The sequence below is a fragment of the Amycolatopsis sp. NPDC058340 genome (assembly GCF_042723975.1).
In the GTDB taxonomy this organism is placed as follows: domain Bacteria; phylum Actinomycetota; class Actinomycetes; order Mycobacteriales; family Pseudonocardiaceae; genus Amycolatopsis.
Genome location: NZ_JBHXIB010000003.1, coordinates 16,916 through 127,833 on the forward strand (window position 1 = coordinate 16,916; position 110,918 = coordinate 127,833).

The 110,918-nt window shown below is 69.8% G+C and carries 110 protein-coding genes, 1 pseudogene and 1 riboswitch (1 of these 112 cut by a window edge); of the genes and pseudogenes, 62 read left to right on the forward strand and 49 right to left on the reverse strand.

Annotated features, from left to right (window positions below; all coding sequences use genetic code 11):
- The first annotated feature begins 590 nt into the window (after positions 1–590).
- Positions 591–2,261 carry a purine-cytosine permease family protein gene (locus ACFWIW_RS05140; protein WP_378367221.1) on the forward strand — a complete coding sequence of 557 codons (1,671 nt, stop codon included), beginning with the start codon at positions 591–593 and terminating at the stop codon, positions 2,259–2,261.
- Here ACFWIW_RS05140 and ACFWIW_RS05145 read toward each other — a convergent pair.
- From ACFWIW_RS05145 to ACFWIW_RS05160, 4 genes are read right to left on the reverse strand one after another with little or no spacing between them, the layout of a single operon-like run.
- Complete coding sequence (locus ACFWIW_RS05145) at positions 2,218–3,618, reverse strand: ABC transporter ATP-binding protein (RefSeq protein WP_378367222.1); 1,401 nt, start codon at positions 3,616–3,618, stop codon at positions 2,218–2,220. The genes ACFWIW_RS05140 and ACFWIW_RS05145 overlap by 44 nt on opposite strands.
- On the reverse strand, positions 3,615–4,400 hold the full coding sequence (locus ACFWIW_RS05150) for an ABC transporter permease (RefSeq protein WP_378367223.1): 786 nt from the start codon (positions 4,398–4,400) through the stop codon (positions 3,615–3,617). Before ACFWIW_RS05150 ends, ACFWIW_RS05145 begins: the two co-directional genes overlap by 4 nt.
- Positions 4,394–5,335, reverse strand: coding sequence for an ABC transporter permease (locus tag ACFWIW_RS05155; protein WP_378367224.1), 942 nt, complete (start codon positions 5,333–5,335; stop codon positions 4,394–4,396). Before ACFWIW_RS05155 ends, ACFWIW_RS05150 begins: the two co-directional genes overlap by 7 nt.
- 1 nt (position 5,336) lies before the next feature.
- Positions 5,337–6,845, reverse strand: a complete 1,509-nt coding sequence (locus ACFWIW_RS05160; protein WP_378367225.1) for an ABC transporter substrate-binding protein — start codon at positions 6,843–6,845, stop codon at positions 5,337–5,339.
- Between the two features lie 83 nt (positions 6,846–6,928).
- Positions 6,929–7,044, reverse strand: a riboswitch (cobalamin riboswitch).
- Positions 7,045–7,101: 57 nt separating this feature from the next.
- On the opposite strand from ACFWIW_RS05160, the gene ACFWIW_RS05165 reads away from it, so the two are divergent.
- The 4 genes from ACFWIW_RS05165 (at position 7,102) to ACFWIW_RS05180 (ending at position 11,860) form a co-directional block, all read left to right on the forward strand.
- Complete coding sequence (locus ACFWIW_RS05165) at positions 7,102–7,845, forward strand: class I SAM-dependent methyltransferase (RefSeq protein ID WP_378367226.1); 744 nt, start codon at positions 7,102–7,104, stop codon at positions 7,843–7,845.
- Between the two features lie 216 nt (positions 7,846–8,061).
- Positions 8,062–9,795, forward strand: a complete 1,734-nt coding sequence (locus tag ACFWIW_RS05170; protein WP_378367227.1) for a cation:proton antiporter — start codon at positions 8,062–8,064, stop codon at positions 9,793–9,795.
- Between the two features lie 176 nt (positions 9,796–9,971).
- Complete coding sequence (locus ACFWIW_RS05175) at positions 9,972–10,382, forward strand: hypothetical protein (RefSeq protein ID WP_378367228.1); 411 nt, start codon at positions 9,972–9,974, stop codon at positions 10,380–10,382.
- 380 nt (positions 10,383–10,762) lie between these two features.
- Positions 10,763–11,860, forward strand: a complete 1,098-nt coding sequence (locus ACFWIW_RS05180; RefSeq protein ID WP_378367229.1) for a Vms1/Ankzf1 family peptidyl-tRNA hydrolase — start codon at positions 10,763–10,765, stop codon at positions 11,858–11,860.
- A gap of 3 nt (positions 11,861–11,863) precedes the next feature.
- Here the strand turns inward: ACFWIW_RS05180 and ACFWIW_RS05185 are convergent, their stop codons facing one another.
- Together ACFWIW_RS05185 and ACFWIW_RS05190 are read right to left on the reverse strand one after the other, a co-directional pair.
- Complete coding sequence (locus tag ACFWIW_RS05185) at positions 11,864–12,118, reverse strand: Prokaryotic metallothionein (protein WP_378367230.1); 255 nt, start codon at positions 12,116–12,118, stop codon at positions 11,864–11,866.
- Positions 12,119–12,265: 147 nt separating this feature from the next.
- Entirely contained in the window at positions 12,266–13,162 is an 897-nt protein-coding gene (locus tag ACFWIW_RS05190) for a DMT family transporter (protein ID WP_378367231.1), read from the reverse strand.
- A 73-nt stretch (positions 13,163–13,235) separates the two neighbouring features.
- Between ACFWIW_RS05190 and ACFWIW_RS05195 the strand changes: the two genes are divergently transcribed.
- Both ACFWIW_RS05195 and ACFWIW_RS05200 read left to right on the forward strand, forming a co-directional pair.
- Entirely contained in the window at positions 13,236–14,156 is a 921-nt protein-coding gene (locus ACFWIW_RS05195) for a LysR substrate-binding domain-containing protein (protein WP_378367232.1), read from the forward strand.
- Positions 14,157–14,162: 6 nt separating this feature from the next.
- A complete protein-coding gene (locus tag ACFWIW_RS05200) occupies positions 14,163–14,525 on the forward strand; it encodes a DUF5313 family protein (protein ID WP_378367233.1) in 363 nt (120 codons plus the stop codon).
- Here the strand turns inward: ACFWIW_RS05200 and ACFWIW_RS05205 are convergent.
- Together ACFWIW_RS05205 and ACFWIW_RS05210 are read right to left on the reverse strand one after the other, a co-directional pair.
- Positions 14,508–15,185, reverse strand: a complete 678-nt coding sequence (locus tag ACFWIW_RS05205; protein WP_378367234.1) for a response regulator — start codon at positions 15,183–15,185, stop codon at positions 14,508–14,510. The genes ACFWIW_RS05200 and ACFWIW_RS05205 overlap by 18 nt on opposite strands.
- Before the next feature lie 34 nt (positions 15,186–15,219).
- Positions 15,220–16,323, reverse strand: a complete 1,104-nt coding sequence (locus tag ACFWIW_RS05210) for a histidine kinase (RefSeq protein WP_378367235.1) — start codon at positions 16,321–16,323, stop codon at positions 15,220–15,222.
- 194 nt (positions 16,324–16,517) lie between these two features.
- Between ACFWIW_RS05210 and ACFWIW_RS05215 the strand changes: the two genes are divergently transcribed.
- Positions 16,518–16,847 (forward strand): DUF6223 family protein, encoded by a 330-nt coding sequence (locus ACFWIW_RS05215; protein WP_378367236.1) that lies wholly within the window; start codon positions 16,518–16,520, stop codon positions 16,845–16,847.
- On the opposite strand, the gene ACFWIW_RS05220 is transcribed toward ACFWIW_RS05215, so the two are convergent.
- The gene (locus ACFWIW_RS05220) at positions 16,832–17,053 is read right to left on the reverse strand and encodes a three-helix bundle dimerization domain-containing protein (RefSeq protein ID WP_378367237.1); all 222 of its coding nucleotides are present in this window, start codon (positions 17,051–17,053) and stop codon (positions 16,832–16,834) included. The two genes, ACFWIW_RS05215 and ACFWIW_RS05220, sit on opposite strands and share 16 nt — an antisense overlap.
- Before the next feature lie 85 nt (positions 17,054–17,138).
- Between ACFWIW_RS05220 and ACFWIW_RS05225 the strand changes: the two genes are divergently transcribed.
- From ACFWIW_RS05225 to chrA, 3 genes are read left to right on the forward strand one after another with little or no spacing between them, the layout of a single operon-like run.
- Entirely contained in the window at positions 17,139–17,882 is a 744-nt protein-coding gene (locus ACFWIW_RS05225; RefSeq protein WP_378367238.1) for an ArsR family transcriptional regulator, read from the forward strand.
- 7 nt (positions 17,883–17,889) lie between these two features.
- Positions 17,890–18,273 (forward strand): VOC family protein, encoded by a 384-nt coding sequence (locus ACFWIW_RS05230; RefSeq protein WP_378367239.1) that lies wholly within the window; start codon positions 17,890–17,892, stop codon positions 18,271–18,273.
- Between the two features lie 26 nt (positions 18,274–18,299).
- Positions 18,300–19,484, forward strand: a complete 1,185-nt coding sequence (chrA, locus tag ACFWIW_RS05235) for a chromate efflux transporter (protein WP_378367240.1) — start codon at positions 18,300–18,302, stop codon at positions 19,482–19,484.
- 3 nt (positions 19,485–19,487) lie between these two features.
- Here chrA and ACFWIW_RS05240 read toward each other — a convergent pair whose 3' ends face one another.
- A complete protein-coding gene (locus ACFWIW_RS05240) occupies positions 19,488–20,102 on the reverse strand; it encodes a carbonic anhydrase (protein ID WP_378367241.1) in 615 nt (204 codons plus the stop codon).
- 51 nt (positions 20,103–20,153) lie between these two features.
- Positions 20,154–20,603: a MarR family winged helix-turn-helix transcriptional regulator gene (locus ACFWIW_RS05245; RefSeq protein ID WP_378367242.1), complete on the reverse strand. Its 450-nt coding sequence runs from the start codon at positions 20,601–20,603 to the stop codon at positions 20,154–20,156.
- 79 nt (positions 20,604–20,682) lie between these two features.
- Here ACFWIW_RS05245 and ACFWIW_RS05250 point away from each other — a divergent pair, with 79 nt between their 5' ends.
- Positions 20,683–21,147, forward strand: a complete 465-nt coding sequence (locus ACFWIW_RS05250; protein WP_378367243.1) for a cupin domain-containing protein — start codon at positions 20,683–20,685, stop codon at positions 21,145–21,147.
- Here ACFWIW_RS05250 and ACFWIW_RS05255 read toward each other — a convergent pair.
- Positions 21,093–21,653, reverse strand: a complete 561-nt coding sequence (locus ACFWIW_RS05255) for an RDD family protein (RefSeq protein WP_378367244.1) — start codon at positions 21,651–21,653, stop codon at positions 21,093–21,095. The two genes, ACFWIW_RS05250 and ACFWIW_RS05255, sit on opposite strands and share 55 nt — an antisense overlap.
- Before the next feature lie 77 nt (positions 21,654–21,730).
- Here ACFWIW_RS05255 and ACFWIW_RS05260 point away from each other — a divergent pair, with 77 nt between their 5' ends.
- Entirely contained in the window at positions 21,731–24,010 is a 2,280-nt protein-coding gene (locus ACFWIW_RS05260) for an ATP-binding protein (RefSeq protein ID WP_378367245.1), read from the forward strand.
- Between the two features lie 26 nt (positions 24,011–24,036).
- On the opposite strand, the gene ACFWIW_RS05265 is transcribed toward ACFWIW_RS05260, so the two are convergent.
- From ACFWIW_RS05265 to ACFWIW_RS05275, 3 genes are all read right to left on the reverse strand, one after another.
- Complete coding sequence (locus ACFWIW_RS05265) at positions 24,037–24,897, reverse strand: dienelactone hydrolase family protein (protein ID WP_378367246.1); 861 nt, start codon at positions 24,895–24,897, stop codon at positions 24,037–24,039.
- Between the two features lie 189 nt (positions 24,898–25,086).
- Positions 25,087–26,277, reverse strand: a complete 1,191-nt coding sequence (locus ACFWIW_RS05270) for an oxygenase MpaB family protein (protein ID WP_378367247.1) — start codon at positions 26,275–26,277, stop codon at positions 25,087–25,089.
- 8 nt (positions 26,278–26,285) lie between these two features.
- Positions 26,286–27,872 (reverse strand): long-chain-fatty-acid--CoA ligase, encoded by a 1,587-nt coding sequence (locus ACFWIW_RS05275; RefSeq protein WP_378367248.1) that lies wholly within the window; start codon positions 27,870–27,872, stop codon positions 26,286–26,288.
- A gap of 158 nt (positions 27,873–28,030) precedes the next feature.
- On the opposite strand from ACFWIW_RS05275, the gene ACFWIW_RS05280 reads away from it, so the two are divergent.
- A complete protein-coding gene (locus tag ACFWIW_RS05280) occupies positions 28,031–29,194 on the forward strand; it encodes a TetR/AcrR family transcriptional regulator (RefSeq protein ID WP_378367249.1) in 1,164 nt (387 codons plus the stop codon).
- A 66-nt stretch (positions 29,195–29,260) separates the two neighbouring features.
- A complete protein-coding gene (locus tag ACFWIW_RS05285) occupies positions 29,261–30,364 on the forward strand; it encodes an acyl-CoA dehydrogenase family protein (RefSeq protein WP_378367250.1) in 1,104 nt (367 codons plus the stop codon).
- A gap of 6 nt (positions 30,365–30,370) precedes the next feature.
- Here the strand turns inward: ACFWIW_RS05285 and ACFWIW_RS05290 are convergent, their stop codons facing one another.
- Positions 30,371–31,591 carry an oxygenase MpaB family protein gene (locus tag ACFWIW_RS05290; RefSeq protein WP_378367251.1) on the reverse strand — a complete coding sequence of 407 codons (1,221 nt, stop codon included), beginning with the start codon at positions 31,589–31,591 and terminating at the stop codon, positions 30,371–30,373.
- A 139-nt stretch (positions 31,592–31,730) separates the two neighbouring features.
- Between ACFWIW_RS05290 and ACFWIW_RS05295 the strand changes: the two genes are divergently transcribed.
- Positions 31,731–32,372, forward strand: coding sequence for a TetR/AcrR family transcriptional regulator (locus tag ACFWIW_RS05295; protein ID WP_378367252.1), 642 nt, complete (start codon positions 31,731–31,733; stop codon positions 32,370–32,372).
- A gap of 2 nt (positions 32,373–32,374) precedes the next feature.
- Here ACFWIW_RS05295 and ACFWIW_RS05300 read toward each other — a convergent pair whose 3' ends face one another.
- Positions 32,375–33,136, reverse strand: a complete 762-nt coding sequence (locus tag ACFWIW_RS05300) for an IclR family transcriptional regulator (protein ID WP_378367253.1) — start codon at positions 33,134–33,136, stop codon at positions 32,375–32,377.
- A 64-nt stretch (positions 33,137–33,200) separates the two neighbouring features.
- On the opposite strand from ACFWIW_RS05300, the gene ACFWIW_RS05305 reads away from it, so the two are divergent.
- The 6 genes from ACFWIW_RS05305 to ACFWIW_RS05330 are packed head-to-tail and all read left to right on the forward strand — an operon-like array spanning position 33,201 to position 38,195.
- A complete protein-coding gene (locus tag ACFWIW_RS05305; protein WP_378367254.1) occupies positions 33,201–34,163 on the forward strand; it encodes a 2-dehydro-3-deoxygalactonokinase in 963 nt (320 codons plus the stop codon).
- Between the two features lie 4 nt (positions 34,164–34,167).
- Positions 34,168–34,764: a 2-dehydro-3-deoxy-6-phosphogalactonate aldolase gene (locus ACFWIW_RS05310; RefSeq protein WP_378367255.1), complete on the forward strand. Its 597-nt coding sequence runs from the start codon at positions 34,168–34,170 to the stop codon at positions 34,762–34,764.
- A gap of 10 nt (positions 34,765–34,774) precedes the next feature.
- The gene (dgoD, locus tag ACFWIW_RS05315) at positions 34,775–35,923 is read left to right on the forward strand and encodes a galactonate dehydratase (RefSeq protein ID WP_378367256.1); all 1,149 of its coding nucleotides are present in this window, start codon (positions 34,775–34,777) and stop codon (positions 35,921–35,923) included.
- Positions 35,924–35,928: 5 nt separating this feature from the next.
- Positions 35,929–37,260, forward strand: coding sequence for an MFS transporter (locus tag ACFWIW_RS05320; RefSeq protein WP_378367257.1), 1,332 nt, complete (start codon positions 35,929–35,931; stop codon positions 37,258–37,260).
- A 33-nt stretch (positions 37,261–37,293) separates the two neighbouring features.
- On the forward strand, positions 37,294–37,764 hold the full coding sequence (locus ACFWIW_RS05325) for a carboxymuconolactone decarboxylase family protein (protein WP_378367258.1): 471 nt from the start codon (positions 37,294–37,296) through the stop codon (positions 37,762–37,764).
- Positions 37,761–38,195 carry an ester cyclase gene (locus ACFWIW_RS05330; RefSeq protein ID WP_378367259.1) on the forward strand — a complete coding sequence of 145 codons (435 nt, stop codon included), beginning with the start codon at positions 37,761–37,763 and terminating at the stop codon, positions 38,193–38,195. Before ACFWIW_RS05325 ends, ACFWIW_RS05330 begins: the two co-directional genes overlap by 4 nt.
- 3 nt (positions 38,196–38,198) lie before the next feature.
- Here the strand turns inward: ACFWIW_RS05330 and sigJ are convergent, their stop codons facing one another.
- The 4 genes from sigJ to ACFWIW_RS05350 form a co-directional block, all read right to left on the reverse strand.
- On the reverse strand, positions 38,199–39,110 hold the full coding sequence (gene sigJ / locus ACFWIW_RS05335) for an RNA polymerase sigma factor SigJ (protein WP_378367260.1): 912 nt from the start codon (positions 39,108–39,110) through the stop codon (positions 38,199–38,201).
- An 86-nt stretch (positions 39,111–39,196) separates the two neighbouring features.
- On the reverse strand, positions 39,197–40,015 hold the full coding sequence (locus ACFWIW_RS05340; RefSeq protein ID WP_378367261.1) for a hypothetical protein: 819 nt from the start codon (positions 40,013–40,015) through the stop codon (positions 39,197–39,199).
- 101 nt (positions 40,016–40,116) lie between these two features.
- Positions 40,117–40,692: an ankyrin repeat domain-containing protein gene (locus tag ACFWIW_RS05345; RefSeq protein WP_378367262.1), complete on the reverse strand. Its 576-nt coding sequence runs from the start codon at positions 40,690–40,692 to the stop codon at positions 40,117–40,119.
- Positions 40,693–40,841: 149 nt separating this feature from the next.
- Positions 40,842–41,390: a heme-binding protein gene (locus tag ACFWIW_RS05350; RefSeq protein WP_240593469.1), complete on the reverse strand. Its 549-nt coding sequence runs from the start codon at positions 41,388–41,390 to the stop codon at positions 40,842–40,844.
- 187 nt (positions 41,391–41,577) lie between these two features.
- Between ACFWIW_RS05350 and ACFWIW_RS05355 the strand changes: the two genes are divergently transcribed.
- Entirely contained in the window at positions 41,578–42,747 is a 1,170-nt protein-coding gene (locus tag ACFWIW_RS05355) for a sensor histidine kinase (RefSeq protein ID WP_378367263.1), read from the forward strand.
- Entirely contained in the window at positions 42,744–43,370 is a 627-nt protein-coding gene (locus ACFWIW_RS05360) for a response regulator (protein ID WP_378367264.1), read from the forward strand. The genes ACFWIW_RS05355 and ACFWIW_RS05360 overlap by 4 nt, the downstream gene beginning before the upstream one ends.
- 86 nt (positions 43,371–43,456) lie before the next feature.
- On the opposite strand, the gene ACFWIW_RS05365 is transcribed toward ACFWIW_RS05360, so the two are convergent.
- Positions 43,457–44,515, reverse strand: a complete 1,059-nt coding sequence (locus tag ACFWIW_RS05365; protein ID WP_378367265.1) for an aldo/keto reductase — start codon at positions 44,513–44,515, stop codon at positions 43,457–43,459.
- Positions 44,516–44,632: 117 nt separating this feature from the next.
- On the opposite strand from ACFWIW_RS05365, the gene ACFWIW_RS05370 reads away from it, so the two are divergent.
- Positions 44,633–45,472 carry a helix-turn-helix transcriptional regulator gene (locus ACFWIW_RS05370; protein WP_378367266.1) on the forward strand — a complete coding sequence of 280 codons (840 nt, stop codon included), beginning with the start codon at positions 44,633–44,635 and terminating at the stop codon, positions 45,470–45,472.
- Positions 45,473–45,534: 62 nt separating this feature from the next.
- Here the strand turns inward: ACFWIW_RS05370 and ACFWIW_RS05375 are convergent, their stop codons facing one another.
- Positions 45,535–46,659, reverse strand: a complete 1,125-nt coding sequence (locus tag ACFWIW_RS05375; protein WP_378367267.1) for a S1 family peptidase — start codon at positions 46,657–46,659, stop codon at positions 45,535–45,537.
- A 208-nt stretch (positions 46,660–46,867) separates the two neighbouring features.
- On the opposite strand from ACFWIW_RS05375, the gene ACFWIW_RS05380 reads away from it, so the two are divergent.
- The 6 genes from ACFWIW_RS05380 (at position 46,868) to ACFWIW_RS05405 (ending at position 53,003) form a co-directional block, all read left to right on the forward strand.
- On the forward strand, positions 46,868–48,517 hold the full coding sequence (locus ACFWIW_RS05380; protein WP_378367268.1) for a fatty acyl-AMP ligase: 1,650 nt from the start codon (positions 46,868–46,870) through the stop codon (positions 48,515–48,517).
- Entirely contained in the window at positions 48,510–48,773 is a 264-nt protein-coding gene (locus tag ACFWIW_RS05385) for an acyl carrier protein (protein WP_378367269.1), read from the forward strand. The genes ACFWIW_RS05380 and ACFWIW_RS05385 overlap by 8 nt, the downstream gene beginning before the upstream one ends.
- A 5-nt stretch (positions 48,774–48,778) precedes the next feature.
- Complete coding sequence (locus tag ACFWIW_RS05390) at positions 48,779–49,090, forward strand: hypothetical protein (RefSeq protein ID WP_378367270.1); 312 nt, start codon at positions 48,779–48,781, stop codon at positions 49,088–49,090.
- Positions 49,090–52,050: a WXG100 family type VII secretion target gene (locus ACFWIW_RS05395; protein ID WP_378367271.1), complete on the forward strand. Its 2,961-nt coding sequence runs from the start codon at positions 49,090–49,092 to the stop codon at positions 52,048–52,050. The genes ACFWIW_RS05390 and ACFWIW_RS05395 overlap by 1 nt, the downstream gene beginning before the upstream one ends.
- 20 nt (positions 52,051–52,070) lie before the next feature.
- Positions 52,071–52,472 carry a hypothetical protein gene (locus ACFWIW_RS05400; RefSeq protein WP_378367272.1) on the forward strand — a complete coding sequence of 134 codons (402 nt, stop codon included), beginning with the start codon at positions 52,071–52,073 and terminating at the stop codon, positions 52,470–52,472.
- 87 nt (positions 52,473–52,559) lie between these two features.
- Positions 52,560–53,003, forward strand: a complete 444-nt coding sequence (locus ACFWIW_RS05405) for an SRPBCC family protein (protein WP_378367273.1) — start codon at positions 52,560–52,562, stop codon at positions 53,001–53,003.
- Here the strand turns inward: ACFWIW_RS05405 and ACFWIW_RS05410 are convergent.
- The 4 genes from ACFWIW_RS05410 to ACFWIW_RS05425 all read right to left on the reverse strand — a co-directional run bounded on the left by ACFWIW_RS05410 (position 53,000) and on the right by ACFWIW_RS05425 (position 57,892).
- Complete coding sequence (locus ACFWIW_RS05410; RefSeq protein WP_378367274.1) at positions 53,000–54,058, reverse strand: NAD-dependent epimerase/dehydratase family protein; 1,059 nt, start codon at positions 54,056–54,058, stop codon at positions 53,000–53,002. The genes ACFWIW_RS05405 and ACFWIW_RS05410 overlap by 4 nt on opposite strands.
- An 11-nt stretch (positions 54,059–54,069) precedes the next feature.
- Positions 54,070–55,653, reverse strand: a complete 1,584-nt coding sequence (locus ACFWIW_RS05415) for a phytoene desaturase family protein (protein WP_378367275.1) — start codon at positions 55,651–55,653, stop codon at positions 54,070–54,072.
- A gap of 137 nt (positions 55,654–55,790) precedes the next feature.
- On the reverse strand, positions 55,791–56,852 hold the full coding sequence (locus ACFWIW_RS05420; RefSeq protein ID WP_378367276.1) for a hypothetical protein: 1,062 nt from the start codon (positions 56,850–56,852) through the stop codon (positions 55,791–55,793).
- A gap of 83 nt (positions 56,853–56,935) precedes the next feature.
- Positions 56,936–57,892 carry a zinc-binding dehydrogenase gene (locus ACFWIW_RS05425; RefSeq protein ID WP_378367277.1) on the reverse strand — a complete coding sequence of 319 codons (957 nt, stop codon included), beginning with the start codon at positions 57,890–57,892 and terminating at the stop codon, positions 56,936–56,938.
- Between the two features lie 78 nt (positions 57,893–57,970).
- Here ACFWIW_RS05425 and ACFWIW_RS05430 point away from each other — a divergent pair, with 78 nt between their 5' ends.
- The gene (locus tag ACFWIW_RS05430; RefSeq protein ID WP_378367278.1) at positions 57,971–58,597 is read left to right on the forward strand and encodes a TetR/AcrR family transcriptional regulator; all 627 of its coding nucleotides are present in this window, start codon (positions 57,971–57,973) and stop codon (positions 58,595–58,597) included.
- 1 nt (position 58,598) lies between these two features.
- Here ACFWIW_RS05430 and ACFWIW_RS05435 read toward each other — a convergent pair whose 3' ends face one another.
- Positions 58,599–59,240: a TetR/AcrR family transcriptional regulator gene (locus ACFWIW_RS05435; protein WP_378367279.1), complete on the reverse strand. Its 642-nt coding sequence runs from the start codon at positions 59,238–59,240 to the stop codon at positions 58,599–58,601.
- A 62-nt stretch (positions 59,241–59,302) separates the two neighbouring features.
- On the opposite strand from ACFWIW_RS05435, the gene ACFWIW_RS05440 reads away from it, so the two are divergent.
- Both ACFWIW_RS05440 and ACFWIW_RS05445 read left to right on the forward strand, forming a co-directional pair.
- Positions 59,303–59,662 carry a nitroreductase/quinone reductase family protein gene (locus ACFWIW_RS05440; protein ID WP_378367280.1) on the forward strand — a complete coding sequence of 120 codons (360 nt, stop codon included), beginning with the start codon at positions 59,303–59,305 and terminating at the stop codon, positions 59,660–59,662.
- A gap of 92 nt (positions 59,663–59,754) precedes the next feature.
- Positions 59,755–60,909, forward strand: a complete 1,155-nt coding sequence (locus tag ACFWIW_RS05445) for a serine hydrolase domain-containing protein (RefSeq protein WP_378367281.1) — start codon at positions 59,755–59,757, stop codon at positions 60,907–60,909.
- 44 nt (positions 60,910–60,953) lie between these two features.
- Here ACFWIW_RS05445 and ACFWIW_RS05450 read toward each other — a convergent pair whose 3' ends face one another.
- Positions 60,954–61,868, reverse strand: a complete 915-nt coding sequence (locus tag ACFWIW_RS05450; RefSeq protein WP_378367282.1) for a LysR family transcriptional regulator — start codon at positions 61,866–61,868, stop codon at positions 60,954–60,956.
- A gap of 72 nt (positions 61,869–61,940) precedes the next feature.
- Here ACFWIW_RS05450 and ACFWIW_RS05455 point away from each other — a divergent pair, with 72 nt between their 5' ends.
- Positions 61,941–62,906 carry a DMT family transporter gene (locus tag ACFWIW_RS05455; RefSeq protein WP_378367283.1) on the forward strand — a complete coding sequence of 322 codons (966 nt, stop codon included), beginning with the start codon at positions 61,941–61,943 and terminating at the stop codon, positions 62,904–62,906.
- Here ACFWIW_RS05455 and ACFWIW_RS05460 read toward each other — a convergent pair.
- A complete protein-coding gene (locus ACFWIW_RS05460; protein WP_378367284.1) occupies positions 62,820–63,281 on the reverse strand; it encodes a universal stress protein in 462 nt (153 codons plus the stop codon). The genes ACFWIW_RS05455 and ACFWIW_RS05460 overlap by 87 nt on opposite strands.
- Positions 63,278–64,828, reverse strand: a complete 1,551-nt coding sequence (locus ACFWIW_RS05465) for an MDR family MFS transporter (protein ID WP_378367285.1) — start codon at positions 64,826–64,828, stop codon at positions 63,278–63,280. The genes ACFWIW_RS05460 and ACFWIW_RS05465 overlap by 4 nt, the downstream gene beginning before the upstream one ends.
- Before the next feature lie 81 nt (positions 64,829–64,909).
- Here ACFWIW_RS05465 and ACFWIW_RS05470 point away from each other — a divergent pair, with 81 nt between their 5' ends.
- Positions 64,910–65,491 (forward strand): TetR/AcrR family transcriptional regulator, encoded by a 582-nt coding sequence (locus ACFWIW_RS05470; RefSeq protein WP_378367286.1) that lies wholly within the window; start codon positions 64,910–64,912, stop codon positions 65,489–65,491.
- Here ACFWIW_RS05470 and ACFWIW_RS05475 read toward each other — a convergent pair.
- Entirely contained in the window at positions 65,479–66,369 is an 891-nt protein-coding gene (locus tag ACFWIW_RS05475; protein ID WP_378367287.1) for a LysR family transcriptional regulator, read from the reverse strand. The genes ACFWIW_RS05470 and ACFWIW_RS05475 overlap by 13 nt on opposite strands.
- Positions 66,370–66,470: 101 nt before the next feature.
- On the opposite strand from ACFWIW_RS05475, the gene ACFWIW_RS05480 reads away from it, so the two are divergent.
- Positions 66,471–67,346, forward strand: a complete 876-nt coding sequence (locus tag ACFWIW_RS05480; protein ID WP_378367288.1) for an NAD(P)H-binding protein — start codon at positions 66,471–66,473, stop codon at positions 67,344–67,346.
- An 8-nt stretch (positions 67,347–67,354) separates the two neighbouring features.
- Here the strand turns inward: ACFWIW_RS05480 and ACFWIW_RS05485 are convergent.
- The 4 genes and pseudogenes from ACFWIW_RS05485 to ACFWIW_RS05500 all read right to left on the reverse strand — a co-directional run bounded on the left by ACFWIW_RS05485 (position 67,355) and on the right by ACFWIW_RS05500 (position 72,454).
- A pseudogene (locus ACFWIW_RS05485) lies at positions 67,355–68,571 on the reverse strand (glycosyltransferase).
- Between the two features lie 133 nt (positions 68,572–68,704).
- Positions 68,705–69,370, reverse strand: coding sequence for a LuxR C-terminal-related transcriptional regulator (locus tag ACFWIW_RS05490; RefSeq protein WP_378367289.1), 666 nt, complete (start codon positions 69,368–69,370; stop codon positions 68,705–68,707).
- Between the two features lie 152 nt (positions 69,371–69,522).
- Positions 69,523–70,170 (reverse strand): TetR/AcrR family transcriptional regulator, encoded by a 648-nt coding sequence (locus ACFWIW_RS05495; RefSeq protein WP_378367290.1) that lies wholly within the window; start codon positions 70,168–70,170, stop codon positions 69,523–69,525.
- 52 nt (positions 70,171–70,222) lie between these two features.
- Positions 70,223–72,454, reverse strand: a complete 2,232-nt coding sequence (locus ACFWIW_RS05500) for an ATP-binding protein (RefSeq protein WP_378367291.1) — start codon at positions 72,452–72,454, stop codon at positions 70,223–70,225.
- A 92-nt stretch (positions 72,455–72,546) separates the two neighbouring features.
- Here ACFWIW_RS05500 and ACFWIW_RS05505 point away from each other — a divergent pair, with 92 nt between their 5' ends.
- On the forward strand, positions 72,547–73,182 hold the full coding sequence (locus ACFWIW_RS05505) for a LuxR C-terminal-related transcriptional regulator (RefSeq protein WP_378367292.1): 636 nt from the start codon (positions 72,547–72,549) through the stop codon (positions 73,180–73,182).
- Positions 73,183–73,188: 6 nt separating this feature from the next.
- On the opposite strand, the gene ACFWIW_RS05510 is transcribed toward ACFWIW_RS05505, so the two are convergent.
- Positions 73,189–73,812: a response regulator transcription factor gene (locus ACFWIW_RS05510; protein ID WP_378367293.1), complete on the reverse strand. Its 624-nt coding sequence runs from the start codon at positions 73,810–73,812 to the stop codon at positions 73,189–73,191.
- A 348-nt stretch (positions 73,813–74,160) separates the two neighbouring features.
- Between ACFWIW_RS05510 and ACFWIW_RS05515 the strand changes: the two genes are divergently transcribed.
- The 6 genes from ACFWIW_RS05515 to ACFWIW_RS05540 all read left to right on the forward strand — a co-directional run bounded on the left by ACFWIW_RS05515 (position 74,161) and on the right by ACFWIW_RS05540 (position 80,636).
- A complete protein-coding gene (locus tag ACFWIW_RS05515; protein ID WP_378367294.1) occupies positions 74,161–74,670 on the forward strand; it encodes a toxin-antitoxin system HicB family antitoxin in 510 nt (169 codons plus the stop codon).
- A gap of 51 nt (positions 74,671–74,721) precedes the next feature.
- Positions 74,722–75,567, forward strand: coding sequence for a DUF4097 domain-containing protein (locus ACFWIW_RS05520; protein WP_378367295.1), 846 nt, complete (start codon positions 74,722–74,724; stop codon positions 75,565–75,567).
- An 11-nt stretch (positions 75,568–75,578) separates the two neighbouring features.
- Complete coding sequence (locus ACFWIW_RS05525) at positions 75,579–76,529, forward strand: ATP-binding cassette domain-containing protein (RefSeq protein ID WP_378367296.1); 951 nt, start codon at positions 75,579–75,581, stop codon at positions 76,527–76,529.
- Entirely contained in the window at positions 76,526–77,314 is a 789-nt protein-coding gene (locus ACFWIW_RS05530; protein ID WP_378367297.1) for an ABC transporter permease, read from the forward strand. The genes ACFWIW_RS05525 and ACFWIW_RS05530 overlap by 4 nt, the downstream gene beginning before the upstream one ends.
- A gap of 269 nt (positions 77,315–77,583) precedes the next feature.
- Positions 77,584–78,837 carry a DUF222 domain-containing protein gene (locus tag ACFWIW_RS05535; RefSeq protein ID WP_378367298.1) on the forward strand — a complete coding sequence of 418 codons (1,254 nt, stop codon included), beginning with the start codon at positions 77,584–77,586 and terminating at the stop codon, positions 78,835–78,837.
- A 341-nt stretch (positions 78,838–79,178) separates the two neighbouring features.
- On the forward strand, positions 79,179–80,636 hold the full coding sequence (locus tag ACFWIW_RS05540) for an alpha/beta hydrolase (RefSeq protein ID WP_378367299.1): 1,458 nt from the start codon (positions 79,179–79,181) through the stop codon (positions 80,634–80,636).
- A 22-nt stretch (positions 80,637–80,658) separates the two neighbouring features.
- On the opposite strand, the gene ACFWIW_RS05545 is transcribed toward ACFWIW_RS05540, so the two are convergent.
- The gene (locus ACFWIW_RS05545) at positions 80,659–81,378 is read right to left on the reverse strand and encodes an ABC transporter permease (RefSeq protein WP_378367300.1); all 720 of its coding nucleotides are present in this window, start codon (positions 81,376–81,378) and stop codon (positions 80,659–80,661) included.
- Positions 81,379–81,388: 10 nt separating this feature from the next.
- A complete protein-coding gene (locus tag ACFWIW_RS05550; RefSeq protein WP_378367301.1) occupies positions 81,389–82,270 on the reverse strand; it encodes an ABC transporter ATP-binding protein in 882 nt (293 codons plus the stop codon).
- Positions 82,271–82,388: 118 nt separating this feature from the next.
- Here ACFWIW_RS05550 and ACFWIW_RS05555 point away from each other — a divergent pair, with 118 nt between their 5' ends.
- The gene (locus ACFWIW_RS05555; protein ID WP_378367501.1) at positions 82,389–83,492 is read left to right on the forward strand and encodes a sensor histidine kinase; all 1,104 of its coding nucleotides are present in this window, start codon (positions 82,389–82,391) and stop codon (positions 83,490–83,492) included.
- Positions 83,489–84,091 carry a response regulator gene (locus ACFWIW_RS05560; protein WP_378367302.1) on the forward strand — a complete coding sequence of 201 codons (603 nt, stop codon included), beginning with the start codon at positions 83,489–83,491 and terminating at the stop codon, positions 84,089–84,091. The genes ACFWIW_RS05555 and ACFWIW_RS05560 overlap by 4 nt, the downstream gene beginning before the upstream one ends.
- On the opposite strand, the gene ACFWIW_RS05565 is transcribed toward ACFWIW_RS05560, so the two are convergent.
- Complete coding sequence (locus tag ACFWIW_RS05565) at positions 84,088–84,657, reverse strand: helix-turn-helix domain-containing protein (RefSeq protein WP_378367303.1); 570 nt, start codon at positions 84,655–84,657, stop codon at positions 84,088–84,090. The genes ACFWIW_RS05560 and ACFWIW_RS05565 overlap by 4 nt on opposite strands.
- 68 nt (positions 84,658–84,725) lie before the next feature.
- Between ACFWIW_RS05565 and ACFWIW_RS05570 the strand changes: the two genes are divergently transcribed.
- From ACFWIW_RS05570 to ACFWIW_RS05585, 4 genes are read left to right on the forward strand one after another with little or no spacing between them, the layout of a single operon-like run.
- On the forward strand, positions 84,726–85,319 hold the full coding sequence (locus tag ACFWIW_RS05570) for a class I SAM-dependent methyltransferase (RefSeq protein ID WP_378367304.1): 594 nt from the start codon (positions 84,726–84,728) through the stop codon (positions 85,317–85,319).
- On the forward strand, positions 85,316–85,780 hold the full coding sequence (locus ACFWIW_RS05575) for a DinB family protein (RefSeq protein WP_378367305.1): 465 nt from the start codon (positions 85,316–85,318) through the stop codon (positions 85,778–85,780). The genes ACFWIW_RS05570 and ACFWIW_RS05575 overlap by 4 nt, the downstream gene beginning before the upstream one ends.
- A gap of 14 nt (positions 85,781–85,794) precedes the next feature.
- Positions 85,795–86,730, forward strand: coding sequence for an alpha/beta fold hydrolase (locus ACFWIW_RS05580; protein ID WP_378367306.1), 936 nt, complete (start codon positions 85,795–85,797; stop codon positions 86,728–86,730).
- 37 nt (positions 86,731–86,767) lie between these two features.
- Complete coding sequence (locus ACFWIW_RS05585) at positions 86,768–87,247, forward strand: DinB family protein (protein ID WP_378367307.1); 480 nt, start codon at positions 86,768–86,770, stop codon at positions 87,245–87,247.
- A gap of 50 nt (positions 87,248–87,297) precedes the next feature.
- On the opposite strand, the gene ACFWIW_RS05590 is transcribed toward ACFWIW_RS05585, so the two are convergent.
- The 3 genes from ACFWIW_RS05590 to ACFWIW_RS05600 all read right to left on the reverse strand — a co-directional run bounded on the left by ACFWIW_RS05590 (position 87,298) and on the right by ACFWIW_RS05600 (position 89,835).
- Complete coding sequence (locus ACFWIW_RS05590) at positions 87,298–88,455, reverse strand: S1 family peptidase (protein WP_378367308.1); 1,158 nt, start codon at positions 88,453–88,455, stop codon at positions 87,298–87,300.
- Between the two features lie 189 nt (positions 88,456–88,644).
- Positions 88,645–89,379 carry a TioE family transcriptional regulator gene (locus ACFWIW_RS05595; RefSeq protein WP_378367309.1) on the reverse strand — a complete coding sequence of 245 codons (735 nt, stop codon included), beginning with the start codon at positions 89,377–89,379 and terminating at the stop codon, positions 88,645–88,647.
- Positions 89,380–89,397: 18 nt separating this feature from the next.
- Positions 89,398–89,835: a DUF6194 family protein gene (locus tag ACFWIW_RS05600; protein WP_378367310.1), complete on the reverse strand. Its 438-nt coding sequence runs from the start codon at positions 89,833–89,835 to the stop codon at positions 89,398–89,400.
- 62 nt (positions 89,836–89,897) lie between these two features.
- Between ACFWIW_RS05600 and ACFWIW_RS05605 the strand changes: the two genes are divergently transcribed.
- The 5 genes from ACFWIW_RS05605 (at position 89,898) to ACFWIW_RS05625 (ending at position 94,691) form a co-directional block, all read left to right on the forward strand.
- Positions 89,898–90,608 (forward strand): MerR family transcriptional regulator, encoded by a 711-nt coding sequence (locus ACFWIW_RS05605; RefSeq protein WP_378367311.1) that lies wholly within the window; start codon positions 89,898–89,900, stop codon positions 90,606–90,608.
- Positions 90,609–90,654: 46 nt separating this feature from the next.
- On the forward strand, positions 90,655–91,458 hold the full coding sequence (locus ACFWIW_RS05610) for a methyltransferase domain-containing protein (RefSeq protein WP_378367312.1): 804 nt from the start codon (positions 90,655–90,657) through the stop codon (positions 91,456–91,458).
- Between the two features lie 60 nt (positions 91,459–91,518).
- Positions 91,519–93,096, forward strand: coding sequence for an adenylate/guanylate cyclase domain-containing protein (locus ACFWIW_RS05615; protein ID WP_378367313.1), 1,578 nt, complete (start codon positions 91,519–91,521; stop codon positions 93,094–93,096).
- A gap of 152 nt (positions 93,097–93,248) precedes the next feature.
- Positions 93,249–93,917, forward strand: a complete 669-nt coding sequence (locus ACFWIW_RS05620) for a papain-like cysteine protease family protein (protein ID WP_378367314.1) — start codon at positions 93,249–93,251, stop codon at positions 93,915–93,917.
- 9 nt (positions 93,918–93,926) lie between these two features.
- Positions 93,927–94,691, forward strand: coding sequence for a hypothetical protein (locus ACFWIW_RS05625; RefSeq protein WP_378367315.1), 765 nt, complete (start codon positions 93,927–93,929; stop codon positions 94,689–94,691).
- Here the strand turns inward: ACFWIW_RS05625 and ACFWIW_RS05630 are convergent.
- Together ACFWIW_RS05630 and ACFWIW_RS05635 are read right to left on the reverse strand one after the other, a co-directional pair.
- Positions 94,678–95,652, reverse strand: a complete 975-nt coding sequence (locus tag ACFWIW_RS05630) for an XRE family transcriptional regulator (protein WP_378367316.1) — start codon at positions 95,650–95,652, stop codon at positions 94,678–94,680. The genes ACFWIW_RS05625 and ACFWIW_RS05630 overlap by 14 nt on opposite strands.
- Positions 95,653–95,677: 25 nt before the next feature.
- Positions 95,678–96,865, reverse strand: a complete 1,188-nt coding sequence (locus ACFWIW_RS05635) for a cytochrome P450 (protein WP_378367317.1) — start codon at positions 96,863–96,865, stop codon at positions 95,678–95,680.
- A gap of 111 nt (positions 96,866–96,976) precedes the next feature.
- On the opposite strand from ACFWIW_RS05635, the gene ACFWIW_RS05640 reads away from it, so the two are divergent.
- The 7 genes from ACFWIW_RS05640 (at position 96,977) to ACFWIW_RS05670 (ending at position 103,290) form a co-directional block, all read left to right on the forward strand.
- Positions 96,977–97,249, forward strand: a complete 273-nt coding sequence (locus ACFWIW_RS05640; protein WP_038522954.1) for a hypothetical protein — start codon at positions 96,977–96,979, stop codon at positions 97,247–97,249.
- Between the two features lie 42 nt (positions 97,250–97,291).
- Positions 97,292–99,112, forward strand: a complete 1,821-nt coding sequence (gene glmS / locus ACFWIW_RS05645; protein ID WP_378367318.1) for a glutamine--fructose-6-phosphate transaminase (isomerizing) — start codon at positions 97,292–97,294, stop codon at positions 99,110–99,112.
- Positions 99,113–99,143: 31 nt separating this feature from the next.
- Positions 99,144–99,503, forward strand: a complete 360-nt coding sequence (locus ACFWIW_RS05650; protein WP_378367319.1) for a YciI family protein — start codon at positions 99,144–99,146, stop codon at positions 99,501–99,503.
- A complete protein-coding gene (locus tag ACFWIW_RS05655) occupies positions 99,503–100,684 on the forward strand; it encodes an RNA polymerase sigma factor (protein ID WP_378367320.1) in 1,182 nt (393 codons plus the stop codon). The genes ACFWIW_RS05650 and ACFWIW_RS05655 overlap by 1 nt, the downstream gene beginning before the upstream one ends.
- A gap of 124 nt (positions 100,685–100,808) precedes the next feature.
- Positions 100,809–101,570: a DeoR/GlpR family DNA-binding transcription regulator gene (locus ACFWIW_RS05660; protein ID WP_378367321.1), complete on the forward strand. Its 762-nt coding sequence runs from the start codon at positions 100,809–100,811 to the stop codon at positions 101,568–101,570.
- Positions 101,567–102,460, forward strand: a complete 894-nt coding sequence (locus ACFWIW_RS05665) for a carbohydrate ABC transporter permease (protein ID WP_378367322.1) — start codon at positions 101,567–101,569, stop codon at positions 102,458–102,460. The genes ACFWIW_RS05660 and ACFWIW_RS05665 overlap by 4 nt, the downstream gene beginning before the upstream one ends.
- A 2-nt stretch (positions 102,461–102,462) precedes the next feature.
- On the forward strand, positions 102,463–103,290 hold the full coding sequence (locus ACFWIW_RS05670; protein ID WP_378367323.1) for a carbohydrate ABC transporter permease: 828 nt from the start codon (positions 102,463–102,465) through the stop codon (positions 103,288–103,290).
- A gap of 804 nt (positions 103,291–104,094) precedes the next feature.
- Here the strand turns inward: ACFWIW_RS05670 and ACFWIW_RS05675 are convergent.
- The 4 genes in view from ACFWIW_RS05675 to ACFWIW_RS05690 are tightly spaced (at most 42 nt apart) and all read right to left on the reverse strand, a layout consistent with a single transcriptional unit that may run on beyond the window.
- Positions 104,095–105,333 carry a DUF222 domain-containing protein gene (locus ACFWIW_RS05675; RefSeq protein ID WP_378367324.1) on the reverse strand — a complete coding sequence of 413 codons (1,239 nt, stop codon included), beginning with the start codon at positions 105,331–105,333 and terminating at the stop codon, positions 104,095–104,097.
- 42 nt (positions 105,334–105,375) lie between these two features.
- On the reverse strand, positions 105,376–106,725 hold the full coding sequence (locus ACFWIW_RS05680; RefSeq protein ID WP_378367325.1) for a GH1 family beta-glucosidase: 1,350 nt from the start codon (positions 106,723–106,725) through the stop codon (positions 105,376–105,378).
- An 11-nt stretch (positions 106,726–106,736) separates the two neighbouring features.
- Positions 106,737–107,996, reverse strand: coding sequence for an ABC transporter substrate-binding protein (locus tag ACFWIW_RS05685; protein ID WP_378367326.1), 1,260 nt, complete (start codon positions 107,994–107,996; stop codon positions 106,737–106,739).
- A gap of 20 nt (positions 107,997–108,016) precedes the next feature.
- Positions 108,017–110,918: the 3' portion of a BTAD domain-containing putative transcriptional regulator gene (locus ACFWIW_RS05690; RefSeq protein WP_378367327.1), read on the reverse strand. It continues 746 nt past the right edge of the window; only the last 2,902 of its 3,648 coding nucleotides appear in the window; its start codon lies off the right edge, out of view; it ends in the stop codon at positions 108,017–108,019.

Sequence of the window (110,918 nt, forward strand, 5' to 3'; positions counted from 1 at the left end):
GTTGGTTGGGGGGGGGGCCCGCGGGGGTCCCGGTGGGCGTGGTCTGCCCCACCTCCCTTTGCGCACACCCAGACTTCTTTTGGTGGCCCCCCCCGACACGCGCCCTTTGCCATGGGGCAGGCCGAAGGGCGCCTTCTCACGCTCCTGGGGCTGTGCTTCCAATGACGTTGCGAAAGCCACTTTCCCAACCTTCAACGTCGCGAAAGTGGCTTTCGCAACACGCCACCTTGCCCTGGAGCAGGCCGAAGGGCGCTTCCCCTTTGCCCGGAGGCAAGGGCGGGAACTCAAGGTCGGCGGGCCTGAGATGCCCGGGTGTCCATAAAGGACACACGCTGCGGCGGATTGCCCGGTTTGCTCCTACTTGTGCGTATTTCCAGGTCTGTGAGGGCCTCCTTCCCTACTGTCAAGGTAGGGAAGGAGGCCCTCACGGACTTCGCGAACTGCCAACCCTTGCCCCGCCCCGTGTTAACGGCCGCGCCGAGGTCCGGCAACACACGGAAACCCGCCCGTCACAACCGGGCGGGCGGGCGGAAACGAGGCGTTCGTAGCTTCTGGCTTCCGTCCCCGGTGCTCTGGAGGAGACCTCGGTCATGACCATCGAAGAATCGGAGACCCGTGCCGCGCCCACCGGCCTCGGCGCGACGAAGGAGACACTCGAGGACTACACCCTCCGATTCGCGCCGAGGACCTACCGTCGCTGGACACCGGCCGTGGTCGGTGCTTCCGCGTTGGGCGGGATCGCCTACATGGCGGACTTCTCGATCGGCGCCGGGATCGGCCTGACCCACGGCACGGGCAACGCGCTGCTGGCGATCGCCCTGGCGGCGGTGATCATCTTCGTGACCGGGTTCCCGCTGGCCTATTACGCCGCCCGCTACAACATCGATCTCGACCTGATCACCCGGGGTTCCGGTTTCGGCTACTACGGTTCGGTGCTGACCAGCGTCATCTTCGCCAGTTTCACCTTCATCTTCTTCGCGCTCGAAGGCTCGATCATGGCGCAGGGCCTGAAGTACGCGATAGCGCTGCCGTTGTGGCTCGGTTATCTGGTGTCCACCCTGGTGATCATCCCGCTGGTCGTCTACGGCATGAAGGTGCTGGCGAAACTGCAGAGCTGGACGAACCCGCTGTGGCTGCTGCTGATGGTGGCCCCGCTGGTGTTCCTCGTCGTGAAGGATCCCGGTTCGGTCCAGCGGTGGCTGTCCTACGAAGGCGAGGGCGGGGCCGGGCTGAGCACGGCCGCGATCATGCTCGGTGCCGGCGTGTGCCTTTCGCTCATGGGGCAGATCGGCGAGCAGGTCGACTACCTGCGTTTCATGCCGCCACGCACGGCGGAGAACCGGCGCGCCTGGTGGACCTCGATGGTGCTGGCCGGGCCGGGCTGGGTGTTCTTCGGCGCGATCAAGCAGGCGATCGGCGTGTTCATGGCGGTCTACATCCTCGACGCGGTGGGCAAGGCGGCCGCCGTCGAGCCGATCGAGCAGTTCACCGGCGTGTTCACCGAAGTCATGCCGGCGTGGCTGGTGGTGCCACTGGCGCTGGTCCTGGTGGTGCTCAGCCAGGTCAAGATCAACGTCACCAACGCCTATTCCGGGTCGCTGGCGTGGACGAACTCCTTCACCCGGATCACGAAACGCTATCCGGGCAGGCTGGTGTTCGTGCTGGTGAATCTGGCCATCGCGCTGATCCTGATGGAGGCGGACATGTTCAGCTTCCTCAACGGCATCTTGAGTTTTTACTCGAACTGCGCGATGGCGTGGGTGGTCACCGTCGCCACCGACATCGCGATCAACAAGTTCGTGCTCGGGCTCTCGCCGAAACAGCCGGAGTTCCGGCGCGGCATGCTGTTCGCGGTCAACCCGGTCGGTGTCGTCGCGTTCCTGGGTTCCTCGCTCCTTTCGATCTCCGTCTACTTCGGACTCTTCGGGCCCGGGCCCCGGCCGTATTCCCCGTTGGTCGCGGTGGTGGTCGCGGTCGTGCTGACCCCGCTGATGGCGGTGCTCACCCGAGGGCGTTTCTACCTGCGCCGCACCGATGACGGTCTCACCGAGCCGATACTGGACGAAGACGGCAATCCGAGCGGCACCCACTACGGCTGCGAGGTCTGCGGAGAGGCCTATGAGCGTCCCGACGTGGCCGCGTCCGCGACCGGCGGGACGATCTGCTCGTTGTGCCTGAGCACGGACCGCGAAGGACGCCACATTCTTCCAGCAACGCCTAGGCCCGTCCTCCCCGACGAAGGCGCCCGCCGGACATGGTGAACGTCCCGTCCGCGAACGGGGCGGCCGCGGTGTCGTGGCTGATCATGAGCAGCGCGATGCCGTGCCGGAGCGCCGTCGCGGTCACGAAATCCCAGAGCCGGTCGCGGTTGGCCGCGTCGAGGGCGGAGGTTGGCTCGTCGCAGACGAGGACCCTGGGCCGGGCCAGGAGCGCGCGGGCCACGGCACAGCGCTGAAGCTGGCCGCCGGAGAGTGAGCCGGGGCGGCGGCCGGCCGGGTCGACGCCGAGGGAACCCAGCATCTCCGTCGCTTCGAGCCGGGCTTCTTCGCGACCGAGGCCGCGAAGAAGCCGCGCGGTGTCGGCAACCTGGTCGAGCACCCCGCGAAACTCGTCGAAGGACGCCCGGCTGTCCTGATGGACGTATTGGACCGCCCGCAGCTGCGCGCGATCCCGCCGACGGGCGAGGCGGGGGAGCCGGACGCCGTCGACTTCGATCGTGCCCGCGGTCGGTGGGGTCAGGCCGGCGAGCGCCCGGCCGAGCGTCGTCTTGCCCGCTCCCGAGACCCCGGTGAGCAGGGTGCGGCTGCCCGCCGCGAGCTCCAGGTCGACGTCCTCGACGAGAGCCGTCCGCCCGGCGCGCACCGTGAGCCCTCGAACGACGAGTACCGGCGAGGCGGGCGACGGTGGCGCGGGCTCGTCGAGGCGCACTTGTTCGGGAACGGCCTCACGAGGCAGCAGACGATGGTCGCGGAGTTCGGCGATGTCGCCGTCCAGGGCACGCGCCAGCGCTAGATCGTGGGTCAGGACCAGCAAGGCCGTTCCGGACCGGGAAAGCTCCGCCAGCCTGGCGGTGAGCACGGCCCTGTTCGCCGCGTCGAGACCACTCGTCGGCTCGTCGAGCACGAGCACCCGGGGCCGGGTCACGAGAGTGGTCGCCAATGCCATGCGCTGCTGCTGCCCACCGGACAGCTGATGCGGGAACCGGCGCCACAGCTCCGGCTCGAGTCCCGCCTCCGCCAAGGCGGTGCGGGCCGCCGCCAGCCGCGCGGCGCGGCCGTGGTGGTGGAGCGCGGCGAGTTCGGCCAGCACCGGCCCGCAGCGGCGGACCGGGTCCAGCACCGCCGAGGGTTGTTGCGGCAGGTGGCCGACGACCCCGGCCCGTCGCGGTTCGGCAGCGGTCCGGTCCAGCAGCGGGGATCCGGCCAGCCGCACCGAGCCGGACAGTGTGATCCCCGGGCGCGCCCGTCCGGTCGCGGCGAGGCCAAGGGTGGTCTTCCCCGCGCCGGACGCGCCGAGCACGACGAGGGCTCGGCCCGGTTCGAGGGTCAGTGAGACGTCGTCGAGCAGAACGGTGTCCCCGGCGTGGGCGGACAGACCGGAGATCTCCAGGACGGTCACGTGATCACCCGCCGGGCGGCGAGCAGCCGATCGGTGACGAGGTTCGTGCCGACGCACAACGCCATCAGCAGCGCGGCGGGCACGAGCACCACCGCGGGCGCGGTGTAGAGGGCCTCGCTGTTGCGTTCGATGACCACGGCCCAGTCCGGGGAGTCGGCCGGCAGGCCGAGGCCGAGGAAGTTCGCCGACGCCAGCAGGTAGAGGACAACGCCGAGCCTCGTGCCGGCATCGGTCGCGACCGGGCCGGTGACGTGCCGGGCGACGTATCCGAGCTGGATGCGCCACCACGGTCTTCCTTGCAGGGTCAGGGCTTCCACGGCGGTGCGGCAGCCGGGCGCCAAGGCCGCGGCCCGCACCACGCGGGTGATCGCCGGTACCTGGAGGACGGCCACGGCCGGGATGAGCACGCCGGGCCCGCGATGCCCGGTCGCGGCGAGCACCATGAGCACCAGCAGCGACGGGAAGGCCAGCACGAGGTCGAGGGAGCGCATCACGGTTTCGTCGGCCAGCCGCCCGCGCCCGGCCGCGACGAGACCGAGCGGCACCCCGGCCAGATAAGCGAGCAGGAGCGCGGCGACGGTCATGCCGATCACGGGCAGCCCGCCCGCGAGGATCACCGTGAGCGCGTCGCGGCCGAGGACGTCGGTGCCGAGCGGATACGCGGCGTCCGGCGACTGCCAGGGCGCGCCGACGGACACCAGGGGGCCCGCGAGCACCGGCCCGGCCACGGCGAGCAGGAGCGGTACCGCGAGCAGCGACCACCCGAGGGCCCGGCTCACCACGTGACCAGCTCCCGGCGCGGGGTCAGCCGGTGCGCGACCAGGTCGGCGACGAGGTTCCCGAGCACGACCACGCCGGCGAACACCAGCACGTAGCCCTGCACCTGCGGGATGTCCCGGTTCTGCACGGCCTCGACGAAACCGGTGCCGAGCCCGGTGATCGCGAACAGGGATTCGACGATCACCGTGCCGGTCAGCAGTCCTTCGACGGCGCGGGCGAGCTGCTGCACGGCGGGTGCGGCGGCGGCGGGCAGGAGATGCCGCAGCACCACGGTGCGTTCGGGCAGCCCGAGCAGGCGCAGATGTCCGGCCACCGGCCCCCGGGTCTGTTCGGCGATCCCGATCCGCAGCTGCCGGGCGACGTCGCACAGCTGCCGGGCGACCAGCACGATCACCGGCAGCACGAACACCTCGGGGCGCGCGGCCGGGTCCGTTCCGGCCGCGGTGGCCGGAAGCAGTCCGGTGTGGACGGCGAATCCCGCGACCAGCAGCAGGCCGAGGACGAATTCGGGGATCGAATGCAGGAACAGCGTGACCGCGGTGAGCACCCGGTCGATCCGCGATCCTTCGTGCAGCCCGCAGACCACTCCCGTGACCAGCGCGAGCGGTACGAGCACGACCAGCGTCACCCCGGCGAGCACCGCGGTGGCGGCGAGGCGGCGGACGATCTCGTCGGCCACCGGCGCGCCGGTCACGAGCGACCGGCCGAGATCGCCGGTGACCAGCCCCGAAAGCCAGCTCCCGAAGCGGTCGAGGAGCGGCCGGTCGAGCCCGAGCTGCTGGCGGACGGTCGCGACCTGCTCGTCGGTGGCCTGTTCGCCGAGTACGACCGAGGCCGCGTCGCCGGGGAGCAACGCGGTCACGGCGAACGTCGCGACCAGCACGAACATCGCCTGAACCACGGCGAAACCCAGCCGCCGTACGGCGTGCCCCGGCACGTCAGGACAGCCGGGCGCGGTCGAACCGCGCCCAATCGAAGGTGTTCGGTGGTGCGGTCACCACCCCGGAAACCCGTTTCGACACGGCGATCGTCCAGGTGCTGAACCCCCAGGCGAGCAGACCGCCGGATTCGTGGACGATCCGCTGCGCGTCGCCGAACAGGGCCAGCCTGGCCCGTTCGTCCGCGGTGGCGGTGGCGCGATCCAGGAGCGCGTCGAACTCCGGCGAGCCGAAGCCGTTGACGTTGTTCGAGCCGCGGGTGCGGAAGCGCTGGTTGAGGAAGGTCGGGACGGGAAGGGTGGCCGTGCGGGTGAGCGCGGCGACGCCCTTGGTCTTGATCTCGCTGAAATAAGTGCTCGACGCGCGGGTGTTCGGGGTGACGACGAGCCCGATCTCCTTGAGCTGCTGGGAAATGAGCGTGGCCGCGGTGGCGAAGCCCGGATCGACGTCGCTGGTTTCGAGGGCGAAGGCCAGCCCCTCCGCGCCCGCTTCCCGGACGAGCGACCGGGCCAGGTCCACGTCGCGGCGGCGTTGGGGGATGTCCGCGGCGTACCCGCGGAGCCCCTTGCCGAACAGGTCGTTGCCGATCTCGCCTCGTCCGGCCAGCGCGACGCGGTTCAGCGCCTCTCTGTCCACTCCGGACAGTACGGCGCGCACGAGCCTCGGATCGGAGAACGGGGGTTGGGTCAGGCGCAGGATCAGGCCCTGCATCGTCGTTCCCTTGGCTTCGAGCAGTGAAACGCGCCCGTCACCGGCCAGCCGGGCCGCGGTTCCGGCCGCGAGGTCGTGGGCGTAGTGGACCTGCCCGGACAGCAACGCGTTGACGCGCGCGGTTTCTTCGCTGACCGGCACGAATTCCAGCTCGTCGACGCTCGGCGCGCCGTCCCAATGCGACTCGTTCTTGCGGAACACCGCCAGCCCGCCGGGGGTGAACGAGACGAACCGGAACGGCCCGGAGCCGACCGGCGCGGTGAAGTCCGTCGTCCCGGCCGGCACGATCTCCGCGCCGGGAGCGCCCCAGCCCGACGGGAACTCGAAGTCGGGCGCGGTCAGCGTCAGCTCGATTTCGTTGGGGGTCAACGCTTTGCTGCGGGCGAAGTCCACCTTCGCGAAGTATTGCCGCGACGAGGACGCCAGCGCGGGATCGGCGATCCGCCGGAAGCTGTAGAGCACGTCGTCCGCGGTGACCGGTCGCCCGTCGTGGAAGGCCGCCTGCCGCAGCCGGATCCGCCAGCGCGTGCCCGCGGCGTCGCTTTCCCAGGACTCCGCCAGCCGTGGCCGCAAGGAGGTGTCGGCGTTGTAGGCGACCAGCGTGTCGAACAGCGCCTTGGCCCGTGCCTGGTCGACGAAGAGCGAAACCTGGGCCGGGTCGAGGGTTTCCTTCGACCCGCCCGCGGCGAACGCCACCCTCAACCGGCCCGTTTCGGCCGGTGCGGTCCCGCAGGCGGCCAACGGGGTGAGCGCGGCCAGCGCCAGCAATCTCCGACGGGTGAGCGGACGACGCGTCATAGGAACCTCCGGGACATCGAGCACTGTCCCGGGCGCGCGACCGCACGTGAACGGGACCCCGCTCCGCACTCCACGACAGTTGGGGTTGGCGGTGTCCGGCGGGCAGTCCGGCTCACGGCGTACGGCCGATCACGGTTGCGGGTCAGCGCCGGATTCACACCGGCTTCCCCCGACGGGCACCTTCTTGCGTTGTGCGCACACGGTAACCCATGACCGGGGTGTGCTACACAGGATCAAGATCACGAAGGGGAGGCCGGTGGACGGGAAACTCGCGGCGGACTGGGTGCGCCGGTGGGACGTGCAGCAGGAACGCTATGTCGCCGACCGTGAAGAACGTTTCACCGTGTTGATCGACGTCGTCGAACACGTCTGCCGAGACGTCGCCGAGCCGCTGGTGCTGGACCTCGGCTGCGGCCCTGGCTCGCTGACCACCAGGCTCGCCCGGCGGTTGCCGCACGCCCGGATCGTCGGCGTCGACGACGACCCGTTCCTGCTCGCCCTCGCCCGCGCGACCAGGCCGGAGCAGGGTGGCACCGAGTACGTCCGGGCCGACCTCGCCGGGAGCGGCTGGCTGAAATGGCGGCCGGTCGACGCCGCGGTCTCGACGACCGCGTTGCACTGGCTCCGTCCCGAGCGGCTCGCCGAGGTCTACCGTGACCTCGCCGGCGCGCTGAGGGCGGGCGGAGCGCTCGTCAACGGCGACCATCTCTACGACGAGCAACCGGCCATCCGCGAGCTCGCCGAGGTGGTCAAGGAGCGCCGCGCGGCCCGCGCCGGGGTCCACGCCAACGAGGACTGGAAGACCTGGTGGGCGGCGGCCGCCGCCGATCCCGCGCTGCGGGAGCACTTCACGGCCGAAGAGCTGCGCGGTATCTCGACCGGCTACGGCAACCGGCTCAGCCCGCAGGAGCACACCAGGCTGCTGCGGGAGGCGGGCTTCGCGGAAGTGGCTCCGGTGTGGCAATCCGGCGACGACTACGTCCTGGCGGCGCTGCGCTGACGGTCCGGCGTCGCGAAGGCGCTTTGTGCGGGTGGTCGTGAGTGGTGATGGTCGTTCTAACGCTCTTTACCACTCACGACCCACTGAACACGAACCAACGGCAGGCGAGGGGCTTCGCGACCCACCGCGCGCCACGCTCCGACTTGCGGGTCCCGTGCCGTCGTGTCACCAATGGACACGGCAGGCCACCTGACCGGCGAGAGGACCCGAAATCCAGTGAACCTGACCCTCGTCGTCGTCCTCGGTGTCGTCAGCATCGTCGCGGTGGCCGCGTTCTCCGAGCGGCTGAACGTGGCCGCTCCGCTGAGCCTCGTGCTGGCCGGGATCGGCCTGAGCTTCCTGCCGGGCGTCCCGCATCCGGAGATCGAACCCGAGCTGATCCTCGCCGGGGTGCTCCCGCCGCTGCTGTATTCGGCGGCGGTGAACATGCCGGTGGTCGATTTCCGGCGGAACATCCGGCCGATCACCGGTCTCGCGGTACTGCTCGTGGTGGGGACGACGGTGGGCGCGGGCTGGCTGTTCCATTGGCTGATCCCGGATATCGGCTGGCCCGCCGCGTTCGCGCTCGGCGCGGTCATCAGCCCCACCGACGCCGTCGCCGCGACGTCCGTGGGACGGCGGCTCGGCCTGCCGCCCCGGCTGCTGACCGTGCTCGAAGGCGAAGGGCTCGTCAACGACGCCTCCGCGCTCGTGCTGCTGCGGTCGGCCGTCGCCGCGGTCGCCGGGTCGGTTTCCGTCTGGGGCATCGTGGGGCAGTTCGTCTACGCGGTCGTCGTGGCGGTCGGCATCGGGCTCCTCGTCGGGATCGTCAACGTCCGGGTGCGCGCGTTGCTGGGCAACGCCGTGCTCAACACCGCGATCTCCTTCGTGGTCCCGTTCATCGCCTTCCTGCCCGCCGAAGAGGCGGGAGCCTCGGGCGTGCTCGCGGTCGTCGTCGCCGGCCTGGTGACCGGCCACCTCGCGCCGCGGCATCTGCGCGCGACGGATCGGCTCGCCGAGACCGTCAACTGGCGCACCGCGGCCTTCCTGCTGGAGAGCGCGATGTTCCTGCTCATGGGACTCAGCGTCAAAACCCTCGTCGACGAGGTGCACGAGGACGGTTCGAGTGTCTGGCGCGCGCTCGTCATCGGGCTGGCTGCCTCGGCGCTCGTCATCGTCGCGCGCATAGTCTTCGTCGGGCCCCTGGTCGGCGGCCTGTACCGCGAGCAGCGGAAGGCCGCGCGGTTCAAACCCCGGTTGGAAACGACGCAGGCGGTGCTGCGGGGCGACGAGTCGAATCCCGCCGTCACCGAGCGGCTGGGCAAGGCGTCACCGAGGCGGGTGGCGCATTTCCGGAAACGGCTCGACCGTGCCGCCGCCGACGTCGAGTTCCGGCTCACCGAGACACTGGGCTGGCGCGGCGGTGTGGTGCTCGGCTGGGCGGGGATGCGCGGCGCGATCACCCTCGCGGCGGCGCAGACCCTTCCGCAGGACACCCCCGACCGCGCCCTGCTGGTCTTGATCGCCTACGTGGTGGCGACCACGACCCTGCTGGTACAGGGAATGACACTGCCGGCGGTGATCCGCGCGGCGCGCGTGCCGTCGGAGGACCCCGGCCGGTTGCGGCGCGAGTACGTCCGGCTCACGACCGAGCTTGCCGACGCTGCGAAGTCCCTTTTGGACGATCCGGCTCTGGAGGATCCGGGCAACGGGCCCTTCGGCGACCGGGTCGTGGACCGGGTGCGCTCGGACGTGCGCGTCCCGCCCGAAGCGCCGGGTGACCGCCCGGCCCCGGAACAGATCGAGCAGTACCTGCGGCTGCGCCTGCGGGTTTTGACCGAACAGTCCGAACGTCTCCAGCACGCCCGGTCGAGGGGCGCCTACAGCTCGGAGGCGCTGAGCCGGGCCCAGACCGCCCTCGACGTCGAGATGGCCCGGCTGGAGCAGCTGGCGGGCAGGCCGGCCTCCTGACCGTCTCGTCTCCCGACGCCGCCGGTTCGTCCCAGGACGTCACGTTCCCGCTGGTCACAGCCACTGTTTCGTTCCCGCCTCCCAGACCGTGCCGTCCGCCTTGCCGCCGGGCCGTCCGGCTGATGACGTTGGAGTCCTCCGAAGAGAACGACAGAGGGGGAACGACAATGAGCAAGATGAAGCGATTCGCTGCCGTGGCGGCGTTGGTGGCCGCTTCCGCGGCAACGATGGGCGTCACCACCGCGAGTGCGACGGAAGGTACCCGGGACGGCGACCGGGCGTCCTGCGCCAAGACGAAGATCTGGCTCAACGACGACTGGGGCTGTGTGATCTCGTACGGGGACCGGCTGAAGGTCGCGGACGACACCTGGGACGGGAACGGCACGCGGCTGCGCTGGACCAGCTCGGCGCCGAACTCCCACGGGAAGTTCAAGGGCTCCTGCAAGGACTACAACGGTTCGGAGAACGGTTCCGAGGAGTGCGATTACCAGTTCCCGGAGGGGACGACCATCAACTACAAGCTGGAGCAGATCAGCGGTGGTGAGGTCGTCGACGAGACCGACGGCTGGGTCCAGGCCGTGGTCTGAGCCGGCCGGCGGGCACCCGGGCGCCGGTCCGGGTGCCCGTCCGCGGGAGCGTCACCGCAGCGCGCCGTCCTGGACCGCGGGATTCCGCGGCGGCAGGGCGCCGATCCGACCGGGAGATGTCCTTTTCGGACACGACGGTCACGATCGCCGACGAAGTCGACGCCGCCCGATGCCCGGGATGCGGCTACACCTGTCGCGTCGTCGAAGGCGACGAGCTCGACGGGCCCACCGCTCGTCCCGATGCGCTGCCCGATCCGGCTGCCGATGATCGGAGCGCTGGTGGGCACGGTGTTCGACGCCTTCTCCGGCAAAGGGTGATTCGCCCGCCGTCTCCCGGGTACCCGAAGATCGCAAACGGAACCGACGAGGCAGGAGGCATCGTGCAAACCTCAACGCTCCGGGAGGTCACCGCCCGCGAAGGACCGTTCGCGTCGGTCTACTTCGACAACTCGCACGACACCGAGGACGCCGCCGCGCGGCTGGAGTTGCGCTGGCGGTCGATCCGCAAGCGGCTGGCCGAGGAGGGCGCGGAGGAGCGGACGCTCACCGCTCTCGACGCGGCCGTGGCCGCCGCCCCGCCTTCGGCGGGCAAAGCGGGCCGGGCGCTGGTCGCGGAGGGGAACGAAGTCGTACTCGACGAGGAACTCGTGGAGCCGCCGCCCCGTGAGGTCGCCCGTGTCGCGCCGCGGCCGTACCTGCTCCCGCTCCTGCGGCTCACCCCGGCCGTCGTGCCGCACGTGGTCGTGGTCGCGGACCGGACGGGGGCCGATCTGTTCGCGGCAGGCAAGGAAGGCGCCGAACAGCGGACCGTCCATGGCGAGGACCATCCGGTGCACAAGGTGCGTGGTGGTGGCTCGGCCTACTGGAACATCCAGCATCGGGTGGAGGCCGTGGCCGAACGCAACGCCGCGGAGGTCGCGCAGGAAGCGGTGAAGCTCGCCGACTCCGTCGGTGCCGAAGTACTGGTGCTCGCGGGCGAGGTGCAGGCACGAGCGCAGGTGCGTGAGGAGCTCGCCCCGCGCGGCAAGGAGAAGGTCGTCGAGCTGGAGGAAGGCGGCAGGGCGGACGGAAGTGGCCCGGAGGCGCTCGAAGCCGAGGTGCGCCGGGTGCTGGCCGAGCACGCCGAACGCGGTCGCCAGGACGTGATCGACCGCTTCCGCGCCGAACAAGGTCGCAACGGCGGACTGGCGGCGGACGGGCTCGCGCGGACGACGGCGGCCCTGCGGTCGGGTGCCGTCGAGACCTTGCTGATCGATGCCGATTCCTTGGCCGATCGCCTGATCTGGGTCTCCGGCGAACCGACCCAGGTCGCGGCCGCGAAGGAGGAGCTCGAACTCTCCGGGACGGAGACGCTGACCGAGTGCCGCGCGGACGAGGCGCTCCCGGCGGCCGTGCTGGCCGAAGGCGCGGACATCGTCCCCGTCAGCGGTGAGGGGCTGAAGGAGGGCGTCGGAGCGGTCCTTCGGTTCGCGATCTGACGATCAGGACGTCGCGACCGCGTCGCGTGCCTTGTCACCGCCGGCGACCGAGCTCTCCCTGGCGCAGTGGGCGCAGCAGAAGAAGCGGTCCTCCACCTGGATGCCGTGCCCGACCACACGGCAGCCGCAATGCTCGCAGATCGGCGCCAGCTGGTGGATCGCGCATTCGAAGGAGTCGAAGGTGTGCTTCGCTCCGTCGACGGTGTGGATCTCGAACGTCTTGTCGTAGTCGTTTCCGCAGACTTCGCAGGTTGTCATAGCGAAGGGCTACCCGGCTCACGGCTCCGGCAACCGGCAATTCGGCTGTCGCTGATCGCGGGTCAGGTCCGTGAAGGCCTCCTTCACTACCCTCAGGAACGTCACAGCAACCACAGCAGTCACAGCGGCTGTGCGTGAAGGCTCCTTTCAGGCCTGTTCCCGTCGCGGTGCCCGGCTCACCGCCCACACGCCGGCGACGACCAGCAGACAGCCGGCCAGCTGGGTGAGGGTGGGCCGCTCGTGCAGGGCGATGACACCGAACACGACGGCCAGAACCGGGTGCAGCAACAGGAGTGAGGCGCTCACCTGAGGCGCCAGCTGGGAAAGGGCGCCCGCGATGAGGAGCCAGGCGAGCACCTGCCCGACCAGCGCGAGCGCGATCAGCCACAGCCACGCGGCCAGGTCGAGGTCCAGGTCGATCCCAGTCCACACACCGCCGACCACGACCGCCGCGGCACACGCCGCCGCCGTGGAGGCGCAGACCGGGAACATCACATGGCCTTGGCCGCTGCCTTGCCGCATGAAGAACAGGTACCCCGCGTAGGCGACGCCCGCGATGGTGCCGAAAACGATGCCACCGACCGGGTCGGTACCCGGCTCGGCCTTGCCGATCACGCCCGCCGCCATGGTCACGCCGATCAGCATGACCGGCGTGAGCGCGAGGAACCGCCTGGACGGGGCCGATCCCAGGAACAGCCAGGTGAGCAGCGGGAACACCACCACCTGGATGTTGAGCAGCACCGTGGAGATGGACGCGCCGACGTCCTGGATGCTGGCCACCCAGAAGACGTAGTCGACGCCGAGCAGCGCCCCCGCCGCGAGATCGAACCGCACCAGCCGCCATGGCCGCGGTCCGATCCGTCGCCATTCCCGGACCGACAGCGGGATCAGCACCGTCAGCGCGATGGCGCAGCGCAGGAACGCGGTGGTGCCCGGGCTCGCGCCGGACAGTTTGGCGAATCCGGCCGACACCGAAGTGCACGCGGCGCCCCCGCTGATGCGCAACGCGGCGGTGCGATGCCGGTCGGGCGCCTGAACACTCATGGCGTTCACTATGCCGAGTGCGGTCGCATAGCAAAAGTGAATGTTCCTACGCTGAAATCGGTAGCATCGCTTCATGAATCTGGGCCGGCTTCAAGCGCTCGCGTCGGTCGCGAAGTACGGATCCGTCGCCCGCGCCGCGGAAATCCTGCACGTCACGCCGTCCGGGGTGTCACAGCAGCTGAACAAGCTGGAGAAGGAGACCGGTCACCCGCTGCTCGAGCCCGCCGGCCGTGGTGTCCGGCTCACCCGGGCGGGCCAGGTGCTGGCCGAGCACGCGGCGCGAGTGCTCGCCCAGGTCGCCGCGGCCGAGGCCGATCTCGCCGCACTGGATCAGGAGGTGGCGGGTCCCCTGCGGATCGGGGCCGTCGGCAGCGCGATCCGGGAGCTGCTGCCGGACCTGCTGGCCGAACTGGTCGCCGACCGGCCACGGCTCAAGGTGACCCTGCGCGACGGCGAGGTGGTGGACTTGCTTCCCCGGCTGCTCACCGACGAGCTCACCGTGCTGCTGATGGAAAGCTGGGAGGCTCGGCCGCCGCTCCTGCCCGCGGGGGTCGCCGTGCGCACGCTCGTCCGCGAACCGGCCGAGGTCGCCCTCGCCGCGGATCATCCGCTCGCCGGGCGGTCCGTCGTCGACCTCGCCGACCTCGCCGGCCAGACCTGGACCTGCTGCCCGGCCGGAACCGAGGCCCACGTGGCGCTCACCCAGACCATGCGCGGGCTCGGAGCCGAGCCGGACATCCGGTTCGCCGTCGCCGAGTACCCCACCCAGCTCGCGCTGGTCGCCGCGGGGCTCACCGTCGCGCTCGTCCCCAGGATGGCCCAGCGGCCGACCCCGGACGGCGTCCGCTTCCTCCGCACCCGCCCGGTGCTGCACCGGGAAATCCGCGTCGCCTGGCGTACCGACGATCAGAGCCCGCCGATCCGCGCCTTGCTCGACGCGCTGATCTCGCGTCAGGAAGCGGTGACCCGGGTACCCCGCCAAGACGGGAGGTGATGCGCGATGGACAGGCCAGGACCGATCCGGTGGGTGCGGTACGTATACGGGCGACGCCTGCCGGAGCGATACCGGGAATGGGTGCTGCACGACGCGACCGCGCGCACGTGGCTGCTGAGGTTCGCCCTCCGGATCTGTTTCGAGGCGTTGCCGTGGCTCGCGATCGCGTTCGTGCTCCTGGTGACGCTCACCCCGTTGCCCGTGCCGGCGGTGCTGGGCGCGTTGATGCTGAGCCTCTTCCTGGGACTGTTCTTCACGATGACCAGCGCGGACGAGCTGGCCGAGGTCCGGCTCGGCAAACACGGTTTCCCGCGTGGCACCGGAAAAGCGGTCCGGTCGGCCAGGGGCGGCTCAGGCAGCTGGCCCTGACCGCTCGCCCGGTGCGACGAGGCCCGATTCGTAAGCGAGGATCACGAGTTGCGCGCGGTCGCGGGCGTGGAGTTTGGTCATGGCGCGATTGACGTGGGTCTTCGCGGTCGACGGACTGATCACCATGTGACCGGCGATCTCCTCGTTGGACAGGCCCCGCGCGACCAGGACCACGGCTTCGCGTTCGCGGTTGGTCAGTTCCTTCAGCCCGGTACCGCTGCCGCCGCCGGGCGGGAGGGTGACGTACCGGTCGATCAGCTTGCGGGTGATCGAAGGCGCGAGCAGGGCGTCGCCACGCGCGGCGACGCGAACGGCGTGCAGGAAGTCTTCCGGCTCGATGTCCTTGACGAGGAATCCCGCCGCGCCCGCGCGCAGCGCGTCGAAGACGTACTCGTCCAAGCCGTAGTTGGTCAGGATGACGACGTGCACCCCGGACAGCTCCGGGTCGGCGGAGATACGCCTGGTCGCCTCGATGCCGTCGACCCCGGGCATCTGGATGTCGATGAGCGCGATATCGGGCAAATGCTTTCTGGCGAGCGCCACGCCTTCGCCACCGTCGGCTGCTTCGGCCACGACCTCGATGTCGTCCTCGACGTCGAGCAGCGCACGGAACCCGCTGCGGAGGAGGGGTTGGTCGTCGACCAACAAGACGGTGATCATGGCGCCTCCGCGGGAAAGAGTACGTCGGCGCGGATCACGGCGCCTCCACGGGAAGTTCCGCCCGGACCGAGAAACCGCCCGCGTCCCGTGGCCCGGCGTCGAGACGGCCGCCGAGCGCGGTGACCCGTTCACGCATCCCCAGCAGCCCGACACCGGGGATCGGGGCGCTGCCCGGGGTGGCCTTGCCGTCGTCGTCGACCTGGATCGCGAGGGCGCCGGGACGGTGATCGATCCGCACCGACGCGGTCGTCGCCGCGGCATGCCGGGCGATATTGGTCAAGGATTCCTGGACGATCCGGTACGCGGTGCGGTCCACGGCCGCCGGCAGGTCGCGTCGTCGCCCTTCGACGGTGAGCGTCGCGTCGAGACCGGCAGCCTGTGCCCGTGCCACCAGATCGGGGATCCGGTCGAGTCCGTGCGGCGGATTCGTGTCGTCGTCACGCAAGGCTTCCAGGGTCGCCCGCAGCTCCCTGGTCGCCTCACGGCCGGCCTCGCGGATCGCGAGCAACGACTCCGGCACCGCCTCGCCCCGTTTGGTGGCCAGGTGGACGGCGACCTCGGCCTGCACCTTGATGACGGAGATCTGGTGGGTGAGCGAATCGTGCAGCTCCCGCGCGATGTGCAGCCGCTCTTCGTCGGCCCTGCGCCGCGCGGTCTCTTCGCGGGTGCGCTCCGCCTCGTCGGCCCGCCGTTCGGCCTGTCGCAGCGCTTCGCCCGCCGCGCCGGCGGCGATCAGCCAGGCCAGCTGGAGAGCGTCTCGGCTCTGTGCGAGTGCTTCGCCGACGGAAGAGGCATTGGCGGAGGCCAGAAGCACGAGCGGGAGCGCGACGATCAAGAGCACCGACCCCGCGACGGCGGCGATCCGATGTCCGGCGCGGACGGCGGCGTAGACCGCGACCAGATAGGCGACGGCGGGCACGGTGAAACCCACGGCCTGATACCCCAGCGCGCAGACCGCGGTCACGGCCAGGACCGTGAGGGGCGCCCGGCGGTGCGCGGCGAGCGCCAGGCCACCGGCGACCAGCGCCACGTGGCCCAGCGGGCCGAGACCCGTGGTGGTGTCCTCATCGGACAGTGCCGTGACCACCAGGACGGCCGTCACCCCGACGGCGATCGCCCAGTCCCAGACCCTGTCCATGCGTGCACCCTAGCCAGCCGTCCGCGCGTGCGACTCCTCCGCACGGACGATCCGGCGGCTACCACGAACGCGGTAGTCCCGGGGTTTCCACGCCCTCGGCGGCAGTCCGGAATGCCCGCGTTCACCGGACGACGCGGGGCCGGTCCGGCGGACACCATCGGCGGACAACAAGCCATCGAGTGAAGGAGCACCTCATGACGGTCCACTTGCTGTCCGCCGCTTCCCTGACCCCCGGCCGTCTTTGGTCCTTGATCGCCGCGCTGGCGGGGGTGATCGGCGTGGTCGTGGGAGGCTTGGCGCTCGCACGGAGCCGTTCCGGCGACACCCGGCGAGGAGCCGTCGTGGCACTGACGGCGGGCCTGCTCGGCATGGCGGGCGGCGCTTTCGTGGTGGCCGCGGCCAAGGGCGGGCCCGGCACGGGTTACGGGATCGTCGGTGGCTTCGTCGCTTTGGTGATCGGGCTGATCGCGGCGGCCCTGGGTGGGCTGGCCCTGTCCCGTCGAGCTTCTTATCGCGCCGGGTAGCGGGCGCGGAGCTCGTCCGCGGCCTTGCCTTCGGTCAGCTGGAGCAGGTAGGCGTCCACCGGGGCGTGGGAGCTGAGTTCGGTGAAGTTCCGGTGGACGATCGCTCCGACCTCTTCGCGGCCGGCGGGGAAGCGCTCGGTCAGCGTATCGACCAGTTTCTCGAGGTTTTCGTCGCTGGGCGGCAGATGCGGCGGCTGTGCGGTCATCACAACTCCACGTTCTCGGGGAGACGGCACCCCGCGACGATAACGGCCCCCGGGCCGCGGGGTCTAGATATATCAACCTGCGTTGATGTATCTTCGGACAGTGGCGACCTTCGAGACGGCCGATCCGCCGCCGTTCGTACGGCTGGCGAGCGATCCGCTGCGCTGGCGGCTGCTGCGCGAGTTGTCGCACGGCGACCGCCGGGTGCGGGAGCTGGTCGACCTGGTCGGGCAGCCGCAGAACCTGGTGTCCTATCACCTTGGCAAGCTGCGGGCCGCGGAGCTGGTCACCGCGCGGAGAAGCAGCTTCGACGGCAGAGACACCTACTATCACCTCGATCTGGGGCAGTGCGCGGACGCGCTCGCCGAGGCGGGAGGTTCGCTGCATCCCGCCCTGGCGCCGATCGGGGCGGACATGAAGAAGGCCGGGCCCCGGCTCAAGGTGCTGTTCGTGTGCACCGGGAACAGCGGGCGCTCGCCGATGGCCGAGGCGCTGCTGCGGCATCGGGCCGGTTCACGGGTCGAGGTGTCCAGCGCGGGCAGCCATCCGAAACCGCTGCATCCCGACGCCGTGCGCGTTCTCGCCGAGCGCGGCATCGCACTGACCCACGAGCCGTCCCATGTGGACGGTCTTCGGCGCAGGCGATTCCATTGGGTGATCAGCCTTTGTGACCGGGTCCGCGAGGTCTGCCCGGAGTTCCCCGGACATCCGCGCGTCATCCATTGGAGCCTGCCGGACCCGGCGAAGGAAACCGAGACCTATCCGGCGTTCCGGCGTCTCGCCGCCGAACTGGACCGCCGGATCGGGTTCCTGACCGCGATGATGAGGTGAACAGGGCATGACTTCGGATTTGGTGAGTGTGCGTTACCTGGTCGACGACGTCGAGGCCGCCGTCGAGTTCTACACCGGGCACCTGGGTTTCGCGGTGCGTTCGAGCGTGTTGCCCGCGTTCGCCGACGTGGTGCGCGGGAATCTCCGGCTGCTCCTCAGTGGGCCGGCGAGTTCGGCGGGCCGTCCGATGCCGGACGGCACGAAACCGGTCCCGGGCGGCTGGAACCGCATCCACCTCGTCGTCGACGACATCGACGCCGAAGTCGCCAGGCTGCGCGCGGACGGCGTCCCGTTCCGCAGTGACGTCGTGACCGGGCCGGGTGGCCGCCAGATCGTGTTCGACGACCCGGCGGGCAATCCGGTCGAACTGTTCCAGCCCGCGGCCCGTTGATACCGCACCACGAGCCGGAGCCCTCGATGCCGGGAAAGTCCGCGGAGGACTCCGTCGTCGCGCCGAGCCTGGGGACCGTCCTGCGGGAATGGGGCCGGATCGGCTGTATCGGGTTCGGCGGGCCGCCCACCCATATCGCCCTGCTCCGCAAGCTGTGCGTGCAGCGCCGGGAATGGCTGTCGGATCAGGAGTTCGAGGACGCGATCGCCGCCTGCAACCTGCTGCCCGGCCCGGCGTCGACGCAGCTCGCGATCTTCACCGCGTGGCGGGTACGCGGCCGCGCGGGGGCACTGGTCGGCGGCGCGGCGTTCATCTTGCCCGGCCTCGTCGTGATCCTGGCGCTGGCCGCGCTGTTCCTCACCGGATCCCCGCCAGCCTGGGTACGTGGAGCCGGCGCGGGCGCGGGTGCGGCGGTCGCCGCCGTCGCGGTGCACGCCGGGGCAGGCCTGATCCCGGCGGGCTGGCGGCGCGCGGCCACCACCGGCCGCGTGCGCTGGGCCTTGTACGTCGTGGCGGGTGTCGTGTCGGCCGCGCTGCTCGGCCCGTGGCTGGTGCTGGTCCTGCTGGGCTGCTGCGTCGTCGAACTGACCGTGAACCGCGCGCGCCGCGGCGAGTCCAGCGCGGCGTTGTTCGCCGTTCCCGCCCAATCCTGGGCGGCCACGGTCGCGGGCGCCGGCGTGTTCGCGTCCGTCGCGTGGGTGGCGCTCAAGGTCGGGATGCTGTCCTACGGCGGCGGCTTCGTGATCATCCCGCTCATGCAGGACGACGCGGTGAACACCTACCACTGGATGAGCGCGGGGGAGTTCCTCAACGCGGTCGCGCTCGGCCAAGTCACCCCCGGCCCGGTGGTGCAGACCGTCGCCGTCGTCGGTTACGCCGCGGCCGGTCTCACCGGCGGCATCCTGGCCTCGCTGGTCGCCTTCGCGCCGTCGTTCCTGTTCATCCTGTTCGGTGCCAGGCATTTCGACCGGCTGCGCGGCAACCCGAACGTGCGGGCGTTCCTCGACGGCGCCGGTCCGGCGGCGGTCGGCGCCATCCTCGGCTCGGCGATCCCGCTCGCGCTCAGCCTGACCCAGGGATGGCAGTACGCCGTGCTCGCCGGTGCCGGGGTCCTGCTGTTCGTGCTGCGGCGCGGAGTGGTGACCACGATCCTGGCCGCGGCGGCGGCCGGAACGGTGCTCGCGCTCGCCGGAGCGCTCCTGCCGAGCTGAGGTTCAGTCCAGTCCCCGGGTGGTGACGACACGCGCGTTGCCGTCGGCCAGGTGGTAGGACAGCCCGACCACGGCGGTCTTCCCGGCGTCGATCTTCTCGGACAACAGCCGGGAACGGTCGATCAGGAGGTCGACGGTGTGGCGGATGTGCTCGTCGATGATGTCGTCGTTGCCGGTGAGCCCGGCGGCGCGGGCGGCGAGGACGCTGGGGGTGACCCGTTCGATGACGTCGCGGACGAAGCCGTTGGTGCCGAGCCCGTCGGTCAGCGCCGCCCGGGTCGCGGCGACGGCACCGCAGGAGTCGTGGCCGAGGACGACCACCAGCGGGCAGTCGAGGATGCTGACGGCGTACTCGATGCTGCCCAGCACCTCCGAACCGGCGACGTGGCCCGCGGTGCGGACGACGAACAGGTCGCCGAGCCCGCGGTCGAAGATGATCTCGGCGGCCAGCCGTGAGTCGGAACAGCCGAAGAGGACCGCGAAAGGGCTCTGTTCGGGAGCGGTTTCGGTGCGGCGGACGGCGTCCTGGTTCGGGTGTTCCGGAGTACCGGCCACGAACCTTCGGTTACCGGCGAGCAGAAGGTCGAAGGCCTCGGAAGGGGTCGGCGCGTCGCTCATGGGGCGGAGATTACCGGGTGCCGCGCCGAGCAGCAGGGCTGATCGATTTCGTCACATTTCGAGTCGCTCGGAGACGGCTCGCATGGCGCGGCCGACGGCTCGGAGGTCTTCCGGCGCGATCACGTCCACGAAGTGTTCGCGGACGGTGCGGAGATTGTCCGGCGCCGCCCGGCGCAAGGTCTCGTAACCCTGGTCGGTGAGCCGGGCCCGTACGCCGCGGCCGTCGTCGGCGGTCGATTCCCGCTGGACCAGTCCGCGCGTTTCCAGCCCGTTGACACGGTGCGAAAGGCGGCTGCGCGAGTAGTACGCCGATTTCGCGAGGTCCGCCATGCGCATCGACCGGCCGGGGGCTTCGGAAAGCCGCACCAGGAGTTCGAACTCCGCCAGGGAAAGCCCGTGCTCCTCGCGCAACCGCCGGTCGAGCAGGTCGACGAAACGCACGGATCCTTCGATGAACGCCCGCCAGTCGCGCTGCTGTTCCGGGTCGAGCCAGTCGGTCACGGCGCTCAGCTTAACAGTTGACGCCTTCAACCACTCCGGGCTAGTTTTGGTTGAAGACTTCAACTAGATGGGGAACGCGATGACGAACGAAGCCTGGGTGATGCGGGAGAAGGACGCGGAGGTCGTCGAGCGGCCCGCGTTGCGGCTGCTGGCCGACGGCGAGCACACGGGCGGGTTTCTCGGCGCGAACCGGTTGTCGCTACGACCCGGGGAGCCCGGTACGAAACCGCACTACCACAAGAAATCCGCGGAAGCGTTCTACGTGCTCGACGGGGCGCTGCGGATGCTGGTCGGCGCCGAGACGGTCACGGTCGAGCGCGGTGGTTACGTGGTGATCCCGCCGGGCGTCCGGCACGCGTTCGCCGCGCCGCCGGAGAGCGCCGCGGACGTCCTGATCACGCTGGCGCCCGGGGTCGACCGGTTCGGCTATTTCCGGGCGCTGCCGGAGATCCTGCGCGGAAACGTCGCACCGGAAGAGGTCGAGCGTCTTCACGAGCGGTATGACGTGCACTTCGTCGACGCGCCGGAATGGGACACGCCGTAGCGCTCCCGCACCCGCCGGGTCGCCTCGTCGTCGATGCTGAGCCGCCGGACCGAGCCTGCCCCGCCCGATCCGGCCAGCACCATCGCGACGAGCAGGAGGGGGAACAGCACCGTCCGCACGAACATGGCCCAGCAGGCCGACGCGCCGAGCCGCCCGCCGTCCGCGATCCGGACGAGCCGGGTCCCGGTGAGCGCGGCGCCGAGACCCCGGCCGTTGCCGAAGAACAGGCCGTAGAGCACCGGAACGCCGATCAGCAGGCCGAGCAGGGGCAGCAAGGGCGCGTTGCCGGAGATCGCGCTGTTCCGGGTGGCGACCGCGAACACGACGAAACCGATCCCGGCGCACAGCAGGTAGACGGCGAAGTCCACCAGCCAGGCCGCGAGCTCCGCCCACGCGCTTGCCGCGACGTACAGCGTCCCGTTGTCGAACGTGCCGAGCCGTTTCGCGACCTTGGGCCCGAAGGCTCGTTCGACTTGTTCCTTGGCGATGTCCAGCCTGCCGGTCATGGGGCATTATGCGCGAAACCCCAGGCTGTGGTGCGAACAGCCCACTCCGTCCGGCGAGCATGCTTCGATGGGGGATCATGACGAACGACAGCGAGGTCCGGTCGCGGCCCCTGACGAGCTACGTCAGCCGTACGGACGACGAGGACGAGGTGCGGCGGCTGCTCGGCGCGGGCCGTCTGGTCACCTTGACCGGCGCCGGCGGCGTGGGCAAGACGCGGCTGGCCGCCCAGGTGGCCAGTTCGCTCACCCGGGCCTTCCCCGGCGGCGTGGCGGTCGCCGGACTGGGTGAGCTGCGGGACGAGCGTCTCGTCGCGCGCACGGTCGCCGACGGGCTGGGCCTGCACGACACGGCGGGACGCACCGACCTCGAGGCCGTCGTCGCGTATCTGCGGCCGCGGCGGTCGCTGCTGCTGCTGGACAACTGCGAACATCTCCTCGACGGCAGCGCGGAACTGGTGACGGCGTTGCTGCGCGACTGCCCGGACCTCGTCGTCCTGGCCACCAGCCGCTGCTCGCTGGGGCTGGCCGGTGAGCACGTGCTGGCGATCCCGCCCCTGGCCGTGCCCGGCGAAGAGGTCGGGACACCGCGGGAAGCGCTCACGTTCGGCGCGGTGCGGCTGTTCGCGGAGCGTGCCGCCGGCGTGCTGCCCGCTTTCGAGGTCGGCGAAAGCAATGTCGCGGACGTCGTCCGCCTCTGCCGCCGTCTCGACGGCCTGCCGTTGGCGATCGAACTCGCCGCGGCCAGGATCCGTGTCCTGTCGCCGTCGCAGATCGCGGACCGCGTCGAGGACGGCTCGGCGGTCCTGGCCACCGGTCTCCGGATGCCGGTCGAGCGGCATCGGACGCTGCGCGCCACCATCGAGTGGAGTCACTCCCTCTGCACGGAGACCGAGCGGATCGTCTGGGCCCGCTGTTCGGTGTTCGCCGGGCAGTTCGACCTGTCCGCCGCCGAGGCCGTCTGCGCCGAAGACGGCGGACTGGACTCGCTCGCCGTGCTCGACGCGGTGGACGGTCTGGTCGACAAGTCGGTGCTGGCGCGTATCGACGGCGCGGACAGGGTCCACTACCGGATGCTCCGGTTGCTCCGCGAATACGGCGGGCACCGGCTCGCCGATTCCGGTGACGAACTCACCGTGGCGAGGAAGCATCGCGACCACTACGCCACGCTGATCGGACAAGCCGCGGCCGCATGGTTCGGGCCGGGACAGGACGAGGCGTACGAACGACTGACGGCGGCGCACGCCGACATCCGCGAGGCGCTGTCGTGGTCGCTCCGCACCCCCGGTGAAGGTGTGGTGGCGTTGGAGATGGCCACCGGCATGATCGAATACTGGGTGGCCCGCGGCGCGGCCTGGGAACTGCGGGACTGGATCGATCGCGCGCTCGAGGCGGTGCCGCCGGAGACCCGGGGGCGGGCCCGCGGCCTGGCGATCGCCGCCCTGTGCGCCGCGTTGCACGCGGATCTGCCGGGGGCCCGGCAGCGGTTGGCCGCGGCCGAAGCGATCGAGGACGACGAAGCCGCTCCCTACGTCGCTCACGCGAGTGCTTTCGTGAGGATGCTGGCCATCGAGCCGAACACCATGGTCCGGGCGGCGGAAGCCGTGCGGCTCTTCGGTGAGCGAGGCGACGTACGGCGTCAGATGCATCCGATGTTCATCCAAGGTGTCGCACTGGCCTACCGGGGAGACCTGCCGGGAGCGCGGGAGCTGCTGGGCTCGATGCGACGGCTGTGCGAGGAAGCGGGGGAGTACCGGTATCGCTCCATGGCCCTGTTCGGGCTCGGGGTCGCCGAGGTCTGTTACGGGGGAGACCTCGACGCCGGTGAACGCTGTATCCGCGACGCGCTGGAGATCGACCTCCGCGTGTCCGACGTGCTCTCCGCGGCCTACCGGGTCGACGGCCTGGCCTGGGTGTCGGCCCGGCGTGAGGAGTGGGTCCGCGCGGCGGAACTGTTCGGGATCGCCGCCACGCTCTGGGAACGCTGCAGCGCCGAGCCCGACGTGGCCGTCACCGCGACCCGCCGGATGTTCCACGACGCGACCCGGAAGGCATTGGGGGACAAGAGGTTCGACCTGGCCATCGCCGAAGGGCGGCGGCGGAACCCGCACGACGCGCTGGCCGGTCCCGGGACGCCGTCCGCCGGCGAACCGGCCGACCTCCCGCCGCTGACGCCGCGTGAATCCGAGATCGCGCGGCTCGTCGCGGCCGGGCTGAGCAACCGCGAAATCGCGGCGAGACTGGTCATCGCCCGGCGCACGGTGGAGACGCATCTGCAGCACATCTCGCACAAGCTCGACTTCGCCAACCGGACCCAGCTGGCCGTCTGGGTCGAGCAGCGGGACCGCGGACCGCTGTGACCCGGAGGTCACAGCGGCCGACGGTGTCAGCCGAGCGGGCAGGTTCCCTGGTACACGGCGATCTTCGGATCGTTCGCCGGAAGCGGGCACAGGAACTGGTCGTACCTGGTGTCTTCGTCCACGAAGCGTTTCATCCACGAAATGCTGTACTTCGCGATGGTCGTGTTCGGTTTCGTCGGCGCCATGTGGCCGGCGCCGGCCAGCAGCATGTACGCCTTGTCCAGCGACTCGGGAAGGCTTTGGTAGAACGGCCGGGAATGCGAGCCGTCCGGGGCGATGAAGTCGTTCTGGGCGCTGACGACGAACGTGGGGACCTTCAGATCGGAGAACGTCGTGTTCGGATTCCAGCCCGTCAGCGGGATGGCGGCCTTCAGCGTGGGTGCCTTCTGCGCGGCGATCAAGGATCCGCCGCCGCCCATCGAATGTCCCATGACGGCGAGCCTGCCCGGGTCGACGCGGTCTTTGGCCTGGCTCTTGTCCGTCACGTAGCGCAGGGCCGCGAGCAGCTGGTCGGACCGGACGTCCGGGGTGTCCCAGGTGCTTTTGGTCGAGAACGTGATGACGACGAATCCCTGCGAGGCCAGGCGCGGCCCGTACCAGGCGATCGCGCTCTCCGTCTCGAAGAAACCGGGCGCGATCGCGATCGCGCCGAAGGTGCCCTGGCCGGTGTCGGTCGGGTAATGGATCGTCCCGCCGCCGAAACCTTGTCCGGCGGGGACTTTCTCGGTGGCGGTCTGGAACGATCCCCGGTCCGCCTCGATGCTCGCGTTCGTCGGAGCCGGGCCGCGGGCGTAAGGATTCTCTTCGGCGTCCGCCGGTGCCGCCGCCACGAGCAGTGCGGTCACCGCACTGAGCACCGCGGCGCCCCATCGTGATCCACGCTTCATCGCGTATGTCCTCTCGGAAGAACCGTTCCGGGGCCGGAACGGTTTCCCAGATATAGCGGGGATCCGGCCGGACGCGCGTCGTGGAAACTACTGAGAAACGAAAAACTGTCACGTCGAGAAGGTTTCCGGCCTCGTGAGTGGTAAGGACGGTTAGAACCGTCCTTACCACTCACGAGGTGACGTGGGCGGTCAGGTGCCGGCCCGGTTCCCCGTGGGGATGGTGATCAGCGTCGTCGTCGGTGAGGTGCCCTTGTTGAGGAACAACATCGCCAGCGCGCGCACCAGCTGGTCGAACATGTAGAACCCGGCGGGCATGATGGGGATCAGCCCCTCGCGGAACGCGATGTAGGCGGGCCAAGCGGTGCGGATGAGGGCCGCGGACGCGTAATCGCGGCGCAGCCCGAGCCAGTCGCCGATCGCGTCGCTCAGCACGTAGCGCACGAATTCGTTCAGGAATCCCCGTGTGACGCCCAGATCGACCTGCGCGGTGAGCCCCAGCAGGTCTTCCGCGAGCTCTTTCCCTTCGAACGAAGGGGAAAGGATCGGGGTGAGCACCTGCGCCGACTGCGCTTCCGCGGCCGCCCACGTCTTCGGGATGAACTCCTCCCGCACGCCGAGCAGGTGGATGGCGACCTGCCACATGTGGAGGAAGGCGTCCTCGTCGGCGGCCGACATCGGGACCTTCCATTCGCGCAGCTTCCGGTGCACGTAGGTGCCGAGACTGTGGAAGGTGACCAGGATGTCGCCGTTGCTGATCGGGATCCGCTCGTCCGCGACGGCCTTCCAGTGCGGCGACTGCGGCAGCAGATGCCGAACCGCGGCGTGCACCAGCCGCGTCTTGTTGGCGGTGACCACGAACTGGCCGTCGGGCTCGAAGGCGTTCAGGTCGCTCAGGTCGTAGCCGAAGGTGAACGTCTTGGCCGCGCGGTCCTGCATGTCGGCCCCGCCCGCGGACCAGTAGACCGATTTGGCCTCACGCGGGATGACCGTGCTCATGATGCCGCTGCCGAGCCCGTACAGCATGAACAGATAGGTGTCCTTGCGCCGGTTGAAATCGGCCGCGCGGCGCAGCTTCGCGGGGTCGGCCCAGGACGGCAACCGGTTGACGCGCTGGAGATAGCCCGCCAGATCGGCGGGCAGTCCGCCGGGGAGCGGATCGTTGTTGTCCACCCAGGACCGCATCGCGGTGTTGACCGCGGGCACCTGGCCCGCTTCGAGAATCCCCGCCATGATGCGGTCGATTTCGTCGTCCCAGACCCACCATGGGTCGGCGGCCGTGCCGGTCTGCGTCGCACCCCAGGCGGGGGCGACGCTCGCCGCGCCCACCAGGCCCAAGGCGACGCCGAGGGACAGGACATTCCTCCTGCTGAGATCGCTCATTTACTTACCTAACTTCCTTGGTAGGTTCCGATGAGTGATTCGTTTTCATCCAGGTCGCGAAGCGCACCTTTGACCACTTTCCCGCCCGCGTTGCGCGGAAGTTCGGGGACCACAATGAGATCCTTGGGCATCTTGAAAGACGCGAGCCTGCCGTCGAGGAATTCGACCAGTTCGGCCAACGACGGTTCGGTGTCCGGCGCCGCGGTGACGAAAGCGACCGGTACCTGGCCCCAGCGCTCGTCGGGCCTGCCGATCACGGCGACCTCCCGGACCGACGGATGCGCGGAGATCGCGTTCTCCAATTCGGCGCAGTAGATGTTTTCGCCGCCGCTGATGATCATGTCCTTCTTGCGGTCGACCACCCAGATGAAACCGTCTTCGTCCTGCGAGACCAGATCGCCGGAATGGAACCAGCCGCCGGAAAAGGCTTCCGCGGTCTCCTGCGGTTTCCTCCAATAGCCCTTGGTCACCGTTGGCCCGCGGTAGACGATCTCGCCCACTTCGCCGGGCGCGACGTCGTTCATGTCGTCGTCCACGACGCGGTATTGCAGGGTCGGGATCGGTTTGCCGACGGAGCCGAGTTTGCGCGTCGAGTCCTCGCCGCTGAGCACGCAGGTGATCGGGGAGGTCTCGGTCTGGCCGAACACGGCCACGTTGAGCGCGCCGGGGAATTTCTCGGCCATGGCGAGCAGTGTCGCCTTCGTCGCGGGAGCCGCGCCCCAGCTGATGATCCGCAGTTTCAGCTTCCGTTCGGCGATATCGGGCTGGGCGCAGATCAGGTCCCACTGCTGGGGGACGTTGAACACCACGGTGGCGCCCTCGCGTTCGTACGCGTCGAGCACCGCGCGCGGATCGAAGGCACCCAGCGGGTGGATCACGACCACCCCGCCGACCAGGAAGTTCGCCACGATCGAACCCAGGCCCGCGATGTGGAAGAAGGGCGCGGTCAGGAAGGCGACGTCGCTGTCGTCGAAGATCTTCAGCGCCTGGATGCAGGTGATCGCCTGCATCTGCAGGTTGCGATGGGACAGCATCACCCCTTTCGGCCTGCCGGTGGTGCCCGAGGTGTACATGATCAGCGCCGTCGATTCCTCACCGACGTCGGGCAGGTCCATCGGCTCGTGCGCGGTCAGGAATTCCTCGTACCCCGTGCGGCCTTCGGCGTCGTCCGGTTCGCCGATGACGAGCACCGTCGGAATCGACGCGGCGTTCGGCGCGGCGTCGAGCAGCGGGAGCAGCCGCGCGTCGACGACGACGGCGGACGGCGTGCAGTCGGCCAGGATGTAGTCGAGCTCCGCCGGAGCGAGCCGGAAACTGAGCGGGACGGCCATCGCGCCCAGGCTGTTCGCCGCGAACACGGTCTCCACGAACCACGGGTGGTTCAAGGTCAGCGTGGCCACGCGATCGCCTTCGGTGACGCCTCGCGCGGCGAGGGCGGCGGCCAAGCGCAACGACCGTTGGGAGAGCTCCGACCAGGTCGTCGTCTCGCCGAGGTACCGCAGTGCGGGCTTGTCCGGTCGCATCATCGCGTGCGTCGCGGCGTGCGCCATCCAGTGGTGCCGGAAGGACGAGGCGGGAGCCGAAGCGGTCGACATTGGCCATCCTCAGGTGTCGGAACGGGACCTCTCGCGTGGCCAGTATGCATGCCAAGCCGCCGGTTGAGAAGCGATAAGTTAATCGAAAATCACATCGCGACGCCGACCTGCCCGCCGGTTTCCCCTGGTGGTGATCCGGTTCGTGGTTGACTTCCCGCATGGTCCTGTCCTCGCGCACGGCCGCCCGGCCGCGCAACCGCAAACAGCAGATCGTCGACGCGGCCGGGCGGATCTTCAGCGAGCACGGCTACCACGCGGCGTCGATGGAGGAGATCGCCGCCGACGTCGGCATCACCGCGGCGGCGCTGTACCGGCACTTCCCGAACAAGTACGCGTTGTTCGCCGCGTGCGCGAACGTCATGGCCGACCGGCTCGCCGCCACGCTCGACGAGGTGGCGCCCGGCGCGCCGCTCGCGGACGTGCTCGCCGCCGTCACGCAGGGAACGGTCGCCCATCGCGCGTCGAGCGGCCTGTACCGCTGGGAATCCCGGTATCTCGAACGTGGGGACCGGCACTCGCTCGCGGTGAAGTTCGGGCAGGTGGTGGATCGGGTTGCCGAGGCCGTGCGGCGCGAGTACCCGCTTCCCGACGAGGGTTTGCGGGCCGTGGCCGCCCTCGGCGTGATCGGGTCGATCACGATGCATCGCACCTCGATCGCCCAGCGCAGGGTCGAAGAGGTGCTGGTCGAGGCCGCCCTGCGAGTGGCCGCGACCGATCCGGCGACGGGGGTCGGCGGCCCGCACGCCGTCGAGCTGCCCTCCAGTCCGGAGCCGCGCACCCGGCGTTCGGAGATCATCGCGGCGGCCATCCCGCTGTTCGAACGGGACGGATTCGCCAACGTCACGAACGGCCGGATCGCCGAAGCCGTCGGGCTGGTGCCGTCCGCGCTCTACCGGTACTTCCCGGGCAAGGCCGACATTCTCGCCGCCGCCTGCCTGCAGGCCGCGGGAATCCTGGCCGAGGCGGTGGAGCGGAACCTTCGCGGCGTCGACGGCCCGGGCGAAGCGCTGCTCGCGCTGGCGCGGACCTATGTGGCCTACAGCTTCGAGCACACCGCGCTCACCAGCGTCGCCAACGCCGAACTCGCGGGCCTGCCCGCGGCCCTGCAACGCCCTTTGGTCGGCGCGCAGCGCGAACACATCGCCGTCTGGGAACGGTATTTGCGCTCGGCGCGGCCGGAGCTCGACCAGCGTCAGGCGAGGGTGCTCGTGCACGCCGGCTTCGGCGTGGTGGTCGAAGCGGGACGGAGGTTTCGCTGGGAGGACGTCCCCGCCAATCGTGACGCGGTCAGCGCCTTGCTCGTCGGCGCCTTGGGGGTTTGACGCCGTTGATACGGTGATACGCGACTTGATACTGCGTATCATCCGGGTGGTTCGACGGGAGAAGAAATGCGACTCACCTCCGAGCAGAACGAATTCGCCGCGTCCGTGGCGGAGCTGTGCCGCCGCGAAGGTGGCGCCCGGGAAGCCCACGACGACGTGCTCTACCGCAAGATGGCCGCGCTGGGCTGGATCGGCGCCGGGCTGCCCGCCGAGTTCGGCGGGGCCGACGGCGGCATGGTCGACATCTGCGTCTTCCTGGAACAGACCGCCCGCGGGATGGCGCCAATCGGCGGTTTCACCACGTCGATCATCGTCGCCGAGGCGTATCGCAGGTTCGGCTCGCCCGAGCAGAAGAAGCTCGTCATCGGCGGCGTCGCGGAGGGCGAGGTCGCGTCGATCGCGATGTCCGAACCCGAAGCGGGATCGGACGTCGGCGCGCTGACCTGCCGGGCCGAACGCCGTGACGGCGGCTGGGTGATCAACGGCCAGAAGACCTGGTGCTCCAACGCGCATATCGCGACCACGATCCTGCTCGTGGCCAGGACGTCGTCCGAGGGTGGCAAACACGACGGCCTCACGATGTTCCACGTCCCCGCCGACAGCGCCGGGCTCACCATCAAGGGCATCGAGACCTTGGGCGGGAGCGACGTCAACGACCTGTACTTCACCGACTGCGTGCTGCCCGCGGACGCCGTGGTCGGCAAGGTGGGGGAGGGCTGGCGGCAGCTGATGGCTGGGCTGAACCTGGAACGGCTGATCCTCGCCGCCGGAATGCTGGGAACCGCGCAGCGCGCCTTCGACGACACGCTCGCCTACGTTCGCGAGCGCCGCCAGTTCGGCAAGCCGATCGGGACCTTCCAGGCCATCCGGCACCGGCTCGCCGACCTGGCGACGGAGATCGAGTGCTGCCGCCTGCTGGTGTACCGGGTCGCGGAGCTCGTCGACGAAGACCCCGAACGGCTGCTGCCCAGGGAAGCGTCGATGGCGAAGCTCAAGGTGACCGAGACGGCGAAAAAGGTCGCGCTGGAAGGCATGCAGATGATGGGCGGCTACGGCCACGCGATGGAATTCGACATGCAGCGGCATGTGCGGGCCACGCTGGTGTCCACTGTGTACGGTGGAACCAGCGAGATCCAGCGCGACATCATCGGCAAGACCTACGGCCTCTGAACACTGTCAGGACGGGCGGTTGGCGTCCGGGATCTCGATGCTGATGGGCCGCAGTTCGGACAGGTACAGCAAAGCGGCTTTGCGAAGGAACTCGTCGAACAGCCAATAGACCTGCGGCGCCGCCGGGAAGGGCAGCAGTCCTTCCCGCACGGCGACGAAAGGCCCCCACGCCGTGCGGAGAAGCGGATCCCAGATCGGCTCACGCGGGATCTTCAGCCAGTCCGCGATCCGGTCGCCGAGCAGGAACCGGGTGAACGCGCCGAGGATGGGCTTGCTGAGGACGCCGGCGTCGACGGCCGAGCCCAGGCCCAGAAGGATGTCGGCCAGTTTGATGCCTTCCGGTGTGGCCGCCAGGATCGGGGTCAGCACCTGGGCCGCCTGTGCGTCCGCCTCGGCCCACGACGCCGGAAGATATTCGTCCGCGATGCCGAGCAGATGCCCGCCGAGCTGCCACGAATGCAGGAACGCCTCCGACTCGTGCGCCGGGATGGGGACCTTCCACGCGGCGAGTTTCTGCATCACGGTCGTGGGAAGGCTGTGCCAGGTGACCATCATGTCGGCCTGGCTGATCGGGATCCGTTCGTCGGCGACCGCGTCCCAATACGGCGACCGGGGCAGGAGATGACGCACGGCCGCGTGCACGAGCCGGGTCTTCACGCACGTCACGATCATTTCGCCGTCGGGCGCGTAGGCGTTGCGGGTGCCGATGTCGTAGCCGAGTTTGGCGGTCTTGGAGATGCGGTCCTTCATGTCCGCGCCGCCCTTCGAGTAGTAGACCGCGCGCGCCTCCTTGGGGATGACCGTGCTCATCATGCCGCTGGCGAAACCGTAGAGGACGCCGAGATACAGGCCGCGTTTCTCGTTGAACTCGTACGCGGTGGCCAGTTTGCGCTGATCGGCCCAGGACGGCAGCCGCCGGGCCCGTTCCATGAAGTCGCGCAGATCCGATGGCAGGTCGTCGGGGAGCGGCTGGCCGTTCTTCTTCCAGGTGCGCAAAAGCGCGTTCACCTTCGGCACGTCGCCCCGGAGGATCAGCGAGGCGACCAGGGTGTCGGCCTCCGGATCCCAGACCCAGCGCGGATCGGCCCCCGTTCCGGTGCCCGCCACCGAACCCGTGGCGGACCACGTCCATGGCACCGCCTGTGCGGGAGTCGCGATGCTCAACGCGCCGAGCGCGCCGAGTGCCCCTCCGGCCTTCAAAACGCCACGCCTGCCGTGTTCGTCCATGTCGCCGTTCCTCCGCGTCGAGTCGGCCGAGCTCTGATACGATGAAACACGCTGCGAACCTGCGTATCACCATGAGAGCACGGCGGCCCGGGACTCCACAAGGCCTGACCGCAAGGCACAATCGGGTGCGGAGGTGGCCATGGAACCGTCGGAGTCCTTGCTGGAGCTGGCGTACTCGGACGCCGTCGAGCGGGTCGACGAGACGGACGAGACGCGGACGCGGATCCTCGACGCGGCGTACACCCAGTTCGCCAAGACCGGCATCCAACGGTCCACAATGGAGGATGTCGCCCGGCGCGCCGGGGTTTCCCGTATCACGGTCTACCGGCGGTTCCCCGGTAAGGACGTCCTGGTCGAGCAGGTGGTGCGGCGGGAATTCCGGCGATACTTCGACCGGTTCCTCGCCGACATCGAGCAAGCGGACACCGTCGCCGAACGCGTGGTGCTGGGCTTCGTGAGCTCGCTGCGGGCGATCCGCGGCAACCCGCTGATCGGCGGGCTGCTCGACGTCGAGCCGGATCTCCTCATGGCGTCCATGATCGGCGACGGCGGCCGCACCCTCGCCACTGTCCGTGCCTTCGTCGCGGGCCAGCTCAAGCAGGAGCAGGCGGCGGGCAACGTCTCCCGGAAACTGGATATCGATCTCGCGGCCGAGCTGATGGTGCGGGTCTCGACCTCGTTCCTGGTGATCCCCAGCCAGGTGGTCGACGTCGACGACGACGAGCAGCTCGCCGACGTGGCGAGGCGGTTCCTCGTGCCCTTGCTGGAGCTGCGGGACTGACGTCAGGGCTCGCGGTGGCCGAGGCCGGCGGAGACCTGCCGTGCCGCGCGGCCGACGACGCGGTTCAGTCCGCGCATCCGGGCGGCGGGCATGTACGGCCGGGTCGCCGAAACGCTGATGGCCCCGGCGATCGCGCCGGTGGCGTCCCGGATCGGCGCTGCGACACAGCGGATCCCCGGTTCGTTGTCCTCCAGGTCCATCGCCACCCCGGACTCCGCGTACTCGCGCATACGCGACAGGAACGCGTCGACGTCCTCCGGGCGCACCCTGCCGGGTTCCGCGGGCGTTTCGGCCAGGTACAGCTCCCGCCATTCCGGCGCGGAGTCCAGCAACAGCGCCATGCCGACACCGGTGCGGGTCAACGGCATCCGGTGCCCGATCCGGGAGCGCATCTCCGCGCCCCGTGAGCCCGGCAGCTTGTCCAGGTACAGCACCGAATCCCCGTCGCGGACGGCCAGGTGCACCGTGTCGCGCAGTTGCTCCGCCAGCTCCTCCAGCACCGGACGGGCGACCACCGGCAGCGGACTGCCGTGCAGGGCTTGGAAACCCAGCTCGATCAGGGTGGGCCCGAGTGCGTAGCCGTCCCGGCCGCTGCGCAGGTAGCCCTCGCTGACCAGCAGCTGGACCAGCCGGTGCGCGGTGCTGCGGCCCAGCCCGGTGTCCTCGACCAGGCCGCGGAGATCGGTCGCGCCGCCGGCGACCGCGCGGATCAGCGCGAGGCCGCGGGCGAGGGTCTGGGTACCGGGCGGTGCCGTGTCGGACATGCCGGAATCCTACATATAGGGACAGCGATCGCATTATCGGGAACGCGCCCGCACGATGTCGCTCGTGACCGACACCGAACCCGCCTTGATCGCGCTCGACTGGGGAACCTCCGGTCAGCGTGCCTGGCTGCTCGGCGCGGACGGCGGGATCCTGGCCGCCCGCAGCGCCGGGCGCGGACTGCTGACCACGACCGAGGACGTGGACCTCCATGACCCGCGAGCCAGGGCGGCCGCCTACGAGTCCGCTTTCCGGAAGACCTGCGGCGACTGGCTTTCGGCGTTCCCCGGGCTTCCCGCCCTCGCCGCCGGCATGGTGGGCAGCGCGCAGGGCTGGGCCGACTCCGGCTACCGCACCCTCCCGGCGAGGCTCGACTTCCCCTCGCTCGTCCCCGTGTCCCACCGCGACGGCGTGCTCCATCTCGTGCCGGGACTGCGGATCCCGTCCGGCGCGCATCCCGGCGACGTGATCCGCGGCGAGGAAACGCAACTGGTCGGCGTGCTCGAAGCGCTCGGCGATCCCGGTGGGCCGCTCACCGTGGTGCTCCCCGGTACGCACAGCAAATGGGTCCGCGTCGAGGACGGGCTCGTCACCGGATTCACCACCGCGATGACCGGCGAACTGTACGGATTGCTGATCACACACGGCATCCTCGCCCGCACGGCCGCCGACCCGGTCGCCGACGACGAGGCCTTCTCCCGGGGGCTCGCCGCGGGACGGCGTTCGCGCGGGCTCGCCACCGAGGCGTTCGGCGCCCGCCCGCTCGTGCTCGACGGCGTGCTGGAACCGGCGTCGCTGCCCGACTACCTCTCCGGCGTCCTGCTCGCCGACGAGGTCTCGCATCTGTTGCGTGACAACGACACCAGCGTGGTGCTGTGCGGGGCCGGCGAACTTTGCCGTCGTTACGCCGCCGCCCTCGCCGAACGGGGAGTGGAGGCCATCGTGCTGTCCGAAGAGGTCACCGCCCGAGGGCTGTGGCGGATCGCGACGGCCGCCGGACTGCTCGAAGACCGTCTGAAAGGACACTGAAACCGTGACCGGATTGATCGCGATCCTGCGCGGGGTGACCCCGGCCGAGGTCGTCGGCGTCGGCCGGGCGCTCGTCGACGCCGGATTCCCCGCCATCGAGGTGCCACTGAACTCTCCGGAACCGTTCGAAAGCGTCCGCCTGCTCGCCGACGCGTTCGGAGACCGGTGCGAGATCGGCGCGGGCACCGTGCTCACCACCGCAGACGTCGGCCGGGCGCGCGAGGCCGGGGCGCGGCTGATCGTGGCACCCAACACCGATCCCGCGGTGATCTCCGCCGCCGTGGCCGAGGGGATGACGCCGTACCCCGGCGTCGCCACGCCGACCGAGGCCTTCACCGCGCTGGCCGCGGGCGCCCGGTATCTCAAGCTGTTCCCCGCCGGCGCGGTCGGGATCGGGGGCATGAAGGCGTGGCGCGCCGTGCTGCCGCGCGAGGTCGGACTGCTGCCGGTCGGCGGGGTCGACGAAACGAACCTGGCGGCCTGGGCCGCCGCCGGGGCGGCCGGGGCGGGGCTGGGTTCCTGCCTCTACCGGCCGGGTGACACCGCGGACGCGGTCGGCGTCCGTGCCCGCGCACTTTCCGAGATCTGGCACCAGGAATAGGAAAAGAACCATGAAGATCGTGTCAATGACGACATACCAGGTGCCGCCGCGCTGGTCGTTCCTGAAGATCGAAACGGACGAGGGCGTCACCGGCTGGGGCGAACCGGTCCTGGAGGGCCGGGCCGCGTCGGTGGCCGCGACCGTCGAGGAGCTTTCCGACTACCTGATCGGCAAAGACCCCTCGCAGATCGAGGATCTGTGGACCGTCCTGTATCGCGGCGGGTTCTACCGGGGCGGTGGTCTCCACATGAGCGCGCTGGCCGGGATCGACCAGGCCCTGTGGGACATCAAGGGCAAGGCGCTCGGCGTCCCGGTGCACGAACTGCTCGGCGGCCGGGTGCGCGATCGGATCAAGGTGTACTCGTGGATCGGCGGCGACCGTCCCGCCGAGACCGCCCGTGCCGCGCGCGAGGTGGTGGACCGCGGGTTCAGCGCGGTGAAGATGAACGGGACCGAGGAACTGTCCTATCTGGACACCTGGGACAAGGTCGACCGCTGTGTGGCCAATGTGGACGCCGTGCGGCAGGCGGTGGGTCCGAACATCGGCATCGGGGTGGACTTCCACGGCCGCGTGCACAAGCCGATGGCCAAGGTACTGCTGCGCGAACTGGAACCGTACCGGCTGATGTTCGTCGAGGAGCCGGTGCTTTCCGAGCATGTCGACGGTTTCGCCGACGTCCTCCGCAACTCGCCGATCCCGATCGCGCTCGGCGAGCGGCTGTTCTCGCGATGGGATTTCAAGACCGTGCTGGCGTCGGGCGCCGTCGACATCATCCAGCCGGACCCGTCGCACTGCGGCGGCATCACCGAAGCGCGCAAGATCGCGCACATGGCCGAAGCGTACGACGTCGGCCTGGCGCTGCACTGCCCGCTCGGCCCGATCGCGCTGGCGGCCTGCCTGCAGATCGACGCGGGCTGCTACAACGCGACGATCCAGGAACAGAGCCTCGGCATCCACTACAACACGAGCAACGATCTCCTGGATTACCTGGCGGATCCGTCGGTGTTCGCCTACGACGAAGGTCAGGTCGTCATCCCCCGCGGGCCGGGGCTGGGCATCGAGATCAACGAGGAGTACGTCGCCGAACGCGCGGCCGAGGGCCATCGCTGGCGGAATCCGGTGTGGCGGCACGCCGACGGCTCGTTCGCGGAATGGTGAGCGCGATGACCACGACCGCCCAGGGTGCGGTGCGCCCGACCCGGTTCCGGGTGCTGATCGCGGTGATGCTGTTCGTCACCGTCGTCATCAACTATCTCGACCGCTCGAACCTGTCCATCGCGATGCCCGCGATCGCCGGCGAACTCGATCTGTCCAAAGCGGAACAAGGTATCCTCCTGTCGGCCTTCGGCTGGACCTATGCCGCGTTGCAGCTGCCCGGCGGCTGGCTGGTCGACAAGATCCCGCCGCGGCTGCTCTATCCGGCCTGCCTGATCCTGTGGTCGCTCGCGACGTTCTTCATGGGGATCATCGGCGGGTTCGTGGCGCTGATCGCGTTGCGGCTGATGGTCGGCGTCTTCGAGGCGCCCGCCTATCCGATCAACAGCAAGATCGCGACCGTCTGGTTCCCGGAACGCGAACGCGCCACGGCCATCGGCTTCTACACCTCGGGCCAGTTCATCGGCCTCGCGCTGCTGACGCCCGTGCTGTCCTGGCTGCAGACCGTGCTTTCGTGGCACTGGGTGTTCATCGCCACCGGTCTGGTCGGCATCCTCTGGGCCGTGCTCTGGTACGCGAAGTACCGCGAACCGCGCGACTCGCGGGCCAACGACGCGGAGGTGGAGCTGATCCGCTCCGGCGGTGGCCTGGTGGATCTGCCGCGTGAGCGCCCTGAGCGGGCGCGGATCACGCGGGCGGATCTGGCGACCGTGCTGGGCAGCCGGAAGCTGTGGGGAATCTACTTCGGACAGTTCTGCCTGACCTCGACGCTCTGGTTCTTCCTCACCTGGTTCCCGACGTATCTCGTCGAGTACCGGGAAATGGACTACATCAAGTCCGGCTTCCTGGCGTCGCTGCCCTTTATCGCGGCACTGGTCGGTGTGCTGGTTTCCGGTGTCCTGTCGGACTTCCTGGTGCGGCGCGGCGTTTCGCTCGGGGCGGCGCGGAAAGGCCCGATCATCGCCGGGCTGCTGCTGAGCACCGTGATGGTCACGGCCGGGTTCACCGACTCGACCGCGATGGTCATCGTGATCCTGTCCATCGCCTTCTTCGGCAACGGGCTCGCGTCGATCACCTGGTCGCTGGTCTCCGCGCTGGCGCCGCGGCGGCTGCTCGGGCTGACCGGCGGGATGTTCAACTTCATCGGGAACCTGTCGTCGATCGCCACGCCGATCGTCATCGGCCTGATCGTCACCGACGACAGTTTCGCGCCCGGCTTCGCCTACATGACCGTGATCACGGTGGCCGGGATCCTGTCGTACGTCTTCCTGGTCGGCAAGGTCGAGCGCGTGGCCGAGCGGACCCAGGCCTCACATTTCGCGCGGCCGCGTCGTCGGTAGGGCAGGAACATCCACTACCGCAAGGAGAACGCGATGAACGCCCGGCTCGACTACTTCGGCAACCCGGTCGGCGGAAAGTTCATGAGGACCATCGTCTCGGCAGGGAGGGGGCTGGCGGGCTCGCCGCTGCCGCTCACGATCCAGGAGCTGGTGCGGATGCGCGCGAGCCAGATCAACGGCTGCGCGGTGTGCCTGGACATCCACACCAAGGAAGCCGCCGCCGCGGGTGAAACGGACGTGCGGATCAACCTGGTCGCCGTCTGGCGTGAGGCGACGGTTTTCAGCGAGGCCGAACGTGCCGCGCTGGAGGTGACCGAGCAGGCCTGCCGCATGGCCGACGGCGGCGGAGTCACCGACGAGGCGTGGGCGAACGCCGCCAAGCATTTCGACGAGGACCAGCTCGCCGCGCTGGTGGCGGTGATCGCGCTGATCAACGCCTTCAACCGGGTGAACGCCATCGTCCAGAACCCCGGCGGCGACTACCGGGTGGGGCAGTTCGCATGACCACCACCGAGACGGCACGCAACCGGGCCGCGTTCAGCCGCTTCCACGAGGCGACCAACACCGGCGACCTCGACGTCATCGAGAAGACGATCGACGAGGTCGTCGCGCCGGACGTGATGTTCCACGCGCCGGTGCCGATGGAGACGACCGGAGCGCAGGCACTGAAACAAGTGTGGACGGTGCTGCTGCGCGCGTTCCCCGATCTGCGGGTCACGGCCGAGGACGTGCTCGCCGACGGGGACAGGATCGTCTGCCGGAACACGGTCACCGGCACCCACCGAGGTGAGTACCGAGGACTGCCCGCCACTGGGAAGACCGTTTCGTACAGCGAGATCTTCATCCTCCGCTTCGCCGGAGGGCGGGTCGCCGAGATCTGGGGTGTCGTGGACGTGCTCACCCAGCTCCGGCAACTCGGCGCCCTCGCGGCGTAGCGGTCAAGCTCCGGCCCAGGGACGGAGCTTCTCAGGATTCCGCATCCCCCAGATGTGCTGGATGCGGTCTCCGGCGACGTGGAACGCGAAGACGGCGACGGTCTGCTCGGCCTGCCGGAGCACGAGGCCGGGCCGGCCGTTGACGTCCCGCTCCACCAGCTCGAGACCGGACGTCAAGCGCGCCAACGTGATGAGATAGGAGGCGACCTCCTCGCTGCCGGCGAACGGATGCAATGCCGCCCTGACGACCCCGCCGCCATCGCTGGCCGCCTTGACATCGGGATCCAGGAGACCGATGAGCGCTTGGATGTCCTGGGTTTCCCAAGCCTTCTTGAATTGCCTGACGAGATCGGCCTGCGTCGCGACCGGGGCGGGCGCGACCCGCGTCGCACGAATGCGGCGTCGCGCGGAGGACGCCAGCTGGCGGCAGGCGGCGGGGCTGCGGCCGACGATCTCCGCGACCTCGGCGAAGGCGTAACGGAACACGTCGTGCAGGACGAACGCGACCCGCTCGGCCGGGGTCAGCGACTCGAGCACGACGAGGAACGCCATGTTGATCGACTCGTCGAGGGTGATCCGGTCGGCCGGGTCGTCGGCGGGCGGCCGCCCGGTCGTCCACTCGACGTGGCCCGGCAGCGGTTCGGGAAGCCACTCGCCGACATAGCGTTCCCTTCGCGCGCGTGCCGACCCGAGGAGGTCCAGGCAGATCCGGCTCGCGACCGTCGTCAGCCAGGCCCCGGGCGACTCGATCGCTTCCCGCTGCGTGGGGGACAGGGCGTACCAACGGGTGTAGGTCTCCTGCACCACGTCCTCGGCTTCGGAAAGGGAACCGATCAGGCGATACGCGAGCCCGATCAGCTGGCGCCGCTCACTGACGATCGCTTTGAGTCCCGCGTCGAGCGTCGGTTCGTTCATGGGTTTCGCCCCCCTGGTCGCGTGTGGTGTCCCGGGTACGACGAGACACCGGCGCCGGATGTGAGGTCACCTCCGGCGCCGGCGGCCTACGCGGTCGCCGCGCGGGGGAAGTCCTTGCGCTTGATCTTGGCCCGGCGGCCGTCCGGATGGTGGAAGACGACGCCCTCGGCCACGTGCCCAGGCGAGAACCGGCTGTCCAGAGTGTCGAGGAAGTCCCGGAGTTCGTGGTAGCTGCGGGGCACCTCGGGCAACGTCGGCGCCTGGAGATCGAACGGGACGCACCGGTGCTCCTCCAGCCCGAGGGGATTGCCCTGGATGCGAGGTCCGAGCGCCTCACTCGGATGCTCCCCGTCCGGCCACCCGGACACGTCGGTGTTCCCGGCCGCCGCGAGGATCCACTTGTCGTCGGCGGATCCGCTGTCGGTGTCCACGTACCAGCCGTCCACGATGCCCTGCTGCTTCTGCGCTTTGCTCGGGTTGCGGCGCTTCTCGACCCGGACCAGCTGTCCCGCGCGCACGGTCAGCCGGACGTTGGTGCCGTCGAGCTTCTCGGTCCCCACCCCGGCGCCGTCGAATACCCAGGCGCACTCGGCGCGAGGCCGGTCGACGACGTGAAAACGTTCGTCGCGCTCGAAAAGCGTGGGGATCTTCTCCATGACTGTCTTCCCTTTCACGACGTGCCCGATGAGTTCCTCAGGAGTGATGGCGCCGACGGTCAGACCGCCGGCGAGTGCCCGTATCAGCTCCGCCACGGAAACGTCGGCTTCGACCGCCACGTGCTTCAGCGCCTTCTTCTCCTCGGGGGAGATCCAGGCGACCAGCCGTGACCATCCTTCGGGAGGCGTCCATCGGGCCAGCGTCGCGGGATCCTTGCGCGGCCTGCCCCGTCCTCGTGCCTGCTCCACGGCCGAACCGTAGCCAGCCGTGGAGCCTTGTGTCAATTGGCATAACAGAAAATAATCGCGAGGTGAGGGTCTTGATCGGAGAAGGTTGCGAACCGCCGGAGTCAGCGCGCCCCGGCTTCTTCGAGGATCCGGGCGACGGCCGTCTGACCCTTGGTCCGGGCGTGCGCCAGGGGAGTGACGCCCTGCTTGTCGGCGAGGTTCACATCGACGCCCGCGGCGACGAGCGCCCGGACCACCTCCTGATGGCGCGGCCCGCCGTCGCCGAGGACGACCGCTTCCAGCAGCGCGGTCCAGCCGAGATCGTTCACATGGTCGACGTCGATCCCGCTGCCTGCCACCAGCCGCACGTACTCGGCGTGCCCGCGTTCGGAGGCGGGGATCAGCGAGACACCGCCGTACCGGTTGGTGATGGTCAGGTCCGGCTTGGCCGCCAGCAGCAGTTTCGCCATCGGGACGCTGCCGGTGACCCCGGTGACCAGCCACGGTGTGTCGTGCCTGCCGTCGAGCGCGTTCGGGTCGGCGCCCGCCTTGACGAGGATCTCGGCGACCTCGAGCCGGTTCTCGGTGACGGCGACGAGCAGCGGGGTCCGGCCGCGATCGTCACGGGTCTCCAGGTCGGCGCCGGCGTCGACGGCCTGCCGGACTCGGTTCGCGTCGGCTTCGAAGAGCTGGCTCACGGGGACTCCTTGGCGGGGTGGCTGGGACGACACGGGCGGCGGGGTGGTGGTACCCGGTGCCGCCGGGGGTGGTGCGCTCGGTGCCTGCGGGGAGCAGGCACCGAGCACGAGGGCGGCGAGCAGAGCCACGATCGCCCGCTCACCGATCATCAGCGAAGTTCCCCGATGGCGCGCAGGCCCGCCGCGGCGAACTTCTCGTCGAGGTCGCCGCTGGGCGCGCCGCCGACGCCGATCCCGGCGATCGGACCGCCGTTCGCGGCGACCGGCACACCGCCGCCGAGGAAGAGCGTGCCGGGGATGTCGCGGATGGTCGGACCGTCGCCCTGCGCGTTCTTGGCCAGCGCGGAGGTCGGCTGTCCGAAGGAGACCGCGGTGAAGGCCTTGCGCTTGGCGGACTCTTCCGTCTGCGGCCCGGCGCCATCGCCCTTGAGCAGGACGCGGACGTCGCCCGACCGGTCGATCACGGCCACGGTGACCCGCTGACCCTCCTTCTCGGCCGCGTCCAGCGCGGCCTGCGCGGCACGGGTGGCGGCGTCGACGCCGAGCACACTGGTCTGCACCACGGCCTGAGCGGCGGGCGGCTGCGGCTTGCGGTCCTGTTGTGCCTGCGCCGCGCCCACGCCGGTGGCCAGCGCGACGGTCGCGAGACCGGCCGTCATACCCAGGACGAGACGAGTGCGGGGGAGCTTGGCGTTCATCGGATTTCCTTTGCGGTGTGGGGGTGTTTCGTTCTCCCTCGACTTTCCCGCCTGGCGGGCCGCGGCGAATCGGGAGAGTGGCCATCGATCGGACGCCGAGCGGTCGGTGCGGGCATCAACCGAACGATTGATGCGGAGCACCCAGCCTCCGCGCATACGATCATCGGCGAGGAAGGGAGGGGCCGGAATGAAACCGCATCTCGGAGGGGCGACACGGCTGAACGCCGCGATGCACGCCGGGTTCTTCCTGCTGCTCGCCGCGTCCGTGGCCCGGTTCGTCGCGGGGCACGGATTGAGCGGTGCCACCCCGCTGATCCTCGTGCTCACCGGCGCGCTCGCGCTGGTCTACGTGGCGGGCGTGCTGAGCTGGGAGGCGCTCGACCGGTGGCGTCCGGTGTGGCTGACGGCGGTGATCGCGGTCTGGCTGGCGCTGGTGGTGGCCGCGCCGAGTTTCGCCTGGTGCGCCGTGCCGTTGTTCTTCGTCTGCCTGCAGATGTTGCGCCCCCGGATGATGATCGCGGTGGTCCTCCTCCTGACCGTCGCGACCATCCTCGCCCAGCTGCGGATCGCGGACGGGTTCGATCCGAGCATCGTGCTCGCGCCCATCGCGGTCGCGCTGATGGCCACGATGACGTTCCTGCAACTCGACCGGGACCGGCTGGAACTGAGCCAGACCGTCGGGGAACTCCTGCGCACCAGGATCGACCTCGCGCAGAGCCAGCGAGCGGCCGGGATGGTGGAGGAACGGGAACGATTGGCGCGAGAGATCCATGACGTCCTCGCGCAAGGGCTGTCGAGTATGCGGATGCTGCTGCAGGCGGCGCAGCGATCGTGGGACACGGATCCGGAACTGGCCAAAGCCCACGTGTCCCGCGCCGTCGACGCGGCGGGGGACAACCTCGACGAAGCACGCCGGTTCGTCAAAGGCCTCGGGTCGCCGCGGCTCGAGGCCACCGACCTCGGCGAGACCCTGAGAGCGCTCGCCGAGCAGGTCACGTTCGCCACAACGCACCCGGTGCGTTTCGAGACCAGTGGCGATCCGTATCCCCTGGCGCCCGAGGTGGAGGCAGGTCTGCTCCGGGTCGCGCAGAGTGCGCTGGCGAACGTCAGCGAGCACGCCAGGGCGACGAAGGCCGCCGTCACGCTGACCTACCTGGCCGACAAGGTGGTCCTCGACATCCGCGACGACGGTGTCGGCTTCGACCCGGATTCGCCCCGCGCGAGCGGATTGCGGGGAAACGGGCTGCGGATGCTCGGTGAGCGGGTCGCCGAACTCGGTGGTGAGATGGTCGTCGAGAGCGCGCCGGGAGAGGGCACCGCGGTCGCCGTCGCCGTGCCGACCGGGGAGGTTCGATGACGGTCCAGGTGCTGATCGTCGACGATCACCCGGTGGTGCGGGCCGGTATCGCCGCGTTGCTGGCAGGCGAGCCTGGCTTCGAGGTGATCGGCGAGTGCGCGAGCGCCGACGAGGCCGTGCGGTTCGCGACCGCCCGCAGGCCGGACGTCGTGCTGATGGACCTGCAGCTCGGCGATGGCCCGGACGGCGTGAGCGCCACCGAACGCCTGACCGCCCTGCCCGATCCGCCGAAGGTACTGGTGCTCACCACCTACGACGCCGACCTGGACATCACCAGGGCGGTGGCCGCCGGCGCCACCGGCTACCTGCTCAAGGCGGGACCGCCCGAGGATCTTTTCAAGGGCATCCACGCGGCCGCGCGTGGAGAGACCGCGTTGGCGCCGCAGGTCGCGGCCCGGCTCTTCGGGCAGATGCGGGCCCCGGCGCCCGCGCTGAGCCCTCGTGAGACCGAGATCGTGCAGTTGGTGGCGGAAGGGTTGACCAACCGGCAGATCGCCGCCCGCCTGTTCATCTCCGAAGCCACGGTGAAAACACACCTCGTCCACATCTACGACAAACTCGGCGTCGACAGCCGTGCCGGTGCGGTGGCCGTCGCCACGGAACGGAGGATCATCCGCAACTGAAGGCGGTGCCCGCGGTGCTCGCCCCACGGCGCTGGTCGTGAGTGTTCGGGCCCGGCGACCACGAACACTCACGACCGCGACGAGGGTCAGCGGCGTGGTTCGATCGTCATGTCGCCGCGGGTGAACGCGAGGGTCGAGTCCTTGGCGAGGGTGTCGTGCGGGAAGCCGAGTTCGATCGCGGAGGCTTCGCCGAGGCGGGCCAGGTGCGAAGCGGTGAATTCGACTTCAAGCGCCCCGAGGTTGTCCTCCAGTTGCTCGGTGGTGCGGGCGCCGATGATCGGTGACGTCACGCCCGGGTTCCGCAGGGTCCAGGCCAGACCGATCTGGGCGGGGGTGTGGCCGAGTTCGGCGGCGACCTCCTTCACGACGTCCACGATGGCGAAGTTGCGTTCGGTGAGCGTGCCCAAGGCGAGGTTGAAGTCCTTGCGGGTGCCGTCCTTGGACGGCGTCGCGGACATGTCGTCCCGGCTGTACTTCCCGGTGAGCACCCCGCCTGCCAGCGGCGACCACGGGATCACGCCCAGTCCCATCTCGCGGGCCATGGGGATCAGGTCACGTTCCCCGGTGCGCTCGATCAGGTTGTACTCGATCTGCAGCGCGATCAGTGGCGACCAGCCGCGCAGGTCGGCGATCGCCTGCATACGCGACACCTCCCAGGCCGGCGTGTTGGAGATCCCCACGTACAGCACCTTGCCCTGCCGGACCAGATCGTCCATCCCGCGCAGGATCTCCTCGACCGGCGTCGTGAAATCCCACAGGTGCAGATAAAGCAGGTCGATGTAGTCCGTGTTCAGTTGCCGCAGACTGGCTTCGACCGACGCGAACAGGCTCTTGCGCTGGCCGCCCCCGGAATTCGGGTCGCCGGGGCGGCGCAGGTTCGTGTACTTCGTCGCCAGCACGAGGCTTTCGCGGCGGTCGCGGGCGAATTCGCCCAGCAGCCGCTCGGAGCTGCCGTTCGTGTAGGTGTTGGCGGTGTCGATGAAGTTGCCGCCGCGTTCGACGTAGCGGTCGAACAGCTTGCGTGCCTCGTCCTGCTCGGCGCCCCAGCCCCATTCCGTGCCGAAGGTCGCCGCGCCCAGGGCCAGCGGGGAAACCCGCAGCCCGGACCGGCCCAGCAGCCGATAGGTGTCGAGGGTGAGCGACATCGGGTCCTCCTGTGCTCGTGTTCCGTTGCCGAAGCCGAGTCTGCGACCGCCACGAGCGGGGGATAAGGGAGAACATTTCCTGGGAACACGGGTCCCACCCTGGCTGTTGGACCGGGCATGACGATCTCCACCGTGGACACGACACAGGAGCTGGCCGCGTTCCTGCGGGCCCGGCGTGAACGCCTGGACCCGGAGGAATTCGGCCTGCCGTCGCGCCGCCGGTCCCGGCGGACTCCGGGGCTGCGCCGCGAAGAGGTCGCCGAACTGGCGGCGGTCAGCGTCGACTACATCGTGCGGCTGGAACAGGCCCGTGGGCTGCGGCCGTCGGCGGACGTCGTGGAGGCGCTGGCCAGGGCGCTGCGCTTGGCGCCCGACGAACGCGCCTACCTCTTCGACCTGGCCAGGCAGCGTCCCCGCAACGCCGACAAACTCGCCACCACCGCGGCGCCGCCGCTGGCCAGGCTGGTCGCGGATCTTTCGCCGCTGCCCGCCATGCTGATGAACCACCGCTACGACATCCTGGCCTGGAACGACGAAATGGCGGGACTGCTGGTGGATTTCGGCACCCTGCCGCCGTCGCAGCGCAATTCGATGTGGTTGTGCCTCAAGCACCCCGAGATCCGCGAGTTCTACGCGGATCGTGAACGTGTCGTCCGGGAGGGGATCGCTCATCTGCGCGCCGCCTGGGCGGTGCATCCGGACGATCAGGCCCTGACCGAGCTGATCGCCGAATTCACCGAAGACGAGGAATTCGCGCGGCTGTGGGCGCAACGCGACGTCAAGGTCAACGGCCGTGGGCGCAAGGTGATGCGGCATCCCGAGGCCGGTGTGGTCGAACTGGATTACGAGGTGCTCACCCCGCTCGAGGATCAGGACCAGCGCCTGGTGATCTACCGCGCCGGGACCGAAGAAAGCCGCGTGGCGCTGGACCGGTTGTTCGCCGCCAGGCGACAGTAGGCGGTTCCCGGACGTCGTGAGTGGCGATCCGCGGGGAACGAATCGCCACTCACGGATCGCCGTCAGGCGGTGACGAGGGACAGGCCGTAGTTCTGCAGGATCTCGTTCACCGGCTGGAACCAGGTCTCGCCGCCGGAACCGCAGTTGCCCCAGCCACCGGAGGTGACGCCCTGCGCCTGGTCACCGGTGATGAAGGAGCCACCGGAGTCACCGGGTTCGGCGCAGACGTTCGTGCGGGTCATCTGGTGGACGGCGCCCTGCGAGTAGTTGACCGTCTCGTTGTGCCCCAGCACGGTGCCGCAGTGCCAGTGTGTCGTCGAACCGGACCGGCACACCGAGGTGCCGACCGGAGCGACCCACGAGCCGCGGACGAGCGCGTCGCTCACGGTGCCCCAGCCGAGGACGACGGGCGCGGTCCACCAGCCGTTGCCGATCCGGATGAACGCGTAATCGTTGCCGGGGAAGGAAGAACCGGCGAAGCTGCCCATCGCCGAGCCGTCCCAGCCGACGACCGGGCTGCCGGTGCCGCCGCAGTGGCCGGCGCTGACGAATCCACCGTGGACGCTGAACCCGATCGAGCAGCGGGTGTTCCCGTTGATGTAGTACGGGTCGCCGCCGACGGTACCGGCCGCGAACGGTTCGGCCTTGGGCGCGGTGACCACCGTGACCGGACCGGATTTCCTTGCCCTGGCCACGAAGTCTTCGACGTCCGAACCGTGCGCGCCGGGTCGCACCGCGACCACGACGCTGCCGCTGCGCGGGTCGGCGCGCCAGCCGCTGACGGCGGCGGGGGCGGGCCGGGTCTTGGCCGACAAGTCGATTTCGGCCTTGGCCGCGTCGAGCCGGGCCGCAGTGATCGCGACCGCGGCGGGTTCGGCACCGGCCTCCCGGACGGCGGTCGCCGCCGCGGGGTCGGTCACCCCGACGACGAGCGCGCCGCGCGCCGGATCGAACCAGGCGCCGCCGAACGCCGCGCCCGCGGCCCGCTGCGCGGCGGGCAGCACCCGCGAGGCGGTCATTTCCTGGGTGAGCCGGGTCGAGGCCTGTGCGGCGGTGAGCCCCAGATCCCGCTGCATCGCGGCGAGCAATCCGGGGGAAGCCTGTGCGATCGGGGCGAGGGCGGCGGAAGTGAGACTCGCGGTCAGGACGGCGGCGCCGCCGAGTGCCAGGGCGATTCTTCGACGCATGGTTACTCCTCCAAGGCCGGGGGAAAGAAACACACTGCCCGCCGAGTGTGGGGCCGTGGCCAGGGAAAGAGCGAGGAATGTCCGGTCTTCTGTCCGGAATTCCCAAGAGCGAACGCCGGTCGATCGCGCCGGGTCATAGTCTACTTAGGACGGTGAATCGAATGGACCCTCCGCGCGCACTCGCGGCGGTTCCAGTACGTTGCGGGCTATGACCGCGTCGCCGGAGGATGTGCCGGAGCAGGTGCTGCGCACCTCGATCGTCGAGCGGCTGTTCGCTCGTGAGGCTGACCCTCGTCCGCTGTTCACGCACCAGGACCACAGCGCCGGCGTGGACAGCACGGTCACCTGGACGGAGTTCGTTTCCCGGGTGCGAGTGGTCGCGGGCGCGCTGCGATCGGTCACGCGGCCGGGTGATCGCGTCGCCGTGCTCACCGGCCAGGACCTGAACTACCCCTTGGCCTTCTTCGGCGCGCTCGCGGCAGGTCTGGTGGCCGTGCCGTTGATGGCACCGGCCAGTCCTTCGCAGCGTGGCAGGCTCGCCGGCGTGCTGGCGGATTGTGGCGCAAGGGTTTGGCTGACTTCTTCGGCCGCCGTCGCGAAGGTGCGTGAAGCCGGCGAGCCGGATCACCTGATCGTGGTCGACGATCTCTCCGGGCCAGGCATCGATCCGCTTCCCGTCGCGCCGGAAAGCCCCGCGTATCTGCAGTACACGTCCGGGTCGACCCGGGAGCCCGCCGGTGCCGTGATCCCGCACCGGGCGGTGGCCGCCGCCTGCTGGCAGGCGAGCCGGGCCTACGCCGTCGACGAGGGCACGACCTGCGCCGGATGGATCCCGTTCTTCCATGACATGGGCCTGATCCAGCTGTTGTGCCTGCCGGTCCACGCGGGCGCGCGATCGGTGTTCATGTCGCCCGCCGAATTCGTGCACCGCCCCGTGCGCTGGTTGCGTCAGCTCGCCGATCACCCGGCCGTGTTCACCGCCGCGCCGAACTTCGCGTTCGACCTTGCCGTCGAAGCCGCCGAAGAAGCAGGGGAGGATCTCGATCTGTCAGGCGTCCGGGTCGCGCTCAATGGCGCCGAGCCGGTCCAGCCGCGGACGGTCGAGCGCTTCCTGGAAGCCTTCGGTTCGCGCGGGTTCCGCGCCGAAGCACACCGCCCGTCTTATGGCCTGGCCGAGGCCACCGTGTACGTCGCGAGCGCGGGCGCCGAAGGGCCGCGGAGCGCGGTGTTCGACAGAGAAGCCCTGGCACAGGGCCATGCGATCGAGGTGCCGGACGGCCAGGAACTCGTCTCGGTCGGGCGTCCGCTCGGCCAGCGGGTCCGGATCGTCGGCGACGGCGTGGCACGGGCCGACGGTCTCGTCGGTGAGATCTGGATCCACGGGCCGAACGTCGCGTCGGGATACTGGGGCCGCGGTGACGCCGCCGCGTTCCGCGGCGAGCTCGACGGTGCCGGGGGTTGGCTGCGCACCGGAGACCTCGGCGTGTTCCACCGCGGCGATCTCTACATCACCGGCAGGCTCAAGGACCTCATCGTCATCGACGGCCGCAACTTCTACCCGCAGGACATCGAAGCCGTGGCGGGCGAGGCGCATCCGGCGATCCGCCGCGACCGCGTCGCCGCGTTCGGCGTCTCGGACGAAAGGGGCGAAGGGGCGATGTTGGTAGCCGAATGGGCAAAGAACGCCGACGCGGATGTCAAAGAAGTGACGAGAGTGGTATTGCGCGCCGTTTCACGGGAACATGATCTGACGTTGCGATCTGTACGTCTGGTTCCCTCCGGTGACCTTCCGCGCACTTCCAGTGGCAAGGTCGCGCGGGCCGCGGCGAGGGCGCGTTATAGTCGGCCCCGTGGGTGATCACCGCGCGGAGATCGTGAAGGTCGTCAGTGAGATTTTTCGGCTTGATCCCGCCGAAATCGAGTCCGACGCGCCGCTCGAAGAGCTGGGTATCGACTCCAAGGGACGGATAAAACTCCTGTCGGCGCTGGAGATCTACCACGACGTGAGGATTGATCTGGACCAGCTGGACCGGTTCACCGACATCGGGTCGGTGGCCGAGGTGCTCGAAGAAGCACTCGGCGGTAAAGCCGACGCATCCGACGAAAGGCGCTGAAAAGAATGAGCGGGGGCTTCACCGCGGCGACCGATGCGCTTTCATCGGCGTCGAAGAACATCGGAAAGCTGACGGAGCAGTTGCTCGAAGACAACCCGGATCTGTCGAGCACTCCGGTGAACGCGGCCGGTTTCGGTCAGGCGCACGGCGACCACGCGAAGAAGTACACCGACGGCGTGGCGGCGTTGTGGGCGTCGGTCCAGGGATACAGCACCACGCTCGGCTCGTTCGGTACGAACCTCGGCACCGCGGGCACCGCGTACGGCGCCAACGAGGACGAGCAGAGGAACAAGATCACCGAGACGGGGATGCGCTAGTGGCCACCAATACCACCTGGACCGACGTCAAGGCCGTCCTCGACGACCCGGCGGTCCCCGCCGAACAGAAGACCAAGCTCATCGGCTCGTGGATGCGGACGCATCCGGCGCCCCCGCCGTGGACGGCGGACCAGGAACCGGAGGAGATCAAGGAGAAGCGCAAGGAAGCCGAGAAATACGCGGCGTCCTACAACGCGCTTCCGTTCCTGCCCTACGACGACGACCTCGACAAGGTCTACAACAGCGCGAAGGGCGCGGGCGATCAGGCGAGCTTCAACCGGAAGGCGGAGACGAAGGCCGTCGACGAGGGCAACAAGAAACTCGACGCCACGAAGGAACCCACCGCCGAGGGCGCCGGGACCAAGACGTCGGACGAGATCTTCGACGCCGCCGCGCCCGCGCTCAAGGTCTTCGAAACCTTCGGCTCACTGCTCGCGAAGCTCCCGGAAGACTGCCGCGGCACCACCCGCGCGCTCGACTTCGAGAAGGACATCAAGAAGCCGTTCGACGAGCAGCGCGGCATCAGCTTCAAGAACTTCGTCGACGACGCCGCCCACTTCAAGACCGGCTCGAAGACCGTCCAGAAAACCATCGACGAGACCGGTTCCCAGCTGAACACGCTGTACGGGACGTGGACCGGCAAGGCCGCGGACGCCTCGTCGGACAACTACAACGAGAAGATCCTCCCCAAGGCCAAGAAACTGTCGGAGACGCTCAACCACGCGAGCGAAGCGACGCTGCACACCAGCGCGACGGTGTTCAAACTGTGCAAGGGCAAGGCCGACACGGTCATCGATCTCTACAAGGAGATCGTCGGCAAAGCGGACTTCCCGATGGCGCAGAAGGTCATCGCCATCGCCGCCGGTGAGAAGAGCGGCAAGGAGGACCTCGGCGCGATCGCGGGCTGGATGGACGTCAACTTCGGCTCCAACCTGGTCCAGCAGCTGAACAACGACGGCTGCTGCGACGACGACGAGTTCAAGAAGGCGGGCCAGGACCTCGCCAAGCAGTGGATCCAGCGGCAGTTCATCCCCGAGATGTGGACCATCATCTACGAGGGTTTCGTCAAGTCCTGCAAGGACACCAAGGATTTCGTCAACCAGGCCTACGACGAACTCGACAAGGTGATGGGCAAGGTCAAGAACGAGTTCGAAGGCGCGGGTGACAAGGGCGGCGCCGGTGGCGCGGGCGGTCCCGGTGGCACGGGCGGCGGACCTGGCGGCACGGGCGGCGGACCCGGTGGCCAGGGCCCGGACTTCACCGGTGGCCAGGGTGGTCCCGGCGGCGGGCCGGGCGGTGGCCCCGGCGGTTCGGGAACCGGTGGTCCCGGTGGCGGACCTGGCGGTGGTCCCGGTGGCGGGCCTGGTGGTTCTGGCCAGGGGCCGGACTTCACCGGCGGTCCTGGCGGTGGGCCGGGTGGTGGCCCCGAGGGCGGCACCGGTGGCGGTCCTGGTGGCGGCCCCGGATCGGGTGGTTCCGGCCCTGGTGGCGGCACCGGCCCGGCGGCGCAGAAACCCCCGCCCATCCCGGACGTGAACATTCCCGAGAGCGGCGGATCGCCGGGCGGCGGCATCGGTGGCGGGCCGGACGAAAAGAAGGATCAGACCTCGCCCTCGGGTTCGGTCCCGCCGCCGTCGAACGGCGACGAGCAGAAGGCCGCCGCCGAAGAGGCGAAGAAGCAGGCAGCGGCGGCCGCCGAAAACGCGAAGAAACAGGCTTCCGAGGCGCTCGGCAAACTGGGCGACGGTCCGACCGGCGGCGACCTCGGCGGTTCTGGCGGTTCCGGTCCGGGTGGCGGAGGCACCGGAGGTGGTCCCGGTGGCAGTGGCAACACCGACGCCGCGGCCGACGCCAAGGCCGCGGCCGAGAAGGCCACTGAAGAGGCGAAGAAACAGGCCTCCGACGCGCTGAACAAACTGGGCGACGCCCCCGGCGGCATGGGTGATGGCGATTCCAAGGACGCCGAGAAGGCCGCGGACGAGGCGAAGAAGAAGGCTTCGGACGCCTTGGACAAGCTCGGTGACGAGCTGCGCGGTGAAGGCGGCGACAAGCTGACCGGTGACAAACCCGGTGCGGACGGCGACAAGGCCGAAGACGGCGAACGCGAGACCCTCAAGGTCAAGCAGGGCGACAAGACCTTCGAGATGACCGAGCCGGACAAAGACGGCGAGATGGAGATCAAGGTCGGGGACGGTTCCGGGCCCGCCAAGGACTTCAAGCTCGACTGGACCGGCGAGGGTGACGAGTCGAAGCTGGGCTCCACTCCCGGTCCGGACGACGGGAAACCGGACAAGGACGGCGTCCACCGTCCGGGGCCGGACGGCAAGATCCACATCCAGGACGGCGATGTGAAGATCACCGCCGAGCGTCCCGACGGTCCGTCCGGGCCGACGGTCGTCACCGTCGACGACGGCACCGGCAAACCGACGACCTACACCCTGGGCGAGGACAAGCCCGCCACGGACAAGGCGGCGCATCCGGCGACTCCCGTCACCGGGACGGCGCAGCCCGACTCCAAACCGGCCTTCACCCCGCACCACGGTGGCGGCGGGACCGTCCCCGACGGGATCCGCGGCGGCGACATCGGCGGCGGTTTCGGCGGTGGCGGTGGTGCCTCGGCGCCGTCTGTGCCCTTCGAACCCGCGAGCCCCGTGGCCGGTCAGTCGCTGACCGAGGGCGTGCACACCGGCGGCGGGGCCCAGCAGCCGCAGCACGTGGCGGCGGCTGCCCCGTCCGCTCCGATGAGCGGCACGACCGGCCAGACGTTCGGCGGTGGCGCGATGCCCCCGATGGGTGGCATGGGGGCAGGCGGAGCGGGCGGCCAGGGCGGAGACCAGGAACGGACCAACCGCGCGTACCGGATCGAGGGCGAGGTGTTCGACCGGATCAACGAACCCACCGGCCGGATCACCGGTTCGTTGCTGGACGATGAGGATCAGTCGGTCACCCGCAAGCGGTGAGCCGGGGCAGGGGAGAACAGATGAGCGCCGAGGACACCGCCGCCATGAGGGCGACCCTGGACGGTCTCGTCCGCGAGCAGTCGGAGCGCCGGGCGCTGCGGGAGCAGCGGGCCGACGAGATCAAGGCCAGCTCGCAGGAGTTCATGACCAAACAGGTCCAGACCGCCCAGCGGTACGTCGAACACCGGCGGGAACTGGGGCAGCGCAAGACGAAATCCGGGTGGAGCACCGACCGGTCGCACGCGCAGCCGGGGAACACGTCGGCGTTCGAAGACGACTCCGTGGACATGGCGGCTCCTTTCGGCTCGGAGCCGCCAGCCGCCCCCAAAGGGCGGGACGTACCCCGGCGTGCTCCCCGCGCCCGCCCGGCACCGGCCGACGACGAGGACGACGCCTTCCTCAACAACCGTTGGCGTGACTGACCTCGCCCTGCTCAGGGGGTTTGCCGCTGCCGTCGCAGGGTATTCGCCTCGGGTGAGGTGAGGGCCGACGACAGGGCGGGATGGTTCATGGTCGACGTGAAGATGACGGTGGAAACGTCCCCCGAGCGCGTGTTCGAGGTGCTCGCGGACGGGTGGACCTACGCGGCCTGGGTGGTGGGCGCCTCCCATATCCGCGACGTGGACAAGGGCTGGCCCGCGCGGGGAACGCGGATCCATCACCGTGTCGGGTCCTGGCCCGTACTGCTCGACGACATCACGAAGGTGCACGTCGCCGACCCGCCACGGCTGCTCGAACTCGAGGCGCGGGCCTGGCCGTTCGGCACCGCCCGGATCCGGTTGGAACTGCGGGAAACCGAGCCCGGGACCACGGAGGTCCTGATGTCCGAGCACGCGATCCGAGGGCCGGGCCGGGTGCTGCCGGAGGCGGCCCAGGCGCTCGTCCTGGTACCGCGGAACCGGGAATCCCTTCGGCGTCTCGCGGATCTCGCGAAGGGGCGCGCGGCGGTCTAACCGGCGGACTGGTCCTGGTGGCTCGGCCGTCCGAGCCGGATCCGGCCCCGCGGCGGGTCGAGGGGACGGCTGTCGCCGCGGCGTCCGGCGCGGATGGCGGCGAGGAGGTCGCTGATCGTCGCCGCCGGGTCGTGCCGCGGTCGCCAGCCGAGTTCCTCCCGCGCGCGCCGAGTGTCCACAAGGGACGCGCGATCGGCCAGGCGCAACCAGGACGGGTGCAGTGGTTGCAGCCCCAGCCGCCAGCTCGGCCAGGCCAGCGCGGTCAGCAGTTTCAGCGGGACCGGAATCCTGAACCCGCCGGCCAGGCCGGCGAGGTCGCGGCTTTTCAGCACCGGTTCGCCGGCGAGGTTGAACGCCCCGGTCGCCCGGCGGTCGAGGATCGCCCGGATGGCCCGCGCCACATCGTCGGCGTGCACCACCTGCATCCGCAGTCCCGGCCACAAGGGCACCGGGAGCCAGTCGCCGCCGAACGGCAACGGCGGCGCCAGCGGGCTGAGCAGCCAGCCGGAGAACTCGGCCGCCGCGTCCGGCTGCACGACGCCGCACGGGCGGATCCGGGCCACCCCGATGTCCGGGTAGTGCCGGCAGAATTCGTCCAACTGGGTCTCGAAAGCCGCTTTTCCCGCGCTGTAGGCACTTTCGGCGAGCCCGCCGCAGGGCCATTCCTCGTCGACCTCGCGCCAGCGGGCGGCGGGGGTGTAGGCGGCGACCGAAGACGCGCACACGATGTGCTCCACTCCGGCGTCGGCGGCCGCGCGCAGGACGTTCGCGCTGCCCGCGACGTTGGTGCGGCGCATCGCCGGGTCGTCGGCGCGCGGGTGGATCGCCCAGGCGAGATGCACCACCGCGTCCGCGCCGTCGAAGATCCCGGTCAGTCGCGGCCAAGCGTCGTTCGCGCCGACGTCCTGCTGGACCCAGCTTGCCGGCGAATAGGGCGCGACGGTCGTATCGGGCCGGTGGCGCGCCACCCCGATCACCTCGTGGCCTTGTCCGCTCAGGGCCCGGAGCAAGGCGGTCCCGATGTTCCCGCTCGCGCCGGTGACGACGATCTTCATCCGCGGCGTCCTCATCGGTAGACGGCGCGGTGCGCGGCACGCACCGTCGCCCGGTAGACGGAACCGGCCCAGCCGTCCCTGGCGAGGGCGGCCCTGGCGGCGTTCGAGCCGGGCGCGCCGTGCACCGCCCCGCCGGGATGCGCCGACGCGGACGCCAGGAAGAGCCGGTCGATCGGGGTGTCGGCCCGGCCGAGCCCGGGAACGGGCCGGAAGAAGAGCTGTTGCTGGATCGCCGCGGTCCCGGCGTTGATCGAACCTTCCACCAGGCTGTGGTTTCCCTTCTGCAGCTGGGCGGGCCCGGCGATCGCGCGGCCGGCGATCAGGTCGCGGAAGCCGGGCGCGTGCCGCTCGATGACCTCTTCCATCCGGTCGGCGTGTCGCCGCAACCGGGAATCCGGCCAGGATCCGCCCCTCGGCACGTGGGTGTACGCCCAGGCCGATTCGGTTCCGGCGGGGGAGCGGGTCGGGTCGGCGGTGGTCATCTGCCCGAGCAACAGGAAGGGGTCACCGGGCACCCGCCCGCAGGCGAGGTCGTTGGCGATCCCGGCGAGACCGTCGAGGTCCGCTCCGATGTGGACGGTCCCCGCCTGCCCGACTTCGGCCGCGCTCCAAGGAATGGGTGAGGACAACGCCCAGTCCACCTTGATCGTGGCGTCGTCCCAGACGAACCGGTCCAGATCGGACACCAGCCGCGCGGGCAGGTGTCCGGCACCGACGAGATCCCGGTACAGCACCGGAGCGGGGACGTCGGCGAGTACGGCCCGGCGGGCCCGGACCCGCCGTCCGTCCGCGTCGCGGACACCCACCGCCCGGGCGCCCGACAGCGTCACCTCGGTGACCGGCCTGCCGCAGACGACCTCGCCGCCCTTGGCGGTCAGGCGGCTCACCAGCGCGTCGGTCAGGCGGCCCGCGCCGCCTTCCGGGACCGGGAACCCGACGTCCTGGCCGAGCATGGTCAGCAGCCAGCCGAAGACACCGCTCCCGGCCTGGTCCGGACCGAGGTCGGTGTGCATGGCGTTGCCCGCGAGCAGCAGCCGGGCGCCCGCACCGTCGAATTTCTCCTTGCCGAGCCCGCGGGCGGTCAGCGTCAGCATCCTCGCCAGCCGGAGCGATTCCGCGGCGCCGAGCGTTTTGACCAGCCGCGCTCCCGGCCGCACCGGCGGGAAAGGGCGGACGATCGCGTCCAGCAGCGGTTCGCGCAGACGCCGCCAGCTCGCGTGTTCGGCCCGCAGGTTGTCCGCGTCCCGTTCGTCGAACTCCGCGACGGACCGCGCGGTGCGTTCGAGGTCGCGGGACTGCATCACGTACCGGTCGTCGGGCAGTACATGCGCCAGCACCGCGGGGGCGTGCCGCCACCGCAGGCCGTGGTCCTCGAGGTTCAGCCCGGCGAGCACCGGTGACGCGGCTCCGAGCGGGTAGAAGGCGCTGTAGACGTCGTTCCGGAAACCCGGCGCGGTGAGCTCTTCGGTCCGGACCGCGCCACCGGGTTTCGGCGTCGCCTCGATGACCAGCGTCTCCCAGCCCGCGTCGGCCAGCAGGTTGGCCGCGACCAGGCCGTTCGGCCCCGACCCGACCACGACGGCGTCGACTTCCATGATCAGGGCATACCCCGGACGTGCGGGTTCAATCCCCGAAGGGCCAGCCAGGTCTCGTGCTGCTCCTCGGCCTCGGCCCAAAGGGCCGCCAGCTCGTCGGCGATGCGGCGCGCGATCGAGCTGCCGAACCGTCGTGATCACGAACGGAGCCAGGCGATCCCGCGATAAGCGGAGCTGTCCGCCGCGAACCCGTAGCCGGTGATGACGGTGCCGTTCGCGTTGATGTGCTGGGCCACGATCGCCGTGAGCCCGCGAGGCGACGGAAGCGGGTGCGGTGTCGCGTCCGCGTCCCAGCGGACCGGCCGCACCGTGCCCTTGCCGACGGATTCGCCGACGACCGTCCCCGCGTCGTCGATGTCGAAACAAGTGCTGGCGTCGTCCGATGGCAGGGGCCGGAGCACGGTGGGGCGTCCGTCGGGAGCCCAGCGCGCGCAGATGCCGCGCCGGTCCGGGGTCACTCCCCAGCCGATCGCGACGCCACGCCCGGTGATCCGGACGAGTTGTCCCGCGGAGAACTCCGGCTCACCGGTCAGCAGGACGGTGCCCCCATCGCGGTTCCACACCACCCCGTCGCCCAGGATGGCGCCGGAGTCGGTGATCCCGCACGCCGTCACGCGGCGGGGTGGAGGCAGTTTGCGGATCTTCCCCGAGGACGTCCAGTGCACCGCGGTCCGGGTGCCCGTGCCGTTCTTGGCCGACCCGACGACCTCGTCCAGGCCGTTCAGGTCGTGCCCCTGCGTCTCGCCGTCGCCGGGAAGGGAGCCGAGTTCGACGGCCTCGCCGCCGGGGTCCCAGCGCACTGCCCGCCAGCGGTAGCCCGGCCACATCACGTTGCCCAGTACCGATCCGCGTTCGTTCACCCGGCAGGCCGTGCCGGAGACCGCGCCGTCGGGGAGTTCGAGCGCGTGCACTCCGCCGTCGGGCCGCCAGCACACCGGCTGGAGATACTCGCCGGCGCAGAGCGCGCCCGCGACGAGTCCCGCGGTGTTGACGCCGACCGCGCGGCCGCCGGAACAGCCGTCGAGGACCGGCAGGGGCGTGGGGGCACCGTCGCCGTCCCACCACACCGGCCGCGAACCCGACTCGCCCACGATCTTCCCCGCGTCGTTCACGCAATACGCGCCGGTGCCCTCGCCCTCGGAGAGCGGCCGCAGGTCGACCGCCCTGAAGCCGGTTCCCTCGGGCATCGGATCGGGCACGAGTGGGCAGCCTAGTGCGAGAGCGCACGCGATGGGGAAACTTGCACTGACCGGGTGACAGGGTGCTCCACAATGGACCTCGCCTACGGGGTCAGCACGATCCTGCCGAAGACCTCGCCGTCGTCCATCTTCCGGTGCGCCAGAACTGCTTTCTCCAGTGGCAGCAGCTCGTGCACCACGGAACGCAGTTCACCGCGCGCCGCCGCGGCGAACTGGTCCGCGCTCGCCGCCCGCCGATCCGGCTCGGGGATCGAGTCCGCGCTGAAGGCGGCGAACGACAGGGACTTCCGGAACGTCGCCATCAGCTTCGCGCCGAAGTCCGACGGCGGCATCCCCGCGACCACGCCGACGACGACCATGCGGCCGTTCGGGTTCAGCCGGTCGAAGAAGGACGGCATGTCCACACCGGACACGATGTCGATGACGACGTCGTACCCCGCCGGGCCGTCCCCCGCGCCGGAGCGGTCGAGGACATGGGTCGCGCCCAGTTCGCGCAGACGGTCGCCGCGTCCGGGCGAGGACGTCGTGACCGCCACGGCGCTCGCGCCACCCTGCGCCGCGAGCTGCACCGTCATGATCCCGATACTGCCCGCCGCCCCGCGCACCAGCACCGATTCGCCGGTCGCGAAATGGGCGTGGGCGAGCGCGAAACGGGCCACCATGCCGGAAGTCCCGAGCGCCACCGCGTCGGCGGCGGGCAGGTTCCCGGGGAGTGGCACGATCTTCCCGGCCGGGATGGCGACCTGTTCGACGTAGCCGCCGCCCTCGCCGGTGAACGCCCAGACACGCCGCCCCGCCCAGGCCGGATCGACACCGTCGCCGACCGAGGTGACGGTGCCCGCCACCTCGTTGCCGGGGATGAACCCTTCCTGGAAGCCGAAACCGGCGAGGGCGCCGCTCCGGATCACGGTGTCGACGCCGCCGACCCCGATCGCTTCCACGTCGATCAGCACTTCTCCCGCCGCGGGCGCGGGGGAGGGGAGGTCGATCACGGCGAGGCCCTCGGGGGCGCCGAACGTCCGGATCTCGACTGCGCGCATTTTCGTCTCCTGATCGTCGATCACTGCTTCGGCCGAAGTTAACGGACGCCCCCGTCCGTTTTGGCTAAAGTGAGAGTGGTGACCGATCGTTTGCCTCGGATGCCGCGCTCCGACGCCCTGGACAACCGCGAACGCATCCTCGAAGCGGCTCGCGCGCTGTTCGCCACCGAAGGGCTGAACGTGCCGCTGCGGGAGGTCGCGCGCCGCGCCGAAGTCGGCCCCGCCACGCTGTACCGCCATTTCCCGACCAAGGAGATCCTGGCGACGGAGGCGTTCGCCGAGCAGATGCGCATCTGCCACGTCGTCGTCGGCGACGGGCTCGCCGACCCGGATCCGTGGCGCGGGTTCTGTTCCGTGATCGAGAAGATCTGCGAGCTGCATTCGCGCGACCGCGGTTTCACGGCCGCTTTCGTCTCGGCCTTCCCGAAGGCGGTGGACTTCACCGCGGACCGCGACTACGCGCTCAAGGCGATCGCCGAACTGGCGGGCCGGGCGAAGGACGCCGGGAAACTGCGTCCCGACTTCGTCCTCGAAGACCTGATCCTCATGCTCATGGCCAACAACGGGATCCAGGCCGCTTCGGCGGCCGCGCAGGTCGCGGCGTCCCGGCGGTTCGCCGCACTCGTGATCCAGGCCTTCCGTGCCGTGCCGGAGCCGTCACCGTTGCCGCCGGTCGCCCGGCTGGCCCTCGTGCTGCCGGGGTGAGTCACTTCCGGCGGGCTTCGAGGCCGTCCAGGATGAGGTCGAGGCCGTAGTCGAATTCGCTCGTGTGGTCGTAGCCCGGTCGCCGGGCGTGGTCGGTGATCACCTCTGCCAGATAAGGGAATTCGCCCGGCGGAAGGTGCTCCAGAATGTCGTCCGCCACCTCCGCGACTTCCTCGCTCGCCGGAAGATTCGCCTCCTGCAACACGAAACCGCCGACGTAGCTGTCGATGAGCGAGACCGCGTGCACCGCCATCGGGAGTGTGAATCCCGCCCGCCGGAGCACGCCCAAGACGGCGTCGTGGTGGCGCAGCGTGGCCGGCCCCGGATTGCGGCGGGAGTCCACGAGACCGAGTGCCCAGCTGTGCCGCGACAGCACCGCGCGCGCGGAGGAAGCACGTACGCGGATCGCCTCACGCCAATCGCCGGATTCGTCGCCGGGCAGCTCGATCGCCGCGAACACCGCGTCGACGACACCGTCGAGGATCGCGTCCTTGTTCGGCACGTGGTGGTACAGCGACATGGCCTCCACACCGAGGTGCTGCGCGACGCGGCGCATGGTCATCGCTTCCACGCCGCCGCGGTCGGCGACTTCGATCGCGGCTTCCAGTACGCGTTCCCTGGTGAGTGATCGGCGAGGCGGCACGTTGACAACCTTACAGGCGTAAGCCAGCCTTACGCCTGTAAGGCTATCGAGAGGAGAGCACGATGCCGATGCCGAGATGGTGGGGACACGTCAACAAGCGGGTCTTCAACCCCCGCGCGATCGCGGCCGGGAAATACCCGGTGCTGATCCACGTCGGCCGCACTTCGGGAAAGACCCACCACACGCCGCTCGACGCGCATCCCGTCGACGGCGGCTACCTGTTCGTCCCGGTGTACGGCCCGGACGCGGACTGGGTGCGCAACATCTTGGCGGCAGGGGAGGCGCGGCTCCGGATCGACGGACGGGAAGTGGACCTCACCGGCCCCCGGATGGTCGGGGCGGACGAATTCCCCGACGGCGTCACCCGCCCGCCGAAATTCCTTCGCCTCAGCGTATTCCTCCGGATGGACCTGAAACCCTGAGAAGACCCTGTGCCCCGTTAGTACCGGGGAGGGAGGCAGCATCGTCCTCCAAGCCGATGCCCGGTGCGCCGCGGCTTCGTAGTTTTGCCGATATGAAACGAACTTCAGTGGTCATCGCCGTACTTTGCGCGGCAACGCTCGTTTCCCCGGCCGTCGCGTCCGCGGCGCCACCACTGCAGCGGACACTGCAGCGCGACGCCGACACGCTCGTGGCGAACGGTTCACCCGGCGTCCTCATGGAGGTGAGCACGGACAGGGGAAGCGTCAAGGTGCGCAGCGGCCACGGCGATCTGCGGACCAGGACGCCGATGCCGTGGAACGGCCACTTCCGGATCGCCAGTTTCAGCAAGACCTTCCTGTCCGCGACGATGCTCCAGCTCGTCGGCGAGGGACGGCTTTCCCTGGAGGACACCGTGGACCGGTGGCTGCCCGGGGTGGTGAGCGGCAACGGCAACGACGGCAAGGCCATCACCGTCCGGCAGCTGCTGCAGCACACCAGCGGCCTGCACGACTACATGGCGGAGCTCGATCTCTTCACCGAAAAGGGTTTCCTGCGTCATCGGTTCGACGAACTCAGCGCGTCCGAGGCGGTGAAACTGGCGGTCGGCAAGCCGCCGGAGTTCGCGCCTGGGACGAGCTGGGGTTACTCCAACACCAACTACGTGCTCGCCGGGCTGGTGACCGAGAAGGTGACCGGCCGGGACTGGCGGCAGGCGATCATCGACCGGATCGTCCGTCCGCTGGACCTGCGTGAGACCACCCTGCCCCATACGTCGCCGTTCATCCCGGCCCCGCACGCGCGGGGCTACGACCGGTTCGTCGTCGAGGGTTCGAATCCGCCCCTGCTCGGACGGCGGGTGGACGTGACGCTGATGAACCCGTCGATGGGCGGGGGAGCGGACGGCTCGATCAACAGCACCACCGAGGACGGCAACAAGTTCCTGCGGGCGCTGCTGGGCGGCAAGGTGCTCAAACCCGCGCTGCTGGCCGAGATGAAGAAGACCGTGCCCGCGGCGGGGCTCGGCGAGTACGGGCTCGGTCTCCAGAAAACGACCGGCTCTTGCGGCGCTTACTGGGGCCACGGCGGCGCGCTGCCCGGCTACCTGACGGGCAACGGCGTGACCGAGGACGGCAAGCGCAGCGTGATGGTCTCGCTGAACACCCTCACGCCGTACCTTCCCGGTGCCCCGCTGCCGGAGGTGCATCCGATCGAGCCGGTGATCGACCACGCCCTCTGCGGCCGCTGACCCACCTCGTGAGTGGCGAGGACGGTTCTAACCGTCCTCGCCACTCACGAGCCCCAAGATCTCGCGGCCTCCACCAGTGCCTCGACACATTCCGCGACGGCTGGCCGCGTTTCCCCTTGCGGCTGCACGGCGTAGAGCTGCCGGTGCAGGGCCGGTTCGAGCGGGGCGCACACCACGGTCGGCGGCGCGATCGTGGTGGCCATGCTCGGCACCAGGGTGACCGCGCCCAGCCCGGCGACCACGGCGAACTGCGTGCCGAAACCGCTGACGGTATGCCGCACGATCGGCTCGATCCCGCGTTCGCGCAGGGTCTGGCGGAGCCAGGCGTTCGCCAGGGTCGGGCGCGCCCACGCGACCCAGATCTCCTCCGCGAGCTCCTCGGCGCGCACCGAATCCGCCCCGGCCAGCGGATGCCCGGCCGGGAGCACGATCATCGCCGAGTCGTCGCGCAGTCCGGTCCAGCGGGTGGCGGGCGGCCGGGTGAGCGGCAGGTTCTCCCAGCTTTCGACGACCACGACGTCGAAGACACCGTCGGCCAGCGCGGGAAGAGCCACCTCGGGTTCGACCTCGTGCAACCGCGCCTCGATACCGGGGTGACGGACGGCGAGGCCGGTCAGGGCGGGCGTGATGAACGTGTGCACTCCCGAGGGGATCGCGCCGATCTCCACGACGCCCGTCGTCTCCCCGGTCAGGGAGTCCAGATCGGCGCGGGCGGCGCGGAGTTCGGCGAGTACCCGGTCCGAACGCTGCGCCAGCAGCAGCCCCGCCGGGGTGAGCCGCACGCCGCGCCCGTGCCGGACGAGCAGCCCGGTGCCCGCCTCCCGTTCCAGTTTGGTCAGCTGCTGGGAGATCGCCGACGGCGTCACGTGCAGCAGTTCGGCCGCCGCGGCGAGCGATCCCCGCCGCCACACCGCGTGCAGCATCCGCAGCCGTTCCACATTGGACAGATCGCCACTCATTAGCCGAGCTTAACCCTCGGGGTAAGAGGATCTCGCTGGTCCTCGCGGTCGTCGTGCGATCGAATCGAAGACATGCGGCACAACCGAATCCTCACCGATCCGCGGGTACAAGGAGTGCTCGGCGCCCTCGCGATCGCCCTGTCCGCCCCGCTCGTCGCGCTGTCCGGCGTCAGCTCGACGACGGCGACGTTCTTCCGTTGCCTGTTCGCGTTCCCGATCCTGGTGATCCTCGCGCGATCCCGTGAGCGAGGACGGCGTCCGGCTCCGGCCGAGCGACGCCGGCATGTGCTGGCCGGTGTCCTGCTCGGGATCGACATGGTGCTCTGGAGCGAGGCGATCCTTTCCGTCGGCGCGGGGGTCGCCACGGCGCTGGTGAACGTCCAGGTGGTCCTCGTCCCGCTGGCCGGTTTGCTGTGGTTCGGCGAACGGCCGCCGCGGGCGTTCTGGCTGTCCATCCCGGTGATGCTGGCGGGGACGGCGCTGGCCGGGGGACTGGCGGACGGCGGCACCGCGGGCAGCGATCCCTGGTACGGCACCGTCATGGCGGTGCTGGCGGGCGTGGCCTACGCCGGGTACCTGATCCTGTTGCGCCGCGCCGGAACCGACGGCGGCGGCCGCACGACGATGCTCGCCACCGCGACGGCGGCATCGGCGAGCGTGGGCGGCCTTTCGGGCCTGTTCGCCGGGAATCTCGACGTCACGCCGCCCGTTCCGGCGTTGGTGTGGCTGTTCGTGCTGGCCGTGACAGGGCAGGTGCTCGGCTGGCTCCTGATCGGGCGCGCGCTGTCCGCGCTGCCCGCGAGCGGCGGATCCGCGGTGCTGATGCTGCAACCCGCCGCCGCGATCCTGTTCGGGGCCGCACTGCTCGGCCAGTGGCCGACACCGTTGCAGCTGGCGGGTTGCGCGCTCGTCGTCGCCGCGGTGGGAGCGGTGTCGTTCCTCGGCCGGTCGTCAGGGAACGACCAGCACCGGCCAGTGCCCGGTCCTGATGAGCTTGGTGGCGACCGACCCCGCGAACCGGTGGCCGGCCTGCTGTGAGGCGCCGACCACGACGGTGTCGACCTGGCTGCGGTCGGCGGTGTCGCGGAGCGCGGTGTACGGATCGCCGAAGATCCTCAGGAAGCTGACCGGCACTTCCAGTTCTTCGGCCGCCGCGCGGATCTGCTCGCGGATCTCCTCGTAGAGCTGCACCGCCGTGTCGAGTTCCACCGTCGCCGCGACGGCGGGACCGAGCGCCGGACGGCAGACGAAGGCGACGATCAGCCTGCCGCCCTCGCGCCGGGCCATGCCGAAGGCGAAGGCGGCCGCCCGCATCGCCGTGTCGGAGCCGTCGACCCCGGCCAGGATGGCCCGCCCCGTGTGGTGCCGGGGCGGGCCGAAACGCTCCACAGTGGACTCGAAGGCCCCGTTCATCGCGCCACCGGGACTTCCGATTCCGTCTCCACGTCGAGCGTGGTGCGGAGGGTGAGCGGCTTGAGCAGCAGTGCCGCGATCACGCCCACGACGCCCACCGCCGCGGAGATCAGGAAGATGTGCGCGGTCGCGTCGCCGTACACGGTGTGCACGATCGTCTGGACCTCCGGCGGGAGCGCCTTGAGGTTCAGCGCGCTGACGCTGCCCGTCGACGCCTGGCCCGCCGGCACGTGCAGTGCGGTGGACAGATCGGCGGTGACCCGGTTCGCGAGCACCGCGCCCAGCACCGAGACGCCGATGGTGCCGCCGAGCGACCGGAAGAACGTGACCGACGCGCTCGCCGCGCCGAGATCCCGCAGCGGCACGGTGTTCTGCACGGCGAGCACGAGGTTCTGCATCGTCATACCGACCCCGATCCCGACCACCGCCATCGCGATGCCCACCAGCCACAGCGGTGAGGCGTGGTCGACGGTGCCCAGCCCGAGGAAGCCGATCACCAGGGTGATCGTGCCCGCCACGATGTACGGCTTCATCCGTCCGGTGCGGCTGATCAGGCGTCCGGACACGGTCGAGGAGACAAGCACGCCGCCCATCAGCGGAATGGTCAGCAGACCGGCTTCGGTGGGGGAGTAGCCGCGGCCGACCTGGAAGTACTGGCCGAGGAAGACCGCGCCGCCGAACATCGCCATCCCGACCGCGAGGCTCGCGACGATCGCCAGCGCCGGAGTGCGCTGGGTGATGATGTGCAGCGGGACGACGGGTTCGCGGACCTTCCGTTCCACCAGCACGGCGAGGACGAGGAGCACGACGCCGCCCGCCACCATGACGGCCGTCTGCCAGGACAGCCAGCCGAAGCCGTTGCCCACGAACGAGACCCAGATCAGCAGGACACTCACGCCCGCGGCGATGAGCCCGGCGCCGAGGTAGTCGACCTGGACGTTCTCCCGGCGCACGGTCTCCAGCTTCAGGGTCCGCTGCAGCACGATGAACGCCGCCACCGCGATCGGCACGCCGACGAAGAAGCACCAGCGCCAGCCGAGCCACGGCACGTCCACGATCAGGCCGCCGAGCAGCGGTCCGCCGACCGTGGCGACCGCCATGACCGCGCCGAGGTAGCCGTTGTACCGGCCGCGTTCACGCGGCGGAATGATCGCCGCGATCACGACCTGCACCAAGGCCTGCAGGCCGCCGACGCCGATGCCCTGGAACGCGCGGGCGGCGATCAGCTGTCCGGTGTTCTGGCTGAATCCGCTGATCGTCGACCCGATCACGAAGATGACGATCGCGATCTGCACCAGCGTCTTCTTGTTGAACAGATCGGCGAGCTTGCCCCAGATCGGCGTAGTGGCGGTCGCCGCCAGCAGGGTGGCGGTGACCACCCACGTGTACTGCGTCTGCGAGCCGTTCAGCGAGCCGATGATCAGCGGCAGGGCGGTCGACACGACCGTCGAGCTGATCATCGCCACGAGCAGCGCGAGCAGCAGACCGGACAGCGATTCGAGCACCTGGCGGTGTCCCATCGCTCCTGACGGAGCCTCGGTCTTCATGGCGTCCTTTCGAGCGGCGTTTGTTGCTCATTGTGCAAACTTGCACAGTGGGCACTTTATTCCCGTCGCTACGCTGTCCTGGTGGACACCCTCGACACGCTCCGGACCCGCAAGAAGGCGGCGACGCGGCAATCACTGCACGAGGCCGCGCTCCGGCTGGCGATGGAGCACGGTCTCGACGGTGTGACCGTCGAGGACATCGCCGACGCGGCGGGCGTGTCCCGGCGGACGTTTTCGAACTACTTCGCGAACAAAGAGGACGCGATCCTGCACGCCGACCGCGAGCGCACCGGGCTGCTGGTGTCACTGGTCGAAGGCAGGCCGCCCGGCGAAAAGCCCTGGCAGGCGTTGCGTGCGGCCTGCCGGGAGCTGTACCGGGCGCATCCCGTCCCCGACCGCGAATGGGTGGCGCAGCTCCGGCTGCTGCGGCGGCATCCGTCGCTGCTCGCGCGGCAGGCGGGCGATCAGTTCGCCCTCGAACGCGACCTGATCGCGGTCCTGCTCGCCAGGGGCCACGGCCTCGACCAGGAGCTGGCCAGGCTCACCGCGGCGACCTTCCTCGCCACACTGCGGACGGGGAACGTGCTGTGGCTGGAAGGCCCCGAGGAGCAGCCGCTGCCCGAGGTCGTCGACCGGTTGCTTGGCCGCGTTCAGCTGCGGTGACCGAGGGCGTACGCGGTCGTCACCACGGTGGTGGCCGCGCGGACGAAGGCGGCGACGGCCGGTGAGCGGGAATCCTGCGGCCACATCACGGCGAGGGTCGTGGGCTCCAGATCGTCGACGGGCAGATACGTGATGCCCGCCCGGCGGTAGCGATCCGCCACCGAGACCGGCAAGAAGCAGACGATGGCACCGAGTTCGACCAGTTTGAAGATCTGCGTCAGATCCGAGACGGGACCGTGGGGTGCCGCGGTGGCGGGCGGCCCGGCCGAAGGGCCCTGGACGGCGGGTGCGCCGTCGGGGAGGAGGCGGCCTTCGAGATCCGCCAGGGTCAGCCGCGACCGGGCCGCCAGCGGATCGTTCGCCGCCAGCGCCACGAGCCGGGGTTCGGTCAGCAACGGCTCGAAGTCGAGGCGGCGCGCGTCGAACGGAGACGGCACGAGCGCCACATCCGCCCGCCCGTCACGCAGTTGCGACGGTTGTTCGCCCCGGCCGCCGAGGATCAGTTCGATCGGCAGGGCGCCTTCTTCGGCTTCGTAGGCCTCGATGATCTTCGGCAGCAATCCGGCGTCGTGATCGGCCTTCAACGCCAGGCGCAGCCGAGGGTCTGGACGGCCCGCCTGCCGCGCCCGCCGTTCCGCCGCCGTGACCGCTTCGAGCGCGATCCTCGCGTCCCGCAAGAAGACCTCGCCCGCGCTCGTCAGCGTGACCTGGCGGGTGGTGCGTTCGAGCAACCGGACGTCCAGCCGTCGTTCGAGATCCCGGATCGCCCTGGACAGCGGCGGCTGCGCCATCGAAAGCCGCTCGGCGGCCCGGCCGAAATGCAGCTCCTCCGCGACCGCGACGAAGTACTTGAGCTGCCGCGTCTCCAGGTCACTCATATCGCCAGGGTATCAATGGCGACCGACGCGGTCCTTCAGCTCGACGGTCGTCGTGGCTTGACTGGGTGACGTCGGAAATCCCCTATCACCACGGAGTCTTCATGATCGTCGTCACCGCGCCGACCGGACAGATCGGCAGCCGGGTGCTCGCCACCCTTCTCGAAAGTGGCGAACCGATCCGCGTGATCGCCCGCGATCCCGCCCGCCTGCCCGGCCACGTCCGCGAGCGCGTCGAGGTCGTCAAGGGCTCGCACGGCGACGCCGCTGTCGTCGACGAAGCCTTCGCCGGCGCCGACACCGTTTTCTGGCTGGTCGCCGCGGATCGCCGCGCCGAAAGCCTCGAAACCGCCTTTCCGGACTTCACCCGGCCGGCTTGCGCGGCCATCGAGAAGCACGGCGTGTCGCGGGTGGTCGGCATCTCGGCGCTCGGCCGCGGCGTCGCGGAGAACACCGGATACCTCTCGGCCTCGCACGCCATGGACGATCTGATCGCGGGCACGGGCGTGGCCTACCGCGCGCTGACGATGCCAACGTTCATGGACAACATCCTGTGGCAGGCCGGATCGATCCGCGAGGACGGTGTCTTCTTCGGCCCGCTTTCCGGCGATCTCAAGGCGCCGACCTGCGCCACCCGCGACATCGCCGCCGTGGCGGCCGCGTGGCTGCTCGACCGGTCGTGGCAGGGTGTCGCCGATGTTCCGGTGCTGGGCCCGGAAGACCTGTCCCAGAACGATCTCGCGGAGATCATGGCCGACGTCCTCGGACGGCCGGTCCGCTATCAGCGGGTGTCCATGGACGCCTTCCGCGCGACGCAGCTCGAACACGGCTGGTCCGAGGCGATGGCCCAGGGCATGGTCGACATGATGGCCGCGAAGGAGGCGGGTATCGACAACGCCGAACCGCGGACCCCGGCGGCCACCACGCCGACCACGTTCCGTCAGTGGTGCGAGGAGGTGCTCAAGCCTCGTGAGTGCTGAGGACGGTTCTAACCGTCCTTGCCACTCACGAGCAGTTTCGCGGCCACCCTCGCCCCATCGGTCCGGATCGTGTCCGCCACGGCCTTCGCCCGCGCGCCGGTTCCGGGGGAGAGGGCCGTGGTAAGCGCGGCGGTCAGGGACTCGACGGTCGGCGTCGGATCCCGGTGCGCCACACCGATTCCCAGCTCCGCCACCCGCCCGGCCCAGAACGGCTGGTCCGCGATCCGGGGGACGACCACCTGGGGCGCGCCCGCCCGGGAGGCCGTCGTCGTGGTGCCCGCGCCACCGTGGTGCACGACGGCGGCCACCCGGCGGAAGAGCGCCTGCTGATTGACCTCGCCGACGACGAAACAGTCGTCGGCGTCGTCGATCGAGGCAGACCCGCCCAGCCGCGGGCGAGCAGGATCCGCCGTCCCAGCGCGCGGGCGGACTCGATGGCCACCCGGGCGATGTCCTTCGGCGCGTACGCGGCCATGCTGCCGAAGCCCACGTACACCGGCGGTTCACCGGCCTCGAGGAACTTCTCCAGTTCGTCTGGGAGGGGGCGGTCGTCGGGCCGGATCCACGCTCCCGTCGGGACGAGGTCGAGATCCGTCATCCCCTCCGACGGGCACAGAACCGGATCCGCCGCCAGCCACGGCGAGCCGGTGAAGACGTGATCGCGGACGTTCTCCACCGGCGGCAGCCCGATCGCCGCCCGGTGACTGTCGAGCGCCCCGCCGTACAGGGCGTCGACGCGTTCGGCGTCCTGCCGCCACAACACCCTGTTGTCGGTCTCGCCCTCCGGCGACGGCGTGCCCGGCCGCACACCCGGGGCGAAATGCCGCGACGGCAATCCGAAGGTGTGGAAACACGCGTACACATACGGAACCCCGAGTTTCTCGGCGACGTCCCGCGCGCCGGCGGGCAGCAGCCCGGTCGCGAGGATCGCGTCGCATCCTTCTTCCGCCGCGGCGGAAAGCGTTTCGAACCGGGCGGCCACCAGTGCCGGGGCGAGCTTCATCGCGTCTTCCCCCGTCGGCGGTTTCGGTCCGGCGACCACCGAGTGCACGGTCGGGCCGAGCGGCACCAAGGGCACACCGGCCTGTCCCAGCAATTTCACGAATTCCTCGTCCGGGGGCGCGCACACCAGCGCCTCCGCGCCGAGCTCCCGCAATTCGACCGCGAGTGCCACCAACGGTTCGACATCCCCGCGTGACCCCCACGTCGTCAGCAAAACACGCATTTCGCGACTCCCATTCCCGCGGCTTCCGGCCTGCGGCGGGCAATTCTGGGGGATGACCGGGGCCTTGCCGCAAGCCCCCATGTCCGCTATAAGTTGAAGGGGGCGGGGAAATCAGTCCATTCTGGACGGTTCTTCAGATCGAGCCGGTGCGCAGCGCGAAGGCGACGGCGTGCGTGCGATTGTGCAGGCCGTACCGCGACATCACCCGGTGGAGGACGTTCTTCACCGTGCTCTCCGAATAGGCGAGTTTGGCCGCGATCTCTTCCGTGCCATGGCCGTCGGCCAGCAGACGGAGCACCTCCCGTTCCCGGTCGGACAGTCCCGACAACGCGAGACCGTTGGGGACCAGCAGGTCCTCCTGTATCCGTTCGAGCTGGGAGAGCAGGCTGCCCTGCAGACGCGGTGGCAGCGCGCCCGCGCCCTGGCTGACCGCGAGGATCGTCCGCACGAGGTGCTCGCCGTCGAGGTCGCGTCGCGGCAGCAGCGCGGCCATGCCGCATTCGATGGCCGTCATCAGGACCTGGACCGGGAAGTGGTCGGTGACGATCACGCATCTCGGTGGCGTCGGCAGTGACGACGCGGCGCGAACCTGGCGCAGGAAAGCGAAGACGCCGTCGCCGATCGAGTCTCCGACGGTCACGATGACCTCGGCGGGCCCGAGGTCGGTGTCGGACAGCACGTCCAGCCGCTCATCCGCGCCGAGGATGCTCGTCGTGCCCAGCCCGGCCAGCAGATCCGGGGCGTGCACGGCGACTCTGACGCGATCGGTCCTCCTGTTGATCTTCTCCCCGTGAGTCATGCTCGAAGTCCCCCCGAAGCGCCCGTACGATGTTAGTAGCTCTTGCGGTACTTAGAAGCTATAACGTTACAACGTTGCATGTCAACGCGGCAACGTCACAGGGCAAGACGCCCGACGGGTGGGAAAGGTTCACTGCGCGGACGATCGGCCGGTCACCGGGTCGTGAGGTCGTCCAGTTCGTCCGCGATCAACAGATCGGGGTCGAATTTCATTCCGGTGAAATGGCCGGCGAGTTCGAGCGAGAGCACGCCGTGCAGGCGGGTCCAGAAGGCGAGCGCGCGGTGCAGGGTCGCGGACGGGGCCGGATCGTCACCAGCCCAGTCACGATGATCGTCCAGATGCTTGTCGAACGGGGTTTCCGGGCCGTCGACCGTGATCGCGCGGCACGCTTCGAGCAGCACGGCCATGACCTCGCGCGAAATGGCGGTGGTGTCTTCGGGCGCGTGATAGCCGGGGACGGGCGTGCCGTAGATGAGGAAATAGCGCTGCGGGTCGCTCCGTGCCCAGTCCCGGATGGTGACGGCGAGGCCCGCCAGGTCGGCACCGCCGTCGAACGCCGCCCGGACGGTGTCGGCGAGGCTCCGGTACGCGTCGCGGATGAGCGCGGTGACGAGGTCGTCGCGGCTGGCGAAGTACCGGTACAGGGCGGGGCCGCTCATGCCCACCTGTTTGGCGATCGCGTTGAGCGACAACGCGGGCACCCCGGCGGTGGCGATCTGCTCCCACGCGTGCTGCTTGATCTCCGCGCGCACCTGGTCGCGATAGCGCTCCCGCGGGCTCTGCCCGTCCGCGTTGGTCATCGGCCCTCCCGCTCCGTCGGGCCCGAAGCTTAGTTGGCGCTCGCGGCTCCGATCACTCGGGCAAGAGCGCCAGTTCGGCCAAAGCCTGTTCCCGCCACGCGCCGAAAGACGGTCCGGGGGAGAGTTCCACGGCCAGGGCCAGGCACTCCCTGGCCTCCTCGAAGGCGCCGGCCTCCCGCCAAGCCCGTCCCTCGCGGATCGCGCTGACCACTTCCAGCCCGGCGAAACCGCCTTCCCACGCGAGCCACCGGCTGGTGCGGTACTGGCTCGCCGCTTCCCGCCATTCGGCGAGATCGCCGAGCACGTCGCCGATGGCGCGCAGGGTCAGGGTCTTCAGCAGCCGATGGAAATCGGGATACGTGTCGCCAGCCAGGCGTTCGGCGTCGGAGAGCACGGCCCGGTGCACGGCGAGCGCCTCCGTATGCCGCCCGGCGTTGAGCAACGCGCGCCCGTACATGTTCCGCGCCGTGGTCTGCCCGTCCCAGAACGGCAGTTCGTGCGCCAGTTCGTACCCGCGCTTCGCGAACTCGAACGCTTCTTCGCCCTGCCCGGTCAACCGCAGCACCTGGCCGAGGTAGATCGACGCCCAGGTCTGCTCGACGTGGTCACCGATCCGGACGGCGATGTCCAGCGCGCGCCGGTGCTCCGCCACGGCGCCCTTGTCGTCACCGAGACAGACGCTGGCGGCCCAGCCGACGAAGTTGAGCAGCTTCGCCTCGGCCCGGGCGTCGCCGAGCTCGCTCGCCGCGGCCGCGCCGAGCGAGAAGATCTCCCACCACGGCTGCTGGGCACTCCGCCCGTCGGAGTACCAGTGCAGCGCGATGGCGAGGTCGCGGACCTCCTCGTGCCTCCCCTTCCGCGCGCCCAGCCGGTGCGCGGCGACCCAGTTCCCGCCCTCGACCTCCAGCCAGCGGGCGGCCTCGTCCCGTGAACCGAACCGGCCGGTCTCGGGTGCCTTGGGATAGAACAACCTGGCTGCTTCGGCCGCCTTGCCGAGCAGGTGGGTGAGCACGATGTCCCTGGCGGCGGGGTCTTCCTCCGCCTCGAACCGTTCTTCGGCGAACAGACGGATCAGATCGTGGAACTGGTGCCGTTCCGGTTCCGCCGTGGTCTGCAGGAGGCTGGCGTCGACGAGTTCGTCGAGATGGTCACGTACGTCGGCGGGGGCCGCACCGGAGACGACGATCGCGAGCTCCAGGCCGAAGTCGGCGCCGGGTACGGTCGCCAGCAGGCGGAACAGCCGTCGTGCCTCGGCCGAGACCGCGCGATACGACAGGTCGAAGGCCGAGCGCAGCTGCAGATCGCCCGCCGCGAGCGCGCGCAGCCGCGTGCTTTCGTCGCGCAGCCGGTCGGCCAGCTGGGCCAGGGACCACTGCGGCCGGGTGGCGAGCCGGTTGCCCGCGATCCGGACCGCGAGCGGCAGGTATCCGCACAGTTCGACGAGTTCGCGGGCCGCGGCGGGCTCCGCGCGGACCCGGCCGGCGCCGATGATCTTGGCGAGCAGGCCGGTCGCGCCGTCGTCCGACAGCGGTTCGAGCCCCAGCCAGCGGGCGCCTTCGAGCCCGGCGAGCGTGCGACGGCAGGTGATCAGCGTGAGGGAGCCGGGCCCGGCGGCCAGCAGCGGGCGGAGCTGCGCCTCGTCCGCGGCGTTGTCGAGCAGTAGCAGGACCTTCCGGCCTTCGAGCAGCATCCGCAGCAACGCCGACCGTTCGGCTTCGGACGCGGGCACCTGCCCCGGCGCGACGTCCAGCGCGCGCAGCAGCCGGTCGAGCGCGGCCCTGGCGCTCAGCGGTTCCTCGTCCATCCCGCGCAGATCCACCGCATAGCTCCCGTCCGGGAACTCCGCGCGCCACAGGTCCGCCGCGGTCACCGCGAGCGCGGTCTTCCCGACCCCGGCCTGACCGACGATCGCGACCACACCACCACCTTCGGCGACCTTCGCGGAAAGCTGTGCCAGCTCGTTTTCGCGGCCGGACAGATCCGCGGTGGGCGCGGGCAGCGCGCAGGTCGCCGCGACCTGTGCGGCCAGCGCCGGATTCCGCCGCCGCCCTTGCTTGGCGACGGTCAGGAAGAACTCGCGGTCACGACCGGTCAGGCCGAGCGCGTCGGCCAGCACCTCGGCGGAGCGTTGCTGCGCGGCCCGCGCGCGGCCGCGCTCCAGTTCGCGCAGCGCGCGGACACTGATACCGGAGGCCTCGGCCAGCCGCCCCTGTGTCCATCCCGCGGCCCGCCGGTGTTCGAGCAGGAGCTTGCCGAACACCGACCGCGTCTCGTTCGCCTCCACCGCGGTCCATTCAACCGGCAGGCTTGCGATGACGAAAAGCTGCCCCCTGCTTCCGCTTGTCCCGTCTTCTCCGCGGCCGGTTGGCTGGAGGCATGTCGACGATCATGACGACGCCCGTCCGGCCGGTCGTCCGGACCGAGGAGATCCGGGTCGCCGTGCACGCCGGTGATCCGCTCGTCCTGGCGGGGCTGCGCAGCGCGCTCGGCGGCGGCCCCGGCATCGCCCTGCGGGACGACCCGGCGAAGGCCGATGTCCTCGTCGCGGTCGCGGACGACGACCCGCGGCGTATCCCGGCCGGGCCCGCCCGGCTGGTACTGGTGGCCGACCATCCCAACCAGGCCGAGCTGTGGGCCGCGGTGGAACGCGGGCTCGCCGTCGTCGTCGCGCGGTCCGAGGCGACGCCGGGGCGGTTGCTGCGCGCGGTCGCCGACGCCCACGCCGGCCGTGGTGATCTGCCCGCCGATCAGCTCGGCAGTCTGCTGCGCGGGATTTCGCGGCTGCACAAGGAAGTTCTCCAGCCGCGCGAGCTCACGCTCAGCGGGCTTTCGCCCCGCGAGACCGAAGTGCTCCGGTTGCTCGCGGAGGGATTCGACACCGGGGAGATCGCCCGGCGGGTGGCCTACTCCGACCGGACCGTGAAGAACATCCTGCACGGTCTGCTCAGCCGGTTCAATCTGCGCAACCGCACCCACGTCGTGGCGTACGCGCTCCGCGAAGGTCTCATCTGAGCGCCTTCAGATGACCCCTTCCCGGATCGCGTAGGCCACCGCGTGCGACCGGTTCCGCAGCCTCAGCCGGTCGGTGACCGCGTAGATGACGTTCTTCACCGTTCGTTCCGAATAGGCGAGTTCGGCCGCGATCTCCTGGGTGTCGAACCCGTCTGCCATCAGGCGGAGGACGTCGATCTCCCGCGAGGAGAGCGCGGCCCCGGCCGGGCCGCTCGGCGCGAGCAGCTCCCGGTGGAGCCGCTCGGACTGATCGGCCAGCCTGCCGAGGAGATCCCGCGGTGAGGCCACGGTGTTCGACGCGGCGGCACGGACGCTGTCGGCCACGCGGGAGTCGGTCATCGCCGACCTCGGCAGGATGGTGACCACTCCGCACGCCACCGCCGCCGTGAGGCCGCCCTCCTCGATCCGGTCCGTCACCAGCACGATCGGCTTGCCGAGATCGGCGGCGGCCGCGCGCAACGCGGCGACCGCGTCGGCCGAAAGCCGCTCGAAAGCGGCGACGACGACATCGGTTTCGGTCCGTGCCCGGCCTTCGACCACCACGACGGACGCGCGTGTCCCGAGGAGGTCGACCAGGCCGGCCTTCGTGATGGGGTCCAGGGCGCAGACGCTCACCCGAACTGTTCGCATGTGTCCGTCTTCCGTCCACTGTGGATCTTCGATTTGTCAAGGGCCGCAAGGACAAAAAGCGTTGCCCGTATACGCGAGCGGACCTCTTGTACGGTGGGACCCGGGTAGCGGCCCGCCTCGGGTGACCCCCACACTCGACGGCGGGCCGCTTCCTTTCCGCGCGGCTCGTGGCGATTCTCGCCCGCCGTGAACGACACCGGCAACGCGTTCGGCCGTGTCCTGCTTCCCCCGCCAGCCGAGACTGGCCGAAGGGGCAAAAGTAGCCCTGACCTGCATAGACGCCACTTTGGTGCCATATGGCGCCAACTCGGCCTTGCAATGGCGCCAACGTGGTGCCATGATGGCATCATGGATTTGACGCCCTTTGTGGACAACGTTCGCCGGGAACTCGCCGTCGCCGCCGAGGCGGGGGGAGCCGAGGCGAGCGCGCTCGCCGAACGCCTGACCGCTCCGCTCGCGTCGGCCATTCGTCTCGCGCTGCTGGACGCGTTGTCCGCCGCGTCGGACGAGATCACCCGTGACCTGGCGCCGGGTTCGGTCGAGGTCCGGCTGCGCGCCGGGGAAGCCAGCTTCGCCGTCACGCTTCCCGCGGTCGAGCAGGCCGCACCCGTCACGGCCGCCGCGCCGGAGCCGGCGGCGGCGCCGGACGAAGAAGGGGCCACGGCCCGGATCAACTTCCGGCTCCCGGAGCACCTGAAGGCGCGTGTCGAGGAAGCCGCGGCCGCGCAAGGCCGGTCCGTCAACGCGTGGCTGGTGCGAGCCGCCTCGGCGGCACTGCATCCGACGGAGCGGGCCACGCCGCCCGCCCCGGCGAGCGGCCATCGCGGCGCCCAGCGCTACACCGGCTGGGTCAGCTAGCTCTCCCGGACCAGCACAAACACCGATCACACCACCTCTGAGGGGACAACCATGCCTTCTTTCGCCACCCCGGAACCCATTCTCGCGGACCTCGATCCGGTCGTCGGCAACGTCCGGATCGTCGCCGGGGACCGCACCGACACGGTCGTCGAAGTCGCCCCGCTCGACGAGAACAACGAGTCCGACGTCGACGCCGCGAAGCGCACCGTCGTCGAATTCTCCGGCGGCACCTTGACCGTCCGCGCGCCGAAGATGCGCCTGCTCGACTTCTCCAGGCGGACGAGGTCGATCGACGTGACCATCGAACTGCCCGCAGGCTCCCGGGTGCAGGGGAGCACCGGCCTCGGCGACCTGACCGTGACCGGGCGGATCGGCGGCTGCCGCTACAAATCCGGTACCGGGCACATCCGGCTTGACCACACCGGTGAGCTGAAACTGCACACCGCGTCCGGGAACATCGTCGTCGAGCACGCCGACGGCAACGCCGACATCAGCACGAGTTCCGGCCGCGTGCACGTCGGCGCGATCGAGGGCACCGCGGTGGTCAAGAACTCCAACGGGCCCACCAACGTCGGGACCGCCGCCGACTCGATCCGCCTCCGCTCGGCCAACGGCGACATCACCGTCGACAAGGCCGAAGGCGGCGTGGAAGCCAAGACCGCCAACGGATCCGTCCGCGTGCTCGACGCGGCCAGGGGCACGCTCACCCTCGAAACGTCGCTGGGAGACGTCGAAATCGGCATCCGCGAGGGCAGCGCCGCCTGGCTCGACGTGAACACCGGTTTCGGCCGCGTCGTCAACGACATGACCGCCGCCACCGCGCCCGGCGAAACGACCGACAAGGTCGAAGTCCACGCCGGTACCTCCGTCGGCGACATCCTCGTCCACCGTTCCTGAAGGGAATCCCCATGCGAAACCCGGCCATCACCGCGACCGGACTGCGCAAGTCCTACGGCGACAAGGTCGTCCTGGACGGCATCGACCTGCATGTCCCGGCGGGCACCGTCTTCTCCTTGCTCGGCCCCAACGGCGCGGGCAAGACCACGACGGTCAACATACTGTCCACTTTGGTCACTCCGGACGCCGGTTCCGCGACCATCGCCGGAGCCGACCTGTCCACCGACCCGGACGGCGTCCGCGCCGCGATCGGCCTCACCGGCCAGTTCTCCGCGGTGGACAACCTGCTCACCGGCGAGGAGAACCTGTTCCTGATGGCGGATCTGCACCATCTGCCGCGCCGCGAGGGCCGCAAGCGGGCCACCGAACTCCTGGACCGCTTCGAGCTGGCCGACGCCGCGAAGAAGACGCCGTCCACCTTTTCGGGTGGCATGCGCCGCAAACTCGACCTGGCGATGACGCTGATCGGCGACCCCAAGGTCATCTTCCTCGACGAACCGACCACCGGCCTCGACCCGCGCAGCCGCCGCACGATGTGGCAGATCATCCGCGACCTCGTCGACGGCGGCGTGACGATCTTCCTCACCACGCAGTACCTGGCGGAGGCGGATCAGCTCGCCGACCGGGTCGCCGTACTCGACGGCGGCCGGATCGTGGCGCTCGGCACGCCCGACGAACTGAAGCGGCGCGTGCCCGGCGGGCACATGCAACTGAAGTTCCCCGACGCGGTCTCGTTGCGTGACGCGACCCGCGTACTCCGAGTGTCCACTTCGGACGAAGAAGCCCTGGCGCTCCGCGTGCCGACCGACGGCACCGTCGCCGCCCTGCGCGCCGTCCTGGACCGGCTCGACGACGAGGCCGTCGCCGTCGACAGCCTCACCGTGCACACGCCGGACCTCGACGACGTGTTCCTCAGCCTCACCGGTCACCGGACCGAAGCGACCAAGGAGATGGCCCGATGAGCACCCTGTCCCTCTCGATGCGCGACTCGACGACCATGCTGCGCCGCAACATCCGGCATATGCAACGGTATCCGTCGCTCACCATCATGCTGATCGGGCAGCCGATCGTGTTCCTGCTGCTGTTCGTCTACGTTTTCGGCGGCACGCTCGGAAACGGTCTCGGCGGCGGAGGCGGCCGATCCGAGTACGTCGGCTATGTCACGCCCGCCATCCTGCTCGTCACCGTGTGCAGTGCGGCTCTCGGCACCGCGATCTCGGTGGCGACGGACATGACCGAGGGCATCATCGCGCGGTTCCGCACGATGGCGATCAGCAAGGCGTCGGTGCTCACCGGGCACGTCGTCGGCGCGCTCATCCAGACGGCGTTCGCGCTCGCCGTGGTCTTCGGTGTCACGCTGCTCATCGGCTTCTCCCCGACGGCGGGCGTCGGCGAATGGTTCGCCGTCGTCGGCGTGCTGTTGCTGCTGACCATCGCGCTCACCTGGCTTTCGGTGGCGCTGGGCCTCGCGGCCAAAAGCGTGGAAACGGCCAGCAACACACCCATGATCTTCATGCTGCTGCCGTTTCTCGGCAGCGGGTTCGTGCCCACCGATTCCATGCCGTCCTGGCTGCGCTGGTTCGCCGACTATCAGCCGTTCACGCCGGTCATCGAAACCATTCGCGGGCTGCTGCTCGGAACCCCGATCGGCAACAGCGGCTGGCTCGCGATCGGCTGGTGCGTCCTGCTCTCGGTCGTCGGGTACGTGTGGTCGAAGTCCTTGTTCGCCAAGGAGCGTGACCGCTGATCCGGGGCTGTGGGCTTTACTGGGGGTCGCCCCGGGCCGGATTCTCCGGTCCGGGGCGCTTTGGTCTTTGTGGGTCGGGCTCGCATTTAGTCGGCTAACTGCGGCGCGTTACTCTTTGTGTGCGAGCCGCGTTTAGCCGACTAACTGCGGCGCGTTCTTTTTGCGTGGTCGCCATGTGCGGCGTCATCACTCTTCGGTGTTGTTCGTGCGTTTTGCTGGTCGCTTAAAATTACGAACACGTGTTCGAAGGAAGGTGCTATTATGGAGTCGTGTCCGAGACCTTCCTCCCCGAACTGCCGCAGGAGCTGTGGCGCGCCGGCAAGCTGGAGCTTGCCCATGGTGTGCAGCAATCCCTGCAGGTGATCCGGGTGGCCACTGCCGCGTTGGGGCGGTTCTTGGCGGAGATCGAGTCTCGGGGCGTCAAAGACTTGTACGGCCACGGCAGTACGGCCAGCTGGCTCGCGGATCTGGCGGGCTTGTCGCGCGGCGAGGCCGGTGCGATCGTGAAGCGGGCCATCGCGTTGAACCCGACTCGCGCCTTGGATGGCACGGAGGTTCCGCCCGTCGCGCCCGCCACCGCCGCCGTCGCCGCCGAAGGACTGATCGGGAACGAACGGATCGATCAAATCCTGGAGATCTTGAAACGGCTCCCCGCCGACACCTCCGCCGAGGATCGGGCGAGCGCGGAGAAGATCCTGGCCGATCTCGCGCCGAACGCCGGTCCCGCACAGCTCACCAAGGCCGAAGCGAACCTGCTGGGCTGGCTCGACCCCGACGGCAACGAACCCAAGGATCCCGAGCCTAAGGAACCGCGGCGGGAAATCACCCTGGAACGTCGCAAGGACGGGTTCTGGAAGCTGACCGGCCTGCTCGATGACGAGACCGGGGCTCGGACGGCGGCGGCGTTGGAGGCGCACGCCCAGCCGCGGCCGGTCGACGAATTCGGCCAGGCGGACCTGCGGATGAAATGCGAACGCATGGGCGACGCCTGGGCCGACCTCCTGGACCTGGCCATCGCCTGCCCCGACCAGCCCGGCACCAGCGGCTACCGCACCCTGGTGAACGTCACCATCGGACTCGACGAACTCAAGTCCGGTCTCGGCACCGCGTGTCTCGACTTCGTGGGGACGATGACAGCAAGGGAAGCCCGGCTCGCGGCCTGCGACTGTCTCATGTTGCCGGTCGTGATGAGCACCTCGGGCGAACCCCTCGACATGGGGCGCCTGCGAAGATTCGTCACACACGGGCAGAGACGCGCGTTGAACATCCGCGACAGGGGCTGTGCGTTCCCGGGCTGCCACAGAAAGCCGAAGAATTGCCACGCCCATCACATTGAGCACTGGGCAGACGGCGGACCCACGAATCTCCGGAATCTCGTGCTGCTCTGCGGTTTCCATCACCGCCTGATTCACCACGGCGACTGGGAAGTACGGATGGCCGCCGACGGCCTACCGGAATTCATTCCACCCCAATACCGGGATCCGCTCCGACAACCCCGCCGCAACACCCTCCACCACAACTGAACCATCGAGGAGTCCGCCAGCCACCCACCCAGGCGACGGGCCCCTCACCATGCCCACAACCTTGATCAACGGGAAATCCGGGACACCCAACATCCCCAACCCTCCGCCGATCAAGCCCCGCCCGCGTGACCGGACCGATCACGCACGACCGTGTGGATTTCAGGTCATCCAACGCACCGAAATCCACACAGTCCGCCGCCACCCGGACCGAACACTGCGCGGAGCGGGCCCCACCCCGAAAAGCCCCCCAGCGGGCTAGACACCTCCGACCGCAGACGGACGCCTCGCACGAGCCCGGCTCCTAGCCTGGACCCCGGAATTCGACATCAAGGGAGCCAGCGTTGCCAAGGAAAACAGCCGCCCTAGTAACACTGCTGGTCACCGTCGCGTTGACACCGGCGACCGCCGCGGCGGCCCCCTCGATCACCTGGCACGGTTGCGCGACCGGTCCCGGCGACAGCGTGGGCGTGGAGCTGGACAGGGCGGGCGCGCAGTGCGCCGACGTCGCCGTGCCGGTCGATTACCGCCGTCCGAACGGGCACCGGATCACGGTCGCGTTGGCGCGGATGAAGGCCACCGATCCCGCGCGCCGTCGCGGAGTGGTGCTGCTCAATCCGGGCGGGCCGGGTGGCCCGGCGAGGGAAATGGTCTTGGCCGGAGCGGTCATGCCGGAGATCGCCGCGCGGTACGACCTCGTCGGCATGGATCCCCGGTTCGTCGGGCGCAGTTCGCCGCTGCGGTGCGACTGGAAGACCGACACCTTCACACGTTCGGCAGGACCGGACCTCAGGACGTTCGGCGAAAGCGTGGCCCTGGCGAAGGAGCTGGCGCGCAGTTGTTCGGGCAACGACCCCGCGTTGCTGCGGGCGGCGTCGACCCGCAACACCGCACGGGACATGGACCTCGTCCGCGAGGCGCTCGGCGAGCGGAAGATCTCCTACATCGGTGCCTCTTACGGGACGTACCTCGGCGCGGTGTACCTCCAGATGTTCGGTTCGCGGGCCGACCGGTTCGTGCTCGATTCGGCGGTGGATCCCGAGGCGTACGGGCCCGGCCTGCTCCGTCCGACCGCGCCGTCGCTCGACGCGGCGGTGCGGAACTGGGCACGGACCGCGCAGGGCCTGGGGGAGACCACGGACGAGGTCATGGCGACCGTGCGGGACATCGCGCGTTCGGCCGAGCGGCGGCCGTTCGTGGTCGGGAAGTACACAGTGGACGGTCACATGGTGCCGTATGTGTTGTTCGCGAACCTCTACGACGACAGGCCCGCTTCGCAGGCCGAGCTCACCGCCACCGTGCGGACATTTCGCTCGGCGGCGGCCGGTCTGCCCGCCACGCCGTCGCCCGCGTTGAGCACGCTTCTCGACGGCCTGACGACGGGTTCCGGGTCCGCGCCCGACAGGGCCGGGACGCCGATCGTCTGCGCCGATCGCGCGGCAGGCCGCGATCCGATGGCCTACTACCGGGACATCGAGGAACATCGCACCGCCGAGCCCTTGTTCGGCCCGCTGGCCCGCAACATCACCCCGTGCGCGTTCTGGCCGGTGGCTCCCGCCGAACCCGCCACCCGGATCCGCAACAAGGAGCCGGCGCTGCTTCTCGGCTCGACCGGCGACCCGGCGACGCCCTACGCGGGACAACTCGCCATGCGCAGGGCGCTCGCCGGATCGCGGCTGGTGACAGTGGAAGGCGCGTACCGCCACTCGGTGTTCTTGAAGGGTGACGTGTGCGTCGACACGGCGGTGCGGGACTACCTGCTGAGCGGACGGCTCCCGGCCGACCGGACCTGCCGCTGGTGACGCCGGATCGGCAGGCGGACGGTCATCGGCGTGGCTCCCAGCGGAAGAGCCGCGTGGCGAGGACGACGGCGACGACGACCCACGCGAGGGTCGGGGCGAGCAGGAGCAGCGAGTCGGTGAGGGCCGCACCGCCGTTCCAGGCGTCGACGGCGAGTTCGGTGGCCGAGCCGCCGGGCAGCAGCCGTTTGAGCAGGGTCAGCTCGTCGGTACCGGAGATGCCGACCCAGCTGGCCACGGCGATCACCCCGAGACTGACCGGCAGGGTGGTGACCTGCGCGTGTTCGGGGGAGTTGGTCAGGCCCGCGGTGGCAAGACCGAGGCCGATCATCATGGCGACGCTGGCGAGCACCGCCGCCACCAGCAGGCCGGCATTGGCGGGCGTGCCGGTGACCACGCCCAGCACGGTCATGATCACGGCCACCTGGACGAGTGAGATGACGGTGACCGGCAGCACCAGCCCGGCCAGGATGGACGCGTCGCCCGCCGCCGTGGAGCGCAACCGTTTGAGGAACAGGTTCTGCCGTCGTGAAGCCAGCGTGGTCACCGCGCTGGTGTAGAGACCGAACGCGCAGACCGTGAACATCACGATCGCCGCGATGTAGCCGAGACTGCCGATCTCGGCGAAGACCTCGTGCTGGTAGACGAAGAACGCGGAGATCGCGAGGGGCATCACGAAGCTGGTGATCAGGACCGACCGGTTCCGGAAGATCTGGATCAATTCGCTACGGGCTATCGAGAGCATGACAAGTCCTTCAGTCGTTTTCGATGGCGCGGAAGACGTCGTCGAGGCGGGTCGGCCCCGCTTCCAGGTCCGGCAGTTCGATCGCGTTGTCCTGTGCCCACCGGAGCAGGGTGTGCAGGTCCTTCTGCAGCCCGAAGGTCTCTATGACGAACCTCCCGTCGTGCTCGCGCTTGCCCTGCACCGGCAGCGCGGGAGCTGAGGGCGGCAGCGAGAACCGGATCACCGACGGCAGCGTCCGGGTCAGTTCGGCGACCGTGCCTTCCCGGTGGAACGTCCCCTGGTGCATCAGGCCGATGCGGTCGGCACGCTGCTGTGCCTCCTCCAGGTAATGCGTGGTGAGCACGATCGTCGAACCGTCCTCGCGCAGGTTGTCGACGGCGTCCCACAGCGCGTCCCGCGACTGGATGTCCAGCCCGGTGGTCGGCTCGTCCAGGAACACCAGCCGCGGCGAGCCGTACACCGCGGTCGCGAAATCGAGCCGCCGCTTCTCGCCACCGGAAAGCTGCGACACCTTCGTGTTCGCTTTGCGGGTCAGGTCCACGATGCCGAGTACCCGTTCGAGCCGATCCGTGCGCCGGGTCAGGGCCCCGATCAGGCGAATCGATTCCTTCACCGTCAGATCCGGTGAGAAACCGCTCTCCTGCAACATGACGCCCATCTCGGGCCGGACGGCGGCGCGGTCCCGCGGGCTCTTCCCGAGCACCCGGACGGTGCCCGACGTCGGATTCCGGTGTCCTTCCAGGGTTTCCAAGGTCGAGGTCTTCCCGGCCCCGTTCGTGCCGAGCAGGGCGTAGAACTCGCCTTGCCGGACTTGGAAGGACAGATCCTTCACGGCGTGGAAATCGCCGTATTTCACGTTCAGACGGTCAACGTCGATCGCTGTCGAAGTCATGCTTCGATCTCAGCCGCCCGGTAGCGCTCCGGCCAGTGCGGTCACGTCACGAGGAAACCATGACGTGGTGTCACTGTCGTCCCGCCAAGCGAGGGCCGATACTGGGCTCATGTCTGATGTGGACACCGAGCCGGCGAAGGGGCAGCTGCGCAGGCTGAACCTCACCATGTTCGTCCCGCTGCTCGTCGTCGGCGGGGTGATCGTGGTCGCCTCGGACTCGCGGACCTGGTGGCACGCGGTCGTCCTGAGCGTGGGTGTCCTGGCGGCCTTGGTCGCCTTCGTGCGCTGGGCGGCGGGCGAGGTGTTGCGGGTCGCGATCCCGTGCCTGGTGATCACGGCGGCGGTGTGGCCGTTCTCGGTGCTGCTCGTCGGTGGCAGCTCGGCGTTCTTCGGGGTCTTCCTCGTGGGTTCGCTGGTCGTCCCGCAATTGCCACGCCATCGGGTCGCGGCGGCCGTCGCGCTCGTCGGGTACATCGCCGCGATGGGCGCGTTGAGACCGCTGGTCTCCCACGAGGACGTGTCCGGTGAGCTGGTCGGCTTCGTGTTCGTTCCCGCCGCGATCACCGCCGTCGTGCTCGGCCTCATGTTCCCCAACAAGCGGTTCTACGACGTCGTCAGGGAACTCGAGGAGTCGCGCGAGCGGGAGGCGGAACTGGCCGTGATCAGGGAACGCGTCCGGTTCGCGAGCGATCTGCACGACATCCAGGGCCACACGCTGCACGTGGTGAAGCTCAAGACCGCACTCGCCAGGAAACTGGTGGACATCGACGCCGAGCGGGCCAAACAGGAGCTGGGGGAGATCCACGCGCTCGTGGCGGACACGATCACCCAGACGAAGGAACTCGCCTACGCCCAGCGCCGGCTCAACCTCTCCGCCGAACTGGAGAACGCGAGGAACCTTTTCGAGGCCGCGGGAATCCGCGTGCGTGTCGACCGGGAGGCGGACGTCGATCCGGCGGCGGGCAGGCTGCTCGGCCAGGTCCTGCGCGAGACCACGACCAACATCCTGCGTCACGCGCAGGCGACCCGCGTGCGGATCACCCTGTCGGAATGGAGCATCAGTATCGTCAACGACGGAGCCCCGCGAACGCCGCTGCCCGAACTCCGCGGGCTGGCCGCGCTCGGACAACGCGTCGTCGCGGACGGCGGTGAACTGACGGTGGAGCAGGAAGACGGGCGGTTCGTGACGGCGGCGTCCTTCCCGGCCATGGAGGAACGATGACCACGGTGGTGCTCGCCGACGACGAAGCCTTGCTGCGCAAGGCGATGGCCGCGTTGCTCCCGCTCGAAGGCGAGATCACCGTCCTGGCCGAGGCGGAGAACGGCGAAGAAGCCGTCGAGGCCACTTTGCGGCACGGGCCCGACGTCCTCGTCATCGATCTCGAAATGCCCGGGGTGGACGGGCTCGGCGCGGTCTCGGAGATCCGGCGCGCCAGGCCGGACCAGGTGATCCTCATGCTGACCCGGCACGCGAAACCCGGTGTGCTCCGCAAGGCGCTCAAGCTCGGTGTCCAGGGTTTCGTCAGCAAGGCAGCCGACCCGTCGCACATCACGTTCGTCATCGCCACGCTGCACGAGGGCAAACGCTGGATCGACCCGGACGTCTCCGCGCTCGCCGTCGTCGACGACTGTCCGCTCACCGAGCGGGAGCTGGAGGTGTTGCGGGTGACGGGCGAGGGGTATTCCGTCGCCGAGATCGCCGGACGTCTCCACCTCGCGCAGGGCACCGTGCGCAACTATCTCTCGAACGCCATGCAGAAGACCCAGACGCAGACCCGGCACGAGGCCGCCAGGTACGCCCGCGAGCACGACTGGCTCTAACGCGCCCGCACGTGGGCACGTTCACCCTGTGGCCCGAACAGGACGAGGGTTTCGACGGCGTGCCCGTCGGCCGAGCCGAGCCAATGCGGTAGCGCGGTGTCGAATTCGGCGGCCTCGCCCGGCGGGAGCACCAGGTCGCGGTCGCCGACCACCAGCCGCAACCGTCCATTGAGGACATACACCCATTCGTAGCCGCCGTGGGTCTGCGGCGTTGGCTCCGCCGGCGTGTCCCGGCCGGGGATCAGCATCTTGAACGCCTGCACCCCGCCCGCGCGCCGGGTGAGCGGAAGGAATGTCATGCCGTGGCGGTGGATCGGCCGCAGATGGATCCGCGGGTCGCCGGTCCGGGGAGCGCCGACGAGGTCGTCGAGCGGTACGCCGTGCACCCGGGCGAGCGGGAGCAGCAGTTCGAGCGTCGGCCGCCGTCCGCCGCTTTCCAGGCGTGACAAGGTGCTTTCCGAGATCCCGGTCGCCGCCGACAGTTCGGCGAGGGTCAGGCCGCGGTGTTTGCGCAGCGTTCGCAAGCGGGGGCCGACCGCGCCGAGCACCTCGTCCGTCTCGTCCATGCCCTCGATCTTGCCAGGTCGGCAAGTTTTCGTGCCAAACCGGCTGGAGCGGGGCGAAGGTGGCGATCATGAGCGCTACGAAATTCTGGGACGAACTCCACGAACGCCGGGCCGCCGGAACGCCGAAGGTGAACGCGCGGCTGGCCGAGATCGCGGGCCCGCTGACCCCGGGCACCGCGCTCGACCTCGGCTGCGGAGCCGGGGGCGACGCGCTTTGGCTGGCTGCCCGAGGCTGGCGGGTGACCGCGGTCGACATCTCCGGAGCGGCCGTGCGCGCGCTCCAGGGGCGCGGTGAACCGATCACGGCACTCCGCGTCGACCTCGCCGAAGACTTCCCCGAGGGCGCCTTCGACCTGGTGTCGGCGCAGTACTTCCACACGCCCTTCGCACTGGACCGGGCGCGGGTGCTGCGCACCGCAGCGGCCTCGGTGAATCCCGGCGGGCGGCTGGTCGTCGTCGACCACGGTTCCGCCGCGCCTTGGTCGTGGGATCAGGACGCCGAATTCCCTGCTCCCGGTGAGGTGGCGGCCGGACTGGACCTCGACCCGGCGGTCTGGTCGATCGACCGCGCGGAGGCGGCCGAACGCCTGGCCACCGGCCCGGGCGGCCGGACCGCGACGGTCGTCGACCACATCCTGATCCTCCGGCGGGCCGGGCGATGAGCCGGAAACGCGACGCCGGGCCGCCGTCGACCGGAGCCGGCGAAAAGGACGTGCTCGCCGGATTCCTCGACTATCTCCGCGCCGCGATCATGGCGAAGGCCGAAGGCGTGCCGGAGGACCGGGCCCGTACGCCCGGCGTGCCGTCCGGCACGAATCTGCTGGGCCTGGTCAAGCACCTGACCCAGGTCGAACGCCACTGGCTGCTCGGCCACCGCGTCACCGACTGGAAGGCGACGTTCCACCCGGGCCCGGACGACACGACGGCGTCGATTCTGGCCGCCTACCGGGAAACCGTCGCCGAGGCGAACGCCGTGATCGCCTCTTGGGACGACCTCGCCGCGACGGGACCTCGCCGGGGATCGCGGCGCTGGACGCTGACCCACCTGATCGAGGAAACCGCGCGGCACGCGGGCCACGCCGACATCCTGCGCGAACTGATCGATGGCGCCACCGGGCGCTGAAACGGAGAACCCCCATGTTCCACCGAGCCGCCGCTTTCTTCGTGGCCCTCGTCCTGCTGACGGCCTGCGGCGCACCCCCGGCCGCCGCCCCGCCCGACGGGTTCCGGCACGAGTACGCCGACGTCGACGGGGTGAAGATGCATTACGTCACCGGCGGGAAGGGCGCCCCGCTCGTCCTGCTGCACGGCTGGCCGCAGACCTGGTACGGCTGGCACCGGGTCATGCCCGCGCTGGCCGAACACTTCACGGTGTACGCCCTCGACCTGCCCGGCCTCGGCGACAGCACCGGTTCGCCGCCGAGCTACGACAAGGCGACCCTCGCCCGCTACGTGCACGGCCTCGTCGCCGGACGGCTGGGCCTGCGCGACGCCCGCGTCGCCGGCCACGACCTCGGCGCCGCCGTCGCCTTCCAGTACGCCGCGCAATTCCCCGGCGATCTCACCAAACTCGCCTACCTCGATCTGCCGCTGCCGGGGCCCGCGCTCGACGCGACGGCGTACCGGAACCTGAGCTGGCACATCGCGTTCCACTCGCAGAAGACGGTTCCCGAAGCCGTCGTCGGCGACGACGTGCGCGAGTACCTGTCCCTGTTCTATCCCCAGGTCGCCTACTCCGGGACGGCCTTCGGCGGTCCCGGCGCGCCGTCACCCTTCGACGACGCGGAGATCGACGAGTACGCCCGCACCTACACCAGGCCGGAGGTCCTGCACGGAGGTTTCGAGCTCTACCGGACGCTCGGGCAGGACGCGACCGCGAACACCGGCGCGAAACCCATCACCACCCCGACCCTGCTGATGACCGCCGAGGGATTGCTCGAACCACAGAAGGCCACCCTCGCGCCCCGCGTCGCGAACCTCGCCCGCGCGGTCGAGGTGCCGAGGGCGGGACATTGGCTCGCCGAGGAGAATCCCGCGTTCGTGAGCGCCGAACTGATCGGCTTCCTGAAGTAGTTTGCCGAAGATCGAGAACCTTTGCGATGCTTCGCGCATGTCCACGCTGGAAGTCCTGAATCACCCGTTCCGCGAGCAGTTCGAGGTCTTCCTCGACGAGCATCGCCGTGTGCTCGACCAGTCCCTGGAGGGGCTGACCGAGGAACAGGCCCGCCGGTCGCTCGTCCCCTCCCGGACGACCCTGCTCGGCCTGGTGAAGCACGCGACCTTCGTGGAGAAGGTGTGGTTCGTCGAAGCCGTCACCTGCCGCCCGCGGACCGAGATCGGCCTTCCCGAGACGCCTGACGAATCGTTCATCCTCACCGAGGAGGACACGATCGACTCCGTGCGGCAGGCGTACCGCGAAGCCTGCGAGGTGTCCCGCAAGGCCGCGGCCGCCCTCGATCTGGACGACCTGCTGCACGGGAACCGGCGCGGACCGCTCCCGTTGCGCTGGGTGTATCTGCACATGCTGCGGGAGCTCGCCCAGCACGGCGGACACGCGGACATCCTGCGCGAGCAGATCCTCAGTTCCTGAGAGACGACGATGACGGGGAGCCGCCGCTCCCCGTCATCGTCGATCTTCGATCAGGAACGGGTCAGCGTGACCCCGTACTTGTTCGCCGCGTCCACGACGGGCTGGTAGAAGGAGTACGAACCGGTGGCGTTGGCACCCTGGTTCCAGCCGCAGTCGTGCCCGTCGGCGGGGCCGCCGGAGGTCATGCCCTGCGCGGTGTTGCCCGCGATGTAGGCGCCGCCGCTGTCACCGCCCTCGGTGCAGACGGTCGACTTCGCCAGCCCGGTGGTGGCGACGCTTTCGCCGCTGTAGCGGACGGTCTGGTTGTACGCGGTGATCTTGCCGCAGGTCCAGCCGGTGGTGTTGCCCGCCTTGCACAGCGTGGTGCCGACCGGCGCCTTCGAGCTGCCGGTGATCCGCACCGTGGTGCCCATGCGGGTGTCCACGTAACCGCGGCCGGTGTCCTCGGCGTCGATGTCCATCAGGCCCATGTCGGCCGACGGGAACTGGGTGGCCACGCCGCGGCCGATGTGGACACCGCTGCGGTTCAGGATGTCCGGGTTGCCCTCGACGCAGTGCCCGGCGGTGAGCAGCACGTTGTTGCCGCTGCTGGTGGTGCCGGGGAAGCCCAGCGAGCAGTTGGTGCCGGGGACGAGGTCCATGATCTGGCCGGGGATGACGTCGGCCTGCGTGGTGTTCCCGTTGGCGACACCGGTCTGGACCGCGACGCCCGGCAGCGCGGTGAGCCGTCGCACGAGGGCGCTGTCGGCGCCCGGCTGCACGGTGACGACGACCTGGTCGGCCGCGAGTTCCGGACCCCACGACTGCACCTGGGTGACGTCCTTGCCGATCACCGTGCCGACCTTGGCGGACAGGGCGTTCAGCGCGTTCTCGCCGCGGGCACCGGTGCGCGGGGTCAGACCGGCCGAGCGAAGCTCCTTCGCGGAGCCGGCGTCGGCGTTCACCACGAGGGCACCGGCGTTGTCGAAGTACGCGCCGTCGGTGTGAAGGCCACGGGTTCTGACGTTCTCCAGCGACGCGATCAGGTTCTTCTCGTGGTCCAGCTTCTGGGCGGCCTGAAGCGGGCTGACCTTGAGCTGGGCGGCGAGCGTCTCGAGCATCGTCTGGTCGTAGGCGGTGACCGGCGCGGCGGTCGCCGGGACGGCGAGCGCGCCGATCCCGGCACAGACGCTGAACAGGGTGAGCATGACGGGTCCGCGAATTCGCATGCGAATTTCCTTCGATAAGGAGGGAACGACGAACCGCCGGAATATGTTCGGAAAGCGCAGGGGACCGGGCGGTTCATCTCGACGTGACGCACAGTACGAGCGCCCGTACGGCATGCCGTAGCGCCGAAAGTAGGATCCGTGATCGCGGACCTACTTTCGTATGCGGGGAACGCGAATTGCCCCGCGTATTCAATTGCGCGGAAGTGCCATTGTCCCAAAAGTGTCAGCGAGGTAGGCGTCCAGCGCGGCGGCGCCGGAGAGCAGGGCACGTCCCCTCGCCGAGAGCCGGGCGTGCCAGTCGCGCAGCGTCGACTCGAGCGGAACGACCCCGCCCGCCGAGCGGACCTGGTCGAGCACGGGCGCGATCCGCTCCAGGAGGTAGCCGCCCCGCCTCAGCTGGTGGGTCAGCTTCGCGTCGCGCACGTCGGCCGCGTTGTAGACGCGGTAGCCGGTCCTGGGGTCGCGTCCGGGACGGAGAAGGCCCGCCCGTTCCCATTCGCGCAGGGTGGCGGGCCGGACGCCGAGTTTCCGGGACAGCGGGCCGACGAACACCCCGCCCCGCTCCTGCGGCACAGGTTCGAGATCGCGGAGCGCGGCCGCGACGTCCTGGAGGGTGCGGCGGTCGTCGAGCAGCTGCGCGTGGCTCTCGTCGACGAGCCGGAGCGCCTCCTCGACCGAGTCCTGGTTGACCGCCCGCATGATCGCCGCCGCCGTCGCGTGGCCGTGCCCCGGCACGAGGGCGAGGAACGCGCGCAGGGCTTGCGCGTGGAGTGGCGTGTAGGTGCGATAGCCCTGCGGACCGCGTTCGGCGGCGGGGAGGATGCCGTCCGCTTCGTAATTGCGGACCGCCTGTGCGGACAGGCCGTGCTCGCGCGCGAGGTCGACCGGCCTGAGCCGCTCACGGGTTGGAAGGTTCCGGCCCACCTCCCCACGATATGCGGTCTAGCGGTCCGCCCGCCGCTCGTAACGGGTGCGAGCCAGCCGGTAGGCCGTTTCGAGCAGTTCGCGGGTGACCGCTTCGGTGTCGTCCGCCGGGTTCACCACCGCCAGCCAGCCCGCGTTCCCGTACACGGGATGGGCGATCAGGGTGTCGGTGGCGGCGGGGTCCTGGCCGAGCCGCCGGGCGAACTCCTTCTTGCCGGCGTGGATGTTCACGCGGAACGTGTCCGGGCGGTCCAGCCGCGAGGTCTCGTCGCCGGGGTAGTTCTTGGTCACGATCGTCGCGAAGGGCTGGACGTTCGTCGGGACGACGCCGTCGGGAGAGTAGTAGAAGAACGCGTCGCCCCAGCTGAGCTCCGGCCATTCGTCGCCCGGACCCGGGGTGAGGGTCAGGACCCCGTCGAGGCCCGAGACGAGGCCGATGATCTCTTCGATGGTCATGTGCTCAAGCGTGGCATTAAAGTGCTTATGGAGGGTTCGAGCGCGTTTTCGACGGAGTGAAGGTGTCAAGTCTCAAATCGATGCGCACGGCGGAGGTCGCGCGCCGGTCGGGATACTCCGTCCAGCAGGTGCGGAACCTCGAACGCGACGGCGTGCTCCCGGCGGCGGCGCGGACGGCTTCGGGCTACCGGAGCTACGGCGAGGTCCACCTCCTGTCGGCGCTGGCCTACCGCGCGCTCGCCTCGGCGGTGGGGCCGGTCGAGGCCAAGAAGATCGTCCGCGCCCTCCACCGGGATCCGCTCCCGGAAGTCCTCGCGCTCCTCGACGCGGCCCACGCCGGGCTCGACGCCGAACGCGCGGACCTCCGGGACGCCAAGGAAGCCGTCCGGGTGATCTCCGGGGAACCGATCGAAGACGTACGCGGGTCGGACTCGATGAGCGTCTCCGAACTGGCGTCGGCGCTCGGCGTGCGCCCGTCGACCCTGCGGCACTGGGACACGGAACGCCTCGTCGTGCCCGGACGCGATCCGCGGGGGACGCGGCGGTACACGCCGTCGCAGGTGCGGGACGCGCGGATCGTGCATCAGCTGCGGCTGGCGGGCTACCGCGTCGCGCCCCTGCGCGCGCTGATGCCGGAACTGCGGCGATCCCGGCGGCTGGAGGACGTCGCTTCCGCGCTCGCCGCCAGGGACGCCGGGATCACGGCGCGCTCGCGGGCGCTCTTCGACGGCACCGCCACCCTTTCGCGCCTCGTGAGTGGTAAGGACGGTTAGAACCATCCTTACCACTCACGAGGCGCGGAACGGATATCGTCGCGGCATGTCCTCTCGCGAAGTGGGAACCCAGCGCGCTTTCGACGCGGCCGCCGCCGATTTCGCCGCGCTCGGGCGGTATCTGTGGGAGCCGATCGGCGCGGCCACGGTGAAGGCCGCCAGGCTTGCCGAAGGTGACCGTGTCCTCGACGCCTGCTGCGGCACCGGTGCTTCGGCGATTCCGGCGGCGCACGCGGTCGGTCCCGGGGGTGTGGTGGACGCGATCGATCTCTCCGGTCCGATGATCGGCGAGTTGCGCCGTCTCGCGGCCGATTTGCCGCAGCTGCGCGCGCACGAGGCGGACGCGACGGCGTGGGACACCGGCGGCTACGACGTCGTCCAGGCCGCGCTCGGTATCTTCTTCTTCCCCGACATGACCGACGGCACCGATCGGCTGATCGCCAGGGCGCGGTCCGGCGGGCGGGCCGTGTTCACGATCTGGCGCGGCGGCTCCATGGTGGCCGCGGGTCGTCATCTCGGCCGCGCGGTCGCCGCGGTGACCGAGTCGGCGCCGCCCGCCGAGCGTGAGCCCGGGTTGATCGATCGCATCGACCAGGCCGACACCTACGCGGACTGGCTTTCCGAGCGGAATCTGTCCGATGTGGACGTCGTGGTCAACGAACTGCGGCTGACCATGACGCCGGAGATCGCCTGGCTGGTCGTCATCGGCTCCGGGTTCCGCGGGCTGCTCGCCGACCTCGAGCCCGGCGTCGTCGAGCGGGTGCGCGAGCGCTATCTGGAGTCCTTGCGTGCCGAAGGGGTGACCGAACTCGACGCCACCACGCTGATCGGCTCCGGCACCGTCCGCTGACGGCCACGGCCCTTTCGGTGTACAGTCGTTCACTCAAACCGGGTGAACGGCGGGACACGGGTGCGAGAAGACAACGACTCCTCTGTTCGGGGCCGCGGGCAGGGGCCGTTCGGCTCCTGGCTGCTCGGCCCGCTCGATCAGGACCCGGCCGTGTTGCGCCGTCGCGTCCAGGGGCTGCTCACCGGGACACTGATCGCGACCAACGTCATCGGCGCGCTGGTCGTGGTCGGGCTGGCGGCACTGCTCATGCCCGCTCCCGGGATGTCCGGTGACCTGATCCGGGTGACCGCGATCGCGGTTCCGGTCTACGTGATCTCCGCCGTGGTGGTCGGCGCGCTGTGGGGCACCCGCGGCGCGCTGCGGACGTTGCGATGGGCGGCCGAGGGCCGGACGCCGACCGACGAGGAGCGCGCGTCGAGCCTTCGGGTCCCGTTGCGCCTGACGTTGGTCCAGGCGGTGCTGTGGGGTATCGCGACCGTGGTGTTCGGCGTGCTGGCCGCGCTGGTGCAGCCGCGGGTCGTGCTCACCGAACTGCTCGTCGTCGCCTTCGCGGGCGTGGTCGTCTGCGCGATCGCCTACCTGGCAGGGGAATTCATCCTGCGGCCGTACGCGGCGCTCGCGTTGTCCGGCACCTTGCCGTCGCGGCCGCTCAGCGCGGGCGTGAACCTGCGGATGCTCCTGTTCTGGTGCCTCGGCACCGGGGTGCCGGTGGCGGGGCTGGTGGTCACCGCGGTGCTGGCGTGGGCGCGCGGCGACGTGTCGACGACGAAGCTCGCCATCTCGGTGATCGCGCTCGGGCTGGTGGTACTGGTCTTCGGTCTGCTGGTGACGGTGTTCACCGCGCGTGCCGTGGTGAACCCGATCCGGTCGGTGCAGCACGCGCTCGGCCGGGTCCGGGCGGGTGATTTCGCCGTGGAGATCCCGGTCTACGACGGCACCGAACTCGGTCTGCTGCAAGCGGGTTTCAACGGGATGGCGGCGGGCCTCGCCGAACGCGAACGTTTGCGGGACCTGTTCGGCAGGCATGTCGGCGAGGACGTCGCGAGCGAGGCGATGCGCACGTCGGCCGAACTCGGTGGCACGGTGCGGACGGTGTCGGTGCTGTTCGTCGACCTGATCGGCTCGACCGCGCTGGCCGCGAGCCGCCCGCCCGAGGAGGTCGTCGGCCTGCTCAACCGGTTCTTCGCGGTGGTGGTCGACGAGGTCGATCGCAACCACGGGCTGGTCAACAAGTTCGTCGGCGACGCCGCGCTCGCGATCTTCGGCGCGCCGGTACGGCTGGCGGATCACGCCACCCTCGCGCTTTCCGCGGGCCGGGCGATCGCGCGCAGGCTGGCCGCGGAGGTGCCGGAATGCCCGGCCGGGATCGGTGTGGCGACGGGTGAGGTGGTCGCCGGGAACGTCGGCGACCCGCGCCGGTTCGAGTACACGGTGATCGGCGATCCGGTCAACGAGGCGGCCCGGCTCACCGAGCTGGCGAAGAACGTCGAAGCCCGGCTGCTCGCTTCGTGGACGGCGATCGAGTCGGCCGCCGAAACCGAGGCCACACAGTGGAAGGCGACGGAGGACGTCACCTTGCGGGGCCGGTCCCGGCCCACCACCCTCGCGACACCCGTGGCGGATTCACAGCCTCTGTGAAGGTGCCGTGAATCTTGCGCGGCGGCTCGCGCTCCGCCGGTTGGCGGACCGTGAACGATCACAGCGGCTCCTTCGCGCCTGGTGAGGGCGTTGTTCCCGAAGCCGGGGCGGCGCACGGTGATCTCCCCACCCCAGTGTCAAAGGAGACATCTGTGAAGAGCCTTTCGAGGGCCGCGCTGGCGACCGGAGCCGCCGTCTTCGCGCTGAGCATGCTGCCCGCCACCGCGTTGGCGCAGTCCGGCGACGGGGACCGGCCCAGCGGCCTGATCCAGACCAAGACGCACACTCAAGTGCGGGAGATCGCACCGGTGGCCGGGACCGCGACGACGATCGCCGCGACGTCCGCGTCCAAGCAGCTGAACTACACCCAGCAGGTGCAGCAGTACGACCAATGGTGCTGGGCGGCGGACGGTTCGAGTATCGAGCGGTCGATGGGCGGCACCGCCACCCAGGCCCAGTTCTGCGCCGCGGGCAAGGGCACGTCGGCGGGCTACTGCCCGAACCAGCCCGCCCAGATCTACGAGATCGTCCGCGGTTTCCGCGGCACCGGTTTCTCCGCGCAGGACGCGGGCGGCCCGATCGGCTTCAGCTCGGTCGTCAGCCAGATCGACGCCGGGATCCTGAACCTGACGGGGATCTACTGGACCTCCGGCGGTGGCCACGCCGAGGTGATCTACGGCTACGACTCGGCGAACCAGTCGATCATGGTCGGCGACCCGTGGCCCACCTACCAGCGTTACCAGACCTGGAACTACAACCAGTACCGCAGCAACGGCCAGTTCCGCTGGAACGACACCATCGTCAACATCCGGAAGGGCTGAGCCGCCGATATGGACACGATCTGCCGGAAGTTCGCCGGTTGTCTCGCGGTGGCCGTCGCGACGCTGCTGCCCGCCACGCTGCCCGCCTCGGCGAGCGAAGGTGTCGTCCCGCCCTCGGACGGCGACCTCGCGGCGGCCGTGCGTGTCGCCGGGCAGCCCGACGCGATCGGTCTCGCGAGATCGAACTTCCGGCAGGTCGACCAGCTCGAGCCGCGCCAGATCACCATGGGGGAGAAGGGAATCCCGGTCTACACCCTCAATCCCGACTTCGTCAGGGGCGTCGCGGGGGCGCCGGCGGGCGTGCTCAGATCCGTCGCCGTGACGGCCACCGCGGATTCCGGGCAGAAGGCGACGCTGCAGGCGATGCCCGAGGCGCCGGGGAAGTGGGTGGCGGCGAGCGTGTTCTCCGGCAACGACGAAGAGACCTTGAGCGCGCGGCTGAAGCCCGGTTCGGTCCTGCTCAACGAACCCCAGATCAACGGCTGGTACGAACTGGGCCCAGACGGCGTCGTGCTGCTGCGGGCGAGCCTGCCGCAGTCGCCGGTGGGGAAGTTCGTCCCGCTTTCCGACTACCAAAGGGAAGTACACGGCCGCTACGCCGACAAGCTGCCGGGATCGGACTACCAGCGCGGCGGCGGGATCGGCTTCACACAGCCGGAGCCCCCGCCTGCCGACACAGGGATTCCCGTCGCGATCGTCGCCGGCTTGATCACGGCCGGAGTGGGTGTCGTGCTCGTCGCCGTGTGGTGGCGGCGCCGTCTCACTCCCAGATGAGGTCGATCCCCGCGATGCCGACGTCGAGTTCCTCGAAGTAGGCACTGACCGTCGCACCCGGCCCGGGATGCAGCGGCTCGCTGACCACGGGAGCGAGTTCTTCGCGCTCCCGCACGGTTTTGACGCAGCGCGCGGGGAGCGCGCAGCCGTCGAAACGCATGCGGAGCAGATACGCCGACATACGCGACCGCACCGTCCGGTGGAAGCAGGTCGAACGGACCGACGCGGTCAGCCGCAAGGTGAACGCGAAGGTGTGCGTCTCCCCTTCGGCCAGGCCGCGGTCGAAGAGGAGCTCGAACACCATCCCCGGCGACGTGGCGCTTCGGCGCACTCTGCCTCTTCGGCAGCCGTCGGTGGCGAAGACCGTCGTGGCCTCCATGTCCGTGCCTGGCTCGTCCTGATGGGTCACCACGAAACCGTCCGCGCCGGGCTCCCGCGCCCGCACCACCATGGTCGAGGTGATCTCCGAGATCCGGCCTTCGCCGGTCAAGGTCAGCACGTCGACGACGGTCACGACGTCGAGCTTCGCGTTGCCCTCCGCGCCGGGTGCCGTACTCAGTTCGTCCAGCAGTGAACAGGTCTCGGCCCAGCTCCGCCGCAGTTCGGCCACCGAGGGCCTGCGGTCGTCGCCCGCCGATCGCCGCTGCGGGCCGATCAGGACGATGAGACTGTCCGGCGGCAGGCCCAGCACCGCTTCGAGCGCGCGGACGACGTCGAGCGAACGCGGTGTCGACGGATGCCGGAGCCCGCGCTGCCAGTAGCTCAAGGTCGATTCGGCCACGGAAACGCCGCGAGCCGCCAGATGTGCGCGGATACGGGACAGGGAAAGGCCGCGATGTTCCACCGCCTCGGAAAGCGCGCGATGGAACGGGCCGGATCTGACCTCGCGTTCCTGGTACATGAGCACCCCCACCGACGCCGGGTTGGCGCAAAGCATGCGCAGTCCGGCGCCGGTCGGCAACCGCCTAAGGTCGAAAACCGGACTTTCAGGCGAATTCGAGCCGCAGGCTTTCGAGGCCGCGCAGCGTCACCTGCTTGACCCAGACCGGATCGGCGGTCCGGTGGAAGGCACGGCCGGCGCCGAGCAGCGCCTCGAACAGGGTCCGGCCCTCCAGTCGGGCGAGCGGGGCGCCGAGACAGAAGTGGATGCCCTGTCCCAGCGCGAGATGCCTCGGCGAGGGACGATCCACGTCGAAGCGGTCCGGCCTCTCGTGCGTGCGCGGGTCGCGGTTGGCCGCTCCCAGCAGCACGACCGCTTGGGCGCCTTCGCCGACGGTCTCGTCCCCGATCGTCGTGTCCCGCAGGGCGAGCCGGGTCGTCAGCTGGACGGGGGAGTCGTACCGGAGCATCTCCTCGACCGCGTTCGGGATCTTCGACCGGTCTTCGGCGAGTTTCCGGTGCTGCTCCGGATGGTTCAGCAGCGCGAGGATCCCGTTGCCGATCAGGTTGGTCGTCGTCTCGTGCCCGGCCACCAGCAGGAGCATCGCGGTGATCACCAGTTCGCCTTCGCTGAGCCTGTCGCCCTCGTCGGAGACCGACACCAGATCGGAGAACAGGTCGCCGGTCGGCCGCTTCCGTCGTTCCTTCGCCAGCTCACGGAAGTAGGCGACGAACTCGCGCCGGGCCGCGACGGCCGCCGCGACGGTCTCCTGCGCGATCAGGAACGACGGGTCGAGTGCGCGCCCCATGGCGTGCGACCACCCTTCGAAACGCTCGCGGTCGGCCAAGGGCACGCCGAGCATCTCGCTGATGACGACGACCGGCAACGGCTTCGCGATCTCGGTCATCAGGTCGAATTCGCCCATTTCGAGCGCTTTCGCCACGAGCTCTTTCGCCAGCTCCCCGATCCTCGGGGCGAGCTGCTCGATCATCCTCGGGGTGAACGCCTTGGAGACCAGCCGCCGCAGCCGCGTGTGATCCGGCGGGTCGAGCGCGAGGAACGACCGGACCACCCGGCCCCGCTCGTCCACCGGCTCGTTCTCGTGGGGATCCGGCAGCACCTCCGGCTCCCCGTGGCCGAACGCGGGGTTCTTGAGCAGGGCGGACGCCTCTTCGAACCCGCTGACCACGAAGAACCCGTCGGCGGCCGCGAAGACCGGGCCGCGGTCGAAGACCTGGCGGTAGAACGGGTACGGATCGGTCCTGGTCTCCGGCGTGAGCAGGGTTTCGAGCATGACCCGATCCTATGCGCGGCCGCCGGTGGAGGAGTGACGGTTCTGACAGTCCCAAGAGCCAGTTCTTGCCCGATTTCGGGCAAGAACTGGCGTTCCGGAAGTCGGATGTGCATGATGAGCTCCGTGGAGGACGCGGACATCGTCGAGCAGGTGGCCTTGTCGACAGGTTTGTCGACGGCCATCGCCGCCCGTGTCGTCGAGGACGTACTGGCGTTCTACCGGCAACCCGCCGAGCAGTACGTCCGTTCGCGGCATGCCCAGTTGCAGGCGGAGGGCAGGAAGAACCCCGAGATCTTCCCCCTGATCGCCGGCGAGCTGAGCCGCCGTCTCGTCGCTCCTCCCGACCTGTCCGAGCGGCAGCTGCGCCGCATCGTCTACGGCTGACGGACCACACCCGTCCGTTTTCTTTTGTGAGGTTGACTCGTCATGTGCGGAATCGTCGGCTACATCGGCGGCCAGAACGCCGCTCCGATCCTGATCGAGGGGCTGACGCGGCTGGAGTACCGCGGCTACGACTCGGCCGGGATCTCCGTCCTCGGCGGTAAGGGCGCCCAGGTGCACCGGATCGTGGGGCGGGTGCGGAACCTGACGGCGGCGCTGCCCAAACGGCTCGCGGGCAAGGTCGGCATCGGGCACACGAGGTGGGCGACGCACGGTCCCGCGACCGAGGCGAACGCCCATCCGCACGTCTCCGAAGACGGCCGGATCTCCGTGGTGCACAACGGGATCATCGACAACGCCGACGCGCTGCGGGAGCAGCTCACCCAGGCCGGGGTGACCCTGTCGTCGGAGACCGACACCGAGGTGCTCGCCCACCTCATCGCGCGTTCGAGTGCGAAGACGCTGGAAGACGCGGTCGTCGAGGCCGTCTCCCGGGTCACCGGCACCTACGCGATCGCCGTGACCGACACCGGGCACCCCGATCGCGTCGTGGTCGCGCGGAACGGCTCGCCGCTGATCATCGGCGTCGGCGACCGGGAGATGTTCGTCGCCAGCGATCTGTCCGCGCTGGTCCGGCACACCTCGCAGGTGGTGCACCTCGACGACGGCGAGTTCGCCAGCGTCTCGGCCACCGGCTACCGCACCTTCACCGTCGACGAGAGCGACACCGGCAAGGCCGCGACCGCGATCGACATCCAGGCCGACGACCTCGACCTCGGCGGCCACCAGCACTACATGTACAAGGAGATCCAGGAACAGCCGGAATGCCTGGAGCGGATGATCCGGGGCCGGCTCGACGACCGGTTCGGAGTGTCCCGTTTGGACGGTCTGAACCTGACTCCTCGCGATCTGCGCGGTTTCGCGCGGGTGAAGATCCTCGGCTGCGGCTCGGCGTACTACGCGGGCCAGATCGGCGCCACCATGATCGAGGATCTGGCGCGGGTCCCGGCCGACGCGGAGGCGGCGTCCGAGTTCCGCTACCGCAACCCGATCATCGAAGCGGACACGCTCTACATCGCGGTCAGCCAGTCCGGCGAGACCGCGGACACCGCGTTCGCCGTCGAAGAGGTCAAGCGCAAGGGCGGCCGGGTGGTCGGCCTCGTGAACGTCGTCGGCTCGACGATCGCGCGGGCCTGCGACGGCGGCCTGTACCTGCACGCGGGCCCGGAGATCGCGGTCGCTTCGACCAAGGCGCTCACCAACATGGCCGTCGGCTTCGCGATGATCGCGCTGGCCCTCGGCCGCGTCCGCGACCTGTCCAACGCGGACGGGCAGCGCATCGTCGCGGCACTGCGGGCGCTGCCGAAGCAGGTCGCGGCCATCGTCGAGGCCGAGTCCCAGATCGCCGAGCACGCCAAGATCTGCGCGGACGCGCGCAGCCTGTTCTTCATCGGCCGGGTCCGGGGCTTCCCGGTGGCGCGGGAAGGCGCGCAGAAGTTCAAGGAGATCTCGTACCGGCACGCGGAGGCCTATCAGACCTCGGAGCTCAAGCACGGCCCGCTCGCGCTGATCGACGAGGAGCTGCCGACGGTCGCGATCGTGCCGTCCGACGACCTCGCCGACCGCAACCTCGCCGCGATGCAGCAGATCAAGGCGCGCAAGGGGCAGGTCCTGGCGATCACCCACGACGACGTGGACTTCGGCGACCTCGACGTGCCGCGGTTCGTGGTGCCGCGTTCGGAGCCGGAACTCGACCCGATCCTGCTCACGATCCCGCTGCAGCTGCTGGCCTACCACGCCGCGCTGATCCTCGGGCACGACATCGACAAGCCCCGGAACCTCGCGAAGTCCGTCACCGTGGAATGATTTCCGCCCTCACCGATCGAGGGAGTCCGCGATGAGGCAGTACCTGCTCGCCGTCCAGCTCGATGAAAGCGAGCGGGACGCGCCCGAGGACGAGGTCCGGGCGATGCTGGCCAGGACGGGCAAGGTCACCGACGAGATGAAGGCCGCCGGGTCGTGGGTCTTCGTCGGCGGGCTCGAGCATTCGGACGTCTCCACGGTCGTCCGGCCCGCCGGCGGCACGACCACGATCACCGACGGCCCGTTCGCCGAGACGAAGGAACAGCTCGGCGGGTTCTGGGTGATCCAGGTCGAAGACCTCGACGAGGCGCTCGCCTGGGCACGGAAATGCGCGCTGGCCTGCGGCCAGCCGATCGAGGTGCGGCCGTTCGACGACCCGTCGTCGCGGCAGTGATGGACTTCGACGGGATCTACCGGGCGGAATACGGCCGGTGCGTGGCCACCCTGACACGCCTCCTCGGCGACATCTCGCTCGCCGAGGAGGCCGTCCAGGACGCGTTCGCGACGGCGGTCGAGAAGTGGGAGGAGACGCCGCCCAATCCGGGCGCGTGGATCGTGACCACCGCCCGTAACCGCGCGATCGACCGGCTGCGCCGGGAATCCACCCGCGAGGCGCGGCATGCCCAGGCGTTGCTCCTGCACGCGCCGGACGAGCCGCGGGAGACGGGGCCGGTTCGCGACGACCAGCTCCGCATGATCTTCACCTGCTGCCATCCGGCGCTTTCCCCGCCCGCGCGGGCGGCGCTCACCCTGCGCCTGCTCGGCGGGCTCGAGGTGGGGGAGATCGCGCGGGCGTACCTCGTCCCGGAAACGACGGTCTCCCAGCGGATCGTCCGCGCGAAGAAGAAGATCCGCGACGCGGGCATCCCGTACCGGGTGCCGGGGGACGGCGAACTCCCCGAGCGGCTGGACTCCGTCCTCACCGTGCTCTATCTGGTGTTCAACGAGGGGTACACGTCCACGTCCGGTGAGCTGCTGCGGACGGACCTCTGCCTGGAGGCGATCCGGCTCGCGAGGGCGCTGGCGGAGCTGATGCCCGGCGAGCCGGAAGTGACCGGATTGCTGGCGCTGCTCCTGCTCACCGAAGCGCGGCGGCCGGCACGAGTGGGGCCTTCCGGCGAGCTGGTGGTGCTCGCCGAGCAGGACCGGTCGTTGTGGAACCGGGAACTGATCGCCGAAGGACACGAACTGGTGCGGCGATGCCTGCGCCTCGGCCGGCCCGGTCCGTATCAGGTGCAGGCCGCGATCAACGCCGTGCACACGGACGGCGAGTCGACCGACTGGACGCAGGTGCTGGCGCTCTACGACCAGCTGTGGCGGCTCGCCCCGACGCCGGTCGTCGCGCTCAACCGCGCGGTCGCCGTCGCCGAGGTGCACGGCCCGGCCGCGGCGCTGGCTGATATCGAGGAGCTGGACCTGCCCGGCTATCACCATCTGCCCGCCACGCGGGCGAATCTGCTGTCCCGCCTAGGCCGGATCGCGGAAGCCGTCGCCGCCTACGACGAAGCGATCACCTTGGCCACCAACGACACTGAACGGGCTTTCCTGCGGGCCAAACGGGCAGTCCTGTCGTAGTTTCGGGCAATGGTCGCCGACCGGCGAAGTGTCCTCAATGGACAGAGGGGGTTCCGTTGTCGGACCGGCGGGAAACCAACTATTGTCGCCATGACCGCTCGTCCGCCATGGCAGGAGGTGACCGTTGTACGCCGAAGAGCGGCAACGCGCCATCCTCAAGCAGGCAAGGCGGAACGGCCGTGTCGACGTGGCGACGCTCGCGGCCGCTTTCGAGATCACCAGCGAAACCGTCCGCCGCGATCTGACGGCGCTGGAACGCAGCGGAGTGGTGCGGCGGGTGCACGGCGGCGCGATCCCCGTCGAACGGCAGGGCATCGAGCCGGGTCTCGACGCCCGCGACGCGGTGATGACCGCCGAGAAGGACCGTATCGCCGCCGCGGCGCTGGAGCAGATCCCCGATGGGGGCGCGATCCTGCTCGACGCGGGCACCACCCTGGCCCGGCTGGCGAACCTCGTTCCCGCCGACCGTGACCTGACCGTGGTCACCCCTTCGCTGCCGAACGCGTGCGCGCTCGCGAACCGGTCCGGCGTCACGGTGATGCTGGTCGGCGGAAGGCTGCGCGGTCACACCATGGCCGCGGTCGACGGCTGGGCGCTCGACGCCCTCAAGGACACCTTCGTCGACGTCGCTTTCCTCAGTACCAGCGGCCTTTCCGTCGAGCGGGGGCTCACCACCGCGGACACCGCCGAGGCGATGGTGAAGCGCGCGGCCATCGCGTCCGCGCGGCGGACGGTGCTGCTGGCCGATCACACCAAGATCGGCGACGACCACTTCGCCCGGTTCGGGGATCTCTGCGACGTCGACACCCTGATCACCGACCGCGGCGCCGAACCGCGGGAGCTCGACGAGATCGGCCGGGCAGGCGTCAAGGTGATCATCGTTTGAAACGTACGGGCGAGCGGCTCGCCGGATACCTGATGACCGCGCCGTTCTACGTCCTCTTCGGCGTGTTCGGTCTCTTCCCGCTGCTCTACACCGCCTGGGTGGCGGTGCACCACTGGCATCTGGTCAACGGTGACACCGGGTTCGCCGGGCTCGGCAACTTCGCCGTCCTGTTCCAGGATCCGCATTTCTACAACGCGCTCTTCAACACGGTCAGCATCTTCGTCCTTTCGACCGTCCCGCAACTGCTCGCCGCGCTCGGGCTCGCCGCCCTGCTCGACCGTCCCCTGCGGGCGCGGACCCTGTGGCGGGCCAGTGTGCTGTTGCCCAACGTCGTCTCGGTGGTCGCGGTGGCGCTGGTGTTCAGCCAGCTGTTCGCGGAGGACTACGGCGTCGTCAACTGGGTGCTGGGCCTGGTGGGGCTCGATCCGGTGGACTGGCGGTCGGACCGGTTCGCGTCGCATGTCGCGGTGAGCGCGATGGTGATGTGGCGCTGGACCGGCTACAACGCGCTGCTTTATCTGGCGGCCATGCAGTCCGTGCCGCAGGAGCGTTACGACGCGGCGATGCTCGACGGCGCCTCGCGCTGGCGGAGCTTCTGGTCGATCACGGTGCCCGCGATCCGCCCGACCATCGCCTTCACCGTCGTCGTCTCGACCATCGGCGGGTTGCAGTTGTTCGCCGAGCCGCAGCTGCTCGACGAAACCGGCGTCAACGGCACCGGTGGCGCCGACCGGCAGTTCCAGACGCTGGCCATGTACTTGTACGAGAAGGGATTCGGCGCGTTCGACGCCGGATACGCGGCGGCCATCGCGTGGTCGCTCTTCCTGTTCTCGGCCGTGTTCGCGCTGGTCAATTTCTCGCTCGTACGCCGCATGCGGGGCGGTGAGTGATCGTGGCGGCGAGAGAACGGACCGGTTTCGTCGTCTACGGGCTGCTGCTCGCCGTCGCCGTCGCGTCCATCTTCCCGTTGTACTGGTCGTTCGTGGTGTCCTCGAAGGACAACTCGGCCCTCGGGGAGACGACCCCGCCGCTGGTGCCCGGCGGAAACCTGATCGAGAACGTCGAGCGGGTCTTCGGAACCGTCGACTTCTGGCTGGCGATGCAGAACTCGCTGATCGTCGCCGGCACGGTGACCGTGTCGAACGTGCTGCTCTCCAGTATGGCCGGATTCGCCTTCGCGCGGCTGCGGTTCCCCGGCCGCGACTCGCTGTTCCTGGTGGTCATCGGCACCGCCATGGTGCCCGCCCAGCTCGGTGTCATCCCGCTGTACCTGGTGGTCGGCGAACTCGGCTGGTACGGACGGCTGGAGGCGGTGATCGTGCCGGGGCTGGTCGGCGCGTTCAGCGTGTTCTGGATGCGGCAGGCGTGCGAGGAGGCGATCCCGGGCGAACTGCTGGACGCCGGACGCGTGGACGGCTGCTCGACGGTGCGGCTGTTCTGGAACGTCGCCATGCCCGCCATCCGCCCGCAGGCGGCGGTGCTCGCGATGCTGACCTTCATGACCGCGTGGAACGACTTCTTCTGGCCCCTGATCGTGCTCGACCCCAACGCGCATCCGACCGTCCAGGTGGCGTTGTCGCGGCTGGCGAGCGGGTACTTCACTGATTACTCGCTGATGCTCACCGCGGCGACCATCGGGGTGCTGCCTGTGGTCGTGCTGTTCATCGTGCTGGCGAGGAAGGTGGTCGACGGGGTGATGAGGGGGGCTCCGCGGGGGTGAGCTTTGGGGCTCGGGTGTTGCCGTTTTTCGGCGATCTTTCGGTGATCTTTCGGTGAAGCCGATGGGCGGCAGATGATCAGGCCGCTGTTTGGTCGCGTAGGCGCCGTTACACGGGCATGAGCGGGCTCAGGTGCCGATCGGGCCATGGCCGTTTTTCGGCGATGAGGCCGAGGGGGTGGGTTCGCGGTACCGGTGTGCGCGGGGTCTTAGTGGTTCTCGGCGACCGGTGAGGTTCGTGGTGGTCGGGTTCGCGGTACCGGGGTGCGCGGAGGTCGTGGTTGTTTTCGGCGACCGGCAGTGGTTGTGGCTGTAGGGATGTGGCGCAGGGTACTGGCCGGGGGGCTTCGGGTGGGCGCCGCCGTTTTTCGGCGACGAGGGCCGGAGGCCCAGGGCTGAGAGACGGGGTCGGGTCGGGTCGGGTCACGTACTGCTGCGTGGGCAGTGTGGTCGTTTTCCGTCGACGGACGTTCGGCCAGGGTTGGTGGTTGCCGGGGTGTGGCGTTGTCGCGCTGGGTACTGGTGGGACTCGGTTGGTTCGGCGGGGCGCGCGGGTGGACGTCGTCGTTTTTCGGCGACGAAGACTGGTGGTTCTCGGGTGAGCGGCGAAGCGGCGGTCGGCTTCGCGGCGCTGCGGCGTGTGCCATCGTGGCCGCGTTTCGGCGATGCCGGTGCGCGGCAACCAGTTCTGCGGCCACCGTCAGGCCGCAGTGTGGTCACCACAAGGCCATGAGCTGTGGTCGTATTTCGGCGAGCAGGTCGGTGTCGTTCGCGGGTACGTGGCCGTTGTCGTTTTTCGGCGACGGTTCAGAATGGTGGTGGTTCGTCGGTGCGGGGTTGGTGCAGTGGTGGGGGTGTGCTGTCGTGTCGTTGTCCGGTGGGTGTGGTGATGGTGAGGGTGCCGTCCGAGCTCAGTTGGTAGTTCCAGCCGGGTTCGTCTTTCAACCTGTGGTCGCGGCGGCAGAGGTCGATGAGTTCGGTGTCGGCGGTATGCCCGCCGTGTTGCCAGGGCAGTGAGTGGTCGAGGTCGCAGGCTTGGGCCACACGGTGGCAGCCAGGTCTTCGGCACTCACGATCCCGCACCCGCACGAACTCGTCCAACCCGGCGGTGGGCCGGTACCGGTTCCGGCCAAGATCCAGAACCTGCCCGGAGAGCGGGGCGGTGATGATCCGCCGCAGCACCGTATTCGGCCCGGTAGCGATGTGCCGGGCCAGAGGCGCCGGGATATGCCCATGCCCGGCCATCTCCGCAGGATCATCGTTCAACCCCAGGTAGGTGTTCAGATCCATGTAGAGGAACACCTCAGACCGCTCACTCTTCCCGCCTTGGCCGCCCAGCAGAAGGTCAAGAGCGACATCCGCCCGCAACTGCTCCAGCGTGCGTGTCTCCCCACTGGCCCTCAACGCCCGTGCTTCGCGGTCGATGCGGGTGTAGGCGGCAGCCACCTTCTCGACGGGCCCGTCCTCGACCTCGATGGAGGCCACGCCGGTTTCGCCGTGTCGCACAGTCAAGCGGCGTCCGGCGCGGTTCCGTTCGGTTCGCCGGGCGGCACCGTCACGGTCGGCCATCATCGCCGCATGACCAGCCGCCTTCCGGATCTGCTCCGAGTTCCGGCCCGGCAACCGATCCTCCAACACCTTGTCCACCGCACGCGCGTCCTCGTCGGACAACCACGCCGTGGCCGCGGCGACCTTCATTGCCCCATAGCCGCCCACTTTCCCCTGGTCCAGCAACCCCAGGGTGCGCGGCAGGCGGGTTGTCAACGCCTCGGCCGTCGACACCAGCCCAGCAGCATGACCGTCCACAACGGACAGAGCCAGCGCGACCTCCTGCGCCACACTGGCGGCACCGTCACGATGACGGCTCAGCCGCCCCAACGCACGGAACCGGACCGCCTCCAACCGCGCGATCCCCTCCGACGCCGCCACCGCGACATCCACGGCATCGTCATCCCCCAACGAATCCAGCGAAGCATTGACCTCCCGAAGAGCTTCCGACGACGTGATTTCCTTCAATAGCGCCACAGTGGCGTTGAGAGTGTCCACACACAGAACGTACAACCGGCCACCGACAGTTTTCGGAAGTCGCTAAAAACCGTTGCGCGCCACCACATCCGCGTAGAACCGGGCGCTGTCCTTGAGTACTCGTTCCTGGGTCTCGAAGTCGACGTGCACGAGGCCGAACCGCTGCGTGTACCCCTTGGCCCATTCGAAGTTGTCCAGCAGCGACCAGGCCATGTAACCGCGGACGTCGGCGCCGCGCTCGATCGCGTCGTGCACGGCGGCGAGGTGTTCGGCGAAGTACCGTACGCGTTTCTCGTCGTGTACGCGGCCTTCGACGACCTCGTCCTTGAAGGCCGCGCCGTTCTCGGCGATCACGAGCGGCAGGCCGGGGCAGTGTTCGTGCAGCCACAGCAGCAGTTCGGTGAGGCATTCCGGCCGCTGTTCCCAGCCGAGCGACGTGAGGTCGCCGCGAGGTGGCAACACGTTCATGCCGCGCAGGCCCGGCAGGGGACAGTTGCTGTCGGCATGAGGGTCCGCCAGCGGAACGGCGCGGGCGGGCGCGTAGTAATTGACGCCCAGGACGTCCAGCGGCTGCGCGATGATCTCCAGATCACCGTCGGCGATCGCCGGTTCCAGTGTGCCGAGATGCGCGAGATCCGCCAGCAGTTCGGGCGGATAGCCGTGGCCCAGCAAGGGATCGAGGAAGAACCTGTTGTGCAGGAAGTCGAATTTGCGCGCGGCCTCGCGGTGCGCGGCGTCGTCGACATCGGTCAGCACCGGGGCGAAGTTGAGCACGATGGACACTTCCTGCTCGCCGCCATCAGCCCGCAACGCCTGTGCGGCCTTGCCGTGCGCGAGCAGGAGATTGTGCCCGGCTACCAAAGCCGCGCCCTCGTCCCGGATGCCCGGCGCGTGGTCGCCGTTCCCGTAGCCGATGAAGGCGGCGCAGAACGGCTCGTTGATCGTGGTCCACTGGCGCACCCGGTCGCCGAGTACTTTGTGGACGGTCGACGCGTAGTCCGCGAAAAGGTCCGCGAGTACACGGTTCGGCCAGCCGCCTTCCGCTTGCAAGGCCTCCGGGAGATCCCAGTGGTAGAGCGTCACCATCGGGGTGATGCCGTGGTCCAGCAACGTGTCGACGAGACGGTCGTAGAAGGCCGTCCCGCGTGGCTCGACCGTGCGGCCGTCCGGCATGACCCGCGACCACGCGACGGAGAACCGGTAATACGGCACGCCGAGTTCGCTCAGCAGGCGAACGTCTTCGCGGTAACGCCGGTAGTGGTCACAAGCCGGGTCGCCGGTGGGCAGGCCGAGTCTCGCGGTGAAGGTGTCCCAAATGGACGGTCCGCGGCCGTCCGCCGTCGTCGAGCCCTCGATCTGGTACGCCGCCGTGGCCGTTCCCCACCGGAACCCGGCCGGAAACCCGCGTGTCACGCCGTCCCCGTTCAGTTGGCGGCCGCGGCGCGGCCTTCGGTCGCGGCCTGGCGCCAAGCCTCGTCGAGTGATTGCTTCCCCTCTTCGACGCGGCCGAGCGCGTGCCCGTACACCGGCCGCACCTCGCCGTCGCGCAGCCCGCGGTAGTTCGGCCGCAAGGCCTCGGCGGACGCCGCGAAGATCTTGCCGATCGGCGCCCCGCTGAAATACGGGCTGGTGTGGGAAAGCACCGCGCTGTCCTGGTAGGCGCCCAGCGCGCTCGGCAGCAGGCCGCTCTCCAGGAAGATCCGTTTCTGCTGTTCGGGCGCGGTGAGCCAGACGGCGAGGTCGTAGGCCTCCTTGCGGTGCGCGCCCTGTTTCGGGACGGTCAGGAACGAGCCGCCCCAGTTTCCCGCCTTGCCCGGAACCGAGGTGACGTCCCATTTGCCCGCGAGTTCCGGCCCACCCGCCTCTTCGATCTGAGTGAGCATCCAGGCGGGGCAGGTGATGGCGGCGAACCGGCTCTGCTTGATCGCCACCGTCCACGGCTGCGTGAAGGTGGTGACCGCCGCGGTCTCCTTCTTCAGCGCCATCCCGCCCGCGAGTTCGAAGGCCTTGCGCACGTTGGGATTCGTGTCGGCGATGAACCTGTCGTCCTTGGAGAAGTAGTTCTCCTGCGCCTGGTTGAGCATCGCCGTGTAGACGGTGCCCGCCGAGTCGGCGAATTTGACGTCGCCCGGTGCCTTGGCGCTGAACCGTTCCCCGGTTTCGGCGAAGCTCTCCCAGGTCGGCCACAGCGCGGCCACCTGGTCGCGGTCGGTCGGCAGGCCGGCGTTCGCGAACAGGTCACGGCGGTAGCAGAGGGCGAGACTGCCCATGTCGGTGCCGAGTCCCATCACGAACTTCCCGCCCTCGGCGGTGCCCTGGTCCCATTTCCAGGCGGGCCAGTGCTCGCGGAGACCCTGCGCGCCGAACTCGGACAGATCACTGAACTTGTCCGTGGACTGGCGGAACTTGGGGAGGTACTGCTCTTCGATCGCCACGACGTCCGCGCTGCCGCGTCCGGCGCCGAGCCCGGTGGCGAGCTGCCGGTGATGCGTCTCGAAATCGGCGACCCGGCCCTCGACGGTGATACCCGGATGGGCCTTTTCGTAGTCGTCGAAGAGTTTCTCGTACCCGAACTCGCCGAAGGTGGCGACGGTGAGTTTGATCGGGCCACCGGCTTCCGGCGTGCCCGAACAGCCGCTGAGCAGCAGCACGAGAGCCGTCAATCCGGCCAGTACGCGGGTCATGGTTCTCCTCGGTCGTGCGGTCACGCGAGCCGTCTCGGCAGCTGGTCGCCGACGGTCAGCCGGGAATCGGCGTGCAGTTTGGTCAGCACCCTGGACACCAGCGACTGCACCGTCCTCCTGGGGAGGCTCAGTTCCGCGGCGATCTCCGGGTTGGACAGTTTCGCCGCCACCAGCTGAGCGACCCGCAATTCCAGCGGCGACAGTGCCGCGCTGTGCCGGGGACCCCGCGCCGCGCGGCTCAAAACGCCGTAGCGTCGCAGCCTGCTTTCCGCGCGGCGGATGCTCCAGGTGGCGCCGACCGGCCCGAGCACTTCGCACGCCTCGGTGAGCGAGCGGGTGGCCGCTTCGAGGTACCCGGCGCGGCCGAGCAGCTCGGCGGCGTCCTCCAGGGCGGCCGCGAGTTCGATGGGGCGACGGACCTCGCGGTAGTGATCGGCCGCGGCCAGCATGCCGTCCGGATCACCGTCGATCAACGCCCGGCACCGGAGGGCGGCGGCGGTGGCCCTGGCGGGCACGGTCTCCTGGCTTGCCTCCTCGGCGCAGACGGCGAGCGCTTCCTCCGCGACGGCGTCGTTCCCGGCGGCGATCGCGACGCGGACGACGTCGGGAAGCCATTGGTGGCGCAGCATCATCCGGGCGTAGTCGGGGCGCAGCACCGGCGCGAACAGTCGCAGCGCGTCGTCGAGATCGCCGCGTTGTTCGGCGGCCATCGCCTGTGCCGCCAGGTAGAAGTCGCAGCTCTCGCGTTCGGACGAGTTCGACGGCGAGTGCGCCTCGGCCGCTTCCAGATGGGCGCGGACGGAGACGCGTTCGTCGCGATGGCCAGCGATGAGGGCGGCGACCCCGTGCAGCAACAGGGCGGCCGCACCCGGCTCGCGCACACCGTAGAAGGTGATCGCCGGGCCGTCCTCGGTGACCGAGTCCAGTTCGGCCAGTGCCTCGTCCCAGCGCCCGGTCCAGTAGTAGTGCACGGCCGCCGAGACCTGCGGGCCGGTCGGCAGGCCGTGCCGCGCCGCGGTCTCGTACCCGGCGTGCAGCGTGGCATCGGCCTCTTCGAGCCGGTCGAGGTTCTGCAGGGTGAAGAGGCGGTTGTCGAGCAGATCGAACCGCAAGGTCGCCAGGTCGGCGTCGTGTCCGGCGGTCTCCAGCGCGGCGTCGATCGCGGTCAGCGCCCGATCGTGCTCCCGGCGGATCGAGTGCACGAGCCACAACGTCTGCTGCGCGTGCGCGGCGGGGTAGCGCTCACCCGCTTCGGCCGCCTCGGCGTGCAGGCCCCGCGCGATCCGTTCGGTCTCGTCGAGGTCGGACAGGTCTCCACGGCGGAAGTTGGCCAGCAGCGTCCGGGTACTGGTGCGCCACAGTTCCGGCATCGACGGGTCGTCCGCGGTGTCGCCGAGTGCCTCGATCGCGCCGGGCGTGTCGCCCCGGCGGTAGCGCAGCGCGGCCAGGAAATGCCGCATCTGCGCCAGATCCGCCTTGTCCACGACGGTTTTCACGGCCTCCTCGGCTTCGGCCTCGGGAGCCAGTTCGAGCCGGAAAAGCACGCGGACCAGCGCGGCGATCAGCGTCTCCCGTTGCTCCCGCGTGGGCACCGCACTGTCGAGCGCGCCGCGGAGCAGGTCGGCCGCGATATGCGGGGCGCGGTTGGACACCGCGACGTGGTTGGCGGTGAGCCAGCCCGCCAGCCACGGGTCGAACGGCACCGGCCCGGCGGCGAGCTGCTCGGCGACCCGTTTGATCGGCGCGCCCGCCCGCGCGAGCGATTCGGCGGCGCGCCGGTGCAGTTCGGCGCGGGCCGGTTCGGCGATCGCGCCGTAGAGCGCCTGCCGCTGGAACGGATGGTGGAAGGCGAGTTTGTCGCCGGCGTACTCGATGACGCCCGCGGTGGTGGCGGGCTCCAGCTCCTGCAGTACCTCCAGCGGGCTCTTTCCCGCCAGCGTGGCGATGTCCTCGACGGCGAACTCCGCGCCAAGCAGCGACGCGGTGCGCAGGATCCCGGTCGTGGCCGGGTCGAGGGTTTCCAGCGTCCTGGCCACCGCCGCCAGCAGCGACCGCGGCGCGTTTTCGGTGCCGTCCAGTGTCACCTCGGCCACGCCCGCCGTGATCCGCACCGAGCCCGACCGGACCAGGTCGTGCGCGACTTCCCTGGCGTAGAGCGGATTCCCGGCCGCGCGCCGGACCAGTGGACGCAGGCTCGGCCCGAGTTTCGCCGCGAGGATCGCCTCGAAAACGGCGGCGATGTCGTCGTCGGTCAGCACCTCGACCGGCATGATCTCGCCGTCCCTCGCCTCGACCCCGCGACGCAGCTGGGCGAGGTCCCGGCGGCCGTGCCCGGTGCGTGTGGCGGCGACCAGCAGCAACGGCAGCTGGCGGGTGGCGGCGGCCAGCCGCTGCCACAGCAGCACACTGGCCTCGTCGGCCCAGTGGAGATCGTCGATCACCAGCACCAGCGGGCCCGCCGCGCAGGTCTCGTCGACCAGTGTCAGCAGCTTGTCCACAGTGGACAGGATCGGATCGGCGGGGCCCCAGTTCCCGTGCGCGGGTTCGGCGTGCAGCTCGCCCGCCAGCTTGGCCTTGGCCGGATCCGCCGCGCCGTGGTGCACGCCGAGGCATTCCATGATCACCTGCAGCGGGAACCGTTGCTGCAGTTCGTCGGCCGCGGTCCAGGCGAGCTGGCAGCCGCGCGCCGCGGCACCGGCCAGCCCGGCGATCAGCAGCTCCGATTTGCCGATACCCGGTTCGCCTTCGAGCCAGACCGGGCGGCCGCGGCCGGCGAGCACGTCGGTGACGAAGCCGTCCAGCCGCTCGACCTGCCGGGCACGGCCGGGCAGCCGGCCATGGCCGCCGCGTTCGATCGCCTTGGCCACCGGCGGCGGCACGACCCGCACCGGAACCGGTTTCGGCGCGGTGACGGGTTTTTCG

Bases quoted from the DNA above. Each gene is read 5' to 3' on its own strand.
- ACFWIW_RS05140 (WP_378367221.1), top strand. From the start codon at position 591: ATGACCATCGAAGAATCGGAGACCCGTGCCGCGCCCACCGGCCTCGGC.
- ACFWIW_RS05160 (WP_378367225.1), bottom strand. From the start codon at position 6,845: ATGACGCGTCGTCCGCTCACCCGTCGGAGATTGCTGGCGCTGGCCGCG.
- ACFWIW_RS05175 (WP_378367228.1), top strand. From the start codon at position 9,972: ATGAAGCGATTCGCTGCCGTGGCGGCGTTGGTGGCCGCTTCCGCGGCA.
- ACFWIW_RS05185 (WP_378367230.1), bottom strand. From the start codon at position 12,118: ATGACAACCTGCGAAGTCTGCGGAAACGACTACGACAAGACGTTCGAG.
- ACFWIW_RS05190 (WP_378367231.1), bottom strand. From the start codon at position 13,162: ATGAGTGTTCAGGCGCCCGACCGGCATCGCACCGCCGCGTTGCGCATC.
- ACFWIW_RS05195 (WP_378367232.1), top strand. From the start codon at position 13,236: ATGAATCTGGGCCGGCTTCAAGCGCTCGCGTCGGTCGCGAAGTACGGA.
- ACFWIW_RS05200 (WP_378367233.1), top strand. From the start codon at position 14,163: ATGGACAGGCCAGGACCGATCCGGTGGGTGCGGTACGTATACGGGCGA.
- ACFWIW_RS05205 (WP_378367234.1), bottom strand. From the start codon at position 15,185: ATGATCACCGTCTTGTTGGTCGACGACCAACCCCTCCTCCGCAGCGGG.
- ACFWIW_RS05210 (WP_378367235.1), bottom strand. From the start codon at position 16,323: ATGGACAGGGTCTGGGACTGGGCGATCGCCGTCGGGGTGACGGCCGTC.
- ACFWIW_RS05215 (WP_378367236.1), top strand. From the start codon at position 16,518: ATGACGGTCCACTTGCTGTCCGCCGCTTCCCTGACCCCCGGCCGTCTT.
- ACFWIW_RS05220 (WP_378367237.1), bottom strand. From the start codon at position 17,053: ATGACCGCACAGCCGCCGCATCTGCCGCCCAGCGACGAAAACCTCGAG.
- ACFWIW_RS05225 (WP_378367238.1), top strand. From the start codon at position 17,139: ATGTATCTTCGGACAGTGGCGACCTTCGAGACGGCCGATCCGCCGCCG.
- ACFWIW_RS05230 (WP_378367239.1), top strand. From the start codon at position 17,890: ATGACTTCGGATTTGGTGAGTGTGCGTTACCTGGTCGACGACGTCGAG.
- chrA (WP_378367240.1), top strand. From the start codon at position 18,300: ATGCCGGGAAAGTCCGCGGAGGACTCCGTCGTCGCGCCGAGCCTGGGG.
- ACFWIW_RS05240 (WP_378367241.1), bottom strand. From the start codon at position 20,102: ATGAGCGACGCGCCGACCCCTTCCGAGGCCTTCGACCTTCTGCTCGCC.
- ACFWIW_RS05250 (WP_378367243.1), top strand. From the start codon at position 20,683: ATGACGAACGAAGCCTGGGTGATGCGGGAGAAGGACGCGGAGGTCGTC.
- ACFWIW_RS05255 (WP_378367244.1), bottom strand. From the start codon at position 21,653: ATGACCGGCAGGCTGGACATCGCCAAGGAACAAGTCGAACGAGCCTTC.
- ACFWIW_RS05260 (WP_378367245.1), top strand. From the start codon at position 21,731: ATGACGAACGACAGCGAGGTCCGGTCGCGGCCCCTGACGAGCTACGTC.
- ACFWIW_RS05265 (WP_378367246.1), bottom strand. From the start codon at position 24,897: ATGAAGCGTGGATCACGATGGGGCGCCGCGGTGCTCAGTGCGGTGACC.
- ACFWIW_RS05270 (WP_378367247.1), bottom strand. From the start codon at position 26,277: ATGAGCGATCTCAGCAGGAGGAATGTCCTGTCCCTCGGCGTCGCCTTG.
- ACFWIW_RS05275 (WP_378367248.1), bottom strand. From the start codon at position 27,872: ATGTCGACCGCTTCGGCTCCCGCCTCGTCCTTCCGGCACCACTGGATG.
- ACFWIW_RS05280 (WP_378367249.1), top strand. From the start codon at position 28,031: ATGGTCCTGTCCTCGCGCACGGCCGCCCGGCCGCGCAACCGCAAACAG.
- ACFWIW_RS05285 (WP_378367250.1), top strand. From the start codon at position 29,261: ATGCGACTCACCTCCGAGCAGAACGAATTCGCCGCGTCCGTGGCGGAG.
- ACFWIW_RS05290 (WP_378367251.1), bottom strand. From the start codon at position 31,591: ATGGACGAACACGGCAGGCGTGGCGTTTTGAAGGCCGGAGGGGCACTC.
- ACFWIW_RS05295 (WP_378367252.1), top strand. From the start codon at position 31,731: ATGGAACCGTCGGAGTCCTTGCTGGAGCTGGCGTACTCGGACGCCGTC.
- ACFWIW_RS05300 (WP_378367253.1), bottom strand. From the start codon at position 33,136: ATGTCCGACACGGCACCGCCCGGTACCCAGACCCTCGCCCGCGGCCTC.
- dgoD (WP_378367256.1), top strand. From the start codon at position 34,775: ATGAAGATCGTGTCAATGACGACATACCAGGTGCCGCCGCGCTGGTCG.
- ACFWIW_RS05320 (WP_378367257.1), top strand. From the start codon at position 35,929: ATGACCACGACCGCCCAGGGTGCGGTGCGCCCGACCCGGTTCCGGGTG.
- ACFWIW_RS05325 (WP_378367258.1), top strand. From the start codon at position 37,294: ATGAACGCCCGGCTCGACTACTTCGGCAACCCGGTCGGCGGAAAGTTC.
- ACFWIW_RS05330 (WP_378367259.1), top strand. From the start codon at position 37,761: ATGACCACCACCGAGACGGCACGCAACCGGGCCGCGTTCAGCCGCTTC.
- sigJ (WP_378367260.1), bottom strand. From the start codon at position 39,110: ATGAACGAACCGACGCTCGACGCGGGACTCAAAGCGATCGTCAGTGAG.
- ACFWIW_RS05350 (WP_240593469.1), bottom strand. From the start codon at position 41,390: ATGAACGCCAAGCTCCCCCGCACTCGTCTCGTCCTGGGTATGACGGCC.
- ACFWIW_RS05355 (WP_378367263.1), top strand. From the start codon at position 41,578: ATGAAACCGCATCTCGGAGGGGCGACACGGCTGAACGCCGCGATGCAC.
- ACFWIW_RS05360 (WP_378367264.1), top strand. From the start codon at position 42,744: ATGACGGTCCAGGTGCTGATCGTCGACGATCACCCGGTGGTGCGGGCC.
- ACFWIW_RS05365 (WP_378367265.1), bottom strand. From the start codon at position 44,515: ATGTCGCTCACCCTCGACACCTATCGGCTGCTGGGCCGGTCCGGGCTG.
- ACFWIW_RS05370 (WP_378367266.1), top strand. From the start codon at position 44,633: ATGACGATCTCCACCGTGGACACGACACAGGAGCTGGCCGCGTTCCTG.
- ACFWIW_RS05375 (WP_378367267.1), bottom strand. From the start codon at position 46,659: ATGCGTCGAAGAATCGCCCTGGCACTCGGCGGCGCCGCCGTCCTGACC.
- ACFWIW_RS05380 (WP_378367268.1), top strand. From the start codon at position 46,868: ATGACCGCGTCGCCGGAGGATGTGCCGGAGCAGGTGCTGCGCACCTCG.
- ACFWIW_RS05390 (WP_378367270.1), top strand. From the start codon at position 48,779: ATGAGCGGGGGCTTCACCGCGGCGACCGATGCGCTTTCATCGGCGTCG.
- ACFWIW_RS05400 (WP_378367272.1), top strand. From the start codon at position 52,071: ATGAGCGCCGAGGACACCGCCGCCATGAGGGCGACCCTGGACGGTCTC.
- ACFWIW_RS05405 (WP_378367273.1), top strand. From the start codon at position 52,560: ATGGTCGACGTGAAGATGACGGTGGAAACGTCCCCCGAGCGCGTGTTC.
- ACFWIW_RS05410 (WP_378367274.1), bottom strand. From the start codon at position 54,058: ATGAAGATCGTCGTCACCGGCGCGAGCGGGAACATCGGGACCGCCTTG.
- ACFWIW_RS05415 (WP_378367275.1), bottom strand. From the start codon at position 55,653: ATGGAAGTCGACGCCGTCGTGGTCGGGTCGGGGCCGAACGGCCTGGTC.
- ACFWIW_RS05425 (WP_378367277.1), bottom strand. From the start codon at position 57,892: ATGCGCGCAGTCGAGATCCGGACGTTCGGCGCCCCCGAGGGCCTCGCC.
- ACFWIW_RS05440 (WP_378367280.1), top strand. From the start codon at position 59,303: ATGCCGATGCCGAGATGGTGGGGACACGTCAACAAGCGGGTCTTCAAC.
- ACFWIW_RS05445 (WP_378367281.1), top strand. From the start codon at position 59,755: ATGAAACGAACTTCAGTGGTCATCGCCGTACTTTGCGCGGCAACGCTC.
- ACFWIW_RS05450 (WP_378367282.1), bottom strand. From the start codon at position 61,868: ATGAGTGGCGATCTGTCCAATGTGGAACGGCTGCGGATGCTGCACGCG.
- ACFWIW_RS05455 (WP_378367283.1), top strand. From the start codon at position 61,941: ATGCGGCACAACCGAATCCTCACCGATCCGCGGGTACAAGGAGTGCTC.
- ACFWIW_RS05460 (WP_378367284.1), bottom strand. From the start codon at position 63,281: ATGAACGGGGCCTTCGAGTCCACTGTGGAGCGTTTCGGCCCGCCCCGG.
- ACFWIW_RS05465 (WP_378367285.1), bottom strand. From the start codon at position 64,828: ATGAAGACCGAGGCTCCGTCAGGAGCGATGGGACACCGCCAGGTGCTC.
- ACFWIW_RS05475 (WP_378367287.1), bottom strand. From the start codon at position 66,369: ATGAGTGACCTGGAGACGCGGCAGCTCAAGTACTTCGTCGCGGTCGCG.
- ACFWIW_RS05480 (WP_378367288.1), top strand. From the start codon at position 66,471: ATGATCGTCGTCACCGCGCCGACCGGACAGATCGGCAGCCGGGTGCTC.
- ACFWIW_RS05490 (WP_378367289.1), bottom strand. From the start codon at position 69,370: ATGACTCACGGGGAGAAGATCAACAGGAGGACCGATCGCGTCAGAGTC.
- ACFWIW_RS05495 (WP_378367290.1), bottom strand. From the start codon at position 70,170: ATGACCAACGCGGACGGGCAGAGCCCGCGGGAGCGCTATCGCGACCAG.
- ACFWIW_RS05505 (WP_378367292.1), top strand. From the start codon at position 72,547: ATGTCGACGATCATGACGACGCCCGTCCGGCCGGTCGTCCGGACCGAG.
- ACFWIW_RS05510 (WP_378367293.1), bottom strand. From the start codon at position 73,812: ATGCGAACAGTTCGGGTGAGCGTCTGCGCCCTGGACCCCATCACGAAG.
- ACFWIW_RS05515 (WP_378367294.1), top strand. From the start codon at position 74,161: ATGGATTTGACGCCCTTTGTGGACAACGTTCGCCGGGAACTCGCCGTC.
- ACFWIW_RS05520 (WP_378367295.1), top strand. From the start codon at position 74,722: ATGCCTTCTTTCGCCACCCCGGAACCCATTCTCGCGGACCTCGATCCG.
- ACFWIW_RS05525 (WP_378367296.1), top strand. From the start codon at position 75,579: ATGCGAAACCCGGCCATCACCGCGACCGGACTGCGCAAGTCCTACGGC.
- ACFWIW_RS05530 (WP_378367297.1), top strand. From the start codon at position 76,526: ATGAGCACCCTGTCCCTCTCGATGCGCGACTCGACGACCATGCTGCGC.
- ACFWIW_RS05545 (WP_378367300.1), bottom strand. From the start codon at position 81,378: ATGCTCTCGATAGCCCGTAGCGAATTGATCCAGATCTTCCGGAACCGG.
- ACFWIW_RS05550 (WP_378367301.1), bottom strand. From the start codon at position 82,270: ATGACTTCGACAGCGATCGACGTTGACCGTCTGAACGTGAAATACGGC.
- ACFWIW_RS05560 (WP_378367302.1), top strand. From the start codon at position 83,489: ATGACCACGGTGGTGCTCGCCGACGACGAAGCCTTGCTGCGCAAGGCG.
- ACFWIW_RS05565 (WP_378367303.1), bottom strand. From the start codon at position 84,657: ATGGACGAGACGGACGAGGTGCTCGGCGCGGTCGGCCCCCGCTTGCGA.
- ACFWIW_RS05570 (WP_378367304.1), top strand. From the start codon at position 84,726: ATGAGCGCTACGAAATTCTGGGACGAACTCCACGAACGCCGGGCCGCC.
- ACFWIW_RS05575 (WP_378367305.1), top strand. From the start codon at position 85,316: ATGAGCCGGAAACGCGACGCCGGGCCGCCGTCGACCGGAGCCGGCGAA.
- ACFWIW_RS05580 (WP_378367306.1), top strand. From the start codon at position 85,795: ATGTTCCACCGAGCCGCCGCTTTCTTCGTGGCCCTCGTCCTGCTGACG.
- ACFWIW_RS05585 (WP_378367307.1), top strand. From the start codon at position 86,768: ATGTCCACGCTGGAAGTCCTGAATCACCCGTTCCGCGAGCAGTTCGAG.
- ACFWIW_RS05590 (WP_378367308.1), bottom strand. From the start codon at position 88,455: ATGCGAATTCGCGGACCCGTCATGCTCACCCTGTTCAGCGTCTGTGCC.
- ACFWIW_RS05600 (WP_378367310.1), bottom strand. From the start codon at position 89,835: ATGACCATCGAAGAGATCATCGGCCTCGTCTCGGGCCTCGACGGGGTC.
- ACFWIW_RS05610 (WP_378367312.1), top strand. From the start codon at position 90,655: ATGTCCTCTCGCGAAGTGGGAACCCAGCGCGCTTTCGACGCGGCCGCC.
- ACFWIW_RS05625 (WP_378367315.1), top strand. From the start codon at position 93,927: ATGGACACGATCTGCCGGAAGTTCGCCGGTTGTCTCGCGGTGGCCGTC.
- ACFWIW_RS05635 (WP_378367317.1), bottom strand. From the start codon at position 96,865: ATGCTCGAAACCCTGCTCACGCCGGAGACCAGGACCGATCCGTACCCG.
- ACFWIW_RS05640 (WP_038522954.1), top strand. From the start codon at position 96,977: ATGATGAGCTCCGTGGAGGACGCGGACATCGTCGAGCAGGTGGCCTTG.
- glmS (WP_378367318.1), top strand. From the start codon at position 97,292: ATGTGCGGAATCGTCGGCTACATCGGCGGCCAGAACGCCGCTCCGATC.
- ACFWIW_RS05650 (WP_378367319.1), top strand. From the start codon at position 99,144: ATGAGGCAGTACCTGCTCGCCGTCCAGCTCGATGAAAGCGAGCGGGAC.
- ACFWIW_RS05655 (WP_378367320.1), top strand. From the start codon at position 99,503: ATGGACTTCGACGGGATCTACCGGGCGGAATACGGCCGGTGCGTGGCC.
- ACFWIW_RS05685 (WP_378367326.1), bottom strand. From the start codon at position 107,996: ATGACCCGCGTACTGGCCGGATTGACGGCTCTCGTGCTGCTGCTCAGC.